The organism is Pseudomonas hefeiensis (assembly GCF_030687835.1).
Classification (GTDB): Bacteria; Pseudomonadota; Gammaproteobacteria; order Pseudomonadales; family Pseudomonadaceae; genus Aquipseudomonas; species Aquipseudomonas hefeiensis.
In genome coordinates, this window is record NZ_CP117449.1 from 5,812,555 (window position 1) to 5,927,897 (window position 115,343).

The window sequence follows — 115,343 nt, forward strand, 5'->3', positions numbered from 1 at the left end:
CCTGCGTCAGTTCCCTGGCCACGAAGTCGACGAAAGCTGGACCGATGCACTGGCCAAAGGCAAAAGCAAATACGCTGAAGCCATCGGTCGCCTGCAACCGGACATCGTTCGCTGCCAGCAGAAACTGAGCGCACTGGAGGCCGAAACCAGCCTGACCATCGCCGAGATCAAGGACATCAACCGTCGTATGTCGATCGGTGAGGCCAAGGCCCGCCGCGCGAAGAAAGAGATGGTCGAAGCGAACTTGCGTCTGGTGATCTCCATCGCCAAGAAGTACACCAACCGCGGCCTGCAATTCCTCGATCTGATCCAGGAAGGCAACATCGGCCTGATGAAAGCGGTGGACAAGTTCGAATACCGTCGCGGCTACAAGTTCTCGACTTATGCTACCTGGTGGATCCGTCAGGCGATCACTCGCTCGATCGCCGACCAGGCCCGCACCATTCGTATTCCGGTGCACATGATCGAGACCATCAACAAGCTCAACCGCATTTCCCGGCAGATGTTGCAGGAGATGGGTCGTGAACCGACTCCGGAAGAGCTGGGCGAACGCATGGAAATGCCTGAGGACAAGATCCGCAAGGTATTGAAGATCGCCAAAGAGCCGATCTCCATGGAAACCCCGATCGGTGATGACGAAGACTCCCATCTGGGTGACTTCATCGAAGACTCCACCATGCAGTCGCCGATCGATGTCGCCACCGTTGAGAGTCTCAAGGAAGCGACTCGCGAAGTACTCTCCGGCCTTACTGCCCGTGAAGCCAAGGTACTGCGCATGCGTTTCGGCATCGACATGAATACCGACCACACCCTTGAGGAAGTCGGTAAGCAGTTTGACGTGACCCGCGAGCGGATTCGTCAGATCGAAGCCAAGGCCTTACGCAAATTGCGCCATCCGACGCGAAGCGAGCATCTGCGCTCCTTTCTCGACGAGTGACGTTAAAAACCCCCGGCCCTGCCGGGGGTTTTGTTATGTGCAGATAAAATCCCCCCGTTGCGCCCCCCCGTCCTATTGCCCGTCTACACTCGAAACATCCTTCCCAAGCCATGACGAGACCGTGATGCCCAGACTGACGGCCGTGATTTTGCTGTCATTGATGACCTGGACCGCAACGGCTGGCGCGCTGACGCTCACCGACGAAGAGCGCCGCTGGCTCAAGGACCACCCCGACCTGCGCCTGGGTGTCGACGCCTCCTGGCCGCCGTTCGAATTTCGTGACGATCAAGGACGATACCAGGGCCTGGCCGCCGACTACGTGGATCTTATCCGCGAGCGGCTGGCCGTCACACTCACACCCATCGAGCCCGTCAGTTGGACCATGGTGCTGGAACAGGTCGCACAGGGCAAAATCGATCTGTTGCCGGGCATAATGTCCACCCCTGAACGTCAGAGTTACCTGGCTTTCACCCGTCCATATCTCGACTTCCCGATTGTCATCCTGGCCCATCACGGTGGTGCAGAGCCTCATAACCTTGAGGATCTGTACGGGCTGAAGATCGCCGTGGTGGAAAACTATGCGCCCCACGAACTGCTGCGCAACCATCATCCAGACCTGAATCTGGTGGCGCTGCCCAATGTCAGTTCAGCTCTGCAAGCCCTGGCGACTGACAAAGTGGACGCCGTGGTGGGCGACCTGGCCTCCAGTGTCTGGAGCCTGCGCCAACTCAAACTTGACGGGCTTTATGTCAGCGGGGAGACACCCTATCGCTATCAACTGGCCATGGGTGTCCCCCGTGAGAACAAGATACTGGTGGGAATCCTGGACAAGGTGATAGCGGACATGAGCCCGGCCCAGATCAGCGAAATTCAGGAGAAATGGGTCGGCAATGTCCGGGATTACCGCAGGTTCTGGTCAGATCTGCTGCTTTACGGCTTACCTGCGCTGTTGCTCTTGAGCGGTATCCTCGCGGCGGTGATTCGCATCAATCGCCGCCTCAGCTCAGAGATCGCGCGACGAGTCGATCTGGAACAAGAGTTGCGCAGCAGCGAATACCACTATCGCGGGCTGGTGGAGAGCCTTTCAGCAATTGCCTGGGAGGCAAGGGTCAGCGATTTCACCTACAGCTATGTATCACCCCACGCCGAAGAGCTGCTCGGTTATCCCCTCGCCCACTGGCTGATTCCAGGGTTCTGGCGAAACATTATTCATCCTGCTGACCTGATCCGCGCCCAGACCTATTGCGATCATGAAGTGCTGGCAGGCCGAGACCATTGCATTGATTACCGCGTGATCACCGCTGACGGCCGCTGCCTGTGGGTACGCGATATCGTCAGCCTGATCGAGCACGGCCATGAGCCGGTGATGCGCGGGTTGATGATCGACATCAGTGAAGCCAAACGCACCGAGGAAGCGTTGCGTCTATCGGAGCAGAAGTTCGCTTCGGTATTCCGCCAGTGTCCGGACATTCTGGTGATTGCGCGCCTGCTGGACGGTTGCCTGCTGGAGGTCAACAAAGCCTTCGAAGAACAAATTGGTCTGAGCGCCGCAGAGGTGGTGGGCCAGACCGCGACCGAACTGAACATCTGGGGCATTCAGAACGTGGGGCCGGGGCTGCTGCAAAGATTGCAGGCCGGCAGTATCCGTAATCTGGAAATGCCTTTCCGCCGCAGCAACGGCCAGGTGTTCACTGGGCTAATCTCCGCCGAACCCTTCGACCTGGACACCACCCCAGCCTTGGTCGTGGTGGTCCGCGACATCAGCCAGCTCAAGGAAACCCAACAGCAATTGCAAACCTCCGAAGAGAAGTTCGCCAAGGCTTTTCACGCCTCGCCCGACGGCCTGCTGCTGTCCCGACAAAGTGACGGCCTGCTGATTGAGGTCAACGAAGGCTTCAGCCGCATTACCGGTTTCAACAGCGCCTTGTCGGTGGACCGCTCCACCCTGGACCTGGGCATCTGGGTCAACCTCAACGAGCGCAAACAGATGCTCGACCTGCTGCAACGAGACGGTTATGTCAGGGATTTCAGGTGCCATATCCGCCGCAACGACGGACAGGTACGGCTTTGTGAGGTGTCCAGTCGCCCCCTGCCCATCGGCAACGAAGACTGCATGCTGACCATCGCCCGGGACATCACCGAACGCCACCTGATGCAGGAAAAACTGCAACAGGCCGCAACGGTATTCGAGAGTACCGCCGAAGGCGTGTTGATCACCGATACGCAACAACACATCAGCGCGGTAAACCGTGCCTTCAGCGAAATCACCGGCTATAGCGAAACCGAAGCCCTGGGCCATACGCCACGGTTGTTGGCTTCCGGCCTGCATGACAGCGCGTTTTACGCCGCGATGTGGCATCAACTGACAGCCGATGGCCACTGGCAAGGGGAGATTTCCAATAGGCGTAAAAACGGCGAGCTGTATCCCAGTTGGCTGACCATCAGCGCGGTGCGTAACCGGGATCGGGAAATCACCCATTTCGTTGCGGTCTTTGCTGATATTTCCAGCCTCAAGCACGCTCAGGCCCGACTCGACTACCAGGCACACCACGACCCGCTCACCGGCCTGCCGAATCGCACATTGTTCGAAAGCCGCTTACTGATGGCTCTCAATAGCCAGCAGGAAGATGGTGGCCAGGGTGCGGTGCTATTCCTGGACCTGGATCGCTTCAAGCACATCAATGACAGCCTGGGGCACCCGGTGGGGGATCTGCTGCTCAAGGGCATCGCCGTGCGCCTACGTGAGCAGTTGCGCGATATCGACACCGTGGCGCGCCTGGGTGGAGACGAATTCATCATCTTGCTGCCAGGCCTGCAACAACCCAGCGATGCCGAGTACATCGCCCAGAAGCTGTTGAATGGCTTTGCCGCGCCGTTCCAGGCCGGCGAGCATGAATTTTTTATCAGTGCCAGTATCGGCACCAGTCTGTACCCGCAGGATGGTTGCGATGTCGCCACCTTGGTCAAAAACGCCGATGCGGCGATGTACCGCTCCAAAGCCAAGGGTCGCAACCGGGTGGAAAGCTACACCCGCGACCTCACCGCCCAGGCCAGTGAACGGGTGGCTCTGGAACACGAGCTGCGACGTGCCATAGAACGCAACGAGTTGTCGCTGTCTTACCAACCAAAATTCAGCCTTGCCGACAACCGGCTGGTGGGCGCCGAGGCGCTGATACGCTGGACCCATCCCACGTTTGGCGACGTGCCGCCGGAACATTTCATCCCATTGGCTGAAGAAAACGGCATGATCTTGCAAATTGGCGACTGGGTACTGGAATGTGCCTGCCGGCAACTGTCCGAATGGAACGATACCTATGAAAGTCTCGGCCCACTGTCGGTCAATCTTGCTGGAGCCCAACTGCGCCAACCCAACCTGCTGGGTCGGATCGAACAACTGCTGCGTGAGCACCGTCTCAAGCCCGGTCTATTGCAACTGGAAATCACCGAAAACTTCATTATGAGTCAGGCCGAAGAGGCGCTGGCGGTGCTGCACCAGCTGAAGAAACTTGGTGTGCAACTGGCGATCGACGACTTCGGCACCGGCTACTCCTCCCTGAGCTATCTCAAACGCTTGCCACTGGACTTCCTCAAGATCGACCAGTCCTTCGTCCGTGGCCTGCCCGATGACCCCCACGACGTGGCGATCGTGCGGGCAATCATCGCCCTGGGCCGCAGCATGCAATTCACCATCATCGCCGAAGGCGTCGAAACCCTGGCCCAGCAGCAATTCCTGGCTGAAGAAGGCTGCGAACAGATTCAGGGCTACATCGTCAGCCTGCCCCTGTGCGCCGAAGAGTTCGCCGCAACGTTTCTTCGTATGACCGTATCGGATTTTTCGGATAGCACAGCCGAGAAACCGTCGTTATAATCCGCGACCTACTGAGGGCCTATAGCTCAGTTGGTTAGAGCAGAGGACTCATAATCCTTTGGTCCACGGTTCGAGTCCGTGTGGGCCCACCAAATTGAAAGCCGCGCATTGCGCGGCTTTTGCGTTTCTGAACGGCAAGACTGGACGCCGGTGCCAGAGCTGTTAGCCAAGTTGCTTCGGGATGAGGGCATCATCCATGTCAGATATCCGCAACCAGCTATATTGAATGTCACCTATACCGGGGACACTCAGAAAAAATAGCAGTAGCACTCATGTGAACAGGTACTGGAAAGCCCCTGAGACTGATCGCGCATAACTATCAGGGCCCAAACTTACCGCTCTGTAGTACAGTTGCGCCCGCCAGGGCCCGGCCACTGCCAGCGATAAAGGCCGGTGCTGCCCTCGAACGACTCGACGGTGCCATGTTTGCGGGTTTTTCGGATCGGGAACGGTCGGCGGCATCGAAACGTCCGAAGACAAGAAATCGGATGTAAAACCACGCATAAACTGATCGCGGGACGCTTAAGAGAGCGGTTCCGCCGATAATAAGAAATATAGGAGAAACAGATGGAATTCCTGCAAACGCTGTTTGGGTATGTCGACAGCCTCACGTGGGGGTGGTCGCTCATACCCATTCTCGTAGTCTTCGGAGTGTTCATCACGATTATGTCGGGTTTCGTCCAGTTCGAATTCTTCGGCCGGATGTTCCGCGTGCTCTCAGGGAAGAACCAGAATAGCGACCCCAACAACCTCAGCGCGCGTCAAGCGCTGCTCGTATCTGTGGGCGGCCGCGTGGGCGGCGGAAACATTGCCGGTGTAGCCGTCGCGATCACACTCGGTGGGCCCGGTGCGGTTTTCTGGATGTGGTGCATCGCGCTCATCGGCATGGCGACCAGTCTCGTCGAATGTACGCTTGCCCAGATTTATAAGCGCACCGACGGGGAACACTCCTTCCGTGGCGGCCCAGCCGACTATATCCGGCATGGCCTCGGGTCGAACTACAACTGGCTTGCGATAGTTTATGCAATCTGTCTGCTGGCGGCCTTCGGCCTTGGCTTCAACGCCTTCCAAGGCAACACTGTTGCCGGCGCGATGCAGGATTCGTTCGGTATCAGCCGCTTTGTGACCGGAGCGCTGCTGGTCCTCGTCACCGGGTTCGTGATCTTTGGTGGCATCAAGCGCATCGCCAAGGCGGCCGACGTCGTGGTGCCCGTCATGGCACTGGGTTACCTGGCGCTTGCCCTGATCGTCATCGTGATGAACATCGGTGAAATTCCGGCGCTCTTCGTACGTATCGTCTCGAGCGCCTTCGGCTATGAAGAAGCCATCGCCGGTGGCATGGGGGCTGCGATCGCGCAAGGCTTGCGCCGCGGGCTGTTCTCAAACGAGGCGGGGCTTGGTTCGGCACCGAACGTCGCAGCCACTGCGCTGGTCCATCACCCGGTCAGCCAGGGCATCACCCAATCGTTCTCGGTCTTCATCGACACGATCGTGATTTGCTCGTGCACGGCTTTCATCATCCTGCTGGGTGATGTCTATGTTGCCGGTGCAACAGGCATCGACGGTGTCGTGCTGACACAACAGTCACTGGCCAGCCATTTTGGTGAGTGGTCGCGCTACGCGTTGAGTCTGGCGATCCTGCTCTTCGCCTTCTCGTCCATCATCTATAACGTCTATCTGGGTGAAAACGCACTGGCGGCCATCACCAAATCCAAACCCGCCCTGCTGGTGCTGCGCGTGTTGATCCTGGGCTTGATTTTCCTCGGCGCCGCCGCCCCGAACGCCACCTCGGTCTTCTTCTTCTCAGACCCGATGATGGGCATTCTGGCACTTGTGAACCTGATTGCGATTCTGATGCTGTTCCCTACCGCAATACGGGTGATCAACGACTTCCGCGCGCAGTTGAAAGCCGGTGTGGCAAGGCCAGTCTTTGATCCGGCAAAATTCCCCGACCTCGATCTCGACCGCAAGGCATGGGATACGAATCGCTGGAAATGATCCTACCCCGGTCGCAGCCTGGATTGGGCTGCGGCCACATCTGAAACGGGCGGGTGCCCGCATCGTCAAATCTGCGGATACTGCCGCCATGCCCAACGTCATGGTGGCAGGCATTTCCCGACCGCATCCTAATGGAGTCGGTGGCAAAGGCATGCGAGCCTGTAACATGCCTACCACCGATATCCACGCCGGAGCCCATCTTGTCTGACAGCCGCCCTCCCGTCCTCGACGAAATCGACCGCCAACTGATTGCCGCCCTGCAAATCAATGCCCGGGAAAGCGTCGCCATGCTCGCCCGACAATTGGGCATCGCCCGCACCACCGTGACTTCGCGGCTGGCGCGCCTGGAAAAAACCAGGGTCATCACCGGGTACGGCGTGCGTTTGGGGCAGCGGGTGATAGACGGCGGGTTACAGGCTTACGTCGGCATCAAGGTTCAACCGCGCTCCGGCAAGGACGTGCTGCGGCGCTTGAGTGCGATGGCTCAGGTCCAGCAACTGTGTGCGGTCAGCGGCGAATTCGACTATGTGGCCTGGCTACGCACGGACTCACCGGAGCAGTTGGATCAGTTACTGGATCAGATTGGCAGTGTGGATGGGGTGGAGAAAACCACCACTTCGATCATCCTCAGTAGCAAGATCGACCGGGGGCAGCCGGTCTAGAGGGTACGACTTACCTGTGAGAGCGGGCTTGCTCGCGAAGGCGCCAGCACAGCCAGCCTCACCAGTAACTGCCCACCGCCTTCATCAAGGTTCATAACCACAGCGCCCCGACTCGTCAATACGACTAACCCACGCATCAAAATGACTGATAACAATCCAGAACGACGACACATTGCGTCTTATTAACGTGTTTCACCCTCTCTAGAATGGCTGGCATCTTTCCTATACTCAGACGCGAAAGCCGCGTCGAGTCGCCCAATCAAGGTCAGCCATGAACAAGCACAATCGCCACCCAGCAGACGGCAAGAAGCCCATCACCATTTTCGGGCCGGACTTTCCTTTCGCTTTTGACGACTGGATCGAGCATCCCGCTGGCCTGGGCAGTATTCCCGCTCACAACCATGGGGCGGAAGTCGCGATTGTCGGTGCCGGGATCGCCGGTCTGGTGGCGGCCTACGAGTTGATGAAGCTCGGCCTCAAGCCGGTGGTCTACGAAGCGTCGAAAATGGGTGGGCGTCTGCGCTCACAAGCGTTCAACGGCGCCGAGGGTGTCATTGCCGAGCTGGGGGGCATGCGATTTCCGGTATCGTCCACGGCGTTCTATCACTACGTCGACAAACTGGGTCTGGAGACCAAACCGTTTCCCAACCCTTTGACCCCGGCCTCGGGCAGTACGGTCATCGATCTGGAAGGCCAGACCTACTACGCACAAAAGATGGCCGATCTGCCGGCATTGTTCCAGGAAGTGGCCGACGCCTGGGCGGATGCGCTGGAGGACGGGTCGCGCTTCGGCGATATCCAGCAGGCGATTCGCGACCGCGACGTGCCACGCCTCAAGGAACTGTGGAACACCCTGGTACCCCTGTGGGACGACCGCACTTTCTACGACTTCGTTGCCACGTCCAAGGCGTTTGCCAAACTCTCGTTCCAACACCGTGAAGTGTTCGGCCAGGTTGGTTTCGGCACCGGCGGCTGGGATTCGGACTTCCCCAATTCGATGCTGGAAATCTTCCGCGTGGTGATGACCAATTGCGACGATCACCAGCACCTGGTGGTCGGCGGCGTCGAGCAGGTGCCCCATGGCATCTGGAAACATGTGCCGGAGCGCTGCGCGCATTGGCCAGAAGGTACCAGCCTCAATTCGTTGCACCTTGGCGCCCCCCGCAGCGGTGTGAAGCGCATCGCCCGCGCCGACGATGGCCGGTTCAGCGTGACGGATGTGTGGGACAACACCCGCGAATATGCCGCCGTGCTGGTCACCTGCCAAAGCTGGCTGCTGACCACTCAGATCGAATGCGAAGAGGCGCTGTTCTCGCAAAAGATGTGGATGGCCCTGGACCGCACCCGCTACATGCAATCGTCGAAGACTTTCGTGATGGTCGACCGACCGTTCTGGAAGGACAAGGATCCGCAAACCGGCCGCGATCTGATGAGCATGACCCTCACCGATCGCCTCACCCGTGGCACCTATCTGTTCGACAATGGCGATGACAAGCCGGGGGTCATTTGCCTGTCGTACTCGTGGATGAGCGATGCGCTGAAAATGCTCCCCCACCCGGTGGAAAAACGCGTGAAGCTGGCCCTCGATGCCTTGAAGAAGATCTATCCCAAGGTGGACATCGCCGCACGGATCATCGGCGATCCGATCACCGTGTCCTGGGAAGCTGACCCGCATTTCCTCGGCGCTTTCAAAGGTGCCCTGCCCGGCCACTATCGCTACAACCAGCGCATGTACGCACATTTCATGCAGGACGACATGCCGGCCGAACAGCGAGGGATCTTTATTGCTGGCGATGACGTCTCATGGACACCGGCCTGGGTTGAGGGCGCGGTACAGACCTCGCTCAATGCGGTGTGGGGAATCATGAAGCACTTCGGTGGTGAAACTCACCCCGAGAACCCGGGTCCAGGTGATGTGTTCGACGACATCGGTCCGATCGCCCTGCCCGAATAAAAGGAGTTTTTGATGCGCGTAGCCCTTTACCAATGTTCACCGCTGCCGCTGGATCCGGCCGCCAACCTGCAACGCCTGCATCAGGTGGCGCTGGAGGCCAGGGGCGCCGATGTGTTGGTGTTGCCGGAAATGTTCCTGACCGGCTACAACATTGGCGTCGACGCGGTGAATGTATTGGCCGAGGTCTACAACGGCGAATGGGCGCAGCAGATCGCTCGCATCGCCAAGGCGGCCGGCCTGGCCATCGCATATGGTTACCCAGAACGCAGTGAAGACGGGCAGATTTACAACGCGGTGCAACTGATCGATGCCCATGGCGAACGTCTGGCAAATTATCGAAAGAGTCACCTGTTTGGCGATCTGGATCACGCGATGTTCAGCGCTGGCGATAGCGAGCTGCCCATCGTGGAGCTGAACGGCTGGAAACTCGGCTTTCTGATCTGCTATGACCTGGAGTTTCCGGAAAATGCCCGGCGCCTGGCCCTGGCCGGTGCCGAACTGATCCTGGTGCCCACCGCCAACATGCAGCCCTACGAGTTCATCGCCGATGTCACCGTGCGCGCCCGGGCCATCGAAAATCAGTGTTTCGTGGCTTACGCCAATTATTGCGGTCATGAAGGTGAATTGCAGTACTGCGGCCAAAGCAGCATCGCCGCCCCGGATGGCAGCCGCCCTGCCCTTGCCGGGCTGGACGAGGCCTTGATCGTGGGTGAGCTGGATCGGCAACTGATGGAAGATTGCCGTGCGGCCTACAACTACCTGCACGATCGCCGTCCTGAGCTTTACGACGACTTGCACAAACACTGATTGAGGATTGAGAAAGGGCCCTGATCCGCTAGCATGGGCGCATCCTTGTTCTGGAAGTACCCATGCCGGTCCCCGACTCCCTCCGCCCCCACACTGAAATCCTGGCCAACGGCTTGCGGGTGACCTTGCGTCATGTCCCGGGCCTCAAGCGCAGCGCCGCGGTACTGCGCGTCGCCGCCGGCAGCCATGATGCCCCTCTGGCCTGGCCGGGCATGGCGCACTTGCTCGAACATCTGTTCTTCCTCGGCACCGAACGGTTTCCCGCCGGGGAGAACCTGATGGCCTACGTGCAGCGGCACGGCGGTCAGGTCAATGCGCGCACCAGTGAACGCACCACGGATTTTTTCTTCGAACTGCCTCCCGCAACCTTCGCCGACGGGCTGGAACGGCTGTGGGACATGCTCGCCCAGCCACGTCTGGATGAAGCTGATCAGTTGCGGGAACGCGAAGTGCTACACGCAGAATTCATCGCCTGGTCCCAGGATGCGGCCGCCCAGCGACAGCTTGCCTTGTACGACGGAGTGTCAGCGTCCCACCCGCTGCGGGGTTTTCACGCCGGCAATCGCGACAGTCTCGCGGTGGAGCACGCAGAATTCCAAACCGCATTGCACGACTTCTATCGCCGTTTCTACCAAAGCGGCCAGATGGTCCTGAGCCTGGCCGGCCCGCAAAGTATCGATGCCTTGAAAACGCTGGCGGAACAGTTCAGCAACCATGTACCGACCGGTGAAGCGGTTGCCAGACCGGCACCGCCAAAACTGATGGCGTCGTCCCAGCCCCGTTATCAACAGGCTCACGAAGGTTGTTTCGACCTGCTGTTCGCCTTCGAAGCGTTGCCCGCCGCCTCGCCCCAAGCCCTGGACTTTCTCTGTACGTGGCTGAACTCCAGCAAACCGGGCGGCCTGCTCGCCACGTTGCGTCAGCGCGGCCTGGCTGACAGCCTCAAGGCCACCGCGCTGTATGAGTTTGCCGGACAGGCACTGCTGCACATCGAATTCAAGCACGGCAACGCTCAGGCAGCGGAGCATATCCAACCGTTGCTGCACGACTGGCTGGGATTCTTTTCCGCCCAAAACGACTGGGCACCGTTGCGCCAGGAGTTCACCGCGTTGTTGCAACGTCGGCAGGAGACAGGATCGGCCTTGCAGTTAGCCCACTGGGACTGCGAAGGACGAGACACGCCGCTGCTGGCAAACGACCTCGTGAGGCTCAGGGAAATCCTCAAGCAACTGAATCCTGCCAATAACGTCGTGGAACCATGGCAACTGCCCGCGCCCAACCCGTTCCTGCAAACACCCAGTGAAGCGCCTCGCGCCGGGCTGATACGCGGCCAGACCAGCGCCCATCGCGGCTTGCGAACCTTCGCCCAGGACCGCTCCCGGGGCCGACGGGAACGCTCGCCCATGCAGTTCAGCCAGGCGCTGCCAGACAACGGCCGTGAAGGCGCGGTTTACCTGCGCTGGCAACTGACGACCCAGGCACCGCTCGACGTTCAATCCAGGCTCGACCGACACTTGGAGGATGTGCGCGAAGAGGCTCGGCAGGCCGGCGTGGACGTCAGTTTCGAACCCTCCGGCCATCAATGCCTGCTGAAACTGGTCGGCTTGCAGGCACCGATCCCGTTGGTGCTCGAACACGTTCTGGCGAAGCTTGCCCAACCGCTGCCAATGGCCCAGGCCGGTGACGAACCCCCATCGATGGCGATTCGACAGCTGTTGAAGGTGTTGCCAAATCATTGCCGGCAATCGTCAGCGCTGCCAATGCCCGACAGCGATCAAAACGTGTGGGCAACGGCTCGCTGGGACGGGCTGTCCATCGGTCTGTCGGCCGCCACCCAAGGGGCGCTTGGGCCGGTGCTGGGCCGCGTACCGGGCAATGCCGGCGAGGACGTCAGCCTGACGACGGCACCGCGCGGGCAACGCATCTGGCATACGCTCCAGACCCACGGCGAAGAAGCGGCCGTGTTGCTGTTTTGCCCGACGGCCACCCTGGCGCTGACCGACGAAGCCGCCTGGCGCTGGCTGGCACAGCTGTGCCAGACGCCGTTCTACCAGCGCCTGCGCGTCGACTTGCAGTTGGGTTATGCGGTGTTCAGTGGGTTGAAGCAGATCGATGGACAAACCGGGGTGTTGTTCGGCGTCCAATCGCCCAGCCTCTCGGCAACACAACTGATCGCCCACATCGAGCAATTTCTGGCGGCGTTACCGGCGCTGATCCAGCAGCTCGATGATTCATCCCTGACCGGCCAACAGCGGGCCCTCGCTGCCCAACTCCAGAGCAGTACCCTGCCCTTCGCCCAGGCCGCCGAACTGCTCTGGCAGGGCAAGCTGGCCGGCCGCTCGTCGGATTATCTTGAACAACTCGCCGCTGCCATCCTGTGCCTGGACCGCGCCCAGCTAGAAGCAGCCGCCCAGAGTTTGATCGATGCGCAAGGGGGATGGTATTGCCTGAGCAACGGCGGCTGCGCGCCAGAACACTGGTAAGCGGCGCAGTGATCATTGCAGTCGCTGTAATGAGCTTTCTTTGAGAATCGCGGCCAACGAATATGTCAGATTTAGTAACATAGCCGCCTAAGCATCTGAACATCTCCGAACGGAGGTGGACTATATGTATAGGTCTCCACCGTTCCATCGACCCCAATCCCCCCAACCAAAGGAGTATTCCCATGTCCTGGTCCAAACCCGCATATATCGACCTGCGTATCGGTTTCGAAGTCACCATGTACTTCGCCAGCCGTTGATTGCTGCAGGCGGTTAAACGCGCAGCACAACGCCTCGGTCAGCCGGGGCGTTTTTTATTTCGGTTTGCAGATGGAGCGACCATGTTTGTCCAGATTCTAGGTTCCGCCGCCGGCGGCGGTTTCCCCCAGTGGAATTGCAACTGCGCCAATTGCGCAGGTTTTCGCAACGGCAGCCTGCGAGCCCAGGCACGCACCCAGTCGTCCATCGCGATTTCCGATGACGGCGTGAACTGGGTACTGTGCAATGCCTCCCCGGACATTCGCGCCCAGCTCCAAGGGTTCGCCCCGATGCAACCTGGCCGGGCACTGCGGGATACCGGTATCGGCGCCATCATTCTGATGGACAGCCAGATCGACCACACCACCGGCCTGCTCAGCCTGCGCGAAGGCTGCCCGCATCAAGTCTGGTGCACCGACATGGTCCATGAAGACCTGAGCACGGGTTTTCCGCTGTTCAACATGCTGACCCACTGGAACGGCGGGCTGAGCTGGAACCGCATCGAACTCGACCAAAGCTTCACCATCGCCGCCTGCCCGAACCTGCGCTTCACTCCACTGCCGCTGCGTAGCGCCGCACCACCCTATTCACCGCACCGCTTCGACCCCCACCCGGGCGACAACATCGGCCTGATCGTCGAAGACCTGCGCACTGGCGGCAAGCTGTTTTACGCCCCAGGCCTGGGCAAGGTCGACGGACCGCTGCTGGAGATCATGGCCGGCAGCGATTGCCTGTTGGTGGACGGCACGATGTGGGACGACGATGAAATGCAGCGTCGTGGCGTCGGCACCCGCACCGGTCGCGAGATGGGCCATCTGGCACAGAACGGGCCCGGCGGGATGATCGAAGTGCTGGAGCAACTGCCTGAGCCGCGCAAAGTCCTTATTCATATCAACAATACCAACCCGATCCTCGACGAAGATTCACCCGAGCGGGCCGAGCTTGTACGTCGAAAGATTGAAGTGGCTTACGACGGAATGAGTATTGAGTTGTAAGGAGGGCGGAACGATTGTGGGAGTGGGTTTGCGCTGTGTCAGCCAACATTGCTGCTGGCTGACCGGACGCCTTCGCGAGCAAGCCCGCTCCCACAGGGGCCAAGTAACACTTGATATTTCATGCACCGCAAAACCAATGTGGGAGCGGGCTTGCTCGCGAAGAGGCCAGACCAGGCACCCCAACCGCCGACAGTTATTCCCCGGAGACCACAATGACTGACACCCCCCTGTCCCCCGCCGAGTTCGAAGCGGCCCTGCGTGCCAAGGGTGCGTATTACCACATTCATCACCCGTATCACGTGGCGATGTATGAGGGCCGCGCCACTCGCGAGCAGATCCAGGGCTGGGTCGCGAACCGTTTTTACTATCAGGTGAACATCCCGCTCAAGGATGCCGCGATCCTGGCCAACTGCCCGAACCGGGAAATCCGCCGCGAGTGGATCCAGCGCCTGCTCGACCATGACGGCGCGCCCGGTGAAGACGGCGGCATCGAAGCCTGGTTGCGGCTGGGTCAGGCGGTGGGTCTGGATCCCGATCAACTGCGCTCCCAGGAACTGGTGCTGCCGGGCGTGCGCTTCGCGGTGGATGCCTACGTCAACTTCGCCCGCCGGGCCAGTTGGCAGGAAGCCGCCAGCAGCTCCCTGACCGAAATGTTCGCACCGCAGATCCATCAGTCGCGCCTGGACAGCTGGCCGCAGCATTACCCCTGGATCGACCCCGCCGGCTACGAATACTTCCGCACCCGCCTGGGCCAGGCCCGGCGTGACGTGGAGCATGGCCTGGCGATTACCTTGCAGCATTACACCACCCGCGAAGGCCAGGAGCGCATGCTGGAGATTCTCCAGTTCAAACTGGACATCCTCTGGAGCATGCTCGATGCCATGAGCATGGCCTACGAATTGAATCGCCCGCCCTACCACAGCGTGACCGGACAACGGGTGTGGCACAAAGGAATTACCTTATGAGTTTCGACCGCAGCAAGACCCCACGCTGGCGCCCCGGTTATCGCTTTCAGTACGAGCCGGCACAGAAGGGCCACGTGCTGCTCTATCCTGAAGGCATGATCAAGCTCAACGACAGCGCTTCGCTGATTGGCGGCCTGATCGACGGTGAACGGGATGTCGCGGCCATCATCGGTGAGTTGGAGAAGCAGTTCCCCGACGTGCCGCAACTCGGTGACGACATCGAGCAATTCATGGAGGTCGCCCGTGCAGAGCATTGGATCGAACTTGCCTGACGCCACAAGCCTGCCGCCCAAGCCTGAAGTCGGCCTGCCGCTATGGCTGCTGGCCGAGCTGACCTACCGTTGCCCGTTGCAATGCCCATACTGCTCCAATCCGTTGGACTTCGCCGAACAGGGCAAGGAGCTGAGTACCGAGCAGTGGTTCAAAGTGTTTCGCGAGGCTCGTGAGATGGGCGCCGCGCAATTGGGCTTTTCCGGCGGCGAGCCGCTGGTGCGCCAGGACCTGGCCGAACTGATCGCCGAGGCGCGCAGGCTGGGTTTCTACACCAACCTGATCACCTCTGGCATCGGCTTGACCGAGCAGAAAATCAGCGATTTCAAAAAGGCCGGCCTCGACCACATCCAAATCAGCTTCCAGGCCAGCGACGAACAGGTGAACAACCTGCTGGCCGGCTCGAAGAAAGCCTTCGCGCAAAAACTGGAAATGGCCCGGGCGGTCAAGGCCCACGGCTATCCGATGGTGCTGAACTTCGTCACCCATCGGCACAACATCGACAAGATCGACCGCATTATCGAGCTGTGCATCGCCCTAGAAGCCGACTTCGTTGAACTCGCCACCTGCCAGTTCTATGGCTGGGCGCAGCTCAACCGCGTCGGCTTGCTGCCCACCCGGGAACAACTGGTGCGCGCCGAACGTGTCACCAACGAATACCGCGCCAAGCTGCAAGCGCAAGGCAATCCGTGCAAGTTGATCTTCGTCACGCCGGACTACTACGAAGAACGCCCCAAGGGCTGCATGAACGGCTGGGGCAGCATTTTCCTCACCGTCACGCCGGACGGCACGGCATTACCCTGTCACGGTGCCCGCCAACTGCCGGTGCAATTTCCCAATGTGCGCGACCACAGCATGCAGCACATCTGGTACGACTCGTTCGGCTTCAACCGCTTCCGCGGTTATGACTGGATGCCCGAACCGTGCCGCTCCTGCGATGAAAAAGAAAAGGACTTCGGCGGCTGCCGCTGCCAGGCGTTCATGCTCACAGGCGACGCCAGCAACGCTGACCCGGTGTGCAGCAAATCCGAGCACCACGGGGTGATTCTTAAGGCTCGGGAAGACGCCGAGCATGCCACTCAGACGATTGAACAACTGGCCTTTCGCAATGAACGAAACTCACGCCTCATCGCTAAAGGCTGAGCCTTTCAGCGCCACCCAGGCCGTTGCGGCAGGCATCGACTTCGCTGAGTTGCAGGCCGGGCCCCTTGGACTGTTCTGGAATGAATACCGTCCCGAAGACGGTGCCTGCCGGATCTGGCACTGGCAGGATGCCAAGGCCCGATGCCTGACTCCAGACGGGTTCAGTGCGCGCAGCCGGGTTTATGAGTATGGCGGCGGATCGTTCTGCCTGAGCGACGACGGTGTGCTGTTCGTCAATGAGGCCGACCAGCAGGTGTATCACCAGTCGCTGACCAGCGAACAACCCGTGGCGCTGACCTCGGGGGATTGTCGATATGGCGATCTTCACTTCGCTTGCGGCCAGGTGCTGGCGGTGGAGGAGCAGGCCAATCAGCATCGCCTGGTCTCGATCGGGCTGGCGGATCATCAACGGCATCTGCTGGCCGAAGGCGCGGACTTCTACGCCGCGCCGACCTTGAGCCCTGATGGTCGACGGCTGGCCTGGGTGGAGTGGAGCCGCCCCCATCAACCCTGGACGTCAACGAGACTGATGCTGGCCGAGCACAACGCTGGCGCCTGGGGCAGGCCCCGCTGCGTAGGGGGCGGTGGTAAAGACGAGTCCATTCAGCAACCGCGTTTTGATGATCGCAATCGCCTCTATTGCCTGAGCGATCGTGGCGGTTATTGGCAACCCTGGATTGAGTCTGCCGACGGCCTGGACCCACTGCCCGCCGCCGAAGCCGATCACGCCCCTGCGCCCTGGCAACTGGGCGGCTGTACGTGGCTGCCGGTGGGCGAACGCGAATACCTGGCGAGCTGGACCGAGGCGGGATTCGGCCGACTGGGTCTTTGCCGCAGCCGCGGCGCATACGAAGATTTCACCGGCACTTACACCCGTTTTCGCAGCCTGGCACTGGATGAGCGGTTCATTTATGCCATCGCCGCCTCGCCAATCAGCCCGTCGGCGGTGATCACCATTGATCGGCAAAACCATGAAGTGGTGGTGCTGGCCGGTGGCGGCGCGCCGTTACCCGTCGAACACATCAGCCGCCCTCGAACCCTGTGCTACCCCTCGGCCTCCAGCCAAGCCCATGGGTTCTTTTATCCCCCGGCCATGAACGCCGAGGAAAAACCGCCACTGGTGGTGTTTATCCATGGCGGACCGACCTCGGCGTGTTATCCCATCTTTGATCCGCGCATCCAGTACTGGACCCAGCGTGGCTTTGCCGTGGCCGATCTCAATTACCGCGGCAGCAGCGGTTATGGCCGGGCCTATCGACAGGCGCTGTATTTGAACTGGGGCGTGGTGGATGTCGAGGATGCCTGCGCGGTGGTCACGCACCTTGAAGAGCAAGGCTTGATCGATGGCCGTGGCGCGTTCATTCGTGGCGGCAGTGCCGGTGGTTACACGACTCTTTGCGCCTTGGCGTTCCATGACGTGTTCCGCGCCGGCGCCAGCCTCTATGGCGTCAGCGACCCCGTCGCCCTGGCCCACGCCACACATAAATTCGAAGGCGACTATCTGGATTGGCTGATCGGCGACCCGCAACAGGACGCCGAACGCTACCGCGACCGCACACCACTGCTGCACGCTGACCAGATCCGCGCGCCGGTGATATTTTTCCAGGGTGAACTGGATGCAGTGGTCGTGCCGCAGCAGACCCGCGATATGGTCGAGGCACTGGAGGACAACAGCGTCACGGTAGAAGCGCATTACTACGCCGATGAACGCCATGGCTTTCGCAAGGCGATAAACCAGGCTCATGCGCTGGAGCATGAGTGGTTGTTTTATCGCAAAGTGATGGATGGCCCCCCTTAGGTAGATGCAAAACGAGTGTGGGAGCGGGCTTGCTCGCGAATGCGGTGTGTCAGTCATGAGTCTTCAACTGATACACCGCATTCGCGAGCAAGCCCGCTCCCACAGAGTTCGACAACTCAACTAAATTTTCGCCAGCCTCTCAGCGCTTGGCGATGATGTACACCGCATGCACGATGCCAGGGATGTAGCCCAATAGGGTCAGCAGAATATTCAGCCAGAAAGCCCCGCCGAAACCGACTTGCAGGAACACACCCAATGGCGGCAGCAGGATGGCGATGATGATTCGAATAATATCCATGGATGACTCCTGATTGGCGATGGCCACATTGCCATATAGCTCATGGACACCTGACCGCTCGTCAGGGTTCAGTGAGAAGCAATCCAGAAGGGATAAGCGCGGGAAGATAAAAACGCGGACAAAAGAAAACCCCGCCGAAGCGGGGTTTTGCAGACTGTTTCCCTGACATCCATTTCGCTCCGCCATCCTGGCAGAATCCTACGTGTCCATGTTTTTGCTTTGCGCATCCTGCGCGACGTCCATGTGAAGTAGATTAGCCCTGGATCCAATCTGCCGATAGAGGGAAAACGCCAGCACGTTGTGTAAGCGTTTGCTTACACAACATCAGTTTTAGAACTGCTCAGGCTCCAACAGGAACAGCGACTCGCTACCTGCTTTCACCGAAGCACTCAGAGAGTGAATACGCGGCAGCAAGCGGGCGAAGTAGAACCGTGCCGTACCCAGTTTGCTCGCATAGAAATCATCCTGGGCTTCTTTGCCCAAAGCCGCCTTGGCCATCAGCGCCCACATATAGGCATAGGCGGTGTAGCCAAACGCCTGGAGATATTCCACGGAGGCGGCACCGATTTCGTTCGGGTTGTTTTTCGATCGGTCCAGCAACCATTCAGTCAGCTCATCCAACGTACCGACAGCATCGTTCAGCGGCTTGGTGAACTCCGCCAGATCGCTGCTCGCGGTAGCGGTGAAGTGGCGAATTTCGTCAGTGAACAGTTTGTAGAACGCCCCGCCGCTGCCGACGATCTTACGCCCCACCAGGTCCAGCGCCTGGATACCGTTGGTGCCTTCGTAGATCTGGGTGATGCGCACGTCACGCACCAGTTGCTCCTGACCCCATTCGCGAATATAGCCGTGGCCGCCGAAAACCTGCTGGCCATGGACAGTCGTTTCCAGCCCCAAATCGGTCAGGAAGGCCTTCGCCACCGGTGTCAGCAAGGCCACCAGATCTTCGGCACGTTTGCGGGTGGCCGGGTCTTCGCTGAATTTGGCGGTGTCCAGTTGCATCGCCACGTAGGTGGAAAATGCCCGGCCACCTTCGTTCGAAGCTTTCATGGTCAGCAACATCCGGCGCACGTCCGGGTGGACGATGATCGGGTCAGCGACTTTGTCTTTGTTCTGCGCACCGGTTGGCGAACGGCTTTGCAGCCGGTCACGGGCGTACTCGATGGCGTTCTGGTAAGAACGCTCACCGGTGGCCAGGCCCTGGATACCCACCCCAAGACGCTCGTAGTTCATCATGGTGAACATCGCCGCCAAGCCTTTGTTTGGTTCGCCGACCAGGTAACCCGCGGCTTCGTCGAAGTTCATCACACAGGTGGCAGATGCCTGGATGCCCATCTTGTGTTCGATCGACCCGCAATTGGCCGCGTTACGCGCACCCAGGCTGCCGTCGGCATTGACCATGAACTTGGGCACCAGGAACAACGAAATGCCTTTCGGGCCTGCGGGCGCATCCGGCAACTTCGCCAGCACCAGGTGAATGATGTTTTCGGTGAGATCGTGTTCGCCGCCAGTAATGAAGATCTTGGTGCCGCTGACCTTATAGGAGCCGTCGGCCTGAGGTTCGGCCTTGGTGCGAATGATGCCCAGGTCCGTACCGGCATGCGGCTCGGTCAGGCACATGGAACCGGCCCAGATGCCAGCGTACATGTTCGGCAGGTAGGCGGCTTTAAGCTCTTCACTGGCGTGGGCATTGATCGACAGGCAAGCGCCGGCGGTCAGCATGGGGTACAGACCGAATGACAGGCTGGCGGAGTTGACCATTTCTTCGACCTGAGCCGAAACAGCCTTGGGCATGCCCATGCCGCCGTAGGTCGGATCACCACCGACACCGACCCAGCCGCCTTCAGCGTAAGTCTTGTAGGCCTGTGGGAAACCGGCTGGCGTGGTGACGGCACCGTCAGCCCAGTGGCAACCTTCTTCGTCAGCTGCACGGCTGAGGGGGGCGACGCTTTTGCTGGTGACTTTACCGGCTTCCTCAAGGATCGCCTCGACGGTTTCAGCGTCTACGGTCTCGGCCAGCGCCGGCAGTTGAGCCCAGAGTTTCGCGACCTCGAACACTTCATTGAGGACGAAGCGCATATCGCGCAGGGGCGCTTTGTAGTCAGCCATGGCAAACCTCGCAGGATCTAAACAATTGGTTCGTAAGAAAACGGTTTTTGCAGTGGTCTGAGTGTACCCCAACAACTTTTGCGACACATAGGGTCAGCTGGTGACTGTTTTGTTATTTTTAGTCACTACAGGAGAGATCGCAGGCTTCGTCAGGTCCTACAGAAGAGCGCGTACTCCCTGTAGAGCTGGCGAAGCCTGCGATCTTTGCTCCCCCCTCACATCAGAGGGCAAACAACTCCGCCGGCAGCTTCATCAAGCAATCGCTCCCCGCCTCAACCGCGGCCCGATGGGCGGCGGTCCTTGGCAGCAGGCGCTTGAAGTAAAACTCACAGGTCGCCAGTTTGCCCCGACAGAAATCCGCGTCACCTTCGCCAGCGTCAAGTTGCGCCTGGGCCACCAATGCCATGCGCAACCACAGATAGGCCAGGATGATGTAGCCGCTGTACATCAAATAGTCCACCGAAGCAGCGCCGACTTCATCGGGGTTCTTCATGGCCGCCATGCCGACCTGGGTAGTCAGCTCGCCCCATTGCCGGTTCAGCTCATCGAGTTGCGCGATATAGGACTTGAGTTGTGGGTGATCGGCATTGGCAGCGCAGAATTTGTGGACGATTTTGGTGAACCCTCGCAGCAACTTGCCCTGGCTGCCCAACACCTTGCGCCCCAGCAGATCCAGCGCCTGAATACCATTGGTGCCTTCGTAGATCGGCGCAATGCGACAGTCGCGCACCAGCTGTTCCATGCCCCACTCACGAATGAAACCGTGGCCGCCAAACACCTGCATGCCGTGGTTGGTCACTTCCAGGCCAGTATCGGTCATGAAAGCCTTGCAGATCGGGGTGAGGAACGCCAGCAGGTCTTCGGCCTCCTGGCGGGCGGTTTCGTCGCGGCTCAGGTGTGCAATGTCCAACAGTTGCGCGGTGAAGTAAGTCAGCGCCCGGTTGCCCTCGTTGAAGGCCTTCATGGTCAGCAGCATCCGGCGCACATCGGGGTGGACGATGATCGGGTCGGCGGCTTTTTCCGGCGCCTTGGGCCCGGTCAGCGAGCGCATCTGCAAACGGTCGTTGGCATATTTGATCGCGCCCTGGAAGCTCGCTTCCCCGAGGCACAGGCCCTGCATGCCGGTGCCTAGCCGGGCATGGTTCATCATGGTGAACATGCAGTTCAGGCCCTTGTTCGGCTCGCCGATCAAGAATCCCTTGGCCCCGTCGAAATTAAGCACGCAAGTGGCGGAAGCCTTGATGCCCATTTTGTGCTCGATCGAGCCGCAGGAGACGCCATTGCGCGGTCCCGCTTCGCCACTGGCGTCAGGCAGGAATTTGGGCACGATGAACAGCGAGATACCTTTGGTCCCGGCAGGGGCATCCGGCAGTTTGGCGAGCACCAAGTGAATGATGTTGTCGCTCATGTCGTGTTCGCCGGCGGAAATGAAAATCTTGCTGCCGGTAATCGCGTAGCTGCCGTCGGCCTGAGGCAAGGCGCGGGTCTTGATGATGCCCAGGTCGGTGCCGCAATGGGCTTCGGTGAGACACATCGTGCCGGTCCACTGACCGGCCGTGAGCCTGGTGAGGTAGGCCTGTTTCTGTTCTTCGGTGCCGTGGGCATGAATGGCCGACATCGCACCGTGGGTCAGACCCGGGTACATGCCCCAGGACGTATTGCTGGAACCCACCATTTCGCTGATGACCAGGCCCAGGGAACTGGGCAATCCTTGGCCACCGTAAGCCGGATCCGCCGCCAGCCCGTGCCAGCCGCCCTCCACGTATTGTGCGAAAGCCTGCTTGAAGCCTGTAGGCGTGGTGACCACGCCGTTGTCGAAATGGCAGCCTTCTTCGTCGCCGCCACGATTGAGCGGCGCCAGCACGTTCTCACAGAACCTGGCGCCTTCCTCGAGGATCGCGCTGACCATGTCCGGGCTGGCATCGCCGGCGCCCAGTTCGGCATAGCGGCCATGGAAGTCGAAGACGTGATCAATCAAAAAACGCATATCGCGCAGCGGGGCTTTGTACTCGGGCATGGTGGTCTTCTCCGGTAACAGGTCGACCAAACCTACTGCCGGCCACCGAGGCTCACAATCACAGTCCAGACGCTGAATGCGCCATCATCACTCAACCCGCGGCAGTTTCCATGCGCACCGCACCGCGACGGTTCTGCCCATAGGCAATCACACAGTTACGCCCAGCCGCCTTGGCGTTGTAGAGGGCCTGGTCGGCGGACTTGAGCACTTCTTCGGGAGTGCGCTGTTCGATGCGTTCGGCTACGCCGATGCTGACCGTCACCGATACACAGGATGCACCGGCGCCGGCACGACGCTGGCGACCTTGTTGATCATCCTGGGGACGACTGTCGGGATTGCGTAGCTGAATGCTGTAGTTGGCGATGGATTCGCGAATGACTTCCAAATGAGGCATGCACTCTTCGATGGTTTTACCTGCAAATACCAGCGCGAATTCCTCTCCACCGTAGCGATAAGCCCTACCGCCACCGCTGATTTTCGACAGTTTGCTGGCGACCAGCCGCAATACCTGGTCACCCACGTCATGCCCGTGGGTGTCGTTGAATTTCTTGAAATGGTCCACGTCGCTCATCGCCAATACATAATTGCGACCCAGGCGCTGCATGCGCTCATTTAGCGCCCGACGTCCCGGCAGGCCGGTCAGTTCGTCACGGAACGCCATTTGATAAGCCTCGTGGGCGACCGCGGCCGCGATCATCAGCATCACCTGGCTGCACATGATATTCAGGGTAAACGGCAGGATGAAAGTCTTCGGTAACATCCAGAACACCCCGAGCAAACCTACCAATTGCGCGGCATGCAACGGTCGCGGGTGGCGCCAGTATTGCCACGCCAGCAACAGGAAGGCGGCGATGAACACTGGGTAGGACAACTGGATCAGGCTCATCCAGGCGCCGTGCAATGCAGGCCAGCGGATCTCCGAAAGCCACAACAGCAACGCCTGGGGAAAGCTTTGCTCCAGGGCCAGCGCTACGCTCCCAAAGACCAGCAGCACCGCGAACCGCGCCACCATGTCCTGGAACAAATGGGTTCTCTCCTGCCACGCGGCGAACAGGCCAAACAACAGCGGCAGCAACAGGCAGACGAGATGAAACACCACCGCTGCGTCTTCGCGCACCTTACCGTTGTCGCGATAGAAGTCGGTCTGGGTGTCCAGCAGGTAGTAAGCGATGTACACCGTGACCATCAGAAACAGCTCACGCTGGCGTCGATAAACAGCGCAATACGCTCCGCCCAGCAACAGCACCAGCGTAGGAAGAACGTTGAACAGAGAGGTGAAAAAGACGTTGAGGTCCTTGACGTAGGCAGCCGCCAGCCCCGCCAGCAATAACAACAGCGAGGGTAGGAAGTGACTCCAACGTGCAGCGGAAGAACGCGACAAGGGTAAAGCTCCGACCCGGCTGATGAAAGATGGCATTGTGCCTGCTACTGACGCAGTAAGGCACGCGAGATGTGACAGATGTCACACTGCCATCCTTGTAACGGCAGGAAGGAGTGATTTCTTAGGGTTCAGTTTGATGAATGTTTTTTCGAAATATCTCGAGATCCCTGTGGGAGCGGGCTTGCTCGCGAAAGCGGTGGATCAGTCAACGTTGATGCCGTCTGATCCACCGCTTTCGCGAGCAAGCCCGCTCTCACAAGGGGACTTGCGGCAGGCATAAAAAGGCCGCTGCATCCTAAGGTAGCAGCGGCCTTCTGGAAGAACCGCGTAAGGCTTAGTAACCCAGTGCGAAGTCTTCTTCTTTCATGTCCATCAGGTTGTTGGCGCCCGACAGCATGGTTGCCACGTGGGTGCGGGTGCGCGGCAGGATGCGCTGGAAGTAGAAGCGCGCGGTCTGCAGCTTGGCGGTGTAGAAGGCTTCTTCGGTGGTGCCGGCCGCCAATTTTTCCGCCGCCAGGCGCGCCATGTCAGCCCAGAAATAGGCCAGGCAGGCGTAACCGGAATACATCAGGTAATCCACCGAGGCCGCGCCAACTTCTTCGCGATCTTTCATGGCCGCCATACCGACCTTCATGGTCAGCTCGCCCCATTCCTTGTTCAGCGCAGCCAGAGGTTCTACGAACTCTTTGACCGCGTCGTTGCCTTCGTTGCTTTGGCAGAACTTGTGGACGATCTTGGTGAAGCCCTTGAGCGCTTCGCCCTGGGTCATCAGCACTTTACGGCCCAGCAGGTCGAGGGCCTGGATGCCGGTGGTGCCTTCGTACAGCATCGAAATGCGGCTGTCGCGAACGTTCTGCTCCATGCCCCACTCGGCGATGAAGCCGTGACCACCATAGATCTGCACGCCGTGGTTGGCCGATTCGAAGCCGACTTCAGTCATGAACGCCTTGGCGATCGGCGTCATGAACGCCAACAGCGCATCGGCCTTTTTCTTCTCTTCTTCGTCGACGCCGTACTTGACGATGTCCACTTGCTTGGCGGTGAAGTAAACCATCGCCCGGTTACCTTCGGCGAAGGCCTTCATGGTCAGCAGCATGCGGCGCACGTCGGGGTGCACGATGATCGGGTCGGCAGCCTTGTCCGGCGCTTTCGGGCCGGTCAGGGAGCGCATTTGCAGGCGGTCACGGGCGTACTTCAGGCCACCCTGGAAGCCGATTTCGGCGTGGGCCAGACCTTGCAGCGCGGTGCCCAGGCGTGCGGTGTTCATGAAGGTGAACATGCAGTTCAAGCCTTTGTTCGCCGGGCCAATCAGGAAACCGGTGGCCGCGTCAAAATTCATCACGCAAGTGGCATTGCCGTGGATGCCCATCTTGTGTTCCAGCGAACCGCAGCTCACCGCATTGCGCTGACCGATGGAGCCGTCGGCGTTAGGCAGGAACTTGGGAACGATGAACAGCGAAATGCCCTTGGTACCGGCCGGTGCGTCTGGCAGGCGTGCCAGAACGATGTGGACGATGTTGTCGGCCATGTCGTGTTCGCCGGCCGAAATGAAGATCTTGGTGCCGCTGACCTTGTAGGAACCGTCGGCCTGAGGCTCGGCCTTGGTGCGCAGCATGCCCAGGTCAGTGCCGCAGTGCGGTTCGGTCAGGCACATGGTGCCGGTCCATTCGCCGGAAACCAGCTTGGTCAGGTAGGCCTCTTGCTGCTCGGGCGTACCGTGCTCGGAAATAGTGTTCATCGCACCATGGGACAGGCCTGGGTACATGCCCCACGACCAGTTGGCTTCGCCGACCATCTCGCTGACCGCCAGGCCCAGGGACTCCGGCAAGCCTTGACCACCATGCTCCACGTCGTGGGCCAGGCTTGGCCAGCCGCCTTCAACGAATTGCTTGTAGGCTTCCTTGAAACCGGTCGGGGTCTTCACACCAGACTCGCTCCAGGTGCAGCCCTCGATGTCGCCCACGCGGTTCAGCGGCGCCAGCACCTGCTCACAAAACTTGGCGCCTTCTTCGAGAATGGCGTCAACCATATCTGGAGTGGCGTCCTGGCAAGCCGGAAGGCTCTGATAATGCGCTTCATAGCCAAGCAGTTCGTCACGAACGAAGCGAATATCACGCAAGGGGGCCTTGTAGTCAGGCATAGCGATAAACCTCTGCTGATGTAACCGGGAATGAACGACCGCATGGATTTGTTGTGACGGTCAAACAGTTGTTTGAAACATACGTTTACGCCCAAATCTTGTCAAGCGCCGATCTTTTGCCGTTCGTCATCGTCCCCGAAAAAATCCCAGGCACAGCAATTCACCGCAGCGCAACACTCACAGCGTACGTAAGAAAAGATTAGTTGAGCCAGAAGGAGTTAGAGACGAAAACGCCGCGAATAGTCGCGGCGTTTTGACAAACCTGAGATACAGGATCAGGCGAAGGTATCGATCAACGTACCGAGCATTTCATCGGAAGCCTTGGCCACGTTCACGCCCAGTTGGACCTGAAACTTGCCTTGGGACATTTCGACCATATTGCTGGCCAAGTCCGATTGCTGGCTGCGATCCACCGACCGTAGGCGATCGGCTTGCAGTTCGGACGACTGGCTGGTGACGGAGCGCTCGATAGTATTGTTGGCGATCTGGCTTGAAGCTTGATCGACACGGTTCTGCCCTGTCTGAATAGTGCTCAGACCGGCGTAGAACGCGGTATTTCCTGAGATTTCCATGGCAGAGTTCGTCTTCTTGAGAATTGGCAGTGCCCATTGAAGCAGAAGCCCTGGGAAAAGGCCCGACAAAAACACTAATGGCACAGTGCCTCGTCATAGTGAAAACCTTAGTAGCCCAGCAAATCCAGGTGCAGATGCGCAGCCACGGCTTCGGCGGTGACGCCCTTGATTTTCGGCACACGCCCCAAGCACGGCGCCGGCAGACGCTCGGCCAGGGTCGCCAGATTTTCTTCCAGGCGCGATGTCTTAGGATCGACGATATTGGCCACCCAACCAGCCAGTTGCAGGCCGTCCCGGGCGATGGCCTCGGCGGTCAGTAGCGCATGGCTGATGCAGCCAAGCCTCACACCCACCACCAGGATCACCGGCAGGCCCAGCGCCATCGCCAGGTCCGAGAGGTTGTCCTGATCGGCCAGCGGCACGCGCCAGCCACCCGCGCCTTCGATCAGGGTGAAATCGGCCTTCAAGGCCAACAATTCACGCATCGGCCCCAGCAACGATTGTACCGTCAGGGCCACGCCGGCCTCTCGAGCGGCCAAGTGAGGTGCGATCGCCGGCTCGAACGCCACCGGATTGACCTGGGCATACTCAAGCGGCACCGAGCATTCGGCCAGCAGCGCCAAAGCATCAGCATTGCGCAACCCTTTGGGTGTCACCTCACATCCGGAAGCCACAGGCTTGCCTGCCGCGGTGCTCATGCCAGCCTGTCGCGCAGCGTGCAGCAGGCCGGCCGCGACGGTGGTTTTGCCCACGTCGGTGTCGGTACCGGTGATGAAATAAGCCTGGTTCATAGCGGTTTCTCCAGCACGGCGTAGACCACCTGATAGGTCGCGGGCAACCCCTGTACCTGACGAAACTGTTCGTAAGCGTCAACCAGCGCGAGGATCCGCGCCCTGCCCGTCAACCCACCGGGCCGGCCGGGGTTCAGATTGTGGGCGCCGAGGGCTTTCAGTTCATGGGTCAGGCCGCGCACATCCGGGTAATGCATCACGTGGGGACGATTCTCCAGGCTGACAACGTTCAGCCCGCTGGCCTCACATAGCTGTTGATACGTCTCGAACGCGCGAAAACGGTTGACGTGCACCAAACCATCCACCTGACGCCAGCTGTCGCGCAATTCATACAACGTGCCAACGCAAAGGCTTGTGAAGGCAAACACGCCACCGGGTTTCAAAACCCGATGGACTTCGTTCAACACCGAGGAAAAATCCGCGCACCACTGCACCGCCAGGCTGGAGAACACCAGATCGCAGCTCGAGGCCTGCAAGGGCAACCGCTCGGCATCACCGGCTATAAAGTGCGCAGCTCCACCCTGAGGGCGAGCATGGTTGAGCATACCTTCGGCGATATCCAGCGCCAACCCGGTCGCCTCGCCGAAGCGCGTACCCAGCGCCCGAGTGAAATAGCCGGTGCCACAGCCCAGGTCCATCCAGCGCTCAGGTTCGCTCGAAGCAGCCAGCTGGCCCAGCAATTGCTGGCCGACGTCGCGCTGCAGCTCGGCCACGCTGTCGTAGCTGCTCGCCGCCCGGGAAAACGAGGCCGCCACCTGGCGCTTGTCCGGCAAGGCACCGGGCAATTTGGGAACAGACAAATCAGTCATCATCGGACTCATGCAAAAAAGCCTGAATCGCCCCCGCTACACCGTGAGGGTCTTGCAGAGGGAATCCGTGGCCGGCCTGTTCGATCAGACCGATTTCAACATCCGGCAGCAACGCCAGTAATTCACCTGCCGCCTCAGCCGGCACCAGGGCGTCGAGCCCGGCAAACAAGTGCAGTTGCGGGCCACCGAAGCCCTGCAAGGCGGCGCGAGTATCCAGTTGCGCCAGCAGCTCGAGCCCGGCCATCAACACATCGGGCGAAGTGACAGGTGCACCCGCCAGCAACAATCGCGACAAGCCGCGCGGATCGCTGCAACCCTGGGCACACAACAAACTGAAGCGCTTGAGGGTCTGGCGCGGATCGGCCGCGCACCCGGCGAGAAACCCATCGAAGGTTTCACCGGCCATCGCCCTCGGCCATTGATCGTGGGCCACGAAAGAAGGGTTGCTCGCCAGGGTCAGCAAGCCGCAGCAGCGCTCGCCCCGACGCGCCGCCAACTCGCAGGCCAGCATGCCGCCCAGCGACCAGCCACCCAGCCAGGCATCCTGGGGCAGCGTGGCGTCCAGCTCATCGAGCCATTCATTGAGATCGCTTGAGGTCAGTGCCGGCAACGGCTCGATCTCGACCCGCAGATGTTCATCCAGCCCTTGCAGCGCAGCCGCCAGAGGCTCCAACGGGGAAACGCCCAAGCCCCAACCAGGCAGCAATATCAGTCGATCACGCATGGTTTGGCTCCGGTCCCAATTGTGCAAAACACTCGGCCAGTGCCTCCAACAGTAGCTGCACCTGAGCTTCACTGTGAGCGGCGGTCAAGGTCACGCGCAGACGGGCGCTGCCGGCAGGCACCGTGGGTGGGCGGATCGCCGTAACCATCAGTCCCCGCTCACGCAACATCTGCGACAAGCGCATCGCCCGCCCCGCATCGCCGATCAGGATCGGCTGGATCGGCGTGAAGCTGTCCATCAATTGCAGGCCGATCTGCTCGGCGCCGTGGCGAAACTGGCGGATCAGCACCTGCAAATGTTCGCGCCGCCAATGCTCGCTGCGCAGCAGCTCAAGGCTCTTGAGCGTAGCGCAGGCCAGGGCCGGCGGTTGGCTGGTGGTGTAGATGTAGGGACGAGCGAACTGGATCAGGCTTTCGATCAGCTCTTCACTGCCGGCGACAAAAGCGCCGGCGGTGCCGAAGGCTTTGCCCAGGGTGCCAACCAATACCGGCACGTCATCCTGGCTCAGGCCAAAATGTTCGACGATCCCGCCGCCATTGGCCCCCAACGGGCCGAAACCGTGGGCATCATCGACCATCAGCCAGGCGCCCTTGGCCCTGGCTTCACGGGCCAGGGCCGGCAGATCGGCGATGTCGCCGTCCATGCTGAACACACCATCGGTGACCACCAACGTATTGCCGGTGGCTTTCTCAAGACGGTTGGCCAGGCTTTGGGCATCGTTGTGCAAGTAACGGTTGAAGCGCGCGCCGGACAGCAACCCGGCGTCGAGCAACGAAGCGTGGTTGAGTCGATCCTCCAGCACCGTATCGCCCTGCCCCACCAGAGCGGTGACCGCGCCAAGGTTGGCCATGTAGCCCGTGGTGAACAGCAGTGCTCGCGGGCGGCCGGTCAAGTCAGCCAGGGCTTCTTCCAGGGCATGATGAGGCCCGCTATGGCCGATCACCAGATGGGAGGCGCCGCCACCAACGCCCCATCGCGCCGCTCCGGCGCGCCAGGCCTCGATCACTTGTGGATGATTGGCCAGGCCCAGGTAATCATTGTTGCAGAACGCCAGCAGGCATTGGCCGTCCACCACCACCTCTGGCCCCTGCGGACTTTCGAGCAGCGGGCGCTGGCGATAGAGATTTTCGGCACGACGGGCAGCCAGGCGTGCGGCGAGATCGAAGGGCATGCAGGCCTCGGGGTGAACACTGTTAAAGACTGGGCAGATCTCTGTGGGAGAGCTTTTGTGGGAGCCGAGCTTGCTCGCGATGAAGGCTCTGCGGTCTATGGCAAGACCGCGTTATCGTTCATCGCGAGCAAGCTCGGCTCCCACAAAGCCCGCTCCCACATTTGATTTTGTGCTGACTCAAACAGCCGCGTTGTAAAACTGCTCGCTGCTCTTCTGCTCCACCAGCGCCTGTTCAATAGCCGCCTGATGCACTTCATCGGCGTGCTCTTCGCGGGCCTCCGGCTGGATGCCCAGGCGCGCGAACAGTTGCATGTCCTTGTCGGCTTGCGGGTTGGCGGTGGTCAGCAGTTTGTCGCCATAAAAAATCGAGTTGGCGCCGGCAAAAAATGCCATCGCCTGCATCTGCTCGTTCATTGCTTCGCGGCCGGCGGACAGCCGCACATGGGACTGGGGCATCATGATTCGCGCCACGGCGAGCATACGGATGAAATCGAAAGGATCGATGTCCTCGGCATTCTCCAGCGGCGTGCCGGCGACTTTGACCAACATGTTGATCGGCACCGACTCTGGGTGCTCCGGCAGGTTCGCCAGTTGGATCAGCAGGTTGGCGCGATCGTCCAGGGACTCGCCCATGCCCAGGATGCCACCGGAGCAGATCTTCATCCCCGAATCACGCACGTAGGCCAGGGTTTGCAGACGCTCGCTGTAGGTACGAGTGGTGATGATGCTGCCGTAGAACTCCGGCGACGTGTCGAGGTTGTGGTTGTAGTAGTCCAGGCCGGCCTGGGCCAGGGCCTGGGTCTGGTCCTGATCGAGGCGGCCCAGGGTCATGCAGGTCTCCAGGCCCATGGCCTTCACGCCTTTGACCATCTCCAGCACATAAGGCATGTCCTTGGCTGACGGATGCTTCCACGCCGCGCCCATGCAGAAACGGGTCGAGCCGATGGCCTTGGCACGGGCGGCCTCTTCGAGGACTTTCTGCACTTCCAGCAACTTTTCTTTTTCCAGCCCGGTGTTGTAGTGGCCGGACTGCGGGCAATATTTGCAATCTTCCGGGCAGGCGCCGGTCTTGATCGACAGCAGCGTGGACACCTGAACGCGGTTGGCGTCGAAATGCGCGCGGTGCACGGTCTGCGCCTGGAACAACAGGTCATTGAAGGGCTGGACGAAGAGAGCTTTGACTTCGGCCAAAGACCAGTCATGACGCAGGTTGGCAGTGGTGCTGGCGCTCATGGGCATTTCCTTGATTATGCTTGGCTGGCACCTGGGAAACGGAATACCCACAGGCGCGACACGGATGTTCGGCATATTTAAGGAAGAGTCATGCGCTGTCAACCACGATACGATGGACCGGTTTACATCTGGTTAAAAAACAAACAATCTTGTCTGCTATGTGGCGAAACTACCGACACGCTCCAACCCATTTGCACCCCCTGTGAGAGCGAGCTGCCCTGGCTCGGCCACCAGTGCAGTATCTGTGCCTTGCCGCTGCCCATGGCCGGACTGCATTGTGGTCAGTGCGCCACGCAGCCGCCCGCCTTCGAGCGGGTCCTGGCGCCATGGGCCTACGACTTTCCTATCGACAGCCTGATCGCCCGCTTCAAACATCAGGCTAAATGGCCACTTGGTCGGCTGATGGGCGAACTGCTAGCGCAGTCCTTGCAACATCACTTCAACGAAGGACTGGAGCAGCCCGATGCACTGGTGCCGGTACCGCTTGCCAACCGGCGCTTGCGCCAGCGGGGTTTCAATCAGGCCTCGATGCTTGCGCATTGGCTCAGCGCGACATTGAAGATCCCTTGCGAAGATCAGTTGCTGCGACGCATCCAGGATACCCCCGCCCAGCAGGCACTTGATGCCAAGGCCCGACGCCAAAACCTGCGCCAAGCCTTTGCCGTCACACCCGACGCCGTGCTTGGCCACCGTCATCTGGCTTTGGTGGACGATGTGCTCACTACCGGCGCCACTGCCCAGGCGCTGGCCCGCCTGTTGCTGGATGCTGGTGCCGCCCGGGTCGATGTGTATTGTCTGGCCCGCACGCCGAAACCCGGTGAGCCGGCTTGACGCGCCGCCTCCGAGACGCCAACGTCCGCCCATGATTCCCTTGCGCAGTTCTCCGTCATGTCATTGCCCCCGCTCCTGACCCAGCACATCGTCCGGCGCCCACAACGCATCGCCTTGTTGCAGCACATCGCCGAACAAGGCTCGATCACCCGCGCCGCCAAAAGCGCCGGCCTGAGCTACAAGGCGGCGTGGGATGCCATCGACGAATTGAACAACCTGGCGGACCAGCCGCTGGTGGAACGTAGCGTTGGGGGAAAAGGCGGTGGCGGAGCAAAACTGTCCCAGGAAGGGCAGCGCGTGCTGCGCCTGTATCAGCGCCTGCAAGCCTTGCAGGCGCAGTTGCTGGAGGCGAGCGAAGATGCCGGGGATCTGGGCCTGCTCAGTCGCCTGATGCTGCGCACCAGCGCGCGAAATCAGTTGCACGGCAAAGTCCTGAACATTGAGCCCTCGGGTCATAACGACCGGGTTTACCTGGAGCTCGCACGAGGCCTGGTCATCCAGGCGCAAATCACCCATGACAGCACGGTACGCCTGGAACTGGGTATCGGCACTGCAGTGGTCGCCCTGATCAAGGCCGGCTGGCTGGAATTGCACCCTGTCGATCCGCCGGAAAAAACGGGCAACAACCCTGGGGAAAATGCCCTGCGTGGGGTGATTGAATACGTTGCTGCCGCCGAAAACGGCCCCAGCGAAGTGCGCATCGGTCTGCCCAACGGCCAAACGCTGTGTGCGCTGGCCGATCCGCTGCAACTGCGCGAGCGAAACCTGGATACCGGCTCACCGGTACAAGTGGAGTTTTCGGCGACAAATGTGTTGCTCGGCACACCGTTGTAGCGCGCTGCAACAAAAGCGTCATCGACCGGCTTTAAGGTGGCTGCCAAAACCAGCAGGGAGCCTCAGATGAGCCTATTAGAAGAAAACCAATCCACCGACCTGGAAAAGATCGTCGGCCTGAGCCGTCGAAACTTCATCAGCGCCGGCGCCCTGTGCGGCGCGGCGATGTTCCTGGGCGGCAACCTGCTGAGTCGCAGCGTACTGGCCGCCGCCGTCAGCGAAGGCAACAGCAAGCTGCTGGGCTTCGAAAGCATCGCAGCCGCCACGGCCGACACCATCACCCTACCGGCGGGCTACAAATCCTCAGTGCTGATCAGTTGGGGTCAACCCCTGCAGAAGAATGCACCGGCGTTCGACCCGAGCGGCAATGGCACCGCCCGCGCCCAGGAAATGCAGTTTGGCGACAATAACGACGGCATGAGCCTGTTTCCGTTTCCCGGCGACGACAACCGGGCGCTGATGGCGATCAACAACGAGTACACCAACTACCCATACCTCTTCCCCCATGGCGGCCAGCCGAAGTCGGCCGAAGATGTGCACAAGGCCCAAGCCTGTGAAGGTGTGTCGGTGATTGAAATACAGCGTCAGGGCGGACAATGGCGATTCGTGCAGGACTCGCGCTACAACCGCAGGATTCATGGCAACACGCCAATTGAGCTCAGTGGCCCCGCCGCGGGCCATGACCTGATGAAAACCAGCGCCGACAAGACCGGCAAGAAAGTGCTGGGTACTTTCCAGAACTGCGCCAACGGCATGACGCCGTGGGGCACTTACCTGACCTGTGAAGAGAACTTCACCGACTGCTTTGGCAGCAGCAAGGCGGACTTGCAGTTCGATAAGGCGCAGAAGCGTTACGGCGCCACCGTCGCCAGCAGCGAAATCGACTGGCACCTGCACGACCCGCGTTTCGACCTGGCGAAAAATCCCAACGAACTCAATCGTCACGGCTGGGTGGTGGAGATCGACCCGTTTGACCCGAAATCCACCCCGGTCAAACGCACGGCCCTGGGTCGCTTCAAGCACGAAAACGCCGCCCTGACACAAACCAGCGACGGTCATGCCGTTGTCTACATGGGCGACGATGAGCGTGGCGAGTTCATTTACAAATTCGTCAGCCGGGACAAAATCGACCACAAAAAACCCAAGGCCAACCGCAACCTGCTGGATCACGGCACGTTGTACGTGGCGCGCTTCGATGCCGGTGATGCCAACCCGGACCATCCCAAAGGCATGGGCCAGTGGATCGAGTTGACCCATGGCAAGAACGGTCTTGACGCCAGTAGTGGTTTCGCCGATCAGGCCGAAGTCCTGATCCATGCGCGTCTGGCCGCCACCACTGTCGGCGCCACCCGCATGGACCGTCCGGAGTGGATAGTCGTCAGCCCCAAAGACGGCCAGGTCTATTGCACCCTGACCAACAACTCCAAGCGCGGCGAAGCCGGTCAGCCGGTGGACGGGCCCAATCCCCGGGCCAAGAACGTCTACGGGCAGATCCTGCGCTGGCGCACCGACCGCGACGATCATGCTTCCAGCACGTTCGCCTGGGATTTGTTTGTGGTCGCCGGCAACCCGGCGGTACACGCCAACACGCCAAAGGCCGGCTCGTCCAACATCAACCCGCAAAACATGTTCAATAGCCCCGATGGTCTGGGCTTCGACAAGGCCGGGCGGCTGTGGATTCAGACCGACGGTGATTTCAGCAATACCGGGGACTTTGCCGGCATGGGCAACAACCAAATGCTCTGCGCCGACCCCGACAGTGGCGAAATCCGTCGATTCCTGGTCGGGCCGGTGGGTTGCGAAGTGACCGGAATCAGCTTTTCGCCGGACTACAAAACCCTGTTCGTCGGCATCCAGCACCCAAGCGGCGGCTCGACGTTCCCTGAACATCTGCCCAATGGTAAGCCGCGGTCATCGGTGATGATAATTACCCGTGAGGACGGCGGGGTCATCGGCGCCTGATCGGGCCTTATCGCGAGCAGGCTCGCTCCCACATTGATTCCAGTGCACCCTCCTATCTACGGTGCACCACAAAATCCTGTGGGAGCGAGCCTGCTCGCGATGGCATCAGCTACGGCCGTCACCTATCTCCCTCCGTCTGCGCTACCATGCTGGGCCGGACGCGGCAGCCCTGCCGCTGCGCAGGAGTCAGCATGTCCCATCCGTTTGAAACCCTCACACCCGACCTGGTGCTCGATGCCGTTGAAAGCATGGGCTTGCTCAGCGACGCCCGTGTGCTGGCCCTCAACAGCTATGAAAACCGTGTCTATCAGGTGGGTATCGAAGACGCCGAACCGCTGATCGCCAAGTTCTATCGCCCTCAGCGCTGGACCAACGAAGCGATTCTGGAAGAGCACCGTTTCACCTTCGAACTGGCCGAATGCGACGTGCCGGTGGTAGCGCCGCTGATTCACAACGGTGTCAGTCTGCACGAACACGCCGGGTTTCGCTTCACCCTGTTTCCCCGGCGCGGCGGCCGCGCGCCTGAGCCGGGCAACCTCGACCAACTCTATCGCTTGGGGCAATTGCTCGGGCGCCTGCACGCAGTCGGGTCGACCCGTCCGTTCGAACACCGTGAAGCGTTGGGCGTGAAAAATTTTGGCCATGATTCGCTGGCCACCGTGCTGCAAAGCGGTTTCGTACCCCGCAGCCTGCTTCCGGCCTACGAGTCGGTGGCCAGGGATCTGCTCAAACGGGTCGAAGAGGTCTATGCCGCCACGCCCCACCAGAACATCCGCATGCACGGCGACTGCCACCCCGGCAACATGATGTGCCGCGACGAGGTTTTTCATATCGTCGACCTGGACGACTGCCGCATGGGGCCGGCGGTACAGGACTTGTGGATGATGCTCGCCGGTGATCGTCAGGAATGCCTGGGGCAGTTGTCGGAATTGATGGACGGTTACCGCGAGTTTCATGACTTTGACCCGCGTGAACTGGCCTTGATCGAACCACTGCGTGCCCTGCGCCTGATGCATTACAGCGCCTGGCTGGCGCGCCGTTGGGACGATCCGGCGTTCCCGCGCAGCTTCCCGTGGTTCGGCAGCGAGCGTTACTGGGGTGACCAGGTGTTGGCGTTGCGCGAGCAACTGGCGGCGCTTAATGAGGAGCCGTTGAAGTTGTTTTGATGTAACCCAGAATCATCCTGTGGGAGCGGGCTTGCTCGCGAAAGCGCTGGGTCAGGCAAAGTTGTGCTGCCAGGCACGCCGCCTTCGCAAGCAAGCCCGTTCCCACAGGGGATCTGCGGGGATTGTGCACACTGTTCACGGCACAATCTGACAAATCCCCTTACAATCACTCTTTTGTTAGCTGCCTAAGCAAGGATTCTGCATGCAAGCCGCCAACCCGCGTCGCGGGTATATCCTGGGCCTGAGCGCCTACATCATCTGGGGTCTGTTCCCGATCTATTTCAAAGCCATCGCCAACGTGCCCTCGGTGGAAATCATCATCCACCGGGTGCTGTGGTCGGCGCTGTTCGGCGCGGCGTTGCTGATGGTCTGGAAACACCCGGGCTGGTGGCGCGAACTGCGGGACAATCCACGCCGACTGGCGATCCTCGCCCTGAGCGGTACGCTGATCGCGGCCAACTGGCTGACCTATGTCTGGGCGGTGAACAACGGGCGCATGCTCGAAGCGAGCCTGGGGTACTACATCAACCCGCTGGTGAACGTATTGCTCGGTATGTTGATCCTGGGTGAACGGTTGCGGCGCATGCAGTGGCTGGCGGTGGGGTTGGCCGCGGTCGGTGTGGCGCAGCAGGTCTGGCAAGTGGGCAGCCTGCCGTGGGTGTCGCTGGTGCTGGCGCTGACCTTCGGCTTTTATGGGCTGATCCGCAAGCAGGCCCCGGTCAAGGCTCTACCCGGGCTGGTGGTGGAAACCTGGATGCTGGTGCCGATCGCCGTTGCCTGGTTGTTGTTCAACCCGGCGGCTACCAGTGCCCAAGCAGTTTTCTGGACCACCTCCGAAGCCTGGTGGCTGGTGGCGGCGGGGCCCGTGACACTGGTACCACTGGTGTGTTTCAACGCCGCTGCCCGGCACTTGCCCTATACCACCTTGGGCTTTCTGCAATACATCGCCCCGACGCTGGTGCTACTGCTGGCGGTGTTGCTGTTCGACGAGCATTTGTCGTCCAGCACATTAGTCGCGTTCCTGTTCATCTGGGCAGGGCTTGCGGTGTACAGCATCGATGCCGTGGTGAGCATGCGCCGACGCAGCTGATCAAAAATCGAACAACCCTGCGCAGGCCACACACGACGTGGCCTGCGGCGATCCGCACCAAGGTTATCCACAACCTGATCCCCGCCGTTTGTGCACAAGCTATTGAAAACTGGTGATTTTTTAATCACTCGTCATCAAGCCCCGGCCCGTATGGGCTTGCGGCGTGTCTCTACAGGTTATCCACAGGCAGGCGCAGTTTTTCCTTGGATAACCTGTATCAGCTTTCGTCACTGAGTTTCAGTTCCACCATCAGCTCATCGGCCAGGGTTTCCAAACGTTCCTGCAAAGTGTCCAGAGACAAGGTCACCGGCACCCCGAGGATCGCTTCGGCGTGAAACAGCAACTCGCTGCTCATCGGCGCCGGTCGCACGTCCGTGACCAGTCGCTCGACGTTGACACCCTGCTCACTCAGTAAGCGGGTGATGTCGCGCACGATGCCAGGGCGATCGTTACCCACCAGCTCCATCGCGATAGGTTTCCAGGTGCAGGACTCTTCGACGATGCCCTCAGCGATCAGCACACGGATGTTGTGGGCCGACAGGCCTTGCAGGGCTTCGATCAGTTCGTCATGGGACTCGGCCGGAACACTCAGGCGCAGGATTCCGGCAAATTGTCCCGCCAGGCGCGACATGCGGCTTTCCAGCCAGTTACCGCCATGCTCGGCGATGCAAAGGGCGATGTGCTCGACCAACCTGGGCTTGTCCGGGGCGAAAACAGTGATGACGAGATGGTCCATGGCGCGAGCCCTCTTGTTGATGGAAGGGACAGTATAGGCAGGTGATCGCGAGCAGACTGTGGCCTAAAGATTTATACCTCACCCCTGTGGAAGCAAAGCTTGCTCGCGATACAGGCGCCATGGTTTCAGAAGGAGCGAGTTGTTTTCATCGCGAGCAAGCTTTGCTCCCACAGGGTGACACCAGAGACATCGTGTACAACTTTAAAGATTTAACTGGAACAATATGTCATTTTTTTGAGAACATTCCGTGCTTCGTTGTGACCGTAGCACTTTAGTGGGTCGCGGAACGACGCAATTAGTCTAATTTTCACAACCGCAACTGATCATGTAGTATGCCGCAGCGCGCACTACATAACGTTGGACCGATGTCCGCTTAAGGCGCAGTCGCATCCCTGAAAGCCCCGTCAGCAAGGCTTAACGCCCGTGATAGGTCCCACCCAGCCGCCAGCGATGGCATGTACTGGTTCCGGGGTTTGTGGTTTAAATGTCCCGAGGCTTCATTGTCAAAATCGAAGAGCTGAAAAGCGAAATAGCTGAGCAGAGTGAGGCAAGCAATGACTGAACACGTTCAAGTCGGTGGCCTGCGGGTCGCCAAAGTCCTGTTCGACTTCGTGAATAACGAAGCCATCCCCGGAACCGGCCTCACCGCCGATGCGTTCTGGGCCGGTGCCGACAAAGTCATCCACGACCTGGCCCCGAAGAACAAAGCCCTACTCGCCAAACGCGACGATTTCCAGGCACAGATCGATGCCTGGCACCAGGCCCGCGCCGGCCACGCCCACGATGCCGTGGCTTACAAAGCCTTCCTGCAAGACATCGGTTATCTGCTGCCAGAAGCGGCGGACTTCCAGGCCACGACGCAAAATGTCGATGACGAAATCGCCCGCATGGCCGGCCCGCAGTTGGTCGTGCCGGTGATGAATGCCCGCTTCGCTCTCAACGCATCGAACGCCCGCTGGGGTTCGCTGTACGACGCGCTGTACGGCACCGACGCCATCAGGGAAGCCGATGGTGCGGAAAAAGGCAAAGGCTACAACAAGGTGCGCGGCGACAAGGTCATCGCCTTTGCCCGCGCCTTCCTCGACGAAGCAGCCCCGCTGGCAGCCGGCTCCCATGTCGATTCCACCGCTTATAAAATCGTCGACGGCAAACTGGTGGTCACCCTCAAGGGCGGCAGCAACAGCGGCCTGCGTGACGATGCCCAGTTGATTGGCTTCCAGGGCGATGTCTCGGCACCGACCGCCGTGCTGTTGAAGCACAACGGCCTGCATTTCGAAATCCAGATCGACGCCAGCACCCCCGTCGGCCAGACCGATGCCGCCGGCGTCAAAGACATCCTGATGGAAGCCGCGCTGACCACCATCATGGACTGCGAAGACTCGGTCGCCGCCGTTGATGCCGATGACAAAGTGGTGATCTACCGTAACTGGCTCGGCCTGATGAAGGGCGATCTGTCGGAACAGGTCGCCAAGGGCGGTCAGACGTTTACCCGCACCATGAACCCCGATCGTGCGTACACGACTGTCGATGGTTCGGGCCTGACCCTGCATGGCCGCTCGCTGCTGTTCGTGCGTAACGTCGGTCATCTGATGACCATCGACGCGATCCTGGACAAGGACGGTCATGAAGTACCGGAAGGCATCCTTGACGGCTTGATCACCAGCCTGGCGGCGATCCACAGCCTCAACGGCAATACTTCGCGGCGCAACAGCCGTACCGGCTCGGTGTACATCGTCAAGCCGAAGATGCACGGGCCGGAAGAAGCCGCGTTCACCAACGAGCTGTTCGCCCGCGTCGAAGACGTGCTGAACCTGCCGCGCAACACCCTCAAGGTCGGGATCATGGACGAGGAGCGCCGGACCACGGTCAACCTCAAGGCCTGCATCAAGGCCGCCAGCGAACGCGTGGTGTTCATCAACACCGGTTTCCTGGACCGCACCGGCGACGAAATCCACACGTCCATGGAAGCCGGCCCGATGGTGCGCAAGGCCGACATGAAGGCCGAAAAGTGGATCGCCGCGTACGAAAACTGGAACGTGGATATCGGCCTGAGCACCGGCTTGCAGGGTCGCGCGCAAATTGGCAAGGGCATGTGGGCCATGCCGGACCTGATGGCCGCGATGCTGGAGCAGAAAATCGCTCATCCTATGGCCGGTGCCAATACCGCATGGGTTCCATCGCCGACCGCTGCTGCGCTGCACGCGCTGCACTATCACAAGGTCGACGTGTTCGCCCGTCAGGCCGAACTGGCCAAACGTAGCCGCGCCTCGGTGGACGACATCCTGACCATCCCGCTGGCCGTCAACCCGAACTGGACACCGGAGCAGATCAGGAACGAACTGGACAACAACGCCCAGGGCATCCTCGGTTACGTGGTGCGCTGGATCGACCAGGGCGTAGGTTGCTCCAAGGTGCCGGACATCAACGATATTGGCCTGATGGAAGACCGTGCGACGCTGCGTATTTCCAGCCAGCACATCGCCAACTGGCTGCGCCACGGCATCGTCACCCAGGAGCAGGTGATGGAAAGCCTCAAGCGCATGGCGCCGGTGGTGGACCGCCAGAACGCCAGCGACCCGCTGTACCGGCCACTGGCACCGGACTTCGACAGCAACATCGCCTTCCAGGCGGCGGTGGAGTTGGTGATCGAAGGCACCCGGCAGCCTAACGGCTATACCGAGCCGGTGCTGCACCGTCGCCGTCGCGAGTTCAAGGCAGCCAATGGGCTGTGATTGAGCGGTAGACACTGCAACGAAAAAAAAGCCCTGATCTTTCGATCAGGGCTTTTTCATTGCAAAATCACCAAGCCCTGGCTGATGCTCGACTCATCGGGGCGAGGGGGATTTATCTGTGGGAGCAAGCCTTGCCTCCACAGACAATTTTAAAGGTCCATCCCCAGCTCATGCTTGACCAGGCCCAGCAATTTTTCCGTATCAATGGGCTTGAGCAAAAAATCCACTACGCTCAGATGCATCGCTTCAATGGCGTCCTTCACGTCCGCATCGCCGGAGACGAGGATAATCGGCAACGCTGCCCGCTCCGACTCCCGCACCAGACGGACCAGCTCCAGGCCATCGACATTGCCCATACGCAAGTCAGTGATCAACAGGCCGATCGACGGCTTGGTTTCCAGCAACTTGAGCGCCGTTTCACCGCTGGCGGCGGTCATGCAATGAATACCGTCCAGCGCCAGAATTTCCGAGAGCAACTCGCGGGCGTCCTTGTCGTCATCGACGATCAAGACTCGCTGCGGCGGCAAATCAGGTTCCAGCATGACGGCACTCAGCGCCTCGCGCTCGGCGTCACTCAAAATATCGTGGTCGGACATGATGCTCTCTACGTTCTTTAAATCGGTCCCCGGCACAGTGGTCAGACATCGTTCTGCTGCGCTTCAATGTGCACTTCGTCGGATTTTTTTCCAAGTATATTTGTTGCAGGCTTTTCGGAGGCCAAACGTGGGATTTTTCTACAGTTTCGCCGCCTTTGCGGCGACCTAGACTTACGTCCAATGGGCACCCTACCCTCAGGGGTTGACCATGGGGACAGATCCGACCACTACAATTCAAAAAAGACTGCGCCATGGTTATGAAAAAAACGGACGCCTTTACCCAGGCAGGGAAAACCGCGGTGTTGCAGAACATCCAGGGAACGCTGCAATTCCTTCAGCGTTTTCCCCCGTTCAACCAAATGGAAAACGCTCACCTGGCTTACCTGGTGGAGCAATGCCTGCTGCGTTTTTACGCACTGGGAGAAACCATCATCAAACCGGCCGACGGTACGGTGGAACACTTCTATATCGTCAAGCAGGGCCGGGTCGTGGGCGAACGTCCGCATTCGGCGAAAGCAGGCACCGAGACCACTTTCGAAATCACCACCGGCGAATGCTTCCCCCTTGCCGCGCTGCTGGGGGAGCGAGCCACCCGCACTGAGCACCGGGCCGGCGAGGACACCTTTTGCCTGCAGTTGAACAAGCCGGCATTCATCAAACTGTTCGCCCTGTCGAGCCCGTTTCGTGATTTCGCCCTGCGTGGGGTCAGCAGTCTGCTTGACCAATTCAATCAGCAAGTCCAGCAGAAGTCCGCGCAAACCCTGGGCACCCAGTACTCCCTCAACACCCGGCTGGGCGAACTGGCGATGCGTCATCCGGTGAGTTGCCCCCCTGACATGCCACTGCGCGAAGCGGTGAAACTGATGCACGAGCAGCAGGTCGGAAGCATTGTAGTGGTGAACGAGCAGAAAGCGCCGGTAGGGATCTTTACCCTGCGTGACCTGCGGCATGTGGTCGCCGACGGTTCCGGGGATTTTTCCGAAGCCATTGCCGCGCATATGACCCCGACACCTTTTTATCTTTCGCCGGACCACAGCGCCTTCGACGCGGCCATTGCCATGACTGAGCGCCATATCGCCCATGTTTGTCTGGTCAAGGACCACCGCTTGTGCGGCGTGGTGTCCGAACGCGATCTGTTTTCCCTGCAGCGGGTCGACCTGGTGCATCTGGCACGGACCATTAGCAGCGCCCCGAAAGTGGAGAGCCTGGTGGCCCTGCGCGGCGAGATCGGGCAATTGGTCGAGCGCATGCTGGCCCATGGCGCATCGTCAACGCAGATCACCCAGATCATCACACTGCTCAACGACCACACCGTGTGCCGGGTCATCGAACTGACCCTGGCCGACAAGGGTGATCCGGGCGTGCCGTTCAGTTGGTTGTGTTTCGGCAGTGAAGGCCGACGCGAGCAGACCCTGCACACCGACCAGGACAACGGCATCCTGTTCGAAGCCCGGGACGCCGCCCATGCGGCGCAGATCCGCGGGCTGCTGCTGCCCATCGCCCAACAGATCAACCAGAGCCTGGCCCTCTGTGGTTTCACCTTGTGCAAGGGCAACATCATGGCCGGCAACCCGGAGCTGTGCCTGTCCCGCGCCGAATGGGCCCGACGCTTTGCCGCGTTCATTCGGGAAGCGACGCCGGAAAACCTGTTGAGCTCGAGTATCTATTTCGACCTGCGGGTGGTCTGGGGCGACGAGCAAGGCTGTGAGCAGTTGCGCCAGCAGGTGCTCGAACAGGTGGCCGATAACCGCCTGTTCCAGCGCATGATGGCCGAGAACGCGCTGCGTCATCGTCCGCCGGTGGGACGCTTCAGGGATTTCGTGCTCAGCCGCAAGAACGGCGAAAAAGCCACTCTGGACCTGAAGGTGCAAGGCCTGACGCCTTTTGTCGACGGCGCCCGCCTGCTGGCCCTGGCCAATGGCATCGAAGCCAACAATACCCTGGAGCGCCTGCGGCAACTGGTCATCAAGGACGTGATCCAACCGCTCGATGGCGCGGCCTATGAAGAGGCCTATCACTTCATTCAGCAAACCCGGATGCAACAACATCAACTGCAAACCCGCGAGAACCTGCCCTACTCCAACCGGGTCGACCCCGACAGCCTCAATCATCTGGACCGGCGCATTCTGCGCGAATCCCTGCGCCAGGCCCAACGGCTGCAAAGCAGCCTGACGCTGAGGTACCAGTTGTGAGCATTTTTTCCTGGTTACGCCCGGTCCAACCGATGTTGTCTGAATACGTGCAACAGCGCCTGGACCGCCTGCCGGCACCTTCGCCTCTGGGGGAGTACAGCCTGAGAGAGCAACGCTGGGTGGTGCTGGATCTGGAAACCACGGGGCTGAACCTGAATAAAGATCAGGTGCTGTCCATTGGTGCGATCGTCATAGAAGACGGTGCCATCGACTTCAGCCAGCAGTTCGAGCGCACCTTGCAGTGCGACAAGCAGAAGCTGGGGCCAAGTGTATTGATCCATGGCCTGGCGCCGAGTGAAATCGCCGCCGGCAGCGATCCGGCCGAGGCGCTGCTGGCGTTCATGGAGTTCGTCGGCGACAGTCCACTGCTGGCGTTCCACGCACCGTTTGACTCCCACATGCTGGGGCGGGCCCTGAAGGACTACCTCGGTTATCGCTTGCAGCATCCGTTTCTGGATGTCGCTGACCTGGCGCCGATGCTCTGTCCTCAGGCGCACTTGCGCAAGGCTGGACTGGACGACTGGATCGACTGGTGCAAACTGCAAGTCTTCGACCGCCATAACGCCAGCGCCGACGCCCTGGCCACCGCCGAATTGGCGCTCATTCTGTTCAGCCGTGCCCGTCAGCAGCAGATCCATAGCCCGCTTGACCTGCAACAGCGCCTGAGCCAATGGAAGCGGCGGCAACGGGCGCCTTCGCTTTAATCCAAGGCTGCTTGACCTGTGGGGGCAAGCCTTGCTCCCACGGATCACCTGAACCCGCGGATCGTGCTCCGACCAGCGCCAATTGCTTTCCCTCCCCCGTCTCTGCGACAATCGCGAACAATTCTCGTTACTTAAAACGTCGGTGATGCTTCGTGTCGTCAGTCCCAAGCCCCCACAGTGATCTGGTTGGTGCGTTGTACCGTGACCATCGCAGGTGGCTATTGGCATGGCTGCGCCGCAACGTGGCCTGCCCACAGCGGGCCGAAGATCTGAGCCAGGATACCTTCGTGCGCCTGCTGGGCCGGGAGGATCTGACAGCGCCCCGGGAGCCCAGGGCGTTTCTGGTGGCGATCGCCAAGGGGTTGCTGTTCGATTATTTCCGTCGGGCGGCGCTGGAGCAGGCTTACCTCACCGAGCTGATGCTGATCCCGGAAAACGAACAGCCGTCGGTGGAAGAGCAGCAACTGATCCTCGAAGACCTCAAGGCTATTGACCGGCTGCTCGGAAAATTGTCGAGCAAGGCCCGTGCCGCCTTCCTTTATAACCGCCTCGACGGCCTCGGCCATGCAGAAATCGCCGAGCGCCTGGGGGTTTCCGTGCCACGGGTGCGGCAGTACCTGGCCCAGGGCATGCGCCAGTGCTACATCGCACTTTATGGTGAGCCAACATGAGCACGCCTTCTTCCAAACCCGTCTCGACCGGGGTTCTGGATGCGGCCATTGCCTGGCAACTGTCCCTGGATTCAGGCGGCGGCAGCGCCCAGGAGCGTGAAGCGTTCGCCCAATGGCATGCCGCCGACGAAGAACACGCCCGGGCCTGGCGGCAGTTGGGCATGCTCGACCAACGTTTCAGTGTCGCCAACGGCCCTGGGCGAGCCGCGTTGTTGCAATCCAGAGCAAACATTCGTCGCCGGGTGCGCAAGGTCGGCAGCAGCCTGGCCAGCATTGTTGCAGTGATCGGTCTGGCGTTGTTTGCCGGAGATCGTTACTTGCCGCTGGATTACTGGCTGGCCGACCAGCGCACCGCCACCGGCGAGCAACGCATCCTGCGCCTGGCCGACGGCACGCTGATCAACCTCAACACCCACAGTGCGCTGGACGTGCGTTTCGATGACACGCAGCGACGTATTGTCCTGCAAGAAGGCGAGATCCTGGTGGAAACCGGCCACAACGATCCGCGTCCGTTTATCGTTGAAACCCGCGAAGGCAGCATGCGCGCCCTGGGCACCCGATTTTTGGTCAAGCGAGAAGCAGAAGGCACGCGCCTGAGCGTGTTGAAGTCGGCGGTGGCGGCGCATCCGCAGGCCACCGACGAAGAACAGATCTTGCGCGAAGGCCAGCAGGTGTTGATGCGCCGCGGCGGCCTCGGGCCGACGATGGTCCTGAGTCCGGGCGTCGATGCCTGGACCCGCGGCATGCTGGTGGTGGACAACGCCCGCCTCGAAGACCTGGTCCATGAGCTGGGGCGCTATCGGCGCGGCTACCTGGGCGTCGAGCCACACGTGGCAGACCTGCGCATCACTGGCAGCTTCCCGCTGCACGATACCGATCTGGCATTGAGCGCCCTGCTGCCGACCTTGCCGGTGCAGGTCGAGCATCACACGCGCTGGTGGGTAGTGGTGGGGCCGAGGGCCGCGCCGAAACCCTGAGAGATCTTTTATCAGGTAGGCCGCCTTCGCGAGCAAGCCCGCTCCCACATGGAAATGCGGACTCCTGTGGGAGCGGGCTTGCTCGCGAAGAGGCCTGTTGCCTCAGCACAAAAACCAGACTGGACGCCTCAATCCGCAAACCGAATCTAAATTATTTTCATCCAGCCCTATCACTTTTGAATTTTCATCCGGCACCCAGGCAATTGAGAAATATTTCCATTCAGGAGCCGCCGTATGTCCCGCCCGCTAGACACCCTGTTGCGCCCCAGTCTGTTGGGCCGTTGCCATCGCTTTTGCCGCCCCGTTGGTCAGCGGCCCGTTGCTGGCCGCCGAACAAGCTTCGAGCGTGCGCGCCTACAACTTGCCCGCCGCGCCATTGGCCACCACCTTGAACCAGATCGCCAGTCAGGCCGGGCTTGCCCTGAGCCTGACCCCGTCCCTGGCCTCGGGAAAAAACTCGGCACCGGTCCAGGGCCAGTTCGACGCCATTGGTGCATTGCGTGAGGCCTTGCGCGGCACAGGCCTTCAACTGGAACAAAGCAGCGCCGGCACCTACAGCCTGGTGGCCGTACCCGAAGGCGTCATGGCGCTGCCGGAAACCAGCGTGATCGGCGCCGGCCTCAGCGAAACCGCGTGGGGCCCGACCGACGGCTACGTCGCCACTCGCACGGCGGCCGGCACCAAGACGGATACGCCGATTGTCGAACTGCCACGCTCGGTTTCCGTGGTCACACGCCAGCAGATGGAAGATCGCTCGGTCCTCAACCTCAATGACGCCCTGCGCTACACCGCTGGCGTGCAGAGCAGCGGCTACGGCTCGGACTCACGCAATGACTGGCTGCTGGTGCGCGGCTTTGTACCGACGCAGTTTCTCGATGGCCTGCCGCTGCCCAAGGGCAACTACGTCACGCCGAAAATCGAGCCCTGGAACCTCGAACGCATCGCCGTGCTGCGTGGTCCGGCATCTTCGGTCTACGGCCAGACGCCACCCGGTGGCATGCTGGACATGGTCAGCCGTCGCCCGCAAGCTCAAAGCAGCCACGAGGTCGAACTGCAAGCCGGCAGCAACGAACACAAGCAGATCAACTTCGACAGCACCGGCAAGGTCGATGACGAAGGCCAGTTCCTGTATCGGCTCAGCGGCACGGTGCGCGACAGCAACGCCCAGGTCGATCACATCCCGGACAAACGCTACAACATCGCCCCAAGTCTGACCTGGAACATCAACGACGACACCCGCCTGACGTTCCTGTCTCAGTACACCCGCGACGACACCGGCATCACCGGGCAATTCCTGCCACTGCAAGGCACCAAGCTATCGTCGCCGGCCGGCAAGATTTCCCACCACAAAAACCTGGGTGACCCGGACTGGGAATTCTACGACCGCACCTACTACGCCCTCGGCTATGCGTTTGAACATCGTTTGAACGACACCTGGCAGTTCCGCCAGAACCTGCGCTATACCAAGAGCGATCTGGAGTCCCAAGGCATCACGGCGGGAACATTTCCTCCTGACCAAGCAGTAAGCCCCGACGGCACCGTCAAGCGCAGCGCCGGGATTGTTGACGAAGACATCAGTCAGTTCGCCGTCGACAACAACTTCCAGGCCGATTTCCAGACGGCAAGCCTGAGCCACACCTTGCTGCTGGGCCTGGATCACCAACGTTCCAACAGCAATTCGCGTTGGCTGTGGGGTTCCACCGGTGTTCCCGACAGCAATATCCATAACCCGATCTACGGACAGGATTTTTCCAACGTTCAGTATTTCACCATGTACGACTACAACCAGAAGACCCAGCAAACCGGTCTCTACGTCCAGGACCAGATCGCCCTGGACAACTGGCGCCTGACCCTCGGTGGTCGTGAAGACTGGATTCACACCGGCACCGAGTTCCACAACCAGGCCGGGGCGACCAACACCCAGCGCGACAAGAAATTCAGCGGCAACGCGGCGCTGAGCTACGTCTTCGATAATGGCGTGACGCCGTATATTTCCTTTGCCCAGTCCTTCCAGGCAGCGGCCGGCACCAACGTCAACAGCACCGATGCATTCAAGCCGACCGAAGGCGAACAGTATGAAGCCGGCATCAAGTACCAGCCGCCCGGCACCAAAACCCTGCTGACGGCGGCGGTGTTCGACCTGACCCAGCAAAACAACTCCGTCACCGAAAACAACATCACCCGCCAAGTAGGTGAAGTGCGAGTACGCGGCCTCGAACTGGAGGCGACCGGTGACGTGACCGACAGCCTGAAGCTGGTCGGCTCCTACACCTACAACGACAGCGAAATCACCAAAGGCACCGCGGCTGAAGAAGGCAAGCGCATGGCCCAGGTGCCGCGTCACCAGGCTACCGCATGGGCCGATTACACCTGGCACAACGGCCCGCTGGACGGCTTTGGTGTCGGTGCAGGTGTGCGTTATGTCGGCGACACCTATGGCAACACCACCAACACCGATTGGGGACATGTCGGTTCCTATACCGTGTATGACGCGTCGGCCCATTACGACCTGGGGCGCCTGAACAACTCGCTCAAAGGGGTTTCGGTGGCGGTGGACGCAAAAAACGTCTTCAACAAGGACTACCTGTCCACTTGTGACGGTTCCTACTGCTACTACGGCGATCAACGCAGCGTCGTCGCCAGCGTGAAATACAAATGGTAAACGGTTAGCATTTGCAAAATCTTTTGAGGGCACCTGTAACTGAGATCCGTCAGTCAAATGAAATCCCTGTGGGAGCGGGCTTGCTCGCGAAGACGGCGTAACAGTCAACATTGATGTTGTCTGGCACACCGCTTTCGCGAGCAAGCCCGCTCCCACAGGTTTCTCGGCAGACCTCAGGCATCGGGGCCCTTTTGCATTCGGATCAATCATGAAAAGCAAAACCATCCGCCGCTGGTCCTTCGTCCACACCTGGACCAGCCTGATCTGCACGGTGTTTCTGCTGATGCTGGCGATCACCGGCCTACCGTTGATTTTTCATCACGAAATCGAACACCTGCTAGGCGATGCTCCCGAGCTTCGGCAGATGCCGGCCAACACACCACAGTTGGACCTTGCGCAACTGGTGGAAAAAGCCAAGGCCCATCGCCCGGGTGAGGTGGTCCAGTATTTTGGCTGGGACGAGGATGATCCCAACGGTGTCATCACCATCATGGCGCCGACGCCGGGCACCGAACCCAACTCCTCTCACACGTTCATGCTCGATGCCCGCACCGGCGAGGCCCTGGAAATGCCCTCGGCCAACGGCGGTTTCATGATGGTGATGCTGCGCTTGCATGTGGATATGTTCGCCGGCTTGCCAGGCAAGTTACTGTTGGCGTTCATGGGCCTGTTGTTCGTGATCGCCATCGTCTCCGGTGTGGTGTTGTACCTGCCGTTCATGCGTCGCCTGAAATTCGCCACGGTGCGCCAGGACAAATCCACGCGCCTGCGCTGGCTCGATTTGCACAACCTGATCGGCGTGGTCACGCTGGTCTGGGCGCTGACGGTGGGCGTGACCGGCGTCATCGCGGCGTGCGCCGACCTGATCATCGCCGCCTGGCGCAACGACAGCCTCAGCGCCATGGTCGAGCCCTATCGCGACGCCCCGCCGCTGACGCAACTGGCCCCGGCGACCCGCTTGCTGGACATCGCCAAAGAGGTTGCGCCGGGCATGGAACCCAGCTTCATCGCCTTCCCCGGCACGCTGTTTTCCAGCGCACACCACTACAGCGTGTTCATGAAAGGTGACACCCACCTGACCTCCCATTTGCTGACACCCGTATTGATCGACGCCAGCACCCTGGATGTCACTGCCGTGGCTGAACGGCCGTGGTACATGGATATGATGAGCCTGTCCCTGCCGCTGCACTTCGGTGACTACGGCGGTCGGCCGATGCAAATTTTCTGGGCGACCCTGGACGTGCTGACCATCATCGTCCTCGGCAGCGGCGTTTACCTGTGGGTCGTGCGGCGAAAAGCGGCCAAGCGCGCAACCCTCGGCACGGAGGTCGCTTCGTGAGGCCCCGGCAGTCGAGTTTCTGGAAAGTGTTTGGTATTCCCGTGGCAATCGGCGTGCTGAGCGCGGCGGGGTTATTTTCGGCATTGCTGGGCGATGGGGCCTGGGATGCCGTGAGCTGGGTTGGGCTGGGAATACCGACGGTCTTGGCGACTTGGGGCTTATTCAAACGCGGATAACTCCTGCCAGACGCGTCCCCTGTGGGAGCGGGCTTGCTCGCGAAGGCGGCGTGTCAGTCGCGATTTTGTTTCTGACACGCCGCCTTCGCGAGCAAGCCCGCTCCCACACTGGAACTCGCCAGCCGCCTTGGAACTGTCTAGGCTAAGCCCCTGCCCGTTAATCGAGGATACCTGCATGTCGGCCCCCAGCATGACGTTGTTCCACAACCCCGCTTCGCCTTTCGTGCGCAAGGTCCTGGTGCTGCTGCACGAAACCGGCCAGCAGGACCGCGTGGCGTTGCAGCTCAGCCAGCTCACGCCAGTCAGACCGGATTTGGCGCTCATTGATGACAACCCCCTGAGCAAGATCCCGGCCCTGCGCCTGGCCAATGGAAATGTGATCCACGACAGTCGCGTCATTCTTGATTACCTCGACCACCAGCATGTCGGCAATCCGCTGATCCCCCGGGACGGCGCGGCCCGGTGGCGGCGCCTGACCCTGGCGTCCCTGGCTGACGGGATCATGGATGCCGCGGTGATGATTCGCTACGAAACCGCCCTGCGACCTTCAGAAAAACACTGGGCCGAGTGGCTCGATGCGCAACGGGACAAGATCCGCCGCGCCCTGGGCATGCTCGAAGCCGAGGCAATTGCCGAACTGGCCTGCCATTTCGACATTGCATCCATCAGTGTGGCCTGCGCCCTGGGTTACCTGGACCTGCGCCATCCCGACCTGGAATGGCGCAAGACCAATCCGCAACTGGCACAGTGGTTTGCCGAAGTGAGCTTGCGGCCCTCGATGGTTGAGACGGTGCCCAAGGTCTGACTTTGCGGTGACTGTACCGACGTCATCGCGGGCAAGCCTTACTCCCACAGGTTGAGCCCGGCCCTTGTGGGAGCAAGGCTTGCCCGCGATGGCAGCGCAGCGGATCCAAGGGAAACAACTGCGCTACCCGCATCACCAACACTTCCCGCCATTGCCGGTCCTCGCGCAACCCCAGCGACCGGCTCATTTCACCTCTCCCAGATCGAACGTCATCGCCGCCGCAGGCTTGGCTCCCACCCGGTACCAGTCCAGCTTACGGGTCAATATCATGAACACACCGAGCAGGCCGAACAGCAACAGCGAGCCCATCAGCAAGGCGTAGTCCTCGGCACTCAACAATCCATAGAGCAAACCGTACAAGCCCGCCAACCCTGCCGAAAACCCCAGGCCATGGCTCACGCTGCGCAACACATGGCAAACGTAGAATCCGATCAGCAGCACACAGGCGCTGGCTGATACCAAGTACGCCAGGGCAAAACCGATGTGTTCCGACAGGGACAGCAGCAACAGGTAAAAGAACGCCAACGCCACGCCCACCAACGCGTACTGAACCGGATGCACCGCCAGGGTCTTGAGTACCTCGAAGAGAAAGAACCCGGCAAACGTCAGCGCTATGAACAGCAGTGCATATTTGATCGCCCGATCGCTCTTGAGGTATTGGTCCACCGGATCGATGAAACTCACACCAAAGGCACGGCTGCGGAACGCTTCACAGCCATCGCTTGGCTCGCAGGCCTGCAGGGTTTCCAGCAAATTTGTAGAGAAAAACGATGTCTGCCAGTCGGCACTGAAGCCCTGCTCATTGATGTCGCGCTGGGTAGGCAAATAGTTGCCGATAAAGCTTGGGTGCGGCCAGTCGGCCGACAGGTGCACTTGGGTGGATTTACCTACCGGCAGAATCTGTAACTGACCGGTGCCTTGCAGCCGCAGGTCAAAACCGAAGGTCAGCTCAATGCTGCCCTGGGCCGTGACCATCGGCAGCGGCACATGCACGCCCTGTCCCAGCCAGCCGATCCGCGAGCCGGGCAGGAAATCGACGGTCTGCTGGTTGAACGTCAGGGTCAGTGCATTCTCGATGCCGCGGATGTCGCTGATGCCCACGCTCAGGTACGGTTCGTCAAAGCGGTAGTCGGCAAAATCCTTGGCGGCCACGCCGAAACGCTCAGGCACCTTGAAGTGGCCGTCGATCCGGTTGTCGGCATGAAACAACCGCGCTTCATAGATACCGCGTGCACGGGTTTCTGTGCGGATCTGGCCGTCGATGTCCAATTGCTCCGGCAGAAAATACAACTCACCGCTTTGCTCAACGGTTTCCAGGAAACGCACCCCGGTCTTCTCGTTGGTATTCCAGACCCGCACATCCTTGCGAAACGGCACCACGATCATCGGCCCGATGAGTTGCTGGCTGTGACTGGAACTGCGGGCGATGTCCTGCAGTACGCCGTCGCGCAGTTCCTGACGCTCGTCGATGAGGCCGTTGATCATCAACAGCGGGATCATCAGCAAGAGGATCAATAGGGCGATCATGCCCAGTTTTATGGCGAGGCTGCGGTTCATGTGGGGCTCTCCCTGTTCGAATGAGGGCGAGCTTGAGCCAGCAGTGTGCTGGGGTTATGGAGAGATTGTGGAGATTGTGTGGAGACTGAACGGGCCCCTTCGCGGGCAAGCCCGCTCCCACAGGTTCGGCGCAGTCCTTGTGGGAGCGGGCTTGCTCGCGAAGGCTGCACCTCAGTTTCAGGGCAACCGCAAAACCACCTCCACCCCACCCTCGACATTGCCAATACTGAATTCCCCGGCATGCAACTGCACCACTTCCTCCACGAAGTTGAGCCCCAAACCGGTGCTCTTGCGGCCGCTGTCCGGTCGCGGCAGGGAGTAGAAGCGTTCGCTCAGGCGCGCCAGGGCGTAGTCGGGAATCGGTTCGGCCTGGTTGAACAGCCGAATCTCGACGCGGTTGCCAACACGCTCGGCACTCAGGCGCAACAACCCGTTGACGGGGGTGAAGTCCAGGGCGTTCTCCAGCAAATTGCCCAAGGCCTGACGCAACAGAAACGGCTCCCCCGTCAGCGCCAGGTCGACGGCAATGTGCCGCTCGATCCGCAACTGCCGGCTTTCGATCCAACCACCGCGGGCTTCCAGCAGTTCATCCATCAATGTCGCCAGCGGCACCTCGACCTCTTCTTCCAACCCTTGTCGCTGCTCGACCTGGGCCAGGTTGAGCAAACGCTCGATCAACTGCTGCATGCGCACGCTTTCGTTGTCGATGTTGCTTACGAAACGCTGGCGCTGGGCACTCGGCATGTCGCTCTGGAGCAGCTCGGCGGCGCCACGGATCGCCGCCAGCGGGCTCTTGAGCTCGTGAGTCAGGGTGTGCACGTACCGCTCGACGTAAGCCTTGCCTTCCAGTTGGGTGCGCATGTGTTCCACCGCGCCCGCCAGTTGCTCGAACTCGCCGCCGCGATAATGCGGCACCTCCACCCGTTGTCCCTGGCTGACGGCCTCGGCATAAACGGTCAAGCGCCGCAGCGCCGCGCTCAGCCACCATGAGAGCACGGCGCCCAACAGCAGCCCCAGGCCGATCAACCCGGCACCGTAAGCCAACAGGCGCCGCTCGGTGCGGTCGACATAGGGCTGCAGCGAGCTGTTGGGCTTGGCCACAGTGACCACGCCGATAATCCGGCCGTTGTCGCGAATCGGCGCGCCAACGTGCATCACCGATGACGTCGGATCATCGGCAACGCTGCGGGTCGAGCGCGCCCCGTATTCTCCGCGCAGGGTCAGGTAGACGTCGTTCCAGCGCGAATAATCCTGGCCCACCGCCGCACCGCTGGAGTCGAGCACCACGATGCCCTTGGCGTCCGTGACGTAGATACGATGGTTGACCTGGTTCTTTGGCAAACCCCAGATCGATGCCGCCGGCTGGCGCTCACCGTAAGCCTTGAGCAGTTGCGGCCAGCGGTTCTGGTTGAGGGTGCCGGCCTTGAAATCGTCCCGCAGGATCTCGGCCATCAGGTTGGCGGTGTCCACCAGGGTTTCTTCGGTGGACTGGCGCACGCCGGGGCGTATTTCTTCCATCACCGTGTTGAGGACGAAATACCCGGTCAAACCGATGAACAGCACATACACCAGGAAAATCCGGATACCCAGCGACATCAGCTATGCCCCGGGCTGTAGCTGTAACCCAGGCCACGGTGAGTCTGGATCGGTTCAGCCTCGGCCCTGACCAGGCGCAATTTAGCGCGCACGCTCTTGATGTGGCTGTCGATGCTGCGCTCGTAGCCGGCATCACTGGCCACTCCCAGGGCGTCGAGCAGTTGTTCGCGGCTGAACACACGCTCGGGTTGCTCCAGCAGACAGTTCAACAGGCGAAATTCGTGGCGGGTGAGGTTCAGCGGTTTGCCGCGATAGTTGATCTGCACCCGGTCGGTGTCGACCTGAAATAGCCCGGCGCCCAGATCGGTGGACGGTCGCGGCGCGACCCGCTTGAGGATCGCGCGGACCCTTGCCGCCACTTCCCGAGGGCTGAACGGTTTGACCACATAATCGTCGGCCCCGATCTCCAGCCCTACCACCCGGTCGATCTCAGCATCCCGGGCTGTAAGAAAGATGACCGGAACGTCGCTGAAACGTCTGAGATTTTTGCACGTCTCGAATCCGCTGATATCCGGCAGGCCCACGTCGAGGATGATCAGGTCCGCCGGGGTGTGTTTCTGATGCTCAAGCGCGGCCGCGCCGAGGCTCAGCCAGGTGGTGCCGAAACCCTCCCCTTGCAGGGCAAACACCAGCGTATCGGCAATGGCGGCTTCGTCTTCGACAATCAGAATGTGAGGCATGGCGTCGGCGCCCGACAGTAAAGTTGCCGGAACGGTGCCCCAACCCTGGGGGCACGTCAATCAGGGAAATCAGCAGTCGGGCTTGTCCGCGGTGTAGCGTCGGGCCGGGTTCACCGCCGCGTCGAACTTGCGCAGGGCCTTGGCGCCAATCAGCAGCGGGTAGTTAAAGCTGCTGCGGTCCGTCAGGTTGACCTCAACGGTGCGCTTGACATCACCCAGGCACATTTCAAGCTCCACCACCGGACGTTTGCTGGGGGCAGCCGATTCGTCGTCTTCGTCTTCCTCCGAACGGGTCTTGATCTTGCTAATGCGTGCGACCTTGTGTTCATAGATCTTGTTGCTCGCGTCTTTGGTCGCCAGGCGGAACCGCACCCAGTCCTCGCCGTCGCGGGTAAAGGTTTCGATGTCCTTGGCCGACAGCGAGGCCGTCAGGGCGCCGGTGTCCATCTTGGCCTTGAGCACTTCACCGCCGATTTCCGGCAGCGCGATGTATTCGTAGCGCCCGTACAGGGTCGGCTCGGCGGCCAGCACTGGAAGGGCCACCAGGGAAAGCAGGGCGAGAAGGGATTTCACGTAATGGACTTCCTTTGTAAGGGTGGGCAGCGGGATTTTAGACCGTGGGCGGTGAATTCGTTCGGTTGGCGTCAAGAACATCTCTGCCGGGGAAAGCGGGTCTGTGGGAGCAAAGCTTGCTCGCGATACAGGCACCACGGTTCCAGAGAAATGGCGTTACCTTCATCGCGAGCAAGCTTTGCTCCCACAGATCACTTCGCTCGCCACAGGTTGCTCGTTTCACCTCGATTTGGCCTGCCGCCCGAAGCTGCTTATCATGGCCCGCCCACCTGTTTGCAAGAGTCATGTATGCGCCGCCTGCTCACCGGCTGTTTCGTCACCCTGCTGCTGTTACTCAACACCCTGGTGCTGTTCGGACCATTGATGGTGTTCGCACTGCTCAAACTGGTCCTGCCCGGGCGCCTTCGCGACTACGCCTCGTGGGCAGTGATGTGGATCGCCGAGACCTGGGCCGAAATCGACAAACTGATCTTCGCCCTGTGCATCCCCACCCGCTGGGACATACGCGGCGGCGGCGACTTGCGTCGCGACACCTCCTATCTGGTCATCAGCAATCACCAGTCCTGGGTCGACATCCCGGCGCTGATCCAGGTTCTTAACCGACGCACGCCGTTCTTCAAGTTCTTCCTCAAGAAAGAGCTGATCTGGGTACCGTTCCTGGGCCTGGCCTGGTGGGCGCTGGATTACCCGTTCATGAAGCGCTACACCAAGGCCTTTCTGGCAAAAAACCCGGAGCTGGCCGGCAAGGACCTGGAAATCACCCGCCAGGCCTGCGAGCTGTTCAAGCGCCAACCGGTCACTGTGGTGAATTACCTCGAAGGCACACGCTTCACCGCCGCCAAGCGCCAACAGCAACAGTCACCCTTCACCCACCTGCTCAAACCCAAGGCCGGTGGTGTGGCATTCGTGCTGGCGGCGCTGGGCGAGCAACTGGACGCGGTGCTGGATGTGACGGTGGTGTACCCCCAGGAACGGACTCCGGGGTTCTGGGATTTGATCAGCGGTGCGGTGCCGAAGGTCATTATCGACATCCAGACCCGCGAGCTGGACCCGGCGCTGTGGCAGGGCGATTACGAAAACGACCCGGTGTTTCGCGAGCATGTCCAGAACTGGGTCAACCAGCTCTGGATCGAAAAAGATCAGCGCATCGCCGCCTTGCGCAGCGAGCGCGGCTGATCAGATACCGGCCCCCCAGATTCCACCCAGGTTCTGCAGCAGCGAACTGGCCACGCCCTGCTGGCCGAGGTATTCAAGGATCACCGGAGCAAACTGGCCGATCATGCCGCTGTCCATACCCAGCGCGCTGAAGGCGTTGTTCAGGTCGTGGGTGTCCTTGACGTTACCCAGCAGACCGTCGAGCAAGGCGTTTTTGTCCGACCCGCCACCGAGCAAACCGCCCAGGCCACCCAAGCCATTCAGCCCACCGATGGCGTTGTTGCCAGCGATCTGGTCCAGGCCCGGCACACTTTTGCTCAATTCGGAAAACTGCGGCTCACTGAGTCGATTCTTCGCCAGCCCCAGCATCGCACCGGCTCCGCCAATGGCCTGTTCCGGGGTGATCTTGAGCTCCGAGCCCAGGGTATTGAGCAACCCGGCAGCTTGCGGCGCAGCTGCCACCGCGCCCTCCCCCTGTTGATCGCCCTGCATCGCCGCCACCGCATTGGCCGCATCACTGAGGCTGAACTGCGCGAAGGCCGGGCTGCTTGCCAGCGCAAGCAGGCAAGACAGTGCAAAACCGCGTGAAACCTTCATCCGGGACGTCCTCTTGAGCATGAAAAAACCGCTCATAAGGAGCGGCGTAAAGCGTGCGTTGGACTGGGGTCCAGGGGGATTGTTCCCTGCTGCCCTGCTCCTGGCGATTGCGTTGCGCGATGGTTGCGACGTGCTGGACGTGATCGGCCGCCGGTTGCAAGCACAAGCCATAGCATGATCGCGGCGCCAGTCATCCGACTATCAACGCGCCAGCCATTATTTCCTCTCGGTCTTGCCGACTGTCAACTCTGACAGTAGGCAACGGTTTGCACGGACCCTAAGCTCCAACTGTGTCAACGAAAACAAAGCGATGGGCAAATCAGGGACCCCTGTGGCTTATTCATTTCGGTGAGGCAGGACAATAAAAATGAACGACCGGATCACAGGAACCGTTAAGTGGTTCAACGATGCAAAAGGCTATGGGTTCATTACGTGTGGCGCAGGAGGCGATGAACTGTTCGTTCATTATTCAGCGATAGCAGGCGAGGGTTATAAAACCCTGAAAGAACGGCAACTCGTTTCCTTTGAAGTAGAGAAAGGCCCCAATGGCATGCAGGCCACGAGGGTGACAACGGAATAGGCAAGGCACCGATCCCTCCCGGTAATGACCTCATCTGAACTGAAAAGTGGAACGTAAAAAAAGGGCGACTTCACGTCGCCCTCCTCACCTTTGCCAAGCGCTTACGCCGCACTGAACATCTTGTGCGGATCGATCACAAACTTCTTCGGTACGCCTGCATCGAACTCGCCGTAGCCTTTAGGCGCGTCGTCCAGGCTGATGACCTGTACACCGACGATTTCGGCGATGTTGATGCGATCCCACATGATCGCCTGCATCAGTTGACGGTTGTACTTCATCACCGGGGTCTGGCCGGTGTGGAAGCTGTGGGACTTGGCCCAGCCCAGGCCGAAGCGGATGCTCAGGCTGCCCATTTTTGCCGCGGCATCGACCGCGCCCGGGTCTTCGGTGACGTAGAGGCCGGGGATGCCGATCTTGCCGGCCACGCGAACTACGCCCATCAAGGAGTTGAGCACGGTGGCCGGGGCTTCGTGCTTGACGCCGTCATGGCCGTGGCCGCGGGCTTCGAAGCCTACCGCATCGACAGCACAGTCGACTTCAGGCTCGCCCAGCAGCGCAGCGATCTGTTCGTGCAACGGGGTGTCGGTGGACAGGTCGGCGATTTCGAAGCCCTGGGCCTTGGCGTGAGCCAGGCGGACCGGGTTGACGTCGCCAATGATCACCACCGCCGCGCCCAACAGGCGAGCGGAAGCAGCCGCAGCCAAGCCAACCGGGCCGGCACCGGCGATGTAGACAGTGCTGCCAGGGCCAACACCCGCGGTGACGGCGCCGTGGTAGCCGGTCGGCAGAATGTCGGACAGGCAGGTCAGGTCGCGGATTTTCTCCATGGCCCGGTCGCGATCCGGCAGTTTCAGCAGGTTGAAGTCAGCGTATGGCACCATCGCGTACTCGGCCTGGCCGCCGGTCCAGTCGCCCATGTCGACATAACCGTAGGCACCGCCCGGACGCGCCGGGTTAACGCTCAGGCAAACGCCGGTGTGCATTTCCTTGCAGGAACGGCAGCGCCCGCAAGCCACGTTGAACGGAACGGACACCAGGTCGCCGATTTGCAGGTTCTCGACGTCGCTGCCCTTTTCGATCACTTCGCCGGTGATTTCATGACCCAGGACCAGCCCGGTCTGGGCAGTTGTGCGACCGCGCACCATGTGTTGGTCGGAGCCACAGATGTTGGTGGATACCACGCGCAGGATGACACCGTGCTCAATCTTCCTGCCACGCGGGTCCTGCATTTTTGGATAGTCGATTTTCTGTACTTCGACCTTGCCGTTGCCGAGATACACGACACCACGATTACCAGACATGCTTTCACCTCGCTGTTGTTTTTGTGGAACTGCGTTGCCCAGGCAGGCAGCGCGTTGATTGCTCGGGTAGTGCTTGTGTCTTGTTTCTTTGTTGTCTGTAAGGGCCTCATCGCGAGCAGGCTCGCTCCCACAGGGTTTTGAGTTGTACATAGAACCCAGTCATGCCCCAGATCCACTGTGGGAGCGAGCCTGCTCGCGATGGCGATCTAAAGAACAACGGTTCGGTTGGCATTGAGAAACACCCGCCGCTCAATGTGATACCCCACCGCCCGGGCCAGCGTCAGCCCTTCGATGTCCCGGCCCTTGGCGATCAGGTCTTCGGGATAGTGGCTGTGGTCCACCACTTCCACGCCTTGGGCGATGATCGGGCCTTCGTCCAGGTCGTTGTTGATGTAGTGCGCCGTGGCGCCGACCAGTTTCACGCCTTTGTTGTAGGCCTGGTGATACGGCTTGGCACCCTTGAAGCCCGGCAACAGCGAGTGATGGATATTGATCGCCTTGCCGTCGAGTTTGCGGCACAGCTCCGGCGACAGCACTTGCATGTAACGGGCGAGAATCACCAGCTCGGCGCCGGTGTCTTCGATCACCTGCCACACCTGTCGCTCCTGGGACGGTTTGTCGTTCGGGTCCAGGGGGAAATGGTAGTAGGGAATCTGGTGCCAGTCGGCCAGCGGCTTGAGGTCCGGGTGGTTGGACACCACCGCCACGACGTCCATGGACAGCTGGCCGATACGCTGACGGTAGAGCAAGTCGTTGAGGCAGTGATCGGCCTTGGAGACCATGATCACCACTTTGGGCCGGTAGTTGGGCGCAGTCAGTTCGAAGACCATGCCAAAAGCTTCGGCACGCTCGGCCAAGCCGGCGCGAAAGTGCTGTTCGTCAAAGCCATCCGGTTGGCGAAACTCCACACGAATGAAAAAACGCCCCGACAGCCGGTCGTCGAAGGAATGGTGCTCGGTGACGTAGCAGCCCTGCTCGAACAGAAAGCGCGTCACCGCGTCCACCGTGCCGAGCACGCTAGGGCAGTCGGCAGTCAAGATCCATGTGTCTGGGGCGCGGCTCATTGCGGTGACTCCTGTGGCGAGGGGATTTATCCCCGTCGGGCTGCGAAGCAGCCCCAAAAAGCTTGATGTGATCGGCCTGACGTACTGAGGTGGCAGGTTTGGGGTCTGCTGTGCAGCCCAACGGGGATAAATCCCCTCGCCACAAAAGGACAGCGTCCAACCTTAGTCAGGCCTGCACGCTCAAGCCATACTCAGCCGCTGCATCCTGCAACCACAGCCACCAGTAATCGGAGAAGCTGCGGCGAATCAGCAGTTCCCAAGTGTCTTCACCGGTATGGCGGATCACCAGTTGCGACTTGGCGAACACTGTGCCCACGGCCTTGCCTACCGGGAAGTTGTTTGGGTGTACATCGTAGCTGGTGGATTTCATCAGCACGTCGCGCACGTTCGGACCGGACAGCTCGAGGATCTGCTGGCCGCCGCTGACGTTGACGATCTGGATGTGCAGATCGCCCAGGGCTTGGCGCAGGTTTTTCTCGGCGGCAAATTCTTCGCCGCTTGGCACCACCAGCAGCCACTCGTCCGGGCCGAGCCATTGCAGGCTGGTTTCGCCCTTGATGATGACGGTCAGCGCACCCGGTAGTTCCAGGCCAAGAGCCTTGTGCACGCCAGCGGCGAACGCGGGATCATGACCATCGCCACGAAGGGTCAGGTGGCCCAGGAGTTTTTTCTCGCGCACGGTCACGCCGGCGTTCTTGCGACCCTTGCCCACCATGCTGGCGAGGTCGGCATGGTGCAGCGATGACTCGGCTTTGGCCCCGGTGGTTGGGCGTTGTTGGTACACGTTGACTGCGGTCATATGGAGCACCTGTCTTGAATTCTGCTTTGACCTGCCGATGCGTGGGGCTGTGGGAGCAAGGCTTGCCCGCGATCAACGATAACGCAGTCTAACGGCTACCGTGTCGCCTGCATCGCGAGCAAGCTTTGCTTCCACATGCCCCCACCACAGGGCTTAAGATTTAAATGTTCTGCCGATCCCCCTTCGGATCGAAGAACACCGAAGAAACAATCTCTGCCTCGATCACGCTGCCGTCGGCCAGGGGCGCGAACACTCGCTCGCCCATCCGCTTGAGGCCGCCCTTGACCACACCCATGGCAAATGAATAACCCAGGGAGTTGTGGGCGTAGCTGGAGGTCACGTGACCGACCATGGACATCGGGATCGCCTGCTTGGTGTTGAACACCAGTTGCGCGCCTTCCGGCAGCCAGACATTCGGGTCGATCGGCTTGAGGCCCACCAGTTGCTTGCGGTCCTCACGCACACAGTCTTCGCGATTCATGCCACGCCAGCCGATCCACGAGAACGGCTTGGTCCGGCCTACGCACCAGCCCATGTTCAGGTCGTCCGGGGTCATCGAGCTGTCGGTGTCCTGACCGACGATGATGAAGCCCTTCTCGGCCCGCAATACGTGCATGGTTTCGGTGCCATACGGGGTCAGGTTGTACTTCTTGCCCGCCTCGACGATCTGCTCGAGCACGCCCATGGCGTAGTCGGCCTGCACGTTGACTTCGTACGACAGTTCACCGGTGAACGAGATACGGAACACCCGCGCCGGTACACCACCGACCAGGCCTTCTTTCCAGGTCATGAACGGGAAAGCGTCCTTGTCCAGGTCGATGTCGGTGACTTCGCTCAGCAGCTTGCGGCTGTTGGGGCCCGACAGGGTCATGGTCGCCCAGTGGTCGGTGACCGAAGTGAAGTACACCTTCAGGTCCGGCCATTCGGTCTGGTGATAGATCTCCAGCCATTGCAGCACGCGCGCCGCGCCGCCAGTGGTGGTGGTCATCACGAAGTGGTTGTCCGCCAGACAGGCCGTCACGCCGTCGTCGAAGACCATGCCGTCTTCCTTGCACATCAGGCCGTAGCGGGCCTTGCCCACGTCGAGCTTGGTCCAGGCGTTGGTGTAGATGCGGTTAAGGAACTCGCGGGTATCCGGGCCCTGGATATCGATCTTGCCCAGGGTCGAGGCATCCAGCAGGCCGACGCTGTCGCGCACGGCTTTGCATTCGCGCTTGACCGCAGCGTGCATGTCTTCGCCGTTTTTGGGGAAGTACCAAGGGCGCTTCCACTGGCCGACGTCTTCGAATTCAGCGCCGTTTTTCACATGCCAGGCATGCAGCGCGGTGAAGCGCACCGGCTCGAAGATGTGCCCGCAGTGCCTGCCGGCTATCGCGCCGAAGGTCACCGGCGTGTAGTTCGGCCGGAACATGGTGGTGCCCATCTGCGGGATGCTCACGTTCAGCGAACGGGCCGCGATGGCCAGGCCGTTGACGTTGCCCAGCTTGCCTTGGTCAGTACCGAAACCCAGTGCAGTGTAGCGCTTGACGTGTTCGACCGACTCGAAGCCTTCGCGGGTAGCGAGTTCGATAGCGGCGGCGGTCACGTCGTTCTGCAGGTCGACGAATTGCTTCGGCGCCCGTGCGGTGGTTTTTTCATGCGGCACCTGGAACAGCGCCAGGGTCGGTTCTTCCTGGCGGCTCAGGGCTTTGGGCAACACACCCTCCACCGCTTTGAAACCGGCTTCGCTGGCCGCGCGCACGCCACCTTCGAAACCATCGGCCAAGGTGTCGCCCAGGCTGTAGACGCCATTCACGCCGCCGACGCACACGCGTTTCTGCGGTGCTTCGCCCGGTACGAAACCGAGGATGTCTTCACGCCAGATCGGCTTGCCGCCCAGGTGCGAAGCCAGGTGGACCACCGGGCTGTAGCCGCCGGAGCTGGCCACCAGGTCGCAGTCCAGCCATTCGCCGGGACTGGTGACTTTGTGCGCCTTGACGTCAATGGCGGCGATGCGGGCCCCGGTGACGCGCTTGCTGCCACGGGCCTCGATCACGGCGCTGCCGGTGAGGATGCGGATGCCTTTGGCACGCGCCTCTTCCACCAGCGCACCACGCGGGTTGCTGCGAGCGTCGGCGATGGCCACCACTTGCAGGCTGGCGTCGAGCCAGTCCAGAGCCACGCGATAGGCGTGATCGTTGTTGGTGCTCAACACCAGTTTTTTGCCCGGCGCCACGCCGTAGCGACGCACGTAGGTGGACACCGCGCCGGCCAGCATGTTGCCCGGTACGTCGTTGTTGCCGTAAACCAATGGCCGCTCGCAGGCACCGGTTGCCAGTACCACGCGCTTGGCGCGGACCCGATTGATGCGCTGGCGGACCTGGCCGATTGGCGCACGGTCGCCCAAGTGGTCGGTGAGGCGCTCGTGGATGGTCAGGAAGTTATGGTCGTGGTAACCGTTCACCGTGGCGCGAGGCAACAGCAGCACTTCTGGCATCGAGCGCAGTTCAGCCACCGCCGCAGCGACCCATTCGGTCGCTGGCTTGCCGTCCAGGCTCTCGCGGGAATCGAGCAGGCTGCCGCCGAACTCTTCCTGCTCGTCGGCCAGGATCACCCGCGCACCGCTGCGGGCCGCGGCCAATGCGGCGGCCAGGCCAGCAGGGCCGGCGCCGACAATCAGCACGTCGCAATGACGGTTCATGTAGTCGTAGGTGTCCGGATCGTTCTCGGTCGGCGAGCGACCCAGGCCCGCGGCCTTGCGGATGTACTTCTCGTAGGTCATCCAGAACGATTGCGGGTACATGAAGGTTTTGTAGTAGAAACCCGGCGGCATCAGCTTGCCGCCGACCTTGCCGAGAATTCCCATCATGTCGTTGTTCACGTTCGGCCAGCCGTTGGTGCTGGTGGCGACCAACCCTTGATACAGCGCCTGTTGCGTGGCGCGCACGTTAGGGATTTGCGTGGCTTCGGTGGCGCCGATCTGCAATACCGCGTTCGGCTCTTCGGCACCGGCGGCAAAGATGCCACGCGGACGGGAATACTTGAAGCTGCGGCCGATGATGTCAACGCCGTTGGCCAGCAGTGCAGCGGCCAGGGAATCGCCCTCGAAGCCTTTATAGGTCTGACCGTTGAAGGTGAAGCTCAGCACTTTGTTGCGGTCGATCCGTCCGCCGTTGGACAGGCGATTGATCTGGCTCATACCTTCTCTCCCAGAGCCTGCGCAGCCGCTTTCGGACTCTCAGCCTTGTCGGTGAATTGCGGCTTTTGGCCGATCTTGTAGGTTTCCAGGATCTCGTAGGTCACGGTGTCACGCGTCACGTTGAAATACTGACGGCAACCGGCGACGTGGTCCCACAGCTCATGGTGCAACCCACGCGGGTTGTCGCGGAAGAACATGTAGTCGCCCCACTGCTCGTCGGTGCAGGCATTCGGATCCAGCGGACGCGGGATGTGCGCCTGGCCGGATGCATGGAATTCCTCTTCGGAGCGCAGTTCGCCGCAGTGAGGACAGAAGATGTGCAACATAGGGATTTCTCCTGTTAGTGGGCGACGGCAGCAGCGCCGTGTTCGTCGATCAGGGCGCCGTTGTGGAAACGGTCGATGGAAAACGGCGCGGCCAGCGGGTGCATTTCACCCTTGGCCAGGCTTGCAGCGAAAACGTTGCCCGAGCCCGGGGTGGCCTTGAAGCCGCCAGTGCCCCAACCGCAGTTGAAGAACATGTTCGGCACCGGGGTCTTGGAGATGATCGGGCAGGCGTCCGGCGTGGTGTCGACGATGCCGCCCCACTGGCGGTTCATCCGCACCCGCGAGAGCACCGGGAACATCTCGACGATGGCCTGAACCGTGTGTTCGATCACCGGGTACGAGCCACGCTGGCCGTAGCCGTTGTAGCCGTCGATACCGGCACCGATCACCAGGTCGCCCTTGTCGGACTGGCTGATGTAGCCGTGCACGGCGTTGGACATGATGACGCTGTCGATAATCGGCTTGATCGGCTCCGACACCAGCGCTTGCAGCGGGTGGGATTCGATCGGCAGGCGAAAGCCCGCGAGCTTGGCCATGTGCCCGGAGTTACCGGCCGTCACCACGCCGACGCGCTTGGCGCCGATGAAGCCTTTGTTGGTTTCCACGCCGATGCAGACACCGTTTTCCTTGCGGAAACCGATCACTTCGGTCTGCTGGATCAGGTCCACACCCAAGGCATCGGCCGCCCGGGCAAAGCCCCAGGCCACGGCATCGTGACGGGCCACGCCGCCGCGACGCTGGACGGTGGCGCCCATCACCGGGTAGCGGGTGTTTTTCGAGCAGTCCAGGTACGGAATCTCGTCAGCCACTTGCTTGGCATTGAGCAGCTCGCCGTCCACACCGTTGAGGCGGTTGGCGCTGACACGGCGCTCGGAGTCACGAATGTCCTGCAGGGTGTGGCACAGGTTGTAGACGCCGCGCTGGGAAAACATCACGTTGTAGTTCAGGTCCTGGGACAGGCCTTCCCAGAGTTTCATCGCATGTTCGTACAGGTGGGCCGATTCGTCCCACAGGTAGTTGGAGCGCACGATGGTGGTGTTGCGCGCGGTGTTACCGCCGCCCAGCCAACCCTTCTCGACCACCGCCACGTTGGTGATGCCGTGTTCCTTGGCCAGGTAGTACGCCGTAGCCAGACCATGCCCGCCACCGCCGACGATGACCACGTCGTAAACCTTTTTCGGGGTCGGCGTGCGCCACATCCGCTGCCAGTTTTCATGATGGCTGAGAGAGTGTTTGAAGAGGCCGAAGCCCGAATAGCGTTGCATAGTCATTACTCCAAAACCGACTCAGCGATAAACCGGGAAGTCCGCGCACAGGGCCGCCACTTGCTGGGCAACATTGGCCTCGACATCGGCGTCGCCGAGGTTGTCGAGGATGTCGCAGATCCAGCCGGCCAGCGTCACGCACTGGGTGACTTTGAAGCCACGGGTGGTCACCGCCGGGGTGCCGATGCGCAGGCCCGAGGTCACGAACGGCGATTGCGGGTCGTTCGGCACGGCATTCTTGTTGACGGTGATGTGGGCGCGGCCCAGGGCGGCGTCGGCGTCCTTGCCGGTCAGGCCCTGACGGATCAGGCTGACCAGGAACAAGTGGTTATCGGTGCCGCCGGACACTACATCGTAGCCGCGCTTGATGAACACGCCAGCCATGGCCTGGGCGTTGTCGATCACTTGCTGCTGGTAGACCTTGAAGCCTGGCTCCGCCGCTTCCTTGAAGCACACCGCCTTGCCGGCGATGACGTGCATCAGCGGGCCGCCCTGGGCACCGGGGAATACGGCAGCGTTGAGCTTTTTCTCGATCTCTTCGTTGGCCTTGGCCAGGATCAGGCCGCCACGCGGACCGCGCAGGGTTTTGTGGGTGGTGGTGGTGACCACGTCGGCGTAAGGCAGCGGGTTTGGATACAGACCGGCGGCGACCAGACCGGCGACGTGGGCCATGTCGACGAACAACAGAGCTCCGACCTTATCGGCGATCTGGCGGAAACGTGGGAAATCCAGGGTCTTGGAGTAAGCCGAGAAGCCGGCGACGATCATCTTCGGTTTGTGCTCGACCGCTAGGCGCTCGACTTCGTCGTAGTCGATCAGGCCGGTGGTGGTGTCGATGCCGTACTGAACCGCGTTGTAGAGTTTGCCCGAGGACGACACCTTGGCACCGTGGGTCAGGTGACCGCCGTGGGCCAGGCTCATGCCCAGGATGGTATCGCCGGCCTGCAACAAGGCCAGGTACACCGCACTGTTGGCCGAAGACCCGGAGTGCGGCTGGACGTTGGCGTAATCGGCACCGAACAACTGCTTGGCGCGTTCGATAGCCAGGGCTTCGACTTTGTCGACATGCTCGCAGCCGCCGTAGTAACGCTTGCCCGGATAGCCTTCGGCGTACTTGTTGGTCAGGCCGCTGCCCTGGGCTTGCATCACACGTTTGCTGGTGTAGTTTTCTGACGCGATCAGCTCGATGTGATCTTCCTGGCGTTGCTCCTCGGCATTCATCGCCGCCAGCAGTGCATCGTCGTAACCCTGGATCTGGTCTTGCTTGCTGAACATCGCGTCTCTCCCAGCGGCGGCGGTGCGCCTTTCGTCTCGGTGAGGCACTGACCACCGTTCGGTCGTGCCCTTTGGAAGCGATGGTATGGCCGGCGCAGGCAGGTCAAATGCCTATGGACGCCACGCAAAGGTGCGTTTACGACATGCGTTCAAAGAGTCTGAGTCAAGGCCTGCGGGATACCCCTGTGGGAGTGAGGTCTATGGGATAGCACTGGGATGACCCTGTGGGAGCAAGGCTTGCCCGCGATGAAAGCGACGCGGTCTCCCATGGACCGAGGTGCCTGGATCGCGAGCAAGCTTTGCTCCCACAGGGTTATCCCTCAGGCTTTGCTCTCACAGGGCTATCCCACAGGCCTTGCTCCTCCCACAGCGCTATCCAACAGGCTTTGCTCCCACAGGGCTAGGCGGCGATCTGACGAACTGTGAGCAAAATCAAAAAGTGCGCGGGATACAGCGCGTAAGCCCAACGCCGCATTGCTGGCGGATGAATGCCGCCCGCCTGTCGCAAAAGCATCAGCCCAAGCCATGGCGCAAACAGACACGCCAGCAACCCGCCGATCGCCACCGCATCCCCCAGCCAGGCCGCGCCATACAGCACCCGCCACTGGTTGGCCGCCAGGCACACCAATCCTGGCAGCAACGCGAAATACCAGGGCCGGCGAAACACCAGCAACATCGCCAGCGGCAGCAGGACGCCGAAAAAACCGAACATCAGCCGCGACGAAAACAGCGCCGCCAGCAGCAACGCTCCCGCCGCCAGCAAACGCGCTTCCAGCGTATGGGTTTGCCAGCTACGCGCCACCAGCAACCCGAGGGTCAGGGTCGGCAGCACGTTCAAGGTAGCCGGCACAGGAATAAATAACCGGTAAGGAATTTCGCTCACTGAGCTGAACAGCAACAGCCAGCCCAGGTAACGCCACGGGCTCGCACTGGCCCCGTGGCGCGCCAGGTTCGCCGCCATCGCCAGGCAGAACCAGGGAAACGCCAGGCGCCCCGGCACATACAGCCAATCGGCGGAGTAACCGACATATCGCAGATGATCGAGCACCATCGTCAATAGTGCCAGCCACTTGAGCAGATCCAGGGCTCCGTCACGCCGGCTCACGTGTACAGCCGCCCTAGGGTTTTGTGAGTTTCTGACAGAAACATCCAGTGTGTTCCCCCGCTAATCTTGGGTAAAGTGCGCACCACTATCGACCACCGCGTGCCGGACTCAAAGCACGCCGGACCACGGAGTTCTCCATCCGGGAACTCTGTCAGGGATCTCTTACCCAGGACTCTCTATTTCAGGAGCAAGGCCATGACCGACAAGAGTCAACAATTCGCCAGCGACAACTATTCCGGCATTTGCCCCGAAGCCTGGGCGGCCATGGAAGAAGCCAATCAGGGTCATCAGCGCGCCTACGGCGATGATGAATGGACCCACCGCGCGGCGGATGATTTCCGTGCCTTGTTCGAAACCGACTGCGAAGTATTCTTCGCGTTCAACGGCACGGCGGCCAACTCCCTGGCGCTGTCCTCGCTGTGCCAGAGTTACCACAGCGTGATCTGTTCGGAAACCGCCCACGTCGAAACCGACGAATGCGGCGCGCCAGAGTTCTTTTCCAACGGTTCCAAGCTGCTGGTAGCGCGCACTGAAAATGGCAAGCTGACCCCGGACTCGATCCGTGAGATCGCCCTCAAGCGCCAGGACATCCACTACCCCAAGCCTCGCGTTGTGACCCTGACCCAAGCCACGGAAGTCGGCAGCGTCTATACCCCGGAAGAAATCCGTGCCATCAGCGCCACCTGCAAGGAACTGGGGCTGAACCTGCACATGGACGGCGCACGCTTCTCCAACGCCTGCGCCTTCCTCGGCTGCTCACCAGCAGACCTGACCTGGAAGGCCGGCGTGGATGTGTTGTGCTTTGGCGGGACAAAGAACGGCATGGCGGTGGGGGAAGCGATCCTGTTCTTCAACCACGACCTGGCAGAAGACTTCGACTATCGCTGCAAACAGGCCGGGCAACTGGCCTCGAAGATGCGCTTTCTCTCGGCGCCCTGGGTCGGCCTGCTGCAAAACGACGCCTGGCTCAAGCACGCCCGCCACGCCAACCACTGCGCCCAACTGCTGGCGCACCTGGTGAGCGACATTCCCGGCGTGGAACTGATGTTCCCGGTCCAGGCCAACGGCGTATTCCTGCAACTGTCGGAACCGGCCATCGCCGCGCTCACCCACAAGGGCTGGCGCTTCTACACCTTCATCGGCAAGGGCGGCGCACGCTTCATGTGCTCGTGGGACACCGAAGAAGCGCGAGTGCGGGAATTGGCGGCGGATATTCGGGAAGTGATGGCGGGCTAGAAAAGCCGCACCTGGCGCCCCTGTGGTGAAAGGGGCTCACAGTGGTAACAAAGCCTGTGGGAGCAAGGCCTTGCTCCCACAAGAGGTGCTCATCGCTACTTGGATGGGCTGATCAGAACTCGATCCGCACATCCCCCTTCGGCACGCTGCAGCACGACAGGATGTAACCTTCGGCCTCGTCGTCTTCGGTGATGCCACCGTTGTGGTCCATCTCCACTTCCCCGCCCAGCTTCATGACTTTGCAGGTGCCGCAAATGCCCATGCCGCAAGCCTTGGGGATCATCATGCCAAGCTTGGCGGCGGCGGCGTGGACGGTCTCTCCCGGCCCCACGCGAATACTCTTGCCGGAGGCGGTGAACTCCACCAGATGCAGGTCCGCCATATCGACTTCCGGGGCGTCGGCAGCCTGTTCGGCCTGTTCCACCGCGTCGGCGCGGGCTTCCGGAGGCGTGGCGCCAAAGGATTCCTCGTGGTAACGCGTCATGTCGAAGCCAGCGGCTTCCAGCAGACGCTTGACCGCGTTCATGTATGGCGTCGGGCCACAGCAAAACACTTCGCGTTCCAGGAAGTCCGGCGCCATCAACTCCAGCATCTTGTGGTTCAAATAGCCGCGATACCCGGCCCAGGGCTCACCCAGCCCGTGTCTTTCGCAGATCAGGTGCAGGTTGAAGTTATCGATCCGCGACGCCATGTGCTCAAGCTCGCGGTGATAGATGATGTCCTTGGGCGAGCGGGCGCTGTGGATAAACACCATGTCGACGTTGGCATTGGTGTCGTAGTACCAGCGCGCCATGGACATCACCGGCGTGATGCCGACGCCGCCGCTGAGGTAAAGCACCTTCGGGTTCGAGAAGTCGATGGCATTGAACAGGCCAACCGGCCCGTGTACCGCCAGCTCCTGGCCTTCATGCAGGGTGTCGTGCAGCCAGTTGGAAACCTTGCCCCCCGGTACGCGCTTGATGGTTACCGAAAAACTGTAGGGCACCGACGGCGAGCTGGAGATGGTGTAGGACCGCATGATCGGCTGACCTTCGATTTCCAGCTCAAGGGTCACGAACTGCCCCGGCTTGAAAAAGAACAGAATCGGCTGATCAGCCATGAAACAAAAGGTGCGCACATCCCAGGTTTCCTGGATGACTTTGACGCAACGGACAATGTGTCGACCATTGGCCCAGGTCTGGGTGGTTACCGGGTTCAGGAAGCTGTTGGACATGCTGATCTCCACGGCCGACTGTCGGCCTCTTATGAGGCGATTCTGCGTATAGCGCGAACCGCCCATTTACCTATCTGCGACATTCACATGCTTACCGCGACCAGCCCCCAACGACCGGACCTTGCGCGTCGGGAACAGATTGGGCCATGTCGCCCATGGATAAGGTTCGCCCCCTGCGCGGCCCCACACTCGCCCCCAACAGACAAATAATATTTTCTGCCTTGCGTAGCACATTTGATCAGCCACTTTCGCCGGCCACGTAGAGGGCCATGAGGATAAAACGATGGACGTCACCGCAACCCTGAGCCTGGGCGATCCGCTGGAACCCGCACGCAAGGCCACCGCGCAAATGCTGCAGGAACGCGAGCGCACTTTCTCGCTGCCGCAGCCGTTCTACTCCGATGAGCGCCTGTTTGATATCGACATGCAGGAAATCTTCCAGAAGGAGTGGTTGATCGCCGGCATGACCTGCGAAATTCCGACCAAGGGCAACTACCTGACCCTGCAGGTTGGCAAGAACCCGATCATCGTGATTCGCGGCGCCGAGGGCGTGGTGCATGCGTTCCACAACGTCTGCCGTCACCGTGGCTCGCGGCTGTGCACCAGCGAAAAGGGCAAGGTCGCCAAGCTGGTCTGCCATTACCACCAGTGGACCTACGAGCTGGACGGTCGCCTATTGTTCGCCGGCACCGAAATGGGCGCCGATTTCGACATGAACCAGTATGGCTTGAAGCCAGTGAACGTGAAGACCGCCGGTGGCTATATCTTCATCAGCCTGGCGGAGAACCCGCCAGCCATCGACGATTTCCTGTCGACCTTGACCCATTACATGGAACCCTATGACATGGAAAACACCAAGGTGGCGGTGCAGACCACCTTGATGGAAAAGGCCAACTGGAAACTGGTGCTGGAAAACAACCGCGAGTGCTACCACTGCGGCGGCGCGCACCCGGAACTGCTCAAGACCCTGCTGGAATGGGACGACGTCACCGACCCACGGGCCGACCAGGCGTTCAAGGACCATGTCGCGGCTTCCGCCGCAGCCTGGGACGCCGAGAAAATCCCTTACGCCCACGCCAGTTTCGGCCTGCGCAACCGTATCGTGCGCATGCCGCTGCTCAAGGGCACCGTGTCGATGACCATGGACGGCAAGCAGGGCTGCGCCAAATTGATGGGCCGCATCAAGAACCCGGACCTGGGTTCGATGCGTATCCTGCACCTGCCCCACTCGTGGAACCACTGCATGGGCGACCACATCATCGTGTTCACCGTGTGGCCGATCAGCGCCCAGGAAACCATGGTCAGCACCAAGTGGATCGTGCACAAGGACGCGGTTGAAGGCGTGGACTACGATGTGGCGCGCATGCGCCAGGTCTGGGACGCCACCAACGACCAGGACCGTCGCCTGGCCGAAGAAAACCAGCGCGGCATCAACTCCACCGCCTACCAGCCAGGCCCGTACTCCAAGACCTATGAGTTCGGCGTGGTGAACTTCGTGGACTGGTACAGCGAGCGCATGCTCAACAACCTGGGGGCCGAGCCGGCGCCGTACCTCAAGGGTGTTCCGGTTCAGGGCTAAATCAAAAGCTTCGCGAGCAAGCCCGCTCCCACAAGATATCTTTGGTGCACCGAAGATCAAATGTGGGAGCGAGCCTGCTCGCGATAGCGGTCTACCATTCACCCGCTTATTGGGAAGACCAGCGCACCGACCCATCCTCCCCATAAAACGTCTCGACAATCTCCTCCCCCACCAGCCGCACCTTCACATACCCGTTCAACACCCGTTCCGGGTATGCCTCGTCCCCCGCCAGCTGCGTTTCCGACCACAACACCCCGGCACGTCCGTTCAACTCGCTGGTGGTGCCGTAGGGAATCGCCCCGTGCCCGGCACAGCGTGCGTGCAGCCCGCCTTGGGGCGCGTAGCAGATGCCATTGTGCAAATGCCCCCAATACCAGTAGTCCGGCTCACGTCCCAGGGCCTCGCAGACCGGTTGGTAAAGCGCGGTCTTTGTGGTGCCCGGAAATGTCGAAACCCTGATGATGGCTGAGCACCATCAGCTTCTTGCGCTTGGGCAGGCTTTTCATCCAGTCGATTTGTTGCGCGTTGAGAGTGCCGTCCATGTACAGGTTCATCACGTCCGATGCGTAGGCCGTGTCGAGACCGACTATCAACCAATCGTCGTTATACAGGGCAAAGTAGCTGGTGCCCTGCTGCACCGGGAAACGCTTGGCCAGTTCCTTGAAATAGCCGTGGGCACCGCTGTACATCTCGTGGTTGGAATTGAGCGTGAACGAGCCATGCTTGCCCTGGGGCCAGCCGACCATGTCGACGTCTTCCTGGGAATGGGTACCGGCGTAATACACATCACCCAGATGAATAGTGAAGTCGGCCTCGGCCAGTTGCATCTGATTGGCGACAGCCACGGCCGGAGCATGACTGTCAAACGGTCCGGTGCCCCAGTCGCCAGCGATCGCCAACACCACGTCGCTGTCCATTTTTTACCAGCGCCGGGTTGGTCGCGAACGGCGCGTGGTGGCGCAGGTTCTCGATCCACTTGAGCAACGCCTCACTCCACAACAGGTCGAGCAATTCCCATTTGCGGCAACCGAGCAAGGTGCCGTCCTTGAGCACGCGGGTCGGCAGTTCGTCCTCGGTTTGCGGCAAGGCGCTGGCATTGCCGATCTTCAGGATCGAAAGACCGTGGGCCAGCTCCCACGGCACGGCCGGTTCGTCATCCGGCAGGTCGCCGTGATCGATGACGTGCCGGGCCTGGTCGTGGCCGCGCTGGAGCAGCTTGACGATGGCCTCGAACTCTTCGGGCTCCAGGTCGTTGACGAGTTTTTTCCAGGACATCTCCAGCCGCGTGACCAATCCGTGCAGGCGGACCTTGACCTTGTCGAACTCATGTTCCCAATGGTGCAGTAATGACATGTGAACGCTCCTTCGCTGTGCCCTGGGCTACAGGGTTTTCATGAATTCGATCAGGGCCCGCTTGTCGACGTCCGACAACTGCGTGCCATACAGGTGGCCGCCGTTGTGGTTGCCTTCCAGGCGGGTGTCGTATTTGAAATCCGCCGACGCCTTCATCTGCGCGCCGCTGGTGATGAAGCCGACCTTCTCCTGGTCGTAAATGTCGGAACCGGTGTAGAACACCTGCGGGCGCTGCTCAGGCGGCTGCAGCAAATCCCACAGGGTTGGCACCGAGCCGTTATGCAGGTACGGCGCCCTTAGCCAGATGCCGTCGGTGGGCGTGTTGCTGTAGCTCTGGGTCTTGCGGTAGGCGCCGAAATCGAACGGCGGTTTCTTGAAGCCGTGGAACGCCGTCACCAGTCCGACGGTGAAGGAATTCAGGCGATGTGGATCGGTGCCCAACTGGTCGATGTTGGTGGTGACCTGTCCCGTGTCGGCACGGCCGAAGGCGTGGCAAGCGGCGCAGTTCTGCTCCCAGATCGGTTTGCCCTGGGCGACTTTCGCCTGGTCCAGGGCGAACGGCCAGACCGGTGCCTGGTGGCCCAGCAGCCAATTGGTCACCCGGTTGAAACTCGGTGGCAGCACCGATTGCGGCGTCGCGCCCACGGCCATGGCCGCCGCGTAGTTGCGTTCGTGGATCTTGTTGTTATTGCCGTCCCAATGCAGGTACATCGACTCACGGGGTTTCTGGTTCCAGACCTGCGGCAAGTCCACGGTGCCGATGGTGGAGTCATCCGGGAAGCCGAACACCACCATTTTGGTCGGGTTAAAAGTATCGGTCCGCCCCGGGCCTTGGGCCGGGCGCAGCTTCTGCCAGGCGTAGGCCTGCTTCTGCTTGAGCAGGGCACTCTTGGCCATCGGGATGATCAGGTAGCGGTTGTACAGTTTTTCGAAAAAGCCCCAGTTGGAACTTTGCTGTTGATCGCCGCCATGACCGCATCAGGGGTGAATTTCGGGTCGCTGGCACACTCGTAGGCAAACCACTGGAAGGCCTGCAGTTGCAGGGTGTTGGCCGGCGCGGTAGCGACCGGAACCGCTACGTCACTGGCATTGGCCCGGTACGAGCCGGTGTGGCACAGCGCGCAGTTCGGCTCCACGGTGGGATAGCCCAATTGTCGCTTGGCCATGCCGATGGGCAGGTCATTGCCGTTCTCATAGAGAAACCCGAACACCTCGTAACCGCCAGGCTTGGGCAGTTTTTCCGGGCACATCTGCGGCAGCACGGCGAACAGGTAATAAGGAATCCGCGCTTCGATGCCCAGGCCGATGGCGGCGTATTTGTAATGGTCTTCGTCAGAAGCGAAGTCTGGCTGGGGCACCTCTCGTATCATCTGGTACCAAGTCTGGTAGCCGATGAAACCCAGCAGCAATACCACCACCAGCGTGCCGACCTTGAAACCGTGACTGTGCCAGCGCCGCGCCCAGCCGGCGCGCCACTCCCGCCAACCGGCGCAGAGCAAGGCCAATGGACGATGGGCGACCGGGCTGCCCAGGTACAGCAGCACACCCAGAATCAGGAACATGCTCAGGTCACCCATCAACATCGGCACGAACAACTGCCCCTGGTTGTTGGTGTTGATCAGGTAGACCCAGAACACCACCGCCACCAGCCGCGACAACACGCACAGCCACGAATGCACCACGAAACGCGGCGCATTGAACCCCGAAGGCATGTAGAACAGGCTGATCCCCACCAGCAACATTCCAGAGTTTTCCAGCCAGGGATCGGACAGCACGGGCGGCAGGCCGAGCATGGACGTCAGCAACGCCGGCGCGAACAGCGCCGGGATCGCGAAGACCATGTTCATCACAATCCCCACCCAGATGATGCGTTGGAACCAACGGATGTAAGTGTTCATGGCATCCTTTTTCCTTATTCCTGACTCACGAGATGCAGCGCCCAGACAATCGCTTCGCGAGCAGGCTCGCTCCCACATTGAACGGTGTGGACCACCGAACCTGCGTACGCCACAAACCCCGTGTGGGAGCGAGCCTGCTCGCGATGCGGTCTAGAACTAGCCCAACGCCGTCTTCTCCAGGTGCTCAAGGATGATCGGGTACACATCCACCACCGCATCCTTGCCAAAGATGCAGTCGATATGGCCGTAGCCCGGCACTTCGTGGCGGCTGAACAGTTGCGGGCCGTGCATATCGCACAGTCGCTCGTAGGTCTTGAGGGTGCTCTGAGGGAGGTAGCACTGGTTCTCGGCGCCGCTGATGAAGCAGATCGGCAATTTCAACCGATCGAAATGCGGCATGTAGACGTCGTTGCCCTTGAAGTCCACCAGGTGCCCCTTGCGCACGATCAGCGCCAGGTGCTCGAAGGTGTGCATGTTCGACTCGCCGAACAACTCGTGCAGGTTGTCGTGCAGGGTTTCGTTGAGCGTGTCGTGGCGATAAAGCGAGGCATACATGAAGGTAATGCGGTGGCAGACCGGGTTGGTGCAATAGCCCTGGGCCTCGATCCGGGCATAGCCATTAAGGGCTTTGTCGTAGAGTTTGTTGAACCAGTTCTCCTTGGTATCGGCATAAGCAGTGAGGGATTTGATACCGATGGCGTCGAGCATCCCTGGCAGGTGCAGGCCGGCTTTCAGACCGGTTGCAGTAGCGACCACCGTATCGGCGGCGATCTGCGAGCAGACCACCGAGCGCACCCCTTGCAGCCCCGCCAGCATCGACATGAAGAACGTCGTTGCACCGTAGCAATGCACCACACATTGCACGTCGCGGGCCAGCGTGGCCTGCTGGATCTGCTCGATAGCAGCCTTGAAGTCGTACTGGGCTACCTGGTCGCCGTTCCATTCATGCTTGCTGGCCGGCAGCAGGATGCTCACCCGCAAGTCCAGCAACCAAACGTCGTACTCGTGCTTGCACAGGTACTCCAGCAGGTTGGTCTGGATGGTGTCGGTGGAGAAAATATTCGAGCCCACGCCCAAGCCATGCACCAGCATCACCGGGCCTTTGCTGCCCGCTTGATAGCGAGTCAGGCGTAGCTCGACGTTGTCCTCGGTCTGGAAGAAATGCACGGTCGGCGCCGGTGCGTCCAGCGGCCGCTTGGTGCGGGGCGGCGCGTCCGGGTTGAAGTAGACATCGCCTGCAAACACCCCGCCATAGCTCTCCCACAAGATCCCGGCGAAGAACTTGCCAAACCGCGCCAAGGCCTCCACGCGCTCACGCTCGTTGCGCGCGTTGAGCACTTTCATGGTGGTCATCTGCTTGGCGAAGTCGGCCGGCAGAATGTGCATCACCCCCGAGCCGATGACCTCGCCGCTCTTGTCCACCCCGCGATACAGCGTGACATAGAGCGTGCTGGTGTCGTGCCAGATGTTCAGCACCCCGTTGTCCTCGGGCACGGTCTTGAAGGCACTGAAGTAATAGTCACTGCCGTCCTCGGCGGTCAGTTTCATGTCGTAGTTCATGTGCCGCACATCCACCTGTTCCTGATATTGCTCGAACAGGTTGAACACCCCGTTGCTGGCGACCAGCGGCTTGGCCGAGAGCATCGGCGCATCCAGTGTGCCCACCAGGGTTGCGGCGTGTTCCGGCTCCTTGATCAGGCGGTTGAGGTCGGCGGCGGTGATGGTCAGCGTGAACTCGATAGTCGAGTTGTCGGCCTTGCCGCGCTTGGCTGCCGCTTCGTAAAGCGACAGATCGGTGCCCTGGGGTTGGGTAAACGCCGTGGAAAAGTAACCCTTCATGGTTTCGGTGAACTGCACGCCGAGGGTCGGTGGCGCCACCGGTTTACGTGCAGCCGAAGGCAGGGTGTAGTCGATGATCCAGCCACGATCAGCCGCCAGCAGCCCCATGTTGCGTTCGCTCACCGCCGAAATGGTCAACAGCGGGTTGACCGCCAGGGAAGTCGGGATCACCGCGCCGTCGGTCACGTACAGGCCAGGGTAAACATCCGTCCCGCTGGCGCCACTGAACACCTGGCCCTTGTGGTTGACCACGCCTTGCGTCGCGTCTTCACCCATCACGCACCCGCCCAACGGGTGGACCGAAACGATGCTGTGCTTGAGCAGCTTGGTCCAGATCGGATTCTCGACCCAGATCCCGCCCAACGCCTTGGTGCTCTGGTGCAAACGCTCATTGCCCAGAGCCACGTTTTCCTGCTCGCCAACGCCGGGCCAGTCGATGCGCAGCTGGTCCTTGTTGTCGAGCACCATGCGCCCCTTGCCGTTGTCGTGGCTCATGATGAGGTACGTCTGCATGTTATGCAGCGCGCCGTAGTACGGGCCGCGCAGAAAGCTTTCGGCTTCCCGGGCCTTGTACTTGAGGCTGGCGCCCAGGCCCGTGTCGGTGGGCACGCCGATCATCCCGGCGAACGCCGCCATGCTCGGCACCATTGGCCGACCAAGCGCGCCAGGGATCGAGCCTTCCTCGATGACCATGCGGCTGCGCCAGTCACCTTCGGTACGCATGTCGATGATCGAGGTAATGCAGGGCCCCACCGGCTCCAGCTCCTTGGCCGAGTGGGCACCGAAGCCGATGCCGTTGATGGTCTGGTCGCAGTTGTGGCCAAACCCGAGGATGTCGCCATTGCCGCTCATGTTCTCGCCCAGTTGACTGGACATCGACAGGCCCTTTTCCCGCGAGCGCAGCATGATTTCGGTGGAGCCCAGGGTGCCAGCCGACACCACCACGATATCGGCGCGCACGAACAGGGTTGGCGCCGAGAACAACTCGCGGCCGCTGTCCAGGTACTGGAAATGCACGATCCAGCCGTCACCGTCGCGCTCCAGATGCCGCACCTGGGCCTGGCAGAAAATCTCCGCGCCGTGGTTCCAGGCGTCCGGCAGGTAATTCATCAGCGTGGTGTTCTTGGCCTTGTTGTTACAGCCCGAGACGCAATCACCGCAACCGTTGCACGGCAACTGCTCGACACCGACGTGGTTCAGGTTGTTGGGCAGCTTGTCGAAGGTCACGTTGATCGGCGGTTTGTAGAAATGTGCGTCCTGCTTGAGATAGCTCGCCGACTTGCGGTTGGCGTCGAGCTTGGGCAGGTTCGGCGAGGCATCAGGGTAAGGGGTGGGCTTGAGCATTTCCCGCGCCCGCGCATAACCGTCCTTGAGCAGCGTATCGCGATGTTCACGCACCGCCTGCGGCCAACGCGGGTCCTCGAACACACCGGGCTCCGGCTCCAGCGAAACGTTGGCGTTGATCAGCGAAGTGCCACCCAGGCCGCAACCGACCACCACGTTCTGCTGGGCGTTGACGTGTAGATCGAACAGTCCGGTGCGCGACCCGATGTGACCGTCCGGGTCATGCACCTGCAACTCCTCAGTGGCCGCCAGCATGGTGTTGGGGTATTCGCCGGGCTGGATCTCCCGGCCCCGCTCCAGCAGACAAACCTTGCGCCCGGCCCGGGACAGGCGTGACGCGGCTATGCCACCGCCGTAGCCGGAACCAATGACGATAACGTCGTAATGCTCCTTGATTTCGCTGATGGGGGTCGAGATCCGTGTCATGTTCAAGTCCTCTCAGGCAGATGGGGCAACTCTGCGGTTGCCTGCAAATCGACAGGCGCACGAACGCCTGGCCACTATCCCGTACGGGTTTGAGCGGCAGTCAACGGTGCTACAGGGGAAACTCAGGTGCGCAGCGGGGCGCTATAGACGCGCACGCTGATTGGTGGCGCGACGACGTCTGCGTTTGGGTAACCGGGTGGCAGGGGTCGGGGTACACGTTGCAGCTGAAACCGGGTATGAGCAGGGGGGCTTGCTATCCATCATGCGTTCTCCCTGAACCAGATGTGGATAAAGAGGCGGTGTCCTTGTGCCATGAGTGAAGACAGCTGGCCGGGCCACGTCAAGGTGGTTCCCTAGAACTGTATGAAATTTGAGCTATCGCGTTTAGACCTATGCCCGCCGTGGCCCCTAGGCTTTCGCGAACAAGTTATCCACATGTCCACCCACAGCTAATGGGGACAAGTGCATCGTTGCGACTGAGTTTTCTAGATAAAAGCTAAAGAAAAACCGTGACTTATGAACAATGAACGTTTCTTTCCCACATAGGTTAAAAACTGATCAGCCATGTGAAAGCCTTGTCTGGTATGGCGTCCAGAGGAGAGCGAACACCTTATCCACAGAAGCGCCAACAGTGTTTGGGGGTAATTTTGACGATTCTGTGGAAAACGCTGTCTACGGCCTGTAACTCGGGGTTTTAGCGGAATTTTCCGGGTAAAAATGGCAAATTGATCATTTTATAATCAATACCATGAAAGCCCCGCTGCGTATGGCTTGTAGCGGGTAGCGAACATCTTATCCACAGAAGCGCCAACAGAGATTGGGGGCAAGTAGGGTTCTGCGCTCAAGCTTATTCACAAACAAAATCGAGGAAAAACCGTGAGTTAGGCTGGTTGTTTTTTAAGCGCAAGCCTGGGGAGCTTGATCTGCGTGGGGTGTGGCCAGGGGCGAACAGGTTATCCACAGATGCGCGCACAGGGATTGTGGGTAACACACATCCCCTTGTGTGCGCGCCTTGTGGGAGCAAAGCTTGCTCGCGATGAAAACGCCTTGGTCTCTCAAGTGCCGAGGTGCCTGGATCGCGAGCAAGCTTTGCTCCCACAAGGATTTTTGGTGAGCTTGGATTTAGCGAACCACCCCTTCCTCAACCAACAACTTGAGAATCGCCTCGGCGCCCGCCTCCGGGCTCACGCCTTTGAGCACCTGCCCGCCTCCGCCGCTGGCCTTGGCCGTGGCGGCTTTCATGCGATCGGCGCCGCTCTTGGCCTTGATCACTTTCAAACGTTTTGGCCGCGGTTTGGCCGGTTGCAGGGTCGCCACCGCCAACAGGGCGTCGTCGATCACCTCGACTTCTTCAGCGTGCAACGCCCCGCGTCGGGCCGGGCCGTAGGCGCTTTGCCGGGGTTTGGGGGCGGCGTTATCCACCGTGGCAAGGAACGGCAGGCGCACTTTAAGACGTCGCCGCTGGCCGCGAGGCAAAGCTTGCAGCACCAAGGCTACGCCACTGTCGATGGATTCGACCTGGGCCAGTCCCACCACCAGCGGCCAGCCGAGATTTTCCGCCAGCAGGAACGGCAACATGCCTGAGCCTTCGCCGGTTTCCGCCTGACTGCCGGTGAGCACCACTTGGGCTCCCGCATCGCGCAGATAGTCAGTCAGGGCCGGTAGTGCGTCGGCACCTGCGGGGTTATCCAGGACGTAGAGTGCGTCCAGGCCCATGCCCAGATAGGCGCGCAGAGCCGGTTCGGCCACGTCGCCTGCGTGCAGCACTTGCAGGTCGTTGCCGGCCAGTTGCAGGCCGAGCTCCACGGCCCGGGCGTCCTGTTCGGCACGCCGGGGCCGACCGGAGGTCGGGTGGGCGCCGATGGACACCAGGCTGATCACTTGAGTACTCATGGTTGAATCCTTAGCTTAAGCCGCATCGCGCTTGGCTTCGTTGCGGTACGCCTCTACCGCCGCGATCAAGGCCTGAAGAATCGCCGCGCTGTCGCCAATCACCGACAGGTCTGCCCGTTTGATCATGTCGCAACCAGGGTCGAGGTTGATCGCCACCACCTTGTCGCAGGCGCCGATGCCTTGCAGGTGCTGAATCGCCCCGGAAATCCCCACCGCGACGTAGACCCGCGCCGTAACCCAGGTGCCGGACGCGCCAACCTGGCGATCGCGGGCCATGAAGCCGTCGTCCACCGCCACTCGCGAAGCACCTTCGGTGGCGCCCAAGGCCGCAGCGGTCTGGTGGAAAAGCGCCCAGTCCTTGACCCCGTTGCCGCCGGAGAAAATGAATTCGGCTTCGGCCATCGGGATCGCGCCCGGGTCCACCGCCACCGCGCCCAGGTCTTCGATGCGCGACAAGCTGCGGGCCACGCCTGTGGATAACTCCACCGGCAAGGCTTCGTGACGGGTTTCACTGACCGGCTCGGCGCATTCGGCCGCGGCCAGGATCAGCCGCGCCAAAGGCCGGGCCAGGTCTTGCAGGCCGGCACCGGCACGACCGATGCACGCCTCGCCCTTGACCTGCCAGACCCGCGTGGCCGGGCGCTCGCCCAGGGCTGCGGCAAAACGCCGGCCCAGTTCGCCGCCGCCGGTGCGGCTGTCAGGCAGCAGCCAATGGCGTGGGTTGAATTGGTTATCCACAGCCCGAAGTCCTTGCACCCGTTGCTCCGGTGCATAACCGCTGAATGCCTCACCTTCCAATACCAGCAAACGGTCGACACCGGCCGTGGCGAAAGCGTTTTCCTTGTGCTCACCGAAGACCACCGCCAGCACCGCGCCTTCGCTACCGGCAAGCTGATGGGCCAGGCCCAGCAGATCGCGGTCGTGGCTGCTGAGACGACCACCGACCATGTCCGGCACCACACTGATGTAGAACGCCGGTTGCGGCACCTGATGCAGCGGCAGTTGCACTTCAGCGGCAGCGGTACGCTTGCTCGCGCCGCCCTGCTGGGCACCGCTGCGATCAATACGCTTGATGCCGTTGGGGCCGATGAAACCGACACCATGAACATTCTTGCGGATGATGCCGTTGGGCCCCATCCAGCTGTGCTGGACCGGTTGCATGGCCGCGTGCAGCGGATGCAGGCGGTTGCGGGCGATCCACTCGGCGCGAGGGTCGCGGCGGATGATGTCGCTCATTAATGCACCTCCGCAGGTTCACGTTTAGCCGGGGCCACTGGCTTGCTTGGCGCCGCGTCTTCGAGCAGCGCGTCGGCCACCAGTTCGGCAATGTCCTTGATCATCGGTCGCGGCTCGACCACACCTTCCAGCATCGCAGTGCACTGTGGACAACCCACTGCCACCAGTTCGGCGCCGGTTTCGCGAATGTCTTCCATGCGCATGTCGGGGATACGCTGCTTGCCCGGAATGTCGGTGATCGGCGCGCCGCCGCCACCGCCGCAGCAACGCGAGCGGAAACCGGAACGCTGCATTTCCTTGATCTCGATGCCCAGCGCGCGCAGCACCTGGCGTGGCGCCTCGTATTCGCCGTTGTAACGGCCCAGGTAGCACGGGTCGTGATAGGTCACACTGTCGCCCTTGTGCTGGCCGAGGCTCAGGGCGCCGGCGTCGATGATTTCTGCCAGGTAGGTGCTGTGGTGCTGCACCCGATAGTTGCCATCGAACGCGCCGTATTCGTTTTTCAGCACGTGGAAGCTGTGAGGGTCGCAGGTGACGATCCGGTTGAAGCTGTATTTGCCCAGGGTCAGGATGTTGCGTTTGGCCAACAGTTGGAAGGTCGCTTCATCGCCGAGGCGCCGGGCCACGTCGCCGCTGTCGCGCTCTTCGAGACCGAGTACGGCGAAGTCGATGTTCGCCGCCTTGAGCACTTTGACGAAGGCGCGCAAGGTGCGCTGGTTGCGCATGTCGAAGGCACCGTCGCCGACCCAGAACAGCACGTCGGTGGATTTCACCTCGCTGAGCAGGTTCAGGTTCAGGTCCGCCGCCCAGTTCATCCGCCCGCCCGGAGCGAAGCCGCCAGGGTTGTCGGTGGCGATGAGGTTTTCCAGCACCTCGGCGCCCTTGTTCGGCGTCGCGCCTTTTTCCAGGGTCAGGTGGCGGCGCATGTCGACGATGGCATCGACGTGCTCGATCATCATCGGGCATTCCTCGACACAGGCCCGGCAGGTGGTGCAGGACCACAGGGTCTCGGCGTCCACCAGGCCGTTGACGATCGGCTGATGGGGGTTGCCGCTGTGCTCACCCACCGGTTTATCTGGATAAGGGCTGCCGGCGAATTTCGCATCGGTGCCGCCGGCCAGACCGACGACCATGTCCTGGATGAGTTTTTTCGGGTTCAGCGGCTGGCCGGCAGCGAACGCCGGGCAGGCAGCTTCACACTTGCCGCACTGTACGCAGGCGTCGAAACCGAGCAACTGGTTCCAGGTGAAATCCTTGGGTTTCTCAACGCCCAGCGGTGCAGCGGGGTCGTTCAGGTCCAAAGGTTTGAGACCGGTTGAGCGGCCACCACCAAAGCGTTCGGCGCGGCGGTGCCAGGCCAGGTGCAGGGCCCCGGCAAAGGCATGTTTCATCGGCCCGCCCCAGGTCATGCCGAAGAACATTTCCGACACACCCCAAAGCACGCCCAGGCCCAACAGCGCCACCAACACCCAGCCCCCGAAGTCCGCCGGCAAGATCCCGGCGACCGGCAAGGTCACCAGGAAAAAACTGATGGAAAACGCGAACAGGCTCTTGGGCAAGCGCATCCACGGGCCTTTGGACAGCCGTGACGGTGGATTGCGACGACGCAAGGCAATGAAGATCGCGCCGCTGAACATCAGCAGCGTGGCGAACAGCAAGGCATAGCCCAGAATGCGGTTCTGCAGGCCGAAACCATGCACCAGAATCGCCAGCAGCGCCGCCAGCACAAACCCACCCGCCGTGGCGACGTGGGTATTGGCGATGTATTTGTCCCGCGCCACCACATGGTGCAAGTCCACCATGTAGCGCTTGGGCATGGCGAAAAGGCCACCGATCAGGTCGACCTTGGACGGTCGCCCCCGGCGCCACATGTTCATCCGCCGCAAGGCGCCAAGGACCGCGAGGCCCAGGGCGGCAAACAGCAGGATGGGAAGAAGGGTGTTCAGCATGGTGAAGCTCCCAAAGACCTCAGGTCTTGCAGGCACAGAAACCTGGATGTCTTGCTCGATTCCTGTGGGAGCAAGGCGTGCCCGCGATGCGATCGACTCGGTCAGTCAGATGCGCCGTGTCGCATTTATCGCGGGCAAGCCTCGCTCCCACAGGGTTATCCACAAGCCGTTAGAAATCCTTGCACAACCGCAGCGCGTCGTAGATGGCGGCGTGAGTATTACGCTGCGCCACGCAGTCGCCGATGCGGAACAGCAGGTAGCCATCGCCGCTCTGCGCAAGACACGGCTGGGGCTTGATCGCGAACAGGGCTTCGACGTCGATCTGGCCCTTGTTGCGCGAACCTTCCTTGAGCGCGTAGTAGATTTCTTCATCCGGCCGCACGCCGTTTTCCACCACCACCTGATCCACCACGCGCTCTTCCTTGGCACCGGTGTATTCGTTCTCCAGTACCGCCACCAGCTTGTCGCCTTCGCGGTAGACCTTCTCCAGCATCATGTCCCCGGTCATGATCACTTCCTTGGGGTACATGCTGCGGTAGTAGGTGGGGAACGAGGTCCCGCCAATGGCCACGCCCGGCTTGATGTCGTCGGTGACGATCTCGACCTGGCTGCCCTTGTCGGCGAGGAAGTCGGCCACTGACATCCCGGTGAACTCACAAATGGTGTCGTAGACCAGCACATTCTTGCCCGGCGCAACCTTGCCATCGAGCACGTCCCAACTGCTGACCACCAGCCCTTCGGCGGCGCCCCAGTGTTCGTTCTGCTCGATGAATGGATGCCCGCCGACGGCCAGCACCACCACATCCGGACGCAGGTCCATGATGGTGGCCGCGTCTGCCGCCACGCCCAGGCGCAGGTCGACTTTCAGGCGCGCCAGTTCCAGCTGGAACCAGCGGGTGATGCCGGCGATCTGGTCCCGTTGCGGGGCTTTCGAAGCGGTGGTGATCTGCCCGCCAATGAATTCTTTTTTCTCGAACAGGGTCACGTCATGGCCGCGTTCGGCCGCCACACGGGCCGCTTCCATCCCGGCCGGGCCGGCACCGACGACCACTACCTTGCGTTTCGGTCCGGTGGACTTTTCGATGATGTGCGGCACGCCCATGTATTCACGGGACGTTGCGGCATTCTGGATGCACAGCACGTCCAGCCCCTGGTACTGCCGGTCGATGCAATAGTTGGCGCCCACGCACTGCTTGATCTGGTCGATCTGGCCCATCTTGATCTTGGCGATCAGGTGCGGGTCGGCGATGTGGGCGCGGGTCATGCCGACCATGTCGACGTAACCGCCCTCCAGAATCCGCGTGGCCTGGTTCGGGTCCTTGATGTTCTGCGCGTGCAGCACTGGGACCTTGACCACTTCTTTGATGCCGGCGGCCAGGTGCAGGAACGGCTCCGGTGGATAACTCATGTTCGGGATGACGTTGGCCAGGGTGTTATGGGTGTCGCAACCTGAGCCCACCACGCCGATGAAGTCCAGCATGCCCGTGTCGTCGTAGTACTTGGCGATCTGCTTCATGTCCTCGTGGGACAGACCGTCCGGATGGAACTCGTCACCACACAGACGCATGCCGACGCAGAAGTCGTCGCCCACTTCGGCGCGCACGGCTTTGAGCACTTCCAGGCCGAACTTCATCCGTCCCTCGAAGGTGCCACCCCATTCGTCGGTGCGCTTGTTGACCCGCGGGCTCCAGAATTGGTCGATCATGTGCTGGTGCACGGCGGACAACTCGACACCGTCCAGGCCACCGGCCTTGGCGCGCTTGGCGGCGCTGGCGTAGTTGCCAATCACCCGCCAGATTTCTTCCGGCTCAATGGTTTTGCACGTAGCGCGGTGCACCGGCTCGCGCACGCCGGACGGCGACATCAGGGTCGGCCAGTTGAAACCGTCCCAACGCGAGCGACGACCCATGTGGGTAATCTGGATCATAATCTTGGCGCCATGCTTGTGCATGGCATCGGCCAGGTTCTGGAAGTGCGGGATGATGCGGTCGGTGGACAGGTTCACCGAACTCCACCATTCCTGCGGGCTGTCGATGGCCACTACCGAGGAACCACCGCAGATCGCCAGGCCGATACCACCCTTGGCCTTCTCTTCGTAATACTTCACGTACCGGTCAGTGGTCATGCCGCCGTCAGTGGCGTAGACCTCGGCGTGAGCAGTGCTGAGCACGCGGTTGCGGATGGTCAGCTTGCCGATCTGGATCGGCTGGAACATTGCTTCAAAAGCCATGGCGCGATCCTCGATTTACAACGGCTTGACGATGAACAGGCCGTCGTCGTGGCCTTCTTCGGAACCGCCGTAGACCTGCTCGGCCACGGTGCGGATCGAACTGCCACGGGCGGCGAGAATCTGGTCCATGGCGCCAGCGAACCAGCCGGTGAACATGTAGTCGACCTTGCGTCCGACCTTGCCGTACACGTAAACGAACGCCGAGTGTTCCAGCTTGACGCTGGCGGTGCCTTTATCCAGGTCGATGTCCTGGATCTTGAACAGGCCCCAACCGCGCTGGGAGAGACGCTTCATGTAGTGCTCGAACACCGCGACGCCTTCCAGGCCATGGCATTCGGCTTCTTTTTCACACCAGTGCCAGGCGGATTTGTAGCCCGCCTTGTAGAGAATCTCGGCGTAGGCGTCGGCGCCCAACACTTCTTCGATGCCCATGTGGTTATTGACGAAGAAGTGACGCGGTACGTAGAGCATCGGCAGGGCATCAGAGGTCCAGACACCGGTTTCACTGTCGACTTCGATAGGCAATTGAGGGGCGATTTTGGCCATGAAACGTTACTCCAGAAAATTCGTAATCAGTGCTTGGCAATGCTTTTGCTTCGCTCTTATAAACAAGCCGTGTGAATGACTTTGGAGCCGTAGCGAGCACGTCGAGAGCAAGGAAGGACCGGAGCGACAAGCGAGACAGTACGGGACGTACGGCGAGCTTGGCGCGAGGACCTGACGCAGCTATCGGCGAGCGGAGTAGGCTCCAGAGTTATTCATTCGCCCCAGACGTCTTTCAGGACATTGACCCAGTTCTCGCCCATGATCTTGCGCACCACCCGCTCCGGATGACCGCGCTTGAGCAGCGTCTCGGTGAGGTTCGGGAACTCGCCCACGGTGCGGATGCCCAGGGGGTTGATGATCTTGCCGAAGCTGGTCAGACGACGGGCATAGCCCTTGTCGTGGGTCAGCATTTCGAAGAAATCCTGACCGTGACCCTGAGTGAAGTCAGTGCCGATGCCGATGGCGTCCTCACCAACGATGTTCATGGTGTATTCGATGGCCTCGGCGTAATCGTCGATGGTCGAATCGATGCCCTTGGCCAGGAACGGAGCGAACATGGTCACGCCGACAAAACCACCGTGGTCGGCGATGAACTTCAGTTCTTCATCGGATTTGTTGCGCGGGTGTTCTTTCAGGCCGGACGGCAGGCAGTGGGAATAGCAGACCGGCTTCTTCGATTCGAGGATGACTTCTTCGGAGGTCTTGGAGCCGACGTGGGACAGGTCGCACATGATGCCGACCCGGTTCATCTCGGCGACGATTTCGCGACCAAAGCCCGACAGGCCACCGTCGCGCTCGTAGCAGCCGGTGCCCACCAGATTCTGGGTGTTGTAGCACATCTGCACCACGCCAACGCCGAGTTGCTTGAATATCTCGACGTAGCCGAGCTGGTCTTCGAAAGCGTGGGCGTTCTGGAAGCCAAAGATGATGCCGGTCTTGCCCTGAGCCTTGGCGCGCTGGATATCGGCGGTGGTTTTCACCGGGATCACCAGATCGCTGTTTTCGCGGATCAGTTTCTGGCTGGCCACAATATTGTTGATGGTGGCCTGAAAACCCTCCCACACCGACACCGTGCAGTTGGCGGCGGTCAGGCCGCCCTTGCGCATGTCTTCGAACAGGTCACGGTTCCACTTGGCAATGATCAGCCCGTCGATAACGATGCTGTCGGCGTGCAATTCGGCTGGGCTCATCAGGCAGTCCCCTTTTGTCAGCGATTCATGCGCCGAATCGTGTGCCGGCGCTTTGGGGCCAGCATATGCCTCGGTGCATTGGCGACCGGGTGCAAAAACGACAGGGGAATTGCCGAAAGCGTCAATCCACGACAAAGGGCTATGAGCGGGCCACCCTGCCCGTCTGTTCTTTACCCGACGCTTGCGCCAGAATCCGCCGCATCACTGGCTTTCACTGGACTCGAGCGGCAACGCAATGAAATCAATCATCCTGGCTTTGGCCCTGATCAGCACCGTCGCCCACGCGACCGAAGACACCGAACACAACCCGTGCGATGCCGTGGAAAACGACGTCCAGACCCTGGCCTGCTCGGCCTACGGCAAAGCCGCCGCCGAACAACTGCTCGCCGACAACCTGCAGAGCCTCTTTGAGCGCCTGCAAACCCTCTACGCCGACGACAAGGCCCAGCTCACCGACATCACCGGCAAAATCAGAATTGCCCAGCAACTGTGGCAAAAACAGCGCGACGCCGACTGCGCCATCGCCGCCTTCCCGGCCAAACCCGGCAGCCAAGCCTACAAAATCGCCGAAAACGACTGCCTGGCTCAGGTGAGTGATGACCGGTCGGAGTTTTTGGAGTCGATCGGGCAGGAATAAAGGGCCGTTTACGGAGCAATATTCAGACACCGTTCATGCGTTGGCCCTGGAGAAAATATAAGTCAGGATTCGCAAGTCTTATAAAAGACTTATATCCCTCCATGAACACCATCCAATGGACCAGAAAAGCCGTTAAGCAGCTTCTGAAATTGCATTCTGCCCACCAGGCTCAGGTTCGGGACGCCGTTACAGCGCTCGCCAGGTGCCCGACGCGGCGAACGTCAGAGCGCTTGTCGGCCATAACTACGCCTATCGCCTTCGGGTAGGCCGCTATCGAGTCATGTTCGATTGGGACGGGGCGATCAAGGTCGTCGGCATTCAAGAGGGTCAAGAAACGCGATGAACGTACCTACTGATATTCAGATCATAAACAACGCAAACGGGAATCCTGCATTCGTGGTCATTCCGTATGCCCAATACGTTGCGCAAAAAAAAACTGGAACCTGATCTGATTCCTCATGAAGTGGTCAGTCGTATCGTCGATGGCGCCACGCCCATCCGCGCATGGCGCGAACATCTGAACTTGACCCAGGATGAAGTCGCCAGGCGCCTGGGTATTTCTCAACCGGCGTTTGCCCAGCAAGAGTCCGTCGCCAAGCCTCGCCGAGCCACCCGCGAAAAAATTGCCGCCGCCTTTGGTATCCATGCCGATCAGTTGGAGCTGTAAGCTGCACGCCACCATCGAGCAAAGGAATTCACATGAAAATCTGCGGCATCGAAATCAAAGGCAGCGAAGCAATCATCGCCGTTGCCTCGCTGGATCAACAGGCGCTGAGCCACCTCCCACTGAACACCAAGAAAATCGCCCTGGACGACGATGACGAAGCCGCCAACGTCAAGGCGTTCGCCGCCCAGGTCCGGGCGTTCGTGACGGACAACGGTATCGAACGCATCGCCATCAAGAAACGCAGCAAGAAAGGCGAGTTCGCCGGCGGACCGACGACGTTCAAGATCGAAGGGGTTTTCCAGTTGCTGGACGGTTGCGAGGTGACGCTGCTGTCGCCGCAGACCATCAATGCGCAGAACAAGAAACACGACTTCGCATTGCCCGCGACGCTGAACAAGTATCAGCATGAGGCTTATAAGGCGGCGTGTTCAGCGTTGATGAAGAAGTAAGCCTCTTTCAGCCGAACATTGCACTTGCGGCGATTTTTATGTGGGAGCAAGGCTTGCCCGCGATACAGGCGCCTCGCTCTCCCATACACCGCGCCGCTTTCGTTATAGTCGCGAACATAATTGAGTATAAAAGCCTGTCAAACCACCTCCCGCCCATCTCCTTGGCGACGACGATCCTCCCGCGGGCACCGTTCAAACCTCGCCCGATAGCTGCGGGTGAAGTACGACGGTGATTCGAAACCGCAGGCGATGCTCACCTCCAGCACACTCATGTCGGTCTGGCGCAGCAATTGCCGGGCCTTTTCCAGGCGCAGTCGCAGGTAGAAGTTGCTGGGAGTGTCGTTCAAGTGCAGGCGGAACAGGCGTTCGAGCTGGCGGCGGGTTACGTTGATGGATTCGGCCAGGGCCAGGGTGCTCAGGGGCGGTTCACTGTGGGTTTCCATCTCGCCGATGACATGCACCAGTTTCTTGTTGCGCACGCCATAGCGGCTGGCAATTTCCATGCGCTGGTGGTCTTTGCGCGGACGAATGCGGCCGAGCACAAATTGTTCGCTGACCTCAATCGCCAGTTGCGGGCCATGGGCCTGGCCGATCAGGTCCAGCATCAGGTCGATGGACGCGGTGCCGCCGGCGCAGGTGATGCGCCGGCGGTCAATTTCGAACAGTTCCTGGGTCACGCTGAGCTGTGGATAAGACTCCTTGAACGCCTCGATCGCTTCCCAATGCAGGGTCACCCGATGCCCTTCCAGCAGCCCCGCCTCAGCCAGAACCACACTGCCGGTGTCGATACCGCCCAGGGTCACGCCCTCATTGTCCAGCCGATGCAGCCAGCGCTCCAACGCCGGGGTCACGAACTTGAGCGGTTCGAACCCCGCCACCACCCAGAGGGTCGCGCCCTTCTTCAGCGACTCCAGCGCGGCATCGGCGTTGACCGACATGCCATTGCTTGCCAGCACCGCCCCGCCATCGGCGCTCAACACATGCCAGCGGTACAACTCACCGCGAAAGCGGTTGGCGACCCGCAACGGTTCGATGGCCGAAATGAAACCGATGGCCGAAAAACCCGGCATCAACAAGAAGTAGAAATCCTGGGACATGTAGCGAACTCGGTTGGCGGGTAGCGTGCGGTCCTTGATACGCCACAGGTCGCTGCAGTGCAAGAGCGAGTCGCCGCTGTGCGTTTTGCCAGCGGGCTGGCTGCGTAACTTGGCATCACCGGTGCACAGATGCCGGAACCCATAACAAAGACTGCCGAGGAACCCGACATGAAACGACTGATCAGCTCCTGCGTTCTTGCACTCAGTACTACCACCTTCCTGAGTTCCGCTGCGATGGCGGCCGATGCCGCCGCGTGCCAGAACGTGCGCCTGGGTGTGGTCAACTGGACCGATGTCATCGCCACCAGCGCCATGACCCAAGTGTTGCTCGACGGCCTCGGCTACAAGACCAAACAGACCAGCGCCTCCCAGCAAATCATCTTCGCCGGCATCCGCGACCAGCGCCTGGACATGTTTCTGGGCTATTGGAACCCGCTGATGACCCAGACCATCACCCCGTTCGTCGAGGCCAAACAGGTCAAGGTCCTGGAGCAACCCAGCCTCAAGGACGCCCGCGCCACCCTGGCCGTGCCGACTTATCTGGCCGACAAAGGCCTGAAGACTTTCGCCGACATCGCCAAATTCGAGAAAGAACTGGGCGGCAAAATCTACGGTATCGAGCCTGGTTCCGGCGCCAATACCCAGATCAAGGCGATGATCAGCAAGAACCAGTTCGGCCTGGGCAAGTTCCAGTTGGTGGAATCCAGCGAGGCCGGCATGCTCGCGGCGGTGGACCGCGCCGTGCGACGCAATCAAGCCGTGGTGTTCTTCGGCTGGGCGCCGCACCCGATGAACGTCAACGTGCAAATGACCTACCTGAGCGGCAGCGAAGACGCCCTCGGTCCGAACGAAGGCATGGCCACCGTGTGGACCGTCACCGCGCCGGACTACGCGCAAAAATGCCCGAACGTCAGCCGCCTGCTGAGTAACCTGACGTTCACCGCCGAAGACGAGAGCCGGATGATGCAGCCACTGCTGGATCACAAGGACCCGCTCGAATCGGCCAAGCAATGGCTCAAGGATCATCCGCAAGACAAGCAACGCTGGCTCGAAGGCGTCACCACCTTCGATGGCAAGCCTGCCGCCGACAACCTGAAACTGACCAGCAACTGAACCACCGTCATCCATCTGCGCAGCGCCAATCGGCTGCGCAGTGACTCATCACGCCTGTAAGGAACCCGCACCATGAACCACGACGTCATCATCACCTGCGCACTTACCGGTGCTGGCGACACGACCGCCAAAAGTCCGCACGTACCGGTCACCCCGAAACAGATCGCCGCGGCTGCCGTCGAGGCCGCCAAGGCCGGCGCCACGGTAGTCCACTGCCACGTTCGCGATCCGCAGACCGGCAAGTTCAGCCGTGACGTGGCGCTGTACCGCGAAGTGATGGAGCGCATCCGAGAGGCGGACGTCGACATCATCGTCAATCTCACCGCCGGCATGGGCGGCGATCTGGAGATCGGCGGCGGCGAAAATCCCATGGAGTTCGGCCCCAATACCGACCTGGTGGGCCCGCTGACCCGCCTGGCCCACGTCGAGGAGCTACTGCCGGAAATCTGCACCCTGGATTGCGGCACCCTGAACTTCGGCGACGGCGACACCATTTATATCTCCACCCCGGCGCAACTGCGGGCCGGGGCCAAGCGCATCACCGAGCTGGGGGTCAAGGCCGAGCTGGAAATCTTCGACACCGGCCACCTGTGGTTCGCCAAGCAGATGATCAAGGAAGGCCTGTTGGACAACCCGCTGTTCCAGCTTTGCCTGGGCATCCCGTGGGGGGCGCCAGCCGACACCACCACCATGAAAGCCATGGTCGACAACTTGCCAGCAGACGCCGTGTGGGCCGGCTTCGGCATCGGCCGCATGCAAATGCCGATGGCGGCCCAGGCCGTGCTGCTGGGCGGCAACGTGCGGGTCGGCCTGGAAGACAACCTGTGGCTGGACAAAGGTGTGCTCGCCACCAATGGCCAATTGGTCGAACGCGCCAGCGAAATCCTCAGCCGCCTCGGCGCCCGCGTGCTCACCCCGGCCGAGGGGCGCAAGAAAATGGGCCTGACCCAGCGCGGCTGATCAACCGAACACCCACCGCCCCCGTGGGGGCACTACCTGTGGGAGCAAGGCTTGCCCGCGATGACGGTATGTCAGTCGACATCTCTGTTGAATCTACTGCCGCCATCGCGGGCAAGCCTTGCTCCCACAGGAGATCACCGAACTATCTTTTTCAGGAAATCACCATGAGCTTTATCACCGATATCAAAACCTTCGCCGCCCTGGGCAGCGGTGTGATCGGCAGCGGTTGGGTCAGCCGTGCCCTGGCCCATGGCCTGGACGTCGTGGCCTGGGACCCGGCGCCGGGCGCCGAGGCAGCACTGCGCAAACGCGTGGCCAACGCTTGGGGCGCACTGGAGAAACAAGGCCTGGCGCCCGGCGCCTCCCAGGATCGGCTGCGGTTTGTCGCGACGATCGAAGAATGCGTGCGCGACGCCGATTTCATCCAGGAAAGTGCCCCCGAGCGCCTGGAACTGAAGCTCGAACTGCACGGCCAGATCAGCGCCGCCGCCAAGCCCAATGCGCTGATTGGTTCCAGCACGTCGGGGCTGCTGCCGAGCGAGTTCTATGAAGGTTCCACCCACCCGGAGCGCTGCGTGGTCGGGCATCCGTTCAACCCGGTCTACCTGTTGCCACTGGTGGAAGTAGTCGGCGGCAAAAACACTGCGCCCGAAGCGGTCCAGGCGGCGATGCGGGTGTATGAGTCCCTCGGCATGCGCCCACTGCATGTACGCAAGGAAGTGCCCGGCTTCATCGCCGACCGGCTGCTCGAAGCGCTCTGGCGCGAGGCGCTGCACCTGGTCAACGACGGCGTGGCCACCACCGGGGAAATCGACGATGCCATCCGTTTTGGCGCCGGCTTGCGCTGGTCATTCATGGGCACGTTCCTGACCTACACACTGGCCGGTGGCGATGCCGGAATGCGCCACTTCATGGCTCAATTCGGTCCGGCGTTACAGTTGCCGTGGACCTACCTGCCGGCGCCGGAGCTGACCGAAAAACTGATCGATGACGTCGTGGACGGGACCAGCGCGCAACTGGGCAACCACAGCATTTCGGCCCTGGAGCGCTATCGTGATGATTGCCTGCTGGCGGTGCTGGAGGCGGTGAAAACCACCAAAGAAAAGCACGGGATGGCCTTCAGCGAGTAAACCTTGGCTTTTTGGGTCAGCAGGTCTGGCCCCATCGCGAGCAGGCTCGCTCCCACGGGTTTTGAGGTGTGAATGCGATCTGTCTCACCCAGAAGATCATTGTGGGAGCGAGCCTGCTCGCGATAGCGCCAACCCAGTCACCACAACTGTCGGAACCAGAAACATGCCCACCCTCACCACCTACCAAACCCGCATCCTCCCCGAATGGGTCGATTACAACGGCCACCTGCGCGATGCCTTTTACCTGTTGATCTTCAGCTACGCGACCGACGCACTGATGGATCAGCTGGGCATGGACAGCCAGAACCGCGAAGCCAGCGGCCACTCGCTGTTCACCCTTGAACTGCACCTGAACTACCTGCACGAAGTGAAGCTCGACGCCCAGGTCGAAGTGCGCACACAGATCATCGGCCACGACGCCAAACGCCTGCATCTCTACCACAGCCTGCATTTGGCCGGCGGGGATAAGGAACTGGCCGGCAACGAGCAAATGCTGCTGCACGTCGACCTGGCCGGCCCGCGCTCGGCGCCCTTCACCGAACAGACCCTGGGCAAGCTCAAAGCCTTGCTCACGGAACAATCCGACCTGTCGCCGCCGGCCTACATCGGCCGGGTCATCGCATTGCCACCGGCCCGATAAACCCCGAACAGGAGATCGCCATGAACACCGCCGCCGCTTTTGCCGACTTCCGCCGTTACCCCCTGATCTGTGGATTGACCGCTGTGACACCCTTGACCGATCGGGTGCAGGTCACCTGGGCCGACGGTCGGATCAGCCCCTTCCATCATCAGTGGCTGCGGGACAACTGCCCTTGCCCGCAATGCGTCTACACCGTGACCCGCGAGCAGGTGCTGGAAGTCGTCGATGTACCTGAAGACCTGACCCCCGGCGCGACCCGTCTCGACAGCGAAGGCTGCCTGTGCGTGGATTGGCAGGACGGCCACCAGAGCCGTTTCGACCCGGGCTGGCTGCGCGCCCATGCCTACGATGACCAGTCCAGGGCTGAACGCCTGGCGAGCAAGCCCAGGCGCCAGCTCTGGCAGCACGACCTGAACCTGCCGGTGTTTGATTACCAGGCGCTGATGGACGACACCGATACGTTGCTGCAATGGCTGCTGGCGGTGCGCGACATCGGCCTGACCCAGGTGCGCGGCGTACCCACCGAACCCGGCTCGCTGAAACTGATCGCCCAGCAGATTTCGTTCATCCGCCAGAGCAACTTCGGCGTGCTGTTCAACGTGCAATCCAAAGCCGATGCCGACAGTAACGCCTACACCGCTTTCAACCTGCCGCTGCACAGCGACCTGCCCACCCGGGAGCTGCAACCAGGATTGCAGTTTCTGCACTGCCTGGTGAATGACGCCGACGGCGGCGAGAGCATATTTGTCGACGGTTTTGCCATCGCCCAGGCGCTGCGCCAGGAGGACCCCGATGCCTTTGCCGCGTTGTGTGAAATCCCGGTGGAGTTTCGCAACAAGGACCGCCACAGTGATTACCGCTGCCTGGCGCCCATCATCGCGCTGGATGCCTTGGGACAGGTCTCGGAAATCCGCATGGCGAACTTCCTGCGCGGGCCGTTCGACACCTCGGCCGAGCAAATGCCCAGGCTGTATCGCGCCTACCGCCGCTTCATCGCCCTGACCCGCGAGCCGCAATTTCGCTTGATGCAAAGGCTTGAGCCCGGTCAGCTATGGTGCTTCGACAACCGCCGCACCCTCCACGCCCGCAATGCCTTCGACCCGTCCACTGGAGCCCGGCATTTCCAGGGGTGCTATGTGGATCGCGATGAGTTGCTGTCGAAGATTCTGGTGCTGCAAAGGTAGACCGCGTCATCGTTCATCGCGAGCAGGCTCGCTCCCACAGGGGTTCTGTGTCGTGCACAAGACCTGTGGGAGCGAGCCTGCTCGCGATAGCGGTCTGTCCAACACCCCATCACCCTCTGATTCACCCAGGCAAAAAAATCCCCGATCAAGCCGTGACTGGATCGGGGCAGTTGCGTTACTGGAGGAGCCGTCGCGCGAGGGTGACCAAACCGTCGTGATTCAGCTTGGGGCCAGTGTGCCCAGTCCGGGACAGCCAGAGTTAGCCGAAAACGACCTGCTCATAGGTATCCGGGCCATGCCGACAGTTTGCCCTTGCCGCCGCTTCGAGCGGCTACCAGAATCGAGTCACGACCCCAATCCCTGAACAAGGAAAAGCGTCATGATGCACGCCGATTTGATCGACCAGGAAGACCTGTTGGGCCAGCTCAAGGCCCTGGGCCTCCAGATACCCAGCGGCTCCACTGCCGAACAGGCCTGCGAGTGCGCGGTGCGGGGGCTGGACACGGCACGCGCCAATGAGTTGCGCATGATGGTCAGGAATATGTACACCAGCAGCGCCACCATCCTGCCCGCCGTGCGCCGGGCGATTGATCTGCAGCTGCTGCCGGCCTTGGCGGAGTATCAGAAAAGCCAGAACGCCTGAGAAACCAATCGCGAGCAGGCTCGCTCCCACAGGTTCTGTGATCGACACCGAATCACTGTGGGAGGTTCTGTGATCGACACCGAATCACTGTGGGAGCGAGCCTGCTCGCGATTGACGGCGCCTCGGTCTAGAGCCTCACACTGGCAAACGTCGACTCATTACGCGCCTGGCTCAACGCCGACAGCGGGCCGGACAGTGGCGACAGCACCAGAGCCTGTGGCAGCGGCATCATCGCCACCTGTTGCGCGGTATTGGAGCCGACGCGCTCGTCGCGCGGTGGAATGCCGAAGTATTCGCGGTAGCACTTGGAGAAGTGCGGCGTGGAGACGAAGCCGCACACCGACGCCACCTCGATGATCGACATCGGCGTCTGCTTGAGCAGTTGCCGCGCCCGGATCAGCCGCAGCTTGAGGTAATAGCGCGACGGCGAGCAGTGCAGGTATTTCTGGAACAAGCGCTCTAGCTGACGCCGGGAGACGGCGACGTACACCGCCAATTCATCCAGATCGATCGGCTCTTCGAGATTGGCTTCCATCAGCGCGACAATTTCCTGCAACTTCGGCTGATTGGTGCCAAGCATGTGCTTGAGTGGCACGCGCTGGTGATCCTGCTCGTTGCGAATGCGCTCATAAACAAACATTTCGGAGATCGCTGCCGACAACTCGCGGCCGTGATCGCGGCTGATCAAGTGCAGCATCATGTCCAATGGCGCCGTGCCGCCGGAACTGGTGAAGCGGTTGCGGTCGAGGGTGAACAGGCGGGTGCTCATCGATACCCGCGGAAAGGCTTCCTGCATCGCCGCCAGACATTCCCAGTGCACACTGCAATCGAAGCCATCCAGCAGGCCCGCACAGGCCAAGGCCCAACTGCCGGTGCAGACCGCGCCGAGGCGCCGGGACTGACGGGCCTGGCTTTGCAGCCACGACACGTGTTCACGGGTGACGGTGCGCTGAATGCCGACGCCGCCACACACAATGACGGTGTCAATGGGCGGGGCTTTGTGCATGGAGGCGTCCGGCGTGATTTGCAAGCCATCACTGGCCCAGACCTGGCCGCCATCAACGGTGAGAGTGGTCCAGCGGTACAGCTCACGACCGGACAGCTGGTTGGCCATGCGCAGCGGCTCCACCGCGGACGCCAGGGAAATGAGCGTGAAATTATCCAGCAGCAAAAAGCCGATGGATTGAGGCGCACGGTTCTGGGATTGAGCCCCTGAGTTGGACGTCGTCATCGCGGTATCTCCTCACACAAAGCGGGTGATGGCCTCAGGCGGAGGCTCTTTTTATTGGTTGATGCCCTCAGTCTCTACACAGGAGACGGGCTTTACATCGATAGAGCAATTGCCATGCCTAAATTGAATGCGCGTTCAATAAATCCTGAAAACGACATCGCGGCCAGTCTAAATAAGGCACGTGTTAAGTGTGGGTTATGGGTGCCATCAGTGGCGGCAGGCAACCGTCACATCAGGCCGTGAGCAGAACGGTAGCACTTGTGGGAACTGGGCTGCGCCACTTGCGCAACGGGTATCACCACAGGTGCGAATGACGAACGGTCGAGGGATGCACAGCGGTGAGTCCGACAAACGGCGTCATGTCTGTTTGCGACGCGCTAAAAGGTGGCGCGTGTGTCGATCGGTGTGCTTTTTGTGAGCGATATGCGATCTCCTCTGGAGGAGATCAGCACTCCACCGCACTGACCGCCAGGCCACCGCGCGATGTCTCTTTATATTTGTCATGCATGTCGGCGCCGGTATCGCGCATGGTGCGGATCACCCGGTCCAGGGAGATGAAGTGCTGACCGTCTCCGCGCAGCGCCATCTGCGCGGCGTTGATGGCTTTCACCGCGGCTATCGCGTTGCGCTCGATACACGGCACCTGCACCAGGCCGCCCACCGGATCGCACGTCAGGCCAAGGTTGTGTTCCAGGCCGATTTCCGCCGCGTTGCACAGTTGCGCAGGCGTCGCGCCGAGAATCTCCGCCAGGCCGGCCGCCGCCATGGCGCACGCCGAGCCCACCTCCCCTTGGCAACCGACTTCGGCACCGGAGATAGAGGCATTCTTTTTACACAGGATCCCCACCGCCGCCGCACCAAGGAAGTAATCCACGACGTTGGCATCGGTGACCGCTTCGCTGAATTTCATGAAGTAATGCAGCACTGCCGGAATGATCCCCGCCGCACCATTGGTCGGGGCCGTGACCATGCGCCCACCGGCAGCATTTTCTTCATTGACCGCCAGGGCGAACAGGTTGACCCATTCCATGGCGCTGAGGGTCGAGCCGATGACATTGGGCTTGTTCAATTCTTGCAGGCTACGGTGCAACTTGGCCGCTCGCCGGCGCACATTCAAACCGCCGGGCAGGATGCCCTCATGCTTGAGCCCCTGCTCGACGCAGTCCTGCATCGCCCGCCAGAGTTTCATCAGGCCGCTGCGGATCTCCTCCTCCGAGCGCCAGACCTTTTCGTTGGCCATCATGAGATCGGCCACCCGAAGGTTATGGGTGCTGCACAACTGGAGCAGTTCTTCGGCACTGGAAAAATCGTAAGGCAATTCAGTGACATCCAGATCCACCACGCCGCTGGACGCCTGAGCCTGATCGACGACGAAGCCACCGCCGACTGAATAATAGGTGTCACGGTGCAACTCGCCATGCTCACTCTCGGCCACCAGCGTCATCGCGTTGGGATGGAACGGCAGGTTTTCCTCGAGCAGGCGCATATCCCGGGACCAGACAAAAGGCACCGGCAGACGGCCGTCCAGCAGCAGGGTCTGGGTTTCGCGCAACAACTCGATGCGCGGGCCTATCTGTGACGGGTCGATCGCGTCCGGCCACTCGCCCATCAAACCCATGATCACCGCGTTGTCACTGCCGTGGCCGATGCCCGTTGCCGACAACGAGCCGAACAGCTGAACCTCGACCCGGCGCACATCATGCAGCAGCGACTTCGCCCGCAGCGCCTCAACAAACAACGCCGCAGCGCGCATCGGCCCCACGGTGTGGGAACTGGACGGACCGATACCAATTTTGAACAGATCGAACACGCTGATTGCCATTGCCGAAAACCTCCAGAACAGGCACATCCAGGCGCAGGAGCGCCCGGTGGCGGAGCTGCTACGCTCAACGCCGGGATGCCCGCATCATCGGGCTTTTGCCTTGGCGTTCGACGTCTGACACCGACGCAATCATGCCCAGCGACGTCGCCCGCCCTTTGCCCCGGTTTTACGACGTTTTTTGCGTATCAGAGGCCAGCCGGGGGCGAAAAAAATCTGTAAACGACGTCACTGACACTAGATGCGACCCTCCCTGTACTGGATACGACGCACCCTGTAGGCGACAGATTTGCACTGGTACATGATCGGTTACGGCTCGTTTGCAAGGCCGCGTGTCAGAGAGTGCTCACGCGCCCCCAACCGCAACATCCAAAAAAAGCGCGGATGTCCTTGAACGGACACCGCCGATAAAACACCAGGAGTCCACCCATGAAAGGTTCCACGCCGTTGTTGTTGGCCGCCATGCTGAGTCTTCCGATGCTGGCCAACGCTGCAGAACCCGCGCAGTGCAGCACCGTCAACTTCTCCGATGTCGGCTGGACCGACATCACCGTGACCACCGCCACCACCAGCGTGGTACTCGAGGCCCTGGGCTACAAAACCAAGACCACCATGATTTCCGTACCGGTGACCTACAAGTCCCTGGCCGACGGCAAGAACATGGATGTGTTCCTCGGCAACTGGATGCCGACGATGGAAAACGATATCAAGGCCTACCGCGAAGCCGGCACCGTGGACACCGTGCGCGCCAACCTGGAGAACGCCAAATACACCCTGGCGGTGCCCGAAGAGCTCTATAACAAGGGGCTGAAGGATTTCGCCGACATCGCCAAGTTCAAGAAGGAACTGGACGGCAAGATCTACGGCATCGAACCGGGCAACGACGGCAACCGCCTGATCCAGAGCATGATCGACAAGAATGCCTTCGGTCTCAAGGACGCCGGCTTCAAAATCGTCGAGTCCAGCGAAGCCGGCATGCTGTCGCAGGTTGATCGCGCCGAGCGCCGCAGCACCGCTGTGGTGTTCCTGGGCTGGGAACCGCATCCGATGAACACCCGTTTCAAAATGAAGTACCTCACCGGTGGCGACGAGTACTTCGGTCCGAATTTCGGCCAGGCGACCATCTACACCAATACTCGCAAGGGCTACGCCCAGGAATGCGGCAACGTTGGTCAGCTGTTGAAAAACCTGGTGTTCACCCTGGACATGGAAAGCACGCTGATGGGCAACGTGCTCGACGACAAGATGAAGCCTGACGCGGCCGCCAAGGCCTGGCTGAAGAAAAACCCACAGGTACTCGATACCTGGCTCGCTGGCGTGACCACCATTGACGGTAAACCTGGCCTGGAAGCCGTGAAAGCCACACTTGCGCAGTAATGCTTTTATGCCGGGCGAGTTCGCTCGCCCGGGCTGTTTATTCCTTGCATGCGGATGTTCACTACCATGCTGATTGATCAGAAAATACCCTTAGGCCAGTACATCGCGGACTTCGTCGACTGGTTGACGCAACACGGCGCCAACACATTCGATGCCATCGCCATGTCACTGGAAACGATGATTCACGGCGTGACGTTTGCGCTGACCTGGTTCAACCCGTTCGTCCTGATAGGACTCATCGCCCTGCTGGCGCATTTTATCCAGCGCAAATGGGGCCTGACCGTCTTCGTTATCGCCGCCTTTCTGCTTATCCTGAACCTGGGTTACTGGCAGGAAACCATGGAAACCCTGGCCCAGGTGCTGTTCGCGACCCTGGTCTGTGTCTTGATCGGCGTGCCGCTGGGCATTGTTGCCGCGCACAAGCCGTTGTTCTACACCCTGATGCGTCCGGTGCTCGATCTGATGCAGACCGTACCGACCTTCGTTTACCTCATTCCTACCCTGACCCTTTTCGGTCTGGGCGTGGTCCCAGGCCTGATCTCCACGGTGGTGTTCGCGATTGCCGCGCCCATCCGCCTGACCTACCTGGGCATCCGCGACGTTCCGGACGAACTGATGGACGCCGGCAAAGCCTTCGGCTGCTCCCGTCGCCAGCTCCTGTCACGTATCGAACTGCCCCATGCGATGCCCAGCATCGCGGCCGGTATCACCCAATGCATCATGCTGTCGTTGTCGATGGTGGTCATCGCCGCACTGGTGGGAGCCGACGGCCTGGGCAAACCCGTGGTCAACGCACTGAACACCGCTGATATCGCCCTGGGCTTTGAAGCAGGCCTGGCGATCGTATTGCTGGCCATCATGCTCGACCGAATCTGCAAGCAACCCGACGCCAAAGTAGGGGGTGACGCATGAGCATAATCCGCTTCGAAGAGGTCGACGTGATCTTCTCCAAGGATCCACGTGAAGCCCTCAAGCTGCTCGACCAAGGCATGACCCGCAACGAAATCCTGAAGAAAACCGGGCAAATCGTCGGTGTGGAAAAAGCCAGCCTGGACGTTGAAAAAGGCGAAATCTGCGTACTGATGGGGCTTTCCGGCTCCGGAAAGTCCAGCCTGCTGCGTTGCATCAACGGCTTGAACACCGTCAGTCGCGGCAAGCTGTTCGTCGAGCACGAAGGCCGACAGATCGACATCGCCTCCTGCACCCCGGCCGAACTGAAGATGATGCGCACCAAACGCATCGCCATGGTGTTCCAGAAGTTCGCCCTGATGCCTTGGCTGACGGTGCGCGAGAACATCAGCTTCGGCCTGGAAATGCAGGGCCGGCCGGAAAAGGAACGCAAAAAGCTGGTGGATGAAAAACTCGAGCTGGTGGGCCTGACCCAGTGGCGCAACAAGAAGCCTGACGAGTTGTCCGGCGGCATGCAGCAACGGGTCGGCCTGGCCCGTGCTCTGGCGATGGATGCCGATATCCTGCTGATGGACGAACCCTTCTCGGCCCTCGATCCACTGATCCGCCAGGGCCTGCAAGACGAATTGCTGGAGTTGCAACGCAAACTGAGCAAGACCATCGTGTTCGTCAGCCATGACCTGGACGAAGCCCTGAAGCTGGGCAGCCGGATCGCGATCATGAAAGACGGCCGGATCATCCAGTACAGCAAGCCGGAAGAAATCGTGCTGAACCCGGCGGACGACTATGTGCGCACCTTCGTCGCTCACACCAACCCGCTCAACGTGCTCTGCGGCCGCAGCCTGATGCGCACCCTGGACAACTGCAAGCGCATCAACGGTTCGGTGTGCCTGGATCCGGGGGGCGACTCCTGGCTCGATCTGGCCGAAGGCAACACCATCAAGGGCGCCCGGCAGAACGGCGCGGCGCTGGACCTGCAAAACTGGGCTCCGGGCCAAGCCGTCGAAGGCCTGGGCCGACGTCCGACCCTGGTGGACTCCAACATCGGCATGCGTGATGCGCTGCAGATTCGCTACCAGACCGGTAACAAACTGGTGCTTCACGATAACCAACAGGTTGTCGGGATTCTTGGCGACAGTGAGCTGTACCACGCACTGTTGGGCAAGAACCTGGGTTAAGCCAACGCCAGCAAAAACGCCGCGAGATGAACGCGGCGTTTTTGTTTGGGTGGTGCTAACTGCTAACAAGCTTGACCTGGAATGCAGATAACTGTGGCGAGGGGATTTATCCCCGCTGGGCTGCGCAGCAGCCCCAAAAGCTGCGAACTCATTCCGCCTGACACACCGAGACGCCTAGCTCTGGGGCTGCTGCGCAGCCCAACGGGGATAAATCCCCTCGCCACAACAGTATTCCAGCTATCAAGCGCATTTGGCCTACATGCCAACCGACGAGTGTTATAAAGACATCCCCAAAAGTCCTCGCCCCTGCACATAGCGACGACTTGTCATAGAACTTATTTTTTGTTGATTGAACGTTCAATCAAAACAAAATAGACTGGCCTCCATTCCGATAGACCGCACTCGTCCATCGGATGGCCTAAGGAGATGTACCAGATGCCCAAGGTCGGTATGCAACCCATCCGCCGTCAGCAATTGATCGAAGCCACTATGCAAGCGGTCGATCAGGTCGGGATGGGGGACGCCAGCATTGCGCTGATCGCCCGTTTGGCCGGTGTCTCCAACGGCATCATCAGCCACTATTTCAAGGACAAGAATGGCCTGATCGCGGCCACGGCCCAGTACCTGATGAGTGTCCTGAGCGAGAACGTCACCGCACGCCGCCAGGCGCTGGAGGACCCAAGCCCACGGGCTCACTTGCAGGTGATCATCGAAGGCAACTTCGACGCCAGCCAGGTCAATGGCCCGGCAATGAAAACCTGGTTGGCCTTCTGGGCCACCAGCATGCACCACCCGTCTTTGCACAGGTTGCAGCGGATCAACGATCACCGTCTGTATTCCAACCTGTGTTGCCAGTTCCGCCGCGTATTGCCCCTTGATGAGGCACGCAGCGCGGCACGGGGCCTGGCCGCGTTGATTGACGGTTTGTGGCTGCGCGGGGCGCTGTCGGGAGACGCGTTCGATACCGCCCAGGCACACCGGATCGCTTACGAATACATGGATTTGCAACTGGCTAAAGCAGGGATTTCAGAGCACACAGAACCGCTCGATTCCTGAACCGCCGCCGACCCGCGTAGTCAGCTATAGAACGACACGCCTCGGCGGCCAGCCAACCACTCATGCACTTGCGAGGACTTTATGGCCCGTTTCGAACTGCAAAAACTCTACATCGATGGCGCGTACAGCGATGCCAGCGGCGACGCCACTTTCGAAGCCATCAACCCGGCCAACGGTGAAGTTCTCGCCCAGGTGCAGCGGGCCACGAAAGAAGACGTCGAGCGCGCCGTGGTCAGCGCCGAAAAGGGCCAGAAAGTCTGGGCCGCAATGACTGCCATGCAGCGCTCGCGCATCCTGCGCCGCGCCGTGGACATCCTGCGCGAGCGCAACGATGAACTGGCCGCCCTGGAAACTCTCGACACTGGCAAGGCCTACTCCGAAACCCGCTACGTCGACATCGTCACCGGCGCCGACGTGCTGGAATACTACGCCGGCCTGGTGCCAGCCATCGAAGGCGAACAGGTGCCACTGCGCACCACTTCGTTCGTCTACACCCGTCGCGAACCCCTGGGCGTGGTGGCCGGCATCGGCGCGTGGAACTACCCGATCCAGATCGCGTTGTGGAAATCCGCCCCGGCCCTGGCGGCCGGTAACGCGATGATCTTCAAGCCGAGCGAAGTCACCTCGCTGACGACCCTGAAACTGGCCGAGATCTACACCCAGGCCGGTGTTCCTGCGGGCGTATTCAACGTGCTGACTGGCAGCGGCCGTGAAGTCGGCACCTGGCTGACCGAGCACCCACGCATCGAGAAAATCTCTTTCACCGGCGGCACCGACACCGGCAAGAAAGTCATGGCCAGCGCCTCGAGTTCGTCGCTCAAGGACGTGACCATGGAACTGGGCGGCAAGTCGCCGTTGATCATCTTCGACGACGCCGATCTGGATCGCGCCGCCGACACCGCGATGATGGCCAACTTCTACAGCTCCGGCCAGGTCTGCACCAACGGTACCCGCGTGTTCGTGCCGAGCCACCTCAAGGCAGCTTTTGAAGCCAAGATCGCCGAGCGCGTGGCGCGCATTCGCATCGGCAACCCGGAAGATGAAAACACCAACTTCGGTCCGCTGGTCAGCTTTGCCCACATGGAAAGCGTGTTGGGTTACATCGAGAAAGGCAAAGCCGAAGGCGCGCGCCTGCTGTGCGGCGGCGGTCGTTTGACCGACGGCGAACTGGCCAAGGGAGCGTTTGTTGCGCCGACCGTATTCACCGATTGCACCGACGAGATGACCATCGTGCGCGAAGAAATCTTTGGTCCGGTGATGAGCATCCTCACCTATGAAACCGAAGAAGAAGTGATCCGCCGCGCCAATGACACTGACTTCGGCCTGGCCGCCGGCGTCGTCACCCGTGACCTGAACCGCGCCCACCGCGTGATTCATCAACTCGAAGCCGGTATCTGCTGGATCAACGCCTGGGGTGAGTCGGCGGCTGAAATGCCGGTCGGTGGCTACAAGCAATCGGGTGTAGGCCGGGAGAACGGCATCAGCTCACTGAACAACTTCACCCGCATCAAATCGGTACAGGTCGAACTGGGCGATTACACGTCGGTGTTCTGATCTGACACGAGGCCTTGAGTGAACGCTGTTGTGGCGAGGGGATTTATCCCCGTGGGGCTGCGTAGCAGCCCCTCCCCCAGGCCCCCCATTCTTCAGACAAACCCAGTCGCTGATTTACGACTGCTGCGCAGTCGAACGGGGATAAATCCCCTCGCCACAGGTTGCGCGGCGTCAAGGCAATCGCGACCTGAACCCAATTCCAGAAGAGGGTGCATTTCATGTCCCAAGAATTCGATTACATCATCATCGGTGCCGGTTCGGCCGGTAACACCCTGGCCACCCGCCTGACCGAAGACGAAGGCGTCACCGTCCTGCTGCTCGAAGCCGGCGGCCCGGACTATCGCCTGGATTTCCGCACGCAAATGCCCGCCGCCCTGGCGTTCCCGCTGCAGGGTCGTCGCTACAACTGGGCCTACGAGACCGACCCGGAGCCGCACATGAACGGCCGCCGCATGGAGTGCGGTCGCGGCAAGGGCCTGGGAGGGTCTTCGCTGATCAACGGTATGTGCTACATCCGCGGCAACGCTCTGGACTACGACAATTGGGCCAAGCTGCCGGGCCTGGAAGACTGGGCCTATCTGGACTGCCTGCCGTATTTTCGCAAAGCCGAAACCCGCGACATCGGCCCGAACGATTACCACGGCGGCGACGGTCCGGTCAGCGTGACCACGCCCAAGGCCGGCAACAACCCGCTGTTCCACGCCATGGTCGAAGCTGGCGTGCAGGCCGGTTACCCGCGTACTGACGACCTTAACGGCTATCAGCAAGAAGGTTTCGGCCCGATGGACCGTACCGTCACGCCCAACGGCCGTCGCGCCAGCACCGCTCGCGGTTACCTGGACGTGGCCAAGAAGCGCTCCACGCTGACCATCGTCACCCATGCCCTGACCGACAAGATCGTGTTCGAAGGCAAACGCGCGGTCGGTGTGCGTTATCTGGTGGGCGCCGCCGAGGAGCGTGTCGAGGCCCGGGCACGCAAGGAAGTGCTGCTGTGCTCCGGCGCCATCGCCTCGCCGCAGATCCTGCAACGCTCCGGCGTCGGCCCGGCCAAACTGCTGGAAAGCCTCGATATCCCGGTGGTCCATGACCTGCCAGGCGTCGGTGAAAACCTGCAGGATCACTTGGAGCTGTACCTGCAATACGCCTGCACCCAGCCGGTCTCGCTGTACCCGTCGCTGCTCTGGTACAACCAGCCAGCCATTGGCGCCGAATGGCTGTTCAACGGCACCGGCATCGGCGCCAGCAACCAGTTCGAAGCCGGCGGTTTCATCCGCACCCGCCCGGACTTCGATTGGCCGAACATCCAGTATCACTTCCTGCCGGTGGCGATTAACTACAACGGCAGCAACGGCGTGAAGGAACACGGTTTCCAGGCACACATGGGCTCCATGCGCTCGCCAAGCCGGGGCCGGATCCAGGCCAAGTCCAAGGACCCGCGCCAACACCCGAGCATCTTGTTCAACTACATGGCGACCGAGCAGGACTGGCAGGAGTTTCGCGATGGCATCCGCCTGACCCGCGAGATCATGCAGCAGCCGGCGCTCGACCCGTTTCGTGGTCGCGAAATCAGTCCGGGCATCGACGTGCAGACTGACGAGCAATTGGACCAGTTCATCCGCGAGCACGCGGAAACCGCTTTCCATCCGTCCTGCTCGTGCAAGATGGGCGTTGACGACATGGCGGTGGTGGACGGCGAAGGCCGTGTGCATGGCATGCAAGGGCTGCGTGTGGTCGATGCCTCGATCATGCCGATCATCACCACCGGCAACCTGAATGCGCCAACGATCATGATCGCCGAGAAAATCGCCGACAAGATCCGTGGTCGCCAGCCACTGCCACGCAGCACCGCGCCGTACTACGTGGCCGGCGACGCGCCAGTGCGGGGTAAGCCAATGCGTGAAGTCGGGCCTCTGGCGCAGTAAGGCGCCACACCGCCATCGCGAGCAGGCTCGCTCCCACAAGGAATCTGCGGCGGACACGGATTTTGTGTTCGAGAAGATCCAACTGTGGGAGCGGGCTTGCTCGCGAAGAGGCCATCACAACCTACATCTTCGCTGACTGTCGCACCGCTATCGCGAGCAAGCCCGCTCCCACAAGGAATCTACGGCGGACACGGATTTTGTGTTCGAGAAGATCCAACTGTGGGAGCGGGCTTGCTCGCGAAGAGGCCATCACAACCTACATCTTCGCTGACTGTCGCACCGCTATCGCGAGCAGGCTCGCTCCCACAAGGGGCCTGCGGCGGACACGGATTTTGTGTCCACCAATGATCCCCTGTGGGAGCGAGCCTGCTCGCGATAGCGTCCGCTCACACAACCCAGTATGTCCTCCTGCCTTGATCCCTCTCCCGCTCAGGCCTACTCTAGAGCCGCCGCGTCAATGCTCCACACCTCGCTGCACCGCCACTCCAGACAAGGAGGTTCCATGTTCGATGTCCACCCCCAGCTCAAGCAGCGTTTCGCTGCCTTGCGCACGGGCGCTGAGTTCTTTTCCCTGCGTTACGTGCGCGAGTCCGGCCAGCATCTGTCGGTGCGCAAGAACATTGCCGAGCCGCCCAGCCTGGGCCGTGACGAAGGGGCGATGCTGACCGTGCGGGTCGACGGTGTCGAGGCCTATGCGGCCACCAACGACCTGTCCCAGGCCGGTCTGCAAGCGGCGCTGGAGCGAGCCGAGCAACAAGCGCGCCGGCTCAAGCCACACGCCCTGCTCGACTTGCGCGAGCAAGCGGTATCCAGCGACCGCGCCGATTACTTCTCGCCTCACTTCGAACAGGCTTTCCCGTCCCTCAACGATTGCTATCAGTTATTGGGTGACGAATCCGCCGCGGTGCCCAAGGATGAGCGCCTGGTGAACTGGCAGGTCAGCATCGGCCTGACCCAGGTCGAGCAGATCTACCTCAACAGCGCCGGCGCCGAACTGCGCCAGGCCCAACGCTTTGTTTATCCGGCCCTGGATGTCACCGCCTTCGACGGCAACGACAGCCAGACTCGCACCCTGGGTCGTGAGAACTTCGGCCAGCAAGGGGGCTTTGATGTCATCCGCCGCTGCGGCCTGATCGGTGCCGCACCGAAGATCGCTGACCAGGCCCTGCAATTGCTGCTGGCGCCAAACACCCCGCAAGGCCCCCGTGACCTGCTGTTGATGCCGGACCAGATGATGCTGCAGATCCACGAGTCCATCGGTCACCCGCTGGAACTGGACCGCATCCTGGGGGACGAGCGCAATTACGCCGGCACCAGTTTCGTCACTACCGGCGACTTCGGCCACTTGCAATACGGCTCCAAGCTATTGAATGTGACCTTCGACCCGAACATTCCCGAAGAGCTGGCCAGCTACAGCCATGACGACGACGGCACCGCCGCCAGCAAAGAATTTCTGATTCGTGAAGGGCTGTTGCTACGCCCGCTGGGTGGTGCACTGTCGCAATTTCGCGCGGGCCTGACCGGCGTCGCCAACAGCCGCGCCTGTGGCTGGAATCGCCCGCCCATCGACCGCATGGCGAACCTGAACATCGAGCCCGGCGACCAATCTTTGCAGCAACTGATCCGGGGCATCGAACACGGCGTGCTGATGCGCACCAACCGTTCCTGGTCCATCGACGATGCCCGCAACAAATTCCAGTTCGGTTGCGAGTGGGGTCAACTGATCGAAAACGGCGAGCTCAAGGGCGTGGTGAAAAACCCCAACTACCGGGGCATTTCCGCGCAATTCTGGAAAAGCCTGCAGGCGGTGGGCGACGCCAGTACCGCCCAGGTCCTGGGCACGCCAAACTGTGGCAAGGGCGAACCGAACCAGGTCATCCGCGTCGGCCATGCCTCGCCGGCGTGCGTGTTCAGCAATATTGATGTGTTTGGGGGAGATGCCTGATGAGCACCGGCAACAATCAGGCCGAGGCCTTCAAGGCGTTGGTCGACTGGCTGCGCAATGCACTGCGCGAGCCCGAGCAGTTCACCCTCGGCTACGCCGCTGAATCCTCTGCTTTTGTGCGTTTCAACCATGGCAAGGTCCGCCAGGCCGGGCAGGTACAGCAGGCCAGCGTCGGCTTCAAGCTGATCAACGACGGGCGCCATGCCGACTTGCAGATCACCTTGTCCGGCGAAGTCGCAACCGACCTGCAACGCCTGGCCGAAGGCCTGCAACAGCTGCGCGAAACCCTGCCGCTGCTGCCAGCCGATCCGTACCTGCTGCTCAACCACAACCACTGGCAGAGCCACAACGTGCAGGACCATCCATTGCCGGACACCGACCGTGCCGTGGCCGAAATCACCCGCGCCGCCGACGGTCTGGACTTGGTCGGCTTCTATGCCGCCGGCCCCATCAGCCGGGGTTTCGCCAGCTCTTCGGGCGCGTTCGGCTGGCACCAGGCCAACAGCTTCAACTTCGATTTCAGCCTGTTCCATGAAAACGGCCAGGCGGTAAAAGCCAGCTACGCCGGGCACGAGTGGAGCCGCGAAGGCTTTGCCAGGCGCTTTGAACAGGCCCGCGAGCAGTTGGCATTTTTGGGTCGCCCCTTGCGCACACTGCCGCCTGGTGAATACCGCGCCTACCTGGCACCGGCGGCGATGGAAGAAATCATGGGCATGCTCAGTTGGGGCGGGTTCTCGGCCCGGGCGATTGCCAGCAAGCAAAGTCCGTTGCAGAAGTTCTACGCGAACGAGGCACGCCTGAGCCCCGACGTGTGGCTGAGTGAGCAGGTCAGCGGCTCTTTGAGCCCGGCGTTTTCCGACGAAGGTTATCCGCGCGATGACTTGGGGCTGATCGTCAAAGGCATGGCCGGTGCACAGTTGATCAATTCTCGTAGCGCCGCCGAACACGGGCTGAACGCCAACGGCGCCAGCAGCTACGAATACCCCACGGCGCTGGTGATGAACGAAGGTCAGCTGAAGCCGCAAGACATCCTCGAACACCTCGGCACCGGGCTGTACATCAGCAACCTCTGGTACCTGAACTACTCGGACCAACCGGCCGCGCGCCTGACCGGCATGACCCGCTTCGCCACGTTCTGGGTCGAGAACGGCCAGATTGTCGCGCCGGTCAGCACCATGCGTTTCGACGACAGTGTCTACAGCCTGCTCGGCTCACAACTCGAAGGCCTGAGCCGGGAGCGGGAACTTCTGCTGTCGGCCAGCACCTACAGCCAGCGGGCCACGGCTTCGATGCGGTTGCCGGGGGCGCTGGTCAAGCGTTTGACCTTGACGTTGTAGCCAACCAAACACAGGACCTGTGGCGAGGGGATTTATCCCCGCTGGGTTGCGAAGCGACCCCCAAAGGGTAAATGCGTTCTGCCTGACTCACCGAGGCGACAGTTCTGGGGCTGCTTCGCAGCCCAGCGGGGATAAATCCCCTCGCCACAACAGCGGCATCTGTTCCTGATCAACACTCCGTACAAGAGGCCCCATGCCCAACCGCGCACCGCTCGACGCTGTCACCGCCCGCTGGCTTCCTTGGGTCGTGGCGATTGCCTTCTTCATGCAGTCCCTGGACGGGACCATCCTCAACACCGCCCTGCCCGCCATGGCCAGCGACCTGGCGGAAAACCCGCTGCGCATGCAGGGCGTGATCATTGCCTACATGCTCACCGTGGCGCTGTTGATCCCGGCCTCGGGCTGGATCGCCGACCGTTTCGGCACCAAGAAGATTTTCTTCGGCGCGATCCTGTTGTTCAGCTTTGGCTCGTTGCTGTGCGCCTTGTCCAGTTCGTTGTCCATGCTGATCGGCGCCCGGGTGATCCAGGGCCTGGGCGGTGCGCTGATGCTGCCGGTGGGCAGGTTGGTGGTGCTACGGGCCTACCCGCGCTCGGAACTGGTGCGGATCATGGGTTTCATCACCATTCCCGGCCTGCTCGGTCCGCTGATCGGCCCGACCATGGGCGGCTGGATGGTGGAGTACCTGACCTGGCACTGGATCTTCATCATCAACCTGCCGGTGGGCGTGCTCGGTTGCTACGCGGTGTGGAAATTCATCCCGGACCTGCGCGGCAGCGAGCGTACCCGGTTCGATGGCCTGGGCTTCTTGCTGTTTGGCGCGGCGATGGTGCTGATCACCATCGCCATGGAAGGCCTGGGTGAACTGCACCTGCCGCACTTGCGCGTGATGTTGCTGCTGTTCGCCGGCATGGCCTGCCTGGCCGCTTATTGGCTACGGGCCGGGCGCATCGAAAACCCGCTGTTCGCACCCTCGCTGTTCAAGACCCGGACCTTCGCCGTGGGGATTCTTGGCAATCTGTTCGCGCGCCTGGGCAGCGGCGCCCTGCCGTTCCTGGTGCCGTTGTTGCTGCAAGTGGCCCTGGGCTATTCACCGTCCCAGGCCGGGATGAGCATGTTGCCCCTGGCCGCGGCCGCGATGGTCGCTAAATCGGTGGCCCGACCGTTGATCGAACGTTTCGGCTACCGCAGCGTATTGACCGGCAACACCCTGGCCCTGGGCCTGATGCTGGCGAGCATGGGGCTGGTCAGCGAACAGACGCCGTACTGGTTGCTGCTGGCGCAACTGGCGGTGCTGGGAGCAATCAACTCGTTGCAGTTCACCGCGATGAACACCGTGACTCTGATCGACCTGGACGACGCCAGCGCCAGCAGCGGTAACAGCCTGCTGTCGGTGGTGGCGCAACTGTCCCTGAGCCTGGGCGTGGCCTGCGCCGGCGCCCTGCTCGGCGGCTTTACCGCCCAGGTCGGCAACGACGGGGTGGACACCGTGCTCGGCGCGTTCCAGCTGACGTTCCTGACGGTGGGCATCATGGCGATGCTGGCGGCGACGATTTTTTCGCAGCTGTCGAAAGAGGATGGGCGGCGGGCCAAACGGCCGGATGAGCATATCGAGCATTAGATAGGACTCAGGTGAAGTAGAGGAGCTTTTGTGGCGAGGGGATTTATCCCCGCTGGGTTGCGCAGCAGCCCCAAAAAGGCTGAATGCGTTCTCCTTGATCCACCAAGGTGACCATCCTAGGGCTGCTTCGCAGCCCAGCGGGGATAAATCCCCTCGCCACAATAAATCCCCGCCACATGTTCTGCGGTTTGGCCCTCACAGCTCGTCCAGAACTTTCGAGAAAAGTGGTATGAGGCTGCTACACTGCGCGACATTTTGTTTTGCAGGCCAGTCCCGTGACCACCATTGCCACCGCTTTTAATACTTTGCCGCTGTCCGCCGCCATGCTGGCTAACCTCGAATCCCTCGGTTACGCCCAGATGACGCCGATCCAGGCGCAGAGCTTGCCGGTGATCCTCAAGGGCATGGACCTGATCGCCCAGGCCAAGACCGGCAGCGGCAAGACCGCGGCCTTCGGCATCGGCCTGCTGAACCCAATCAACCCGCGCTTCTTCGGCTGCCAGGCACTGGTGATCTGCCCGACTCGCGAGCTGGCCGATCAGGTTGCCAAGGAAATCCGTCGCCTGGCCCGCGCCGAAGACAACATCAAGGTCCTGACCCTGTGTGGCGGCGTGTCGTTTGGTCCACAGATCGCGTCCCTCGAGCATGGCGCCCACATCATCGTCGGTACGCCCGGGCGCATCCAACAGCACCTGCGCAAGAGCTCGCTGGTGCTGGATGGCCTCAACACGCTGATCCTCGATGAAGCCGATCGCATGCTCGACATGGGCTTCTACGACGCCATCGAAGACATCATCCAGCAGACCCCGGAACGCCGTCAGACGTTGCTGTTCTCCGCCACCTACCCGGTGGGTATCAAGCAACTGTCGTCCAAATTCATGCGCAACCCGCAGCAGGTCAAAGCCGAAGCGTTTCACTCCGACGCGCAGATCGAGCAGCGTTTCTACGAAATCTCCCCCGAGGAACGCATGGACGCTGTGGTCAAGGTGCTGGCGCATTTCCGTCCGGCTTCCTGCGTGGCGTTCTGCTTCACCAAACAGCAGGTCCAGGAAACCGTCGACCATCTGACATCCAAAGGTATCTCGGCGGTCGGCCTGCATGGCGACCTGGAACAGCGCGACCGCGACCAGGTGCTGGCGATGTTCGCCAACCGCAGCACCTCGGTGCTGGTGGCCACTGATGTAGCGGCCCGAGGCCTGGACATCGATGCGCTGGACATGGTGATCAACGTCGAACTGGCCCGCGACTCGGAAATTCACATTCACCGCGTCGGCCGTACCGGACGTGCGGGTGAAAAAGGCATCGCCATCAGCCTGGTGGCGCCGTCCGAAGCCCACCGCGCCCAGGCGATCGAGCAGTTGCAGAAGTCGCCACTGAGCTGGGACCAACTGGACAACCTCAAACCCCAGGGCGGTGGCCCGCTGCTGCCGGCCATGAGCACCCTGTGTATTGGTGCCGGGCGCAAAGACAAAGTCCGCCCCGGCGACATCCTCGGCGCCCTGACCGGCGACGCCGGCATCCCCGGTGCCCAGGTCGGCAAGATCGCGATTTTCGATTTCCAGGCCTACGTCGCCGTGGAGCGCGCAATCGCCAAGCAGGCGCTGCAGCGCCTGAACGATGGCAAGATCAAGGGCCGCTCGTTGCGGGTGCGGATTCTGTAAAACGATCTTTAATCCAAAGAAGATCCCTTGTGGGAGCGGGCTGTGTGGGAGCAAAGCTTGCTCGCGATCCAGGCGCTGCGGTCCTCAAGAGACCACGGCGCTTTCATCGCGGGCAAGCTTTGCTCCCACACAGCCCGCTTCCACAGTGGTTTCGGTGAAATTAGAATTTTGTGAGAGGACACCGTTTTGCGCTCTACCGAAGTCGTGATCATTGGCGCTGGTGCCGCGGGGTTGATGTGCGCGCTGACCGCTGCAGGGCGCGGGCGGCAGGTGATGTTGCTGGACCACGCCAACAAGGCCGGCAAGAAAATCCTCATGTCCGGCGGTGGCCGTTGCAATTTCACCAATATGTACACCGAACCGGGCAATTTCCTCTCGCAGAACCCGCATTTCTGCAAGTCAGCCCTGGCCCGTTACACCCAGTGGGATTTCATCGCCCTGGTGGCCAAGCACGGCGTGCCCTATCACGAGAAGAAACTCGGCCAATTGTTCTGTGATAACAAGTCCAGCGACATCCTCGGCCTGCTGCTGGACGAATGCGACCAGGCCGGCGTCAACCTGCACCTGGACACCTCGATCGAGCACATTGAGAAAACCGAGAGCGGCTACCTGCTGCAAACCACCCTCGGGGCCATCACCTGCCAATCCTTAGTGATAGCAACGGGCGGGCTCTCGATCCCGACCCTGGGCGCGACCGGTTTCGGTTACCAGGTGGCCAAACAGTTCGGCCATCAACTGCTGCCGACTCGCGCCGGGCTGGTGCCGTTCACCATCACCGACCAGCTCAAGGCGTTGTGCACCGAACTTTCGGGCACTTCAGTGGATTGCCTGGTGAGCTGCAACGACGAGCGTTTTCGCGAGAACATCCTGTTTACCCACCGCGGCCTCAGCGGCCCGGCGATCCTGCAGATTTCCTCGTTCTGGGAACCGGGGGACACGGTGCAGATCAACCTGCTGCCGGATCATGACGTGCCGAGCTGGCTGCAACAGCAACAGGCCGAACGCCCCAACAGTGAACTGAAGACCCTGCTGGGCGAATTGTTCACCAAGAAAATGGCCACCCTGCTGGCCGACACCTGGTTTGTCTCCAAACCCATGAAGCAATACACCCACGCCGAACTGGCAGACATTGCCGAGAAACTGTCGAGCTGGAATGTCGTCCCCGCCGGCACCGAAGGCTACCGCACCGCCGAAGTGACCCTGGGCGGTGTCGATACGCGGGAAGTTTCCTCCAAGACCATGGAATCGTTGAAAAGCCCCGGGCTCTACTTCATTGGCGAAGTACTGGACGTCACCGGACACCTGGGCGGCTTCAACTTCCAATGGGCCTGGGCGTCGGGGTATGCGGCGGCGCAGTACGTCTAACCCGACACGATT

General features: G+C 60.9%; 86 protein-coding genes, 1 tRNA gene and 5 pseudogenes (1 of these 92 running past the window's edge). 53 read left to right on the forward strand and 39 right to left on the reverse strand.

Features of this window, described 5'->3' with window-relative positions; all coding sequences use genetic code 11:
• The 14 genes from rpoD to PSH57_RS26375 all read left to right on the forward strand — a co-directional run.
• Positions 1-937: the 3' portion of an RNA polymerase sigma factor RpoD gene (gene rpoD / locus PSH57_RS26310; RefSeq protein WP_305386277.1), read on the forward strand. 911 nt of this gene lie to the left of the window's left edge; 937 of the gene's 1,848 nt are visible here — the last part of the coding sequence; its start codon lies off the left edge, out of view; it ends in the stop codon at positions 935-937.
• A gap of 124 nt (positions 938-1,061) precedes the next feature.
• On the forward strand, positions 1,062-4,805 hold the full coding sequence (locus PSH57_RS26315) for a bifunctional diguanylate cyclase/phosphodiesterase (protein ID WP_305386278.1): 3,744 nt from the start codon (positions 1,062-1,064) through the stop codon (positions 4,803-4,805).
• Between the two features lie 15 nt (positions 4,806-4,820).
• Positions 4,821-4,897, forward strand: a tRNA-Ile gene (locus PSH57_RS26320).
• 475 nt (positions 4,898-5,372) lie between these two features.
• The gene (locus PSH57_RS26325) at positions 5,373-6,803 is read left to right on the forward strand and encodes an alanine/glycine:cation symporter family protein (protein ID WP_305386279.1); all 1,431 of its coding nucleotides are present in this window, start codon (positions 5,373-5,375) and stop codon (positions 6,801-6,803) included.
• A gap of 200 nt (positions 6,804-7,003) precedes the next feature.
• The gene (locus PSH57_RS26330; protein ID WP_305386280.1) at positions 7,004-7,465 is read left to right on the forward strand and encodes an Lrp/AsnC family transcriptional regulator; all 462 of its coding nucleotides are present in this window, start codon (positions 7,004-7,006) and stop codon (positions 7,463-7,465) included.
• A gap of 271 nt (positions 7,466-7,736) precedes the next feature.
• Entirely contained in the window at positions 7,737-9,419 is a 1,683-nt protein-coding gene (locus tag PSH57_RS26335; RefSeq protein WP_305386281.1) for a flavin monoamine oxidase family protein, read from the forward strand.
• 12 nt (positions 9,420-9,431) lie between these two features.
• Positions 9,432-10,226: a carbon-nitrogen hydrolase family protein gene (locus PSH57_RS26340; RefSeq protein WP_305386283.1), complete on the forward strand. Its 795-nt coding sequence runs from the start codon at positions 9,432-9,434 to the stop codon at positions 10,224-10,226.
• Positions 10,227-10,288: 62 nt separating this feature from the next.
• On the forward strand, positions 10,289-12,709 hold the full coding sequence (gene pqqF / locus PSH57_RS26345) for a pyrroloquinoline quinone biosynthesis protein PqqF (protein ID WP_305386286.1): 2,421 nt from the start codon (positions 10,289-10,291) through the stop codon (positions 12,707-12,709).
• Positions 12,710-12,891: 182 nt separating this feature from the next.
• Complete coding sequence (gene pqqA / locus PSH57_RS26350; RefSeq protein WP_003177660.1) at positions 12,892-12,966, forward strand: pyrroloquinoline quinone precursor peptide PqqA; 75 nt, start codon at positions 12,892-12,894, stop codon at positions 12,964-12,966.
• Between the two features lie 81 nt (positions 12,967-13,047).
• Positions 13,048-13,959 carry a pyrroloquinoline quinone biosynthesis protein PqqB gene (gene pqqB, locus PSH57_RS26355; RefSeq protein ID WP_256231059.1) on the forward strand — a complete coding sequence of 304 codons (912 nt, stop codon included), beginning with the start codon at positions 13,048-13,050 and terminating at the stop codon, positions 13,957-13,959.
• A 212-nt stretch (positions 13,960-14,171) separates the two neighbouring features.
• Positions 14,172-14,924, forward strand: coding sequence for a pyrroloquinoline-quinone synthase PqqC (gene pqqC / locus PSH57_RS26360; RefSeq protein WP_305386289.1), 753 nt, complete (start codon positions 14,172-14,174; stop codon positions 14,922-14,924).
• On the forward strand, positions 14,921-15,196 hold the full coding sequence (pqqD, locus tag PSH57_RS26365) for a pyrroloquinoline quinone biosynthesis peptide chaperone PqqD (RefSeq protein WP_305386291.1): 276 nt from the start codon (positions 14,921-14,923) through the stop codon (positions 15,194-15,196). The genes pqqC and pqqD overlap by 4 nt, the downstream gene beginning before the upstream one ends.
• Positions 15,168-16,337, forward strand: coding sequence for a pyrroloquinoline quinone biosynthesis protein PqqE (gene pqqE, locus PSH57_RS26370; protein ID WP_305416217.1), 1,170 nt, complete (start codon positions 15,168-15,170; stop codon positions 16,335-16,337). The genes pqqD and pqqE overlap by 29 nt, the downstream gene beginning before the upstream one ends.
• Positions 16,303-18,135 (forward strand): S9 family peptidase, encoded by a 1,833-nt coding sequence (locus PSH57_RS26375; protein ID WP_305416219.1) that lies wholly within the window; start codon positions 16,303-16,305, stop codon positions 18,133-18,135. The genes pqqE and PSH57_RS26375 overlap by 35 nt, the downstream gene beginning before the upstream one ends.
• 139 nt (positions 18,136-18,274) lie before the next feature.
• Here PSH57_RS26375 and PSH57_RS26380 read toward each other — a convergent pair whose 3' ends face one another.
• From PSH57_RS26380 to bioB, 11 genes are all read right to left on the reverse strand, one after another.
• Positions 18,275-18,433, reverse strand: coding sequence for a YqaE/Pmp3 family membrane protein (locus PSH57_RS26380; protein WP_038436734.1), 159 nt, complete (start codon positions 18,431-18,433; stop codon positions 18,275-18,277).
• Between the two features lie 330 nt (positions 18,434-18,763).
• Positions 18,764-20,542, reverse strand: a complete 1,779-nt coding sequence (locus PSH57_RS26385; RefSeq protein ID WP_305386298.1) for an acyl-CoA dehydrogenase C-terminal domain-containing protein — start codon at positions 20,540-20,542, stop codon at positions 18,764-18,766.
• A 220-nt stretch (positions 20,543-20,762) separates the two neighbouring features.
• The gene (locus tag PSH57_RS26390) at positions 20,763-22,559 is read right to left on the reverse strand and encodes an acyl-CoA dehydrogenase C-terminal domain-containing protein (RefSeq protein WP_305386300.1); all 1,797 of its coding nucleotides are present in this window, start codon (positions 22,557-22,559) and stop codon (positions 20,763-20,765) included.
• A gap of 91 nt (positions 22,560-22,650) precedes the next feature.
• Positions 22,651-23,940: a GGDEF domain-containing protein gene (locus tag PSH57_RS26395; RefSeq protein ID WP_305386302.1), complete on the reverse strand. Its 1,290-nt coding sequence runs from the start codon at positions 23,938-23,940 to the stop codon at positions 22,651-22,653.
• Between the two features lie 334 nt (positions 23,941-24,274).
• Positions 24,275-26,080 carry a phenylacyl-CoA dehydrogenase gene (locus PSH57_RS26400; RefSeq protein WP_305386305.1) on the reverse strand — a complete coding sequence of 602 codons (1,806 nt, stop codon included), beginning with the start codon at positions 26,078-26,080 and terminating at the stop codon, positions 24,275-24,277.
• Between the two features lie 275 nt (positions 26,081-26,355).
• Positions 26,356-26,652: a pyrroloquinoline quinone biosynthesis protein PqqE gene (locus PSH57_RS26405; RefSeq protein ID WP_256231049.1), complete on the reverse strand. Its 297-nt coding sequence runs from the start codon at positions 26,650-26,652 to the stop codon at positions 26,356-26,358.
• 107 nt (positions 26,653-26,759) lie between these two features.
• A complete protein-coding gene (gene bioD, locus PSH57_RS26410; protein WP_305386307.1) occupies positions 26,760-27,443 on the reverse strand; it encodes a dethiobiotin synthase in 684 nt (227 codons plus the stop codon).
• On the reverse strand, positions 27,440-28,252 hold the full coding sequence (bioC, locus tag PSH57_RS26415; RefSeq protein ID WP_305386310.1) for a malonyl-ACP O-methyltransferase BioC: 813 nt from the start codon (positions 28,250-28,252) through the stop codon (positions 27,440-27,442). The genes bioD and bioC overlap by 4 nt, the downstream gene beginning before the upstream one ends.
• Positions 28,245-28,976: an alpha/beta fold hydrolase gene (locus PSH57_RS26420; RefSeq protein WP_305386312.1), complete on the reverse strand. Its 732-nt coding sequence runs from the start codon at positions 28,974-28,976 to the stop codon at positions 28,245-28,247. Before PSH57_RS26420 ends, bioC begins: the two co-directional genes overlap by 8 nt.
• The gene (gene bioF / locus PSH57_RS26425; RefSeq protein ID WP_305386315.1) at positions 28,969-30,147 is read right to left on the reverse strand and encodes an 8-amino-7-oxononanoate synthase; all 1,179 of its coding nucleotides are present in this window, start codon (positions 30,145-30,147) and stop codon (positions 28,969-28,971) included. Before bioF ends, PSH57_RS26420 begins: the two co-directional genes overlap by 8 nt.
• A 177-nt stretch (positions 30,148-30,324) precedes the next feature.
• The gene (bioB, locus tag PSH57_RS26430; RefSeq protein ID WP_305386318.1) at positions 30,325-31,380 is read right to left on the reverse strand and encodes a biotin synthase BioB; all 1,056 of its coding nucleotides are present in this window, start codon (positions 31,378-31,380) and stop codon (positions 30,325-30,327) included.
• Positions 31,381-31,470: 90 nt separating this feature from the next.
• On the opposite strand from bioB, the gene PSH57_RS26435 reads away from it, so the two are divergent.
• From PSH57_RS26435 to rarD, 5 genes are all read left to right on the forward strand, one after another.
• Entirely contained in the window at positions 31,471-32,211 is a 741-nt protein-coding gene (locus PSH57_RS26435) for a ComF family protein (RefSeq protein WP_305416221.1), read from the forward strand.
• Positions 32,212-32,268: 57 nt separating this feature from the next.
• Positions 32,269-33,045 carry a TOBE domain-containing protein gene (locus PSH57_RS26440; RefSeq protein WP_305386320.1) on the forward strand — a complete coding sequence of 259 codons (777 nt, stop codon included), beginning with the start codon at positions 32,269-32,271 and terminating at the stop codon, positions 33,043-33,045.
• Between the two features lie 66 nt (positions 33,046-33,111).
• A complete protein-coding gene (locus PSH57_RS26445) occupies positions 33,112-35,007 on the forward strand; it encodes a PhoX family protein (protein WP_305386323.1) in 1,896 nt (631 codons plus the stop codon).
• Between the two features lie 191 nt (positions 35,008-35,198).
• The gene (locus PSH57_RS26450; protein ID WP_047228121.1) at positions 35,199-36,173 is read left to right on the forward strand and encodes a serine/threonine protein kinase; all 975 of its coding nucleotides are present in this window, start codon (positions 35,199-35,201) and stop codon (positions 36,171-36,173) included.
• Positions 36,174-36,375: 202 nt separating this feature from the next.
• Positions 36,376-37,263: an EamA family transporter RarD gene (gene rarD / locus PSH57_RS26455; protein WP_305386326.1), complete on the forward strand. Its 888-nt coding sequence runs from the start codon at positions 36,376-36,378 to the stop codon at positions 37,261-37,263.
• 217 nt (positions 37,264-37,480) lie between these two features.
• Here the strand turns inward: rarD and PSH57_RS26460 are convergent, their stop codons facing one another.
• A complete protein-coding gene (locus tag PSH57_RS26460) occupies positions 37,481-37,999 on the reverse strand; it encodes a glycine cleavage system transcriptional repressor (protein WP_305386329.1) in 519 nt (172 codons plus the stop codon).
• 554 nt (positions 38,000-38,553) lie between these two features.
• Between PSH57_RS26460 and PSH57_RS26465 the strand changes: the two genes are divergently transcribed.
• The gene (locus PSH57_RS26465; protein ID WP_305386332.1) at positions 38,554-40,731 is read left to right on the forward strand and encodes a malate synthase G; all 2,178 of its coding nucleotides are present in this window, start codon (positions 38,554-38,556) and stop codon (positions 40,729-40,731) included.
• A gap of 149 nt (positions 40,732-40,880) precedes the next feature.
• Here PSH57_RS26465 and PSH57_RS26470 read toward each other — a convergent pair whose 3' ends face one another.
• Positions 40,881-41,327, reverse strand: coding sequence for a response regulator (locus PSH57_RS26470; RefSeq protein WP_047228125.1), 447 nt, complete (start codon positions 41,325-41,327; stop codon positions 40,881-40,883).
• Between the two features lie 251 nt (positions 41,328-41,578).
• On the opposite strand from PSH57_RS26470, the gene PSH57_RS26475 reads away from it, so the two are divergent.
• The 8 genes and pseudogenes from PSH57_RS26475 to PSH57_RS26510 all read left to right on the forward strand — a co-directional run bounded on the left by PSH57_RS26475 (position 41,579) and on the right by PSH57_RS26510 (position 50,853).
• Positions 41,579-43,519 (forward strand): putative nucleotidyltransferase substrate binding domain-containing protein, encoded by a 1,941-nt coding sequence (locus tag PSH57_RS26475; protein ID WP_305386336.1) that lies wholly within the window; start codon positions 41,579-41,581, stop codon positions 43,517-43,519.
• Positions 43,516-44,223 (forward strand): 3'-5' exonuclease, encoded by a 708-nt coding sequence (locus PSH57_RS26480; protein WP_305386338.1) that lies wholly within the window; start codon positions 43,516-43,518, stop codon positions 44,221-44,223. Before PSH57_RS26475 ends, PSH57_RS26480 begins: the two co-directional genes overlap by 4 nt.
• 152 nt (positions 44,224-44,375) lie before the next feature.
• Entirely contained in the window at positions 44,376-44,894 is a 519-nt protein-coding gene (locus tag PSH57_RS26485) for an RNA polymerase sigma factor (protein ID WP_305386340.1), read from the forward strand.
• Positions 44,891-45,871, forward strand: coding sequence for a FecR domain-containing protein (locus PSH57_RS26490; protein WP_305386342.1), 981 nt, complete (start codon positions 44,891-44,893; stop codon positions 45,869-45,871). The genes PSH57_RS26485 and PSH57_RS26490 overlap by 4 nt, the downstream gene beginning before the upstream one ends.
• Before the next feature lie 234 nt (positions 45,872-46,105).
• A pseudogene (locus PSH57_RS26495) lies at positions 46,106-48,533 on the forward strand (TonB-dependent siderophore receptor).
• 208 nt (positions 48,534-48,741) lie between these two features.
• Positions 48,742-49,872, forward strand: a complete 1,131-nt coding sequence (locus PSH57_RS26500; RefSeq protein ID WP_305386348.1) for a PepSY-associated TM helix domain-containing protein — start codon at positions 48,742-48,744, stop codon at positions 49,870-49,872.
• On the forward strand, positions 49,869-50,048 hold the full coding sequence (locus PSH57_RS26505) for a hypothetical protein (protein ID WP_305386351.1): 180 nt from the start codon (positions 49,869-49,871) through the stop codon (positions 50,046-50,048). Before PSH57_RS26500 ends, PSH57_RS26505 begins: the two co-directional genes overlap by 4 nt.
• 175 nt (positions 50,049-50,223) lie before the next feature.
• Positions 50,224-50,853, forward strand: a complete 630-nt coding sequence (locus PSH57_RS26510) for a glutathione S-transferase (RefSeq protein WP_305386354.1) — start codon at positions 50,224-50,226, stop codon at positions 50,851-50,853.
• 183 nt (positions 50,854-51,036) lie between these two features.
• On the opposite strand, the gene creD is transcribed toward PSH57_RS26510, so the two are convergent.
• The 4 genes from creD to rloA2 all read right to left on the reverse strand — a co-directional run bounded on the left by creD (position 51,037) and on the right by rloA2 (position 55,259).
• Positions 51,037-52,410: a cell envelope integrity protein CreD gene (gene creD / locus PSH57_RS26515; RefSeq protein WP_305386357.1), complete on the reverse strand. Its 1,374-nt coding sequence runs from the start codon at positions 52,408-52,410 to the stop codon at positions 51,037-51,039.
• Positions 52,411-52,587: 177 nt separating this feature from the next.
• Entirely contained in the window at positions 52,588-54,006 is a 1,419-nt protein-coding gene (gene creC / locus PSH57_RS26520) for a two-component system sensor histidine kinase CreC (RefSeq protein ID WP_305386359.1), read from the reverse strand.
• Positions 54,006-54,686, reverse strand: coding sequence for a two-component system response regulator CreB (creB, locus tag PSH57_RS26525; RefSeq protein WP_305386362.1), 681 nt, complete (start codon positions 54,684-54,686; stop codon positions 54,006-54,008). The genes creC and creB overlap by 1 nt, the downstream gene beginning before the upstream one ends.
• Positions 54,687-54,755: 69 nt before the next feature.
• Positions 54,756-55,259 (reverse strand): retropepsin-like aspartic peptidase RloA2, encoded by a 504-nt coding sequence (rloA2, locus tag PSH57_RS26530; protein ID WP_305386365.1) that lies wholly within the window; start codon positions 55,257-55,259, stop codon positions 54,756-54,758.
• Between the two features lie 288 nt (positions 55,260-55,547).
• Between rloA2 and PSH57_RS26535 the strand changes: the two genes are divergently transcribed.
• Positions 55,548-56,435, forward strand: a complete 888-nt coding sequence (locus PSH57_RS26535) for an acyltransferase (protein ID WP_305386368.1) — start codon at positions 55,548-55,550, stop codon at positions 56,433-56,435.
• On the opposite strand, the gene PSH57_RS26540 is transcribed toward PSH57_RS26535, so the two are convergent.
• Positions 56,436-57,011, reverse strand: a complete 576-nt coding sequence (locus tag PSH57_RS26540; RefSeq protein ID WP_305386371.1) for a DUF2780 domain-containing protein — start codon at positions 57,009-57,011, stop codon at positions 56,436-56,438.
• 367 nt (positions 57,012-57,378) lie between these two features.
• On the opposite strand from PSH57_RS26540, the gene PSH57_RS26545 reads away from it, so the two are divergent.
• Positions 57,379-57,591, forward strand: a complete 213-nt coding sequence (locus tag PSH57_RS26545) for a cold-shock protein (RefSeq protein ID WP_305386373.1) — start codon at positions 57,379-57,381, stop codon at positions 57,589-57,591.
• Positions 57,592-57,692: 101 nt separating this feature from the next.
• Here PSH57_RS26545 and fdhA read toward each other — a convergent pair whose 3' ends face one another.
• The 8 genes from fdhA to PSH57_RS26585 all read right to left on the reverse strand — a co-directional run bounded on the left by fdhA (position 57,693) and on the right by PSH57_RS26585 (position 67,904).
• Positions 57,693-58,892, reverse strand: a complete 1,200-nt coding sequence (gene fdhA, locus PSH57_RS26550) for a formaldehyde dehydrogenase, glutathione-independent (protein ID WP_305386376.1) — start codon at positions 58,890-58,892, stop codon at positions 57,693-57,695.
• 206 nt (positions 58,893-59,098) lie between these two features.
• The gene (purU, locus tag PSH57_RS26555; RefSeq protein ID WP_256231015.1) at positions 59,099-59,956 is read right to left on the reverse strand and encodes a formyltetrahydrofolate deformylase; all 858 of its coding nucleotides are present in this window, start codon (positions 59,954-59,956) and stop codon (positions 59,099-59,101) included.
• 166 nt (positions 59,957-60,122) lie between these two features.
• Positions 60,123-60,755 (reverse strand): sarcosine oxidase subunit gamma, encoded by a 633-nt coding sequence (locus tag PSH57_RS26560; RefSeq protein ID WP_305386379.1) that lies wholly within the window; start codon positions 60,753-60,755, stop codon positions 60,123-60,125.
• 160 nt (positions 60,756-60,915) lie between these two features.
• Positions 60,916-63,933 carry a sarcosine oxidase subunit alpha gene (locus tag PSH57_RS26565; RefSeq protein WP_305386381.1) on the reverse strand — a complete coding sequence of 1,006 codons (3,018 nt, stop codon included), beginning with the start codon at positions 63,931-63,933 and terminating at the stop codon, positions 60,916-60,918.
• Positions 63,930-64,259 carry a sarcosine oxidase subunit delta gene (locus tag PSH57_RS26570; protein ID WP_305386384.1) on the reverse strand — a complete coding sequence of 110 codons (330 nt, stop codon included), beginning with the start codon at positions 64,257-64,259 and terminating at the stop codon, positions 63,930-63,932. The genes PSH57_RS26565 and PSH57_RS26570 overlap by 4 nt, the downstream gene beginning before the upstream one ends.
• Positions 64,260-64,273: 14 nt before the next feature.
• The gene (locus tag PSH57_RS26575; RefSeq protein WP_003177603.1) at positions 64,274-65,524 is read right to left on the reverse strand and encodes a sarcosine oxidase subunit beta; all 1,251 of its coding nucleotides are present in this window, start codon (positions 65,522-65,524) and stop codon (positions 64,274-64,276) included.
• 21 nt (positions 65,525-65,545) lie between these two features.
• Positions 65,546-66,799, reverse strand: coding sequence for a serine hydroxymethyltransferase (gene glyA, locus PSH57_RS26580; protein ID WP_123343752.1), 1,254 nt, complete (start codon positions 66,797-66,799; stop codon positions 65,546-65,548).
• A 400-nt stretch (positions 66,800-67,199) separates the two neighbouring features.
• Entirely contained in the window at positions 67,200-67,904 is a 705-nt protein-coding gene (locus PSH57_RS26585) for a TraX family protein (protein ID WP_305386386.1), read from the reverse strand.
• A 195-nt stretch (positions 67,905-68,099) separates the two neighbouring features.
• Between PSH57_RS26585 and PSH57_RS26590 the strand changes: the two genes are divergently transcribed.
• Entirely contained in the window at positions 68,100-69,140 is a 1,041-nt protein-coding gene (locus PSH57_RS26590) for a threonine aldolase family protein (protein WP_305386389.1), read from the forward strand.
• 112 nt (positions 69,141-69,252) lie between these two features.
• Here PSH57_RS26590 and gbcB read toward each other — a convergent pair whose 3' ends face one another.
• Positions 69,253-70,353 (reverse strand): glycine-betaine demethylase subunit GbcB, encoded by a 1,101-nt coding sequence (gbcB, locus tag PSH57_RS26595; protein WP_305386392.1) that lies wholly within the window; start codon positions 70,351-70,353, stop codon positions 69,253-69,255.
• Positions 70,354-70,636: 283 nt separating this feature from the next.
• Between gbcB and gbcA the strand changes: the two genes are divergently transcribed.
• Positions 70,637-71,932 (forward strand): glycine-betaine demethylase subunit GbcA, encoded by a 1,296-nt coding sequence (gene gbcA / locus PSH57_RS26600; RefSeq protein WP_305386395.1) that lies wholly within the window; start codon positions 70,637-70,639, stop codon positions 71,930-71,932.
• 106 nt (positions 71,933-72,038) lie between these two features.
• Here gbcA and PSH57_RS26605 read toward each other — a convergent pair.
• The 9 genes and pseudogenes from PSH57_RS26605 to PSH57_RS26645 form a co-directional block, all read right to left on the reverse strand.
• A pseudogene (locus PSH57_RS26605) lies at positions 72,039-73,285 on the reverse strand (metallophosphoesterase).
• A 27-nt stretch (positions 73,286-73,312) separates the two neighbouring features.
• Positions 73,313-75,183: pseudogene (locus PSH57_RS26610) on the reverse strand (c-type cytochrome).
• Positions 75,184-75,339: 156 nt separating this feature from the next.
• Positions 75,340-78,792, reverse strand: a complete 3,453-nt coding sequence (locus PSH57_RS26615; RefSeq protein ID WP_305386402.1) for a GMC family oxidoreductase N-terminal domain-containing protein — start codon at positions 78,790-78,792, stop codon at positions 75,340-75,342.
• Between the two features lie 1,122 nt (positions 78,793-79,914).
• Complete coding sequence (etfB, locus tag PSH57_RS26620) at positions 79,915-80,685, reverse strand: electron transfer flavoprotein subunit beta (RefSeq protein ID WP_305386404.1); 771 nt, start codon at positions 80,683-80,685, stop codon at positions 79,915-79,917.
• Positions 80,686-80,700: 15 nt separating this feature from the next.
• Positions 80,701-81,921 (reverse strand): electron transfer flavoprotein subunit alpha, encoded by a 1,221-nt coding sequence (gene etfA / locus PSH57_RS26625; protein WP_305386407.1) that lies wholly within the window; start codon positions 81,919-81,921, stop codon positions 80,701-80,703.
• A complete protein-coding gene (dgcB, locus tag PSH57_RS26630) occupies positions 81,921-83,870 on the reverse strand; it encodes a dimethylglycine demethylation protein DgcB (RefSeq protein ID WP_305386409.1) in 1,950 nt (649 codons plus the stop codon). Before dgcB ends, etfA begins: the two co-directional genes overlap by 1 nt.
• 169 nt (positions 83,871-84,039) lie before the next feature.
• On the reverse strand, positions 84,040-86,100 hold the full coding sequence (dgcA, locus tag PSH57_RS26635; protein WP_256231002.1) for a dimethylglycine demethylation protein DgcA: 2,061 nt from the start codon (positions 86,098-86,100) through the stop codon (positions 84,040-84,042).
• 15 nt (positions 86,101-86,115) lie between these two features.
• Positions 86,116-86,646: a DUF5943 domain-containing protein gene (locus tag PSH57_RS26640; RefSeq protein WP_030139308.1), complete on the reverse strand. Its 531-nt coding sequence runs from the start codon at positions 86,644-86,646 to the stop codon at positions 86,116-86,118.
• A 212-nt stretch (positions 86,647-86,858) separates the two neighbouring features.
• The gene (locus PSH57_RS26645) at positions 86,859-87,836 is read right to left on the reverse strand and encodes a dipeptidase (protein ID WP_047230381.1); all 978 of its coding nucleotides are present in this window, start codon (positions 87,834-87,836) and stop codon (positions 86,859-86,861) included.
• Between the two features lie 235 nt (positions 87,837-88,071).
• Here PSH57_RS26645 and PSH57_RS26650 point away from each other — a divergent pair, with 235 nt between their 5' ends.
• The 4 genes and pseudogenes from PSH57_RS26650 to PSH57_RS26665 all read left to right on the forward strand — a co-directional run bounded on the left by PSH57_RS26650 (position 88,072) and on the right by PSH57_RS26665 (position 89,589).
• Positions 88,072-88,473: a lysozyme inhibitor LprI family protein gene (locus PSH57_RS26650; RefSeq protein WP_305386414.1), complete on the forward strand. Its 402-nt coding sequence runs from the start codon at positions 88,072-88,074 to the stop codon at positions 88,471-88,473.
• A gap of 101 nt (positions 88,474-88,574) precedes the next feature.
• Positions 88,575-88,829 (forward strand): annotated as a pseudogene (locus tag PSH57_RS26655) (type II toxin-antitoxin system RelE family toxin).
• Positions 88,813-89,140 (forward strand): annotated as a pseudogene (locus PSH57_RS26660) (helix-turn-helix domain-containing protein). The pseudogenes PSH57_RS26655 and PSH57_RS26660 overlap by 17 nt, the downstream one beginning before the upstream one ends.
• 32 nt (positions 89,141-89,172) lie before the next feature.
• Positions 89,173-89,589 carry a DUF3010 family protein gene (locus PSH57_RS26665; protein WP_305386417.1) on the forward strand — a complete coding sequence of 139 codons (417 nt, stop codon included), beginning with the start codon at positions 89,173-89,175 and terminating at the stop codon, positions 89,587-89,589.
• A 137-nt stretch (positions 89,590-89,726) separates the two neighbouring features.
• Here PSH57_RS26665 and PSH57_RS26670 read toward each other — a convergent pair whose 3' ends face one another.
• Positions 89,727-90,686 (reverse strand): GlxA family transcriptional regulator, encoded by a 960-nt coding sequence (locus PSH57_RS26670; RefSeq protein WP_305386420.1) that lies wholly within the window; start codon positions 90,684-90,686, stop codon positions 89,727-89,729.
• 168 nt (positions 90,687-90,854) lie between these two features.
• Between PSH57_RS26670 and choX the strand changes: the two genes are divergently transcribed.
• The 6 genes from choX (at position 90,855) to PSH57_RS26700 (ending at position 96,356) form a co-directional block, all read left to right on the forward strand.
• A complete protein-coding gene (choX, locus tag PSH57_RS26675) occupies positions 90,855-91,799 on the forward strand; it encodes a choline ABC transporter substrate-binding protein (protein WP_305386422.1) in 945 nt (314 codons plus the stop codon).
• Between the two features lie 72 nt (positions 91,800-91,871).
• Positions 91,872-92,759, forward strand: a complete 888-nt coding sequence (gene cdhC, locus PSH57_RS26680; RefSeq protein WP_305386424.1) for a 3-dehydrocarnitine:acetyl-CoA trimethylamine transferase CdhC — start codon at positions 91,872-91,874, stop codon at positions 92,757-92,759.
• A gap of 164 nt (positions 92,760-92,923) precedes the next feature.
• The gene (locus PSH57_RS26685; RefSeq protein WP_305386427.1) at positions 92,924-93,889 is read left to right on the forward strand and encodes an L-carnitine dehydrogenase; all 966 of its coding nucleotides are present in this window, start codon (positions 92,924-92,926) and stop codon (positions 93,887-93,889) included.
• A gap of 163 nt (positions 93,890-94,052) precedes the next feature.
• Positions 94,053-94,529, forward strand: a complete 477-nt coding sequence (locus PSH57_RS26690; protein ID WP_305386429.1) for a thioesterase family protein — start codon at positions 94,053-94,055, stop codon at positions 94,527-94,529.
• Positions 94,530-94,549: 20 nt separating this feature from the next.
• A complete protein-coding gene (locus PSH57_RS26695) occupies positions 94,550-95,713 on the forward strand; it encodes a gamma-butyrobetaine dioxygenase (protein WP_305386431.1) in 1,164 nt (387 codons plus the stop codon).
• Positions 95,714-96,092: 379 nt separating this feature from the next.
• Positions 96,093-96,356: a hypothetical protein gene (locus PSH57_RS26700; protein WP_305386433.1), complete on the forward strand. Its 264-nt coding sequence runs from the start codon at positions 96,093-96,095 to the stop codon at positions 96,354-96,356.
• A gap of 127 nt (positions 96,357-96,483) precedes the next feature.
• On the opposite strand, the gene gbdR is transcribed toward PSH57_RS26700, so the two are convergent.
• Together gbdR and PSH57_RS26710 are read right to left on the reverse strand one after the other, a co-directional pair.
• Positions 96,484-97,587: a choline metabolism transcriptional regulator GbdR gene (gbdR, locus tag PSH57_RS26705; protein ID WP_256230985.1), complete on the reverse strand. Its 1,104-nt coding sequence runs from the start codon at positions 97,585-97,587 to the stop codon at positions 96,484-96,486.
• Between the two features lie 445 nt (positions 97,588-98,032).
• Positions 98,033-99,409 (reverse strand): L-serine ammonia-lyase, encoded by a 1,377-nt coding sequence (locus PSH57_RS26710; protein ID WP_305386436.1) that lies wholly within the window; start codon positions 99,407-99,409, stop codon positions 98,033-98,035.
• Between the two features lie 426 nt (positions 99,410-99,835).
• On the opposite strand from PSH57_RS26710, the gene PSH57_RS26715 reads away from it, so the two are divergent.
• From PSH57_RS26715 to PSH57_RS26765, 11 genes are all read left to right on the forward strand, one after another.
• The gene (locus PSH57_RS26715; RefSeq protein ID WP_305386439.1) at positions 99,836-100,783 is read left to right on the forward strand and encodes a choline ABC transporter substrate-binding protein; all 948 of its coding nucleotides are present in this window, start codon (positions 99,836-99,838) and stop codon (positions 100,781-100,783) included.
• A 66-nt stretch (positions 100,784-100,849) separates the two neighbouring features.
• A complete protein-coding gene (choW, locus tag PSH57_RS26720; RefSeq protein WP_256230982.1) occupies positions 100,850-101,695 on the forward strand; it encodes a choline ABC transporter permease subunit in 846 nt (281 codons plus the stop codon).
• A complete protein-coding gene (gene choV / locus PSH57_RS26725; protein ID WP_256230981.1) occupies positions 101,692-102,870 on the forward strand; it encodes a choline ABC transporter ATP-binding protein in 1,179 nt (392 codons plus the stop codon). The genes choW and choV overlap by 4 nt, the downstream gene beginning before the upstream one ends.
• Positions 102,871-103,305: 435 nt before the next feature.
• Positions 103,306-103,926: a transcriptional regulator BetI gene (betI, locus tag PSH57_RS26730; protein WP_305386441.1), complete on the forward strand. Its 621-nt coding sequence runs from the start codon at positions 103,306-103,308 to the stop codon at positions 103,924-103,926.
• Positions 103,927-104,007: 81 nt separating this feature from the next.
• On the forward strand, positions 104,008-105,480 hold the full coding sequence (gene betB, locus PSH57_RS26735) for a betaine-aldehyde dehydrogenase (protein WP_305386443.1): 1,473 nt from the start codon (positions 104,008-104,010) through the stop codon (positions 105,478-105,480).
• 218 nt (positions 105,481-105,698) lie between these two features.
• On the forward strand, positions 105,699-107,402 hold the full coding sequence (gene betA / locus PSH57_RS26740; protein ID WP_305386446.1) for a choline dehydrogenase: 1,704 nt from the start codon (positions 105,699-105,701) through the stop codon (positions 107,400-107,402).
• Positions 107,403-107,904: 502 nt separating this feature from the next.
• Positions 107,905-109,347 (forward strand): TldD/PmbA family protein, encoded by a 1,443-nt coding sequence (locus PSH57_RS26745; protein ID WP_305386449.1) that lies wholly within the window; start codon positions 107,905-107,907, stop codon positions 109,345-109,347.
• Complete coding sequence (locus PSH57_RS26750) at positions 109,347-110,684, forward strand: TldD/PmbA family protein (protein ID WP_305386451.1); 1,338 nt, start codon at positions 109,347-109,349, stop codon at positions 110,682-110,684. Before PSH57_RS26745 ends, PSH57_RS26750 begins: the two co-directional genes overlap by 1 nt.
• A gap of 193 nt (positions 110,685-110,877) precedes the next feature.
• Entirely contained in the window at positions 110,878-112,305 is a 1,428-nt protein-coding gene (mdtD, locus tag PSH57_RS26755; RefSeq protein ID WP_305386453.1) for a multidrug transporter subunit MdtD, read from the forward strand.
• 323 nt (positions 112,306-112,628) lie between these two features.
• Entirely contained in the window at positions 112,629-113,966 is a 1,338-nt protein-coding gene (dbpA, locus tag PSH57_RS26760; RefSeq protein WP_305390484.1) for an ATP-dependent RNA helicase DbpA, read from the forward strand.
• A gap of 186 nt (positions 113,967-114,152) precedes the next feature.
• Positions 114,153-115,331 carry a BaiN/RdsA family NAD(P)/FAD-dependent oxidoreductase gene (locus PSH57_RS26765; protein ID WP_305386456.1) on the forward strand — a complete coding sequence of 393 codons (1,179 nt, stop codon included), beginning with the start codon at positions 114,153-114,155 and terminating at the stop codon, positions 115,329-115,331.
• Positions 115,332-115,343: the final 12 nt, after the last annotated feature.

Bases quoted from the DNA above. Each gene is read 5' to 3' on its own strand.
- PSH57_RS26510 (WP_305386354.1), top strand. From the start codon at position 50,224: ATGTCGGCCCCCAGCATGACGTTGTTCCACAACCCCGCTTCGCCTTTC.
- PSH57_RS26420 (WP_305386312.1), bottom strand. From the start codon at position 28,976: ATGCGTGATCGACTGATATTGCTGCCTGGTTGGGGCTTGGGCGTTTCC.
- PSH57_RS26565 (WP_305386381.1), bottom strand. From the start codon at position 63,933: ATGAGCCAGATCAATCGCCTGTCCAACGGCGGACGGATCGACCGCAAC.
- PSH57_RS26445 (WP_305386323.1), top strand. From the start codon at position 33,112: ATGAGCCTATTAGAAGAAAACCAATCCACCGACCTGGAAAAGATCGTC.
- PSH57_RS26440 (WP_305386320.1), top strand. From the start codon at position 32,269: ATGTCATTGCCCCCGCTCCTGACCCAGCACATCGTCCGGCGCCCACAA.
- creB (WP_305386362.1), bottom strand. From the start codon at position 54,686: ATGCCTCACATTCTGATTGTCGAAGACGAAGCCGCCATTGCCGATACG.
- pqqC (WP_305386289.1), top strand. From the start codon at position 14,172: ATGACTGACACCCCCCTGTCCCCCGCCGAGTTCGAAGCGGCCCTGCGT.
- PSH57_RS26335 (WP_305386281.1), top strand. From the start codon at position 7,737: ATGAACAAGCACAATCGCCACCCAGCAGACGGCAAGAAGCCCATCACC.
- dbpA (WP_305390484.1), top strand. From the start codon at position 112,629: ATGCTGGCTAACCTCGAATCCCTCGGTTACGCCCAGATGACGCCGATC.
- PSH57_RS26435 (WP_305416221.1), top strand. From the start codon at position 31,471: ATGCGCTGTCAACCACGATACGATGGACCGGTTTACATCTGGTTAAAA.
- PSH57_RS26390 (WP_305386300.1), bottom strand. From the start codon at position 22,559: ATGCCCGAGTACAAAGCCCCGCTGCGCGATATGCGTTTTTTGATTGAT.
- PSH57_RS26460 (WP_305386329.1), bottom strand. From the start codon at position 37,999: ATGGACCATCTCGTCATCACTGTTTTCGCCCCGGACAAGCCCAGGTTG.
- PSH57_RS26670 (WP_305386420.1), bottom strand. From the start codon at position 90,686: ATGTCCCAGGATTTCTACTTCTTGTTGATGCCGGGTTTTTCGGCCATC.
- choW (WP_256230982.1), top strand. From the start codon at position 100,850: ATGCTGATTGATCAGAAAATACCCTTAGGCCAGTACATCGCGGACTTC.
- etfB (WP_305386404.1), bottom strand. From the start codon at position 80,685: ATGAGTACTCAAGTGATCAGCCTGGTGTCCATCGGCGCCCACCCGACC.
- bioD (WP_305386307.1), bottom strand. From the start codon at position 27,443: ATGAACCAGGCTTATTTCATCACCGGTACCGACACCGACGTGGGCAAA.
- pqqD (WP_305386291.1), top strand. From the start codon at position 14,921: ATGAGTTTCGACCGCAGCAAGACCCCACGCTGGCGCCCCGGTTATCGC.
- pqqB (WP_256231059.1), top strand. From the start codon at position 13,048: ATGTTTGTCCAGATTCTAGGTTCCGCCGCCGGCGGCGGTTTCCCCCAG.
- PSH57_RS26645 (WP_047230381.1), bottom strand. From the start codon at position 87,836: ATGAGCCCAGCCGAATTGCACGCCGACAGCATCGTTATCGACGGGCTG.
- PSH57_RS26690 (WP_305386429.1), top strand. From the start codon at position 94,053: ATGCCCACCCTCACCACCTACCAAACCCGCATCCTCCCCGAATGGGTC.
- betB (WP_305386443.1), top strand. From the start codon at position 104,008: ATGGCCCGTTTCGAACTGCAAAAACTCTACATCGATGGCGCGTACAGC.
- PSH57_RS26465 (WP_305386332.1), top strand. From the start codon at position 38,554: ATGACTGAACACGTTCAAGTCGGTGGCCTGCGGGTCGCCAAAGTCCTG.
- fdhA (WP_305386376.1), bottom strand. From the start codon at position 58,892: ATGTCTGGTAATCGTGGTGTCGTGTATCTCGGCAACGGCAAGGTCGAA.
- pqqF (WP_305386286.1), top strand. From the start codon at position 10,289: ATGCCGGTCCCCGACTCCCTCCGCCCCCACACTGAAATCCTGGCCAAC.
- dgcB (WP_305386409.1), bottom strand. From the start codon at position 83,870: ATGCTGAACACCCTTCTTCCCATCCTGCTGTTTGCCGCCCTGGGCCTC.
- PSH57_RS26500 (WP_305386348.1), top strand. From the start codon at position 48,742: ATGAAAAGCAAAACCATCCGCCGCTGGTCCTTCGTCCACACCTGGACC.
- PSH57_RS26650 (WP_305386414.1), top strand. From the start codon at position 88,072: ATGAAATCAATCATCCTGGCTTTGGCCCTGATCAGCACCGTCGCCCAC.
- PSH57_RS26470 (WP_047228125.1), bottom strand. From the start codon at position 41,327: ATGTCCGACCACGATATTTTGAGTGACGCCGAGCGCGAGGCGCTGAGT.
- PSH57_RS26540 (WP_305386371.1), bottom strand. From the start codon at position 57,011: ATGAAGGTTTCACGCGGTTTTGCACTGTCTTGCCTGCTTGCGCTGGCA.
- PSH57_RS26325 (WP_305386279.1), top strand. From the start codon at position 5,373: ATGGAATTCCTGCAAACGCTGTTTGGGTATGTCGACAGCCTCACGTGG.
- PSH57_RS26700 (WP_305386433.1), top strand. From the start codon at position 96,093: ATGATGCACGCCGATTTGATCGACCAGGAAGACCTGTTGGGCCAGCTC.
- gbcA (WP_305386395.1), top strand. From the start codon at position 70,637: ATGGACGTCACCGCAACCCTGAGCCTGGGCGATCCGCTGGAACCCGCA.
- PSH57_RS26490 (WP_305386342.1), top strand. From the start codon at position 44,891: ATGAGCACGCCTTCTTCCAAACCCGTCTCGACCGGGGTTCTGGATGCG.
- betA (WP_305386446.1), top strand. From the start codon at position 105,699: ATGTCCCAAGAATTCGATTACATCATCATCGGTGCCGGTTCGGCCGGT.
- PSH57_RS26405 (WP_256231049.1), bottom strand. From the start codon at position 26,652: ATGGAAATCTCAGGAAATACCGCGTTCTACGCCGGTCTGAGCACTATT.
- PSH57_RS26400 (WP_305386305.1), bottom strand. From the start codon at position 26,080: ATGCCTGACTACAAGGCCCCCTTGCGTGATATTCGCTTCGTTCGTGAC.
- choX (WP_305386422.1), top strand. From the start codon at position 90,855: ATGAAACGACTGATCAGCTCCTGCGTTCTTGCACTCAGTACTACCACC.
- etfA (WP_305386407.1), bottom strand. From the start codon at position 81,921: ATGAGCGACATCATCCGCCGCGACCCTCGCGCCGAGTGGATCGCCCGC.
- PSH57_RS26715 (WP_305386439.1), top strand. From the start codon at position 99,836: ATGAAAGGTTCCACGCCGTTGTTGTTGGCCGCCATGCTGAGTCTTCCG.
- bioF (WP_305386315.1), bottom strand. From the start codon at position 30,147: ATGCCCTTCGATCTCGCCGCACGCCTGGCTGCCCGTCGTGCCGAAAAT.
- gbcB (WP_305386392.1), bottom strand. From the start codon at position 70,353: ATGTCCAACAGCTTCCTGAACCCGGTAACCACCCAGACCTGGGCCAAT.
- choV (WP_256230981.1), top strand. From the start codon at position 101,692: ATGAGCATAATCCGCTTCGAAGAGGTCGACGTGATCTTCTCCAAGGAT.
- PSH57_RS26475 (WP_305386336.1), top strand. From the start codon at position 41,579: ATGGTTATGAAAAAAACGGACGCCTTTACCCAGGCAGGGAAAACCGCG.
- PSH57_RS26560 (WP_305386379.1), bottom strand. From the start codon at position 60,755: ATGACCGCAGTCAACGTGTACCAACAACGCCCAACCACCGGGGCCAAA.
- PSH57_RS26380 (WP_038436734.1), bottom strand. From the start codon at position 18,433: ATGGATATTATTCGAATCATCATCGCCATCCTGCTGCCGCCATTGGGT.
- glyA (WP_123343752.1), bottom strand. From the start codon at position 66,799: ATGTTCAGCAAGCAAGACCAGATCCAGGGTTACGACGATGCACTGCTG.
- PSH57_RS26545 (WP_305386373.1), top strand. From the start codon at position 57,379: ATGAACGACCGGATCACAGGAACCGTTAAGTGGTTCAACGATGCAAAA.
- dgcA (WP_256231002.1), bottom strand. From the start codon at position 86,100: ATGGCTTTTGAAGCAATGTTCCAGCCGATCCAGATCGGCAAGCTGACC.
- gbdR (WP_256230985.1), bottom strand. From the start codon at position 97,587: ATGACGACGTCCAACTCAGGGGCTCAATCCCAGAACCGTGCGCCTCAA.
- purU (WP_256231015.1), bottom strand. From the start codon at position 59,956: ATGAGCCGCGCCCCAGACACATGGATCTTGACTGCCGACTGCCCTAGC.
- betI (WP_305386441.1), top strand. From the start codon at position 103,306: ATGCCCAAGGTCGGTATGCAACCCATCCGCCGTCAGCAATTGATCGAA.
- PSH57_RS26535 (WP_305386368.1), top strand. From the start codon at position 55,548: ATGCGCCGCCTGCTCACCGGCTGTTTCGTCACCCTGCTGCTGTTACTC.
- PSH57_RS26665 (WP_305386417.1), top strand. From the start codon at position 89,173: ATGAAAATCTGCGGCATCGAAATCAAAGGCAGCGAAGCAATCATCGCC.
- PSH57_RS26710 (WP_305386436.1), bottom strand. From the start codon at position 99,409: ATGGCAATCAGCGTGTTCGATCTGTTCAAAATTGGTATCGGTCCGTCC.
- cdhC (WP_305386424.1), top strand. From the start codon at position 91,872: ATGAACCACGACGTCATCATCACCTGCGCACTTACCGGTGCTGGCGAC.
- creD (WP_305386357.1), bottom strand. From the start codon at position 52,410: ATGAACCGCAGCCTCGCCATAAAACTGGGCATGATCGCCCTATTGATC.
- creC (WP_305386359.1), bottom strand. From the start codon at position 54,006: ATGTCGCTGGGTATCCGGATTTTCCTGGTGTATGTGCTGTTCATCGGT.
- PSH57_RS26615 (WP_305386402.1), bottom strand. From the start codon at position 78,792: ATGACACGGATCTCGACCCCCATCAGCGAAATCAAGGAGCATTACGAC.
- PSH57_RS26745 (WP_305386449.1), top strand. From the start codon at position 107,905: ATGTTCGATGTCCACCCCCAGCTCAAGCAGCGTTTCGCTGCCTTGCGC.
- PSH57_RS26375 (WP_305416219.1), top strand. From the start codon at position 16,303: ATGAACGAAACTCACGCCTCATCGCTAAAGGCTGAGCCTTTCAGCGCC.
- PSH57_RS26315 (WP_305386278.1), top strand. From the start codon at position 1,062: ATGCCCAGACTGACGGCCGTGATTTTGCTGTCATTGATGACCTGGACC.
- PSH57_RS26640 (WP_030139308.1), bottom strand. From the start codon at position 86,646: ATGGCCAAAATCGCCCCTCAATTGCCTATCGAAGTCGACAGTGAAACC.
- PSH57_RS26385 (WP_305386298.1), bottom strand. From the start codon at position 20,542: ATGGCTGACTACAAAGCGCCCCTGCGCGATATGCGCTTCGTCCTCAAT.
- PSH57_RS26570 (WP_305386384.1), bottom strand. From the start codon at position 64,259: ATGTTGCACATCTTCTGTCCTCACTGCGGCGAACTGCGCTCCGAAGAG.
- PSH57_RS26685 (WP_305386427.1), top strand. From the start codon at position 92,924: ATGAGCTTTATCACCGATATCAAAACCTTCGCCGCCCTGGGCAGCGGT.
- PSH57_RS26750 (WP_305386451.1), top strand. From the start codon at position 109,347: ATGAGCACCGGCAACAATCAGGCCGAGGCCTTCAAGGCGTTGGTCGAC.
- bioC (WP_305386310.1), bottom strand. From the start codon at position 28,252: ATGACTGATTTGTCTGTTCCCAAATTGCCCGGTGCCTTGCCGGACAAG.
- PSH57_RS26575 (WP_003177603.1), bottom strand. From the start codon at position 65,524: ATGCAACGCTATTCGGGCTTCGGCCTCTTCAAACACTCTCTCAGCCAT.
- PSH57_RS26695 (WP_305386431.1), top strand. From the start codon at position 94,550: ATGAACACCGCCGCCGCTTTTGCCGACTTCCGCCGTTACCCCCTGATC.
- PSH57_RS26450 (WP_047228121.1), top strand. From the start codon at position 35,199: ATGTCCCATCCGTTTGAAACCCTCACACCCGACCTGGTGCTCGATGCC.
- mdtD (WP_305386453.1), top strand. From the start codon at position 110,878: ATGCCCAACCGCGCACCGCTCGACGCTGTCACCGCCCGCTGGCTTCCT.
- PSH57_RS26340 (WP_305386283.1), top strand. From the start codon at position 9,432: ATGCGCGTAGCCCTTTACCAATGTTCACCGCTGCCGCTGGATCCGGCC.
- PSH57_RS26590 (WP_305386389.1), top strand. From the start codon at position 68,100: ATGACCGACAAGAGTCAACAATTCGCCAGCGACAACTATTCCGGCATT.
- bioB (WP_305386318.1), bottom strand. From the start codon at position 31,380: ATGAGCGCCAGCACCACTGCCAACCTGCGTCATGACTGGTCTTTGGCC.
- rarD (WP_305386326.1), top strand. From the start codon at position 36,376: ATGCAAGCCGCCAACCCGCGTCGCGGGTATATCCTGGGCCTGAGCGCC.